The organism is Sphingomonas sp. Leaf9 (genome assembly GCF_001421355.1).
Lineage (GTDB): Bacteria > Pseudomonadota > Alphaproteobacteria > Sphingomonadales > Sphingomonadaceae > Sphingomonas.
The window spans coordinates 165849-277216 of the sequence record NZ_LMKC01000005.1 but is presented as its reverse complement, the minus strand read 5'-3'; the positions used below and the strand labels follow the sequence as shown (position 1 = coordinate 277216).

Annotated in this window: 108 protein-coding genes and 2 tRNA genes (2 of these 110 cut by a window edge); 57 read left to right on the top strand and 53 right to left on the bottom strand. The window is 67.5% G+C overall.

Annotated features, from left to right (window positions below):
• Positions 1 to 447 carry the 3' portion of a peptidylprolyl isomerase gene (locus ASE58_RS15045; RefSeq protein ID WP_055823034.1) on the top strand. 426 nt of this gene lie to the left of the window's left edge, so the window shows 447 of its 873 coding nt (coding positions 427-873); the start codon falls outside the window, past its left edge; the stop codon is at positions 445 to 447.
• A 3-nt stretch (positions 448 to 450) separates the two neighbouring features.
• Here ASE58_RS15045 and ASE58_RS15040 read toward each other — a convergent pair whose 3' ends face one another.
• The 5 genes from ASE58_RS15040 to ASE58_RS15020 are packed head-to-tail and all read right to left on the bottom strand — an operon-like array spanning position 451 to position 4604.
• The gene (locus ASE58_RS15040) at positions 451 to 1065 is read right to left on the bottom strand and encodes a LysE family translocator (RefSeq protein ID WP_055823031.1); all 615 of its coding nucleotides are present in this window, start codon (positions 1063 to 1065) and stop codon (positions 451 to 453) included.
• 11 nt (positions 1066 to 1076) lie between these two features.
• Complete coding sequence (locus tag ASE58_RS15035) at positions 1077 to 1655, bottom strand: ABC-type transport auxiliary lipoprotein family protein (RefSeq protein WP_235513641.1); 579 nt, start codon at positions 1653 to 1655, stop codon at positions 1077 to 1079.
• Between the two features lie 23 nt (positions 1656 to 1678).
• On the bottom strand, positions 1679 to 2647 hold the full coding sequence (locus ASE58_RS15030; protein ID WP_055823024.1) for an MlaD family protein: 969 nt from the start codon (positions 2645 to 2647) through the stop codon (positions 1679 to 1681).
• Complete coding sequence (locus tag ASE58_RS15025) at positions 2647 to 3498, bottom strand: ABC transporter ATP-binding protein (protein ID WP_200909380.1); 852 nt, start codon at positions 3496 to 3498, stop codon at positions 2647 to 2649. Before ASE58_RS15025 ends, ASE58_RS15030 begins: the two co-directional genes overlap by 1 nt.
• A complete protein-coding gene (locus tag ASE58_RS15020; RefSeq protein ID WP_055823018.1) occupies positions 3495 to 4604 on the bottom strand; it encodes an ABC transporter permease in 1110 nt (369 codons plus the stop codon). The genes ASE58_RS15025 and ASE58_RS15020 overlap by 4 nt, the downstream gene beginning before the upstream one ends.
• 56 nt (positions 4605 to 4660) lie before the next feature.
• On the opposite strand from ASE58_RS15020, the gene ASE58_RS15015 reads away from it, so the two are divergent.
• A complete protein-coding gene (locus tag ASE58_RS15015; RefSeq protein ID WP_055823016.1) occupies positions 4661 to 5341 on the top strand; it encodes an HAD family hydrolase in 681 nt (226 codons plus the stop codon).
• 105 nt (positions 5342 to 5446) lie between these two features.
• On the opposite strand, the gene ASE58_RS15010 is transcribed toward ASE58_RS15015, so the two are convergent.
• Entirely contained in the window at positions 5447 to 5890 is a 444-nt protein-coding gene (locus tag ASE58_RS15010) for a hypothetical protein (RefSeq protein WP_055823012.1), read from the bottom strand.
• A 130-nt stretch (positions 5891 to 6020) separates the two neighbouring features.
• On the opposite strand from ASE58_RS15010, the gene ppc reads away from it, so the two are divergent.
• Both ppc and ASE58_RS15000 read left to right on the top strand, forming a co-directional pair.
• On the top strand, positions 6021 to 8696 hold the full coding sequence (ppc, locus tag ASE58_RS15005; RefSeq protein ID WP_055823011.1) for a phosphoenolpyruvate carboxylase: 2676 nt from the start codon (positions 6021 to 6023) through the stop codon (positions 8694 to 8696).
• Between the two features lie 310 nt (positions 8697 to 9006).
• Positions 9007 to 9741 carry a MauE/DoxX family redox-associated membrane protein gene (locus ASE58_RS15000; protein ID WP_055823008.1) on the top strand — a complete coding sequence of 245 codons (735 nt, stop codon included), beginning with the start codon at positions 9007 to 9009 and terminating at the stop codon, positions 9739 to 9741.
• 46 nt (positions 9742 to 9787) lie between these two features.
• Here ASE58_RS15000 and panC read toward each other — a convergent pair whose 3' ends face one another.
• A complete protein-coding gene (panC, locus tag ASE58_RS14995; RefSeq protein WP_055823005.1) occupies positions 9788 to 10627 on the bottom strand; it encodes a pantoate--beta-alanine ligase in 840 nt (279 codons plus the stop codon).
• An 84-nt stretch (positions 10628 to 10711) separates the two neighbouring features.
• Between panC and ASE58_RS14990 the strand changes: the two genes are divergently transcribed.
• From ASE58_RS14990 to ASE58_RS14965, 6 genes are all read left to right on the top strand, one after another.
• The gene (locus tag ASE58_RS14990) at positions 10712 to 11509 is read left to right on the top strand and encodes a division plane positioning ATPase MipZ (protein ID WP_055762386.1); all 798 of its coding nucleotides are present in this window, start codon (positions 10712 to 10714) and stop codon (positions 11507 to 11509) included.
• 7 nt (positions 11510 to 11516) lie between these two features.
• Entirely contained in the window at positions 11517 to 11771 is a 255-nt protein-coding gene (locus tag ASE58_RS14985; RefSeq protein WP_055762381.1) for a J domain-containing protein, read from the top strand.
• Between the two features lie 81 nt (positions 11772 to 11852).
• The gene (gene pgmG, locus ASE58_RS14980; protein ID WP_055823001.1) at positions 11853 to 13220 is read left to right on the top strand and encodes a phosphoglucomutase/phosphomannomutase PgmG; all 1368 of its coding nucleotides are present in this window, start codon (positions 11853 to 11855) and stop codon (positions 13218 to 13220) included.
• Between the two features lie 153 nt (positions 13221 to 13373).
• Positions 13374 to 14129, top strand: a complete 756-nt coding sequence (locus ASE58_RS14975; protein ID WP_055822998.1) for an exonuclease domain-containing protein — start codon at positions 13374 to 13376, stop codon at positions 14127 to 14129.
• Between the two features lie 5 nt (positions 14130 to 14134).
• Entirely contained in the window at positions 14135 to 14512 is a 378-nt protein-coding gene (locus tag ASE58_RS14970) for a hypothetical protein (protein ID WP_443024676.1), read from the top strand.
• A 239-nt stretch (positions 14513 to 14751) separates the two neighbouring features.
• Positions 14752 to 15666, top strand: a complete 915-nt coding sequence (locus tag ASE58_RS14965; protein WP_055823571.1) for a LysR substrate-binding domain-containing protein — start codon at positions 14752 to 14754, stop codon at positions 15664 to 15666.
• A 91-nt stretch (positions 15667 to 15757) separates the two neighbouring features.
• Here the strand turns inward: ASE58_RS14965 and ASE58_RS14960 are convergent, their stop codons facing one another.
• Entirely contained in the window at positions 15758 to 18493 is a 2736-nt protein-coding gene (locus tag ASE58_RS14960; RefSeq protein ID WP_200909379.1) for a TonB-dependent receptor plug domain-containing protein, read from the bottom strand.
• 236 nt (positions 18494 to 18729) lie between these two features.
• Here ASE58_RS14960 and ASE58_RS17600 point away from each other — a divergent pair, with 236 nt between their 5' ends.
• Together ASE58_RS17600 and ASE58_RS14950 are read left to right on the top strand one after the other, a co-directional pair.
• Positions 18730 to 20619 (top strand): isoaspartyl peptidase/L-asparaginase, encoded by a 1890-nt coding sequence (locus ASE58_RS17600; protein WP_235513640.1) that lies wholly within the window; start codon positions 18730 to 18732, stop codon positions 20617 to 20619.
• On the top strand, positions 20606 to 21058 hold the full coding sequence (locus ASE58_RS14950) for an Lrp/AsnC family transcriptional regulator (RefSeq protein ID WP_055822988.1): 453 nt from the start codon (positions 20606 to 20608) through the stop codon (positions 21056 to 21058). The genes ASE58_RS17600 and ASE58_RS14950 overlap by 14 nt, the downstream gene beginning before the upstream one ends.
• A 6-nt stretch (positions 21059 to 21064) precedes the next feature.
• Here ASE58_RS14950 and ASE58_RS14945 read toward each other — a convergent pair whose 3' ends face one another.
• From ASE58_RS14945 to ASE58_RS14920, 6 genes are all read right to left on the bottom strand, one after another.
• A complete protein-coding gene (locus ASE58_RS14945; RefSeq protein ID WP_055822985.1) occupies positions 21065 to 23947 on the bottom strand; it encodes an FAD-binding and (Fe-S)-binding domain-containing protein in 2883 nt (960 codons plus the stop codon).
• Positions 23947 to 25323: a 2-oxoadipate dioxygenase/decarboxylase HglS gene (hglS, locus tag ASE58_RS14940; protein ID WP_055822981.1), complete on the bottom strand. Its 1377-nt coding sequence runs from the start codon at positions 25321 to 25323 to the stop codon at positions 23947 to 23949. Before hglS ends, ASE58_RS14945 begins: the two co-directional genes overlap by 1 nt.
• 22 nt (positions 25324 to 25345) lie before the next feature.
• Entirely contained in the window at positions 25346 to 26362 is a 1017-nt protein-coding gene (locus tag ASE58_RS14935; protein WP_055822979.1) for an arginine N-succinyltransferase, read from the bottom strand.
• On the bottom strand, positions 26359 to 27780 hold the full coding sequence (astD, locus tag ASE58_RS14930) for a succinylglutamate-semialdehyde dehydrogenase (RefSeq protein ID WP_055822977.1): 1422 nt from the start codon (positions 27778 to 27780) through the stop codon (positions 26359 to 26361). The genes ASE58_RS14935 and astD overlap by 4 nt, the downstream gene beginning before the upstream one ends.
• Positions 27777 to 28973: an aspartate aminotransferase family protein gene (locus tag ASE58_RS14925; RefSeq protein WP_055822975.1), complete on the bottom strand. Its 1197-nt coding sequence runs from the start codon at positions 28971 to 28973 to the stop codon at positions 27777 to 27779. The genes astD and ASE58_RS14925 overlap by 4 nt, the downstream gene beginning before the upstream one ends.
• Positions 28974 to 29132: 159 nt before the next feature.
• Positions 29133 to 30269 carry a succinylglutamate desuccinylase/aspartoacylase family protein gene (locus ASE58_RS14920; protein ID WP_055822973.1) on the bottom strand — a complete coding sequence of 379 codons (1137 nt, stop codon included), beginning with the start codon at positions 30267 to 30269 and terminating at the stop codon, positions 29133 to 29135.
• A gap of 169 nt (positions 30270 to 30438) precedes the next feature.
• Between ASE58_RS14920 and ASE58_RS14915 the strand changes: the two genes are divergently transcribed.
• Positions 30439 to 31326 carry an aldo/keto reductase gene (locus ASE58_RS14915; protein WP_055822969.1) on the top strand — a complete coding sequence of 296 codons (888 nt, stop codon included), beginning with the start codon at positions 30439 to 30441 and terminating at the stop codon, positions 31324 to 31326.
• Between the two features lie 59 nt (positions 31327 to 31385).
• Here ASE58_RS14915 and ASE58_RS14910 read toward each other — a convergent pair whose 3' ends face one another.
• Entirely contained in the window at positions 31386 to 31688 is a 303-nt protein-coding gene (locus ASE58_RS14910; RefSeq protein ID WP_055762345.1) for a hypothetical protein, read from the bottom strand.
• Between the two features lie 404 nt (positions 31689 to 32092).
• Here ASE58_RS14910 and ASE58_RS14905 point away from each other — a divergent pair, with 404 nt between their 5' ends.
• The 3 genes from ASE58_RS14905 (at position 32093) to ASE58_RS14895 (ending at position 38521) form a co-directional block, all read left to right on the top strand.
• Entirely contained in the window at positions 32093 to 34522 is a 2430-nt protein-coding gene (locus tag ASE58_RS14905; RefSeq protein WP_055822966.1) for a S9 family peptidase, read from the top strand.
• Between the two features lie 224 nt (positions 34523 to 34746).
• Positions 34747 to 37077 carry a bifunctional diguanylate cyclase/phosphodiesterase gene (locus ASE58_RS14900; RefSeq protein WP_055822964.1) on the top strand — a complete coding sequence of 777 codons (2331 nt, stop codon included), beginning with the start codon at positions 34747 to 34749 and terminating at the stop codon, positions 37075 to 37077.
• Between the two features lie 37 nt (positions 37078 to 37114).
• Complete coding sequence (locus tag ASE58_RS14895) at positions 37115 to 38521, top strand: methyl-accepting chemotaxis protein (protein ID WP_055822960.1); 1407 nt, start codon at positions 37115 to 37117, stop codon at positions 38519 to 38521.
• 388 nt (positions 38522 to 38909) lie between these two features.
• Here ASE58_RS14895 and ASE58_RS14890 read toward each other — a convergent pair.
• Positions 38910 to 38984 (bottom strand) — tRNA-Gly (locus tag ASE58_RS14890).
• Between the two features lie 146 nt (positions 38985 to 39130).
• Here ASE58_RS14890 and ASE58_RS14885 point away from each other — a divergent pair.
• The 5 genes from ASE58_RS14885 to ASE58_RS14870 are packed head-to-tail and all read left to right on the top strand — an operon-like array spanning position 39131 to position 41683.
• On the top strand, positions 39131 to 40039 hold the full coding sequence (locus tag ASE58_RS14885) for a tetratricopeptide repeat protein (RefSeq protein WP_443024670.1): 909 nt from the start codon (positions 39131 to 39133) through the stop codon (positions 40037 to 40039).
• The gene (locus ASE58_RS14880) at positions 40036 to 40653 is read left to right on the top strand and encodes an LON peptidase substrate-binding domain-containing protein (RefSeq protein WP_055822957.1); all 618 of its coding nucleotides are present in this window, start codon (positions 40036 to 40038) and stop codon (positions 40651 to 40653) included. Before ASE58_RS14885 ends, ASE58_RS14880 begins: the two co-directional genes overlap by 4 nt.
• On the top strand, positions 40650 to 40817 hold the full coding sequence (locus ASE58_RS17595; protein ID WP_082457136.1) for a Trm112 family protein: 168 nt from the start codon (positions 40650 to 40652) through the stop codon (positions 40815 to 40817). Before ASE58_RS14880 ends, ASE58_RS17595 begins: the two co-directional genes overlap by 4 nt.
• The gene (locus tag ASE58_RS14875; protein ID WP_055822955.1) at positions 40814 to 41215 is read left to right on the top strand and encodes a hypothetical protein; all 402 of its coding nucleotides are present in this window, start codon (positions 40814 to 40816) and stop codon (positions 41213 to 41215) included. Before ASE58_RS17595 ends, ASE58_RS14875 begins: the two co-directional genes overlap by 4 nt.
• A gap of 3 nt (positions 41216 to 41218) precedes the next feature.
• Complete coding sequence (locus ASE58_RS14870; RefSeq protein ID WP_055822953.1) at positions 41219 to 41683, top strand: NUDIX domain-containing protein; 465 nt, start codon at positions 41219 to 41221, stop codon at positions 41681 to 41683.
• Here the strand turns inward: ASE58_RS14870 and ASE58_RS14865 are convergent, their stop codons facing one another.
• Together ASE58_RS14865 and ASE58_RS14860 are read right to left on the bottom strand one after the other, a co-directional pair.
• Positions 41684 to 42187: an MAPEG family protein gene (locus ASE58_RS14865; protein ID WP_235513639.1), complete on the bottom strand. Its 504-nt coding sequence runs from the start codon at positions 42185 to 42187 to the stop codon at positions 41684 to 41686. It lies immediately after the preceding gene.
• Positions 42184 to 43401 carry a UbiH/UbiF/VisC/COQ6 family ubiquinone biosynthesis hydroxylase gene (locus ASE58_RS14860; RefSeq protein ID WP_055762324.1) on the bottom strand — a complete coding sequence of 406 codons (1218 nt, stop codon included), beginning with the start codon at positions 43399 to 43401 and terminating at the stop codon, positions 42184 to 42186. The genes ASE58_RS14865 and ASE58_RS14860 overlap by 4 nt, the downstream gene beginning before the upstream one ends.
• A gap of 132 nt (positions 43402 to 43533) precedes the next feature.
• Here ASE58_RS14860 and ASE58_RS14855 point away from each other — a divergent pair, with 132 nt between their 5' ends.
• The 3 genes from ASE58_RS14855 (at position 43534) to hrpB (ending at position 49620) form a co-directional block, all read left to right on the top strand.
• Positions 43534 to 45897 (top strand): DNA translocase FtsK, encoded by a 2364-nt coding sequence (locus tag ASE58_RS14855; protein WP_055822950.1) that lies wholly within the window; start codon positions 43534 to 43536, stop codon positions 45895 to 45897.
• A gap of 354 nt (positions 45898 to 46251) precedes the next feature.
• On the top strand, positions 46252 to 47046 hold the full coding sequence (locus tag ASE58_RS14850; RefSeq protein WP_055822947.1) for an aldo/keto reductase: 795 nt from the start codon (positions 46252 to 46254) through the stop codon (positions 47044 to 47046).
• Positions 47047 to 47196: 150 nt separating this feature from the next.
• Positions 47197 to 49620: an ATP-dependent helicase HrpB gene (gene hrpB / locus ASE58_RS14845; RefSeq protein ID WP_055822944.1), complete on the top strand. Its 2424-nt coding sequence runs from the start codon at positions 47197 to 47199 to the stop codon at positions 49618 to 49620.
• Between the two features lie 157 nt (positions 49621 to 49777).
• Here hrpB and zapE read toward each other — a convergent pair whose 3' ends face one another.
• From zapE to ASE58_RS14820, 5 genes are all read right to left on the bottom strand, one after another.
• Positions 49778 to 50884, bottom strand: coding sequence for a cell division protein ZapE (gene zapE, locus ASE58_RS14840; RefSeq protein ID WP_055822942.1), 1107 nt, complete (start codon positions 50882 to 50884; stop codon positions 49778 to 49780).
• Positions 50885 to 51058: 174 nt separating this feature from the next.
• On the bottom strand, positions 51059 to 51838 hold the full coding sequence (locus ASE58_RS14835) for a succinate dehydrogenase iron-sulfur subunit (protein ID WP_055762308.1): 780 nt from the start codon (positions 51836 to 51838) through the stop codon (positions 51059 to 51061).
• 152 nt (positions 51839 to 51990) lie between these two features.
• Positions 51991 to 54210, bottom strand: coding sequence for a xanthine dehydrogenase family protein molybdopterin-binding subunit (locus ASE58_RS14830; RefSeq protein WP_055822939.1), 2220 nt, complete (start codon positions 54208 to 54210; stop codon positions 51991 to 51993).
• Complete coding sequence (locus ASE58_RS14825; RefSeq protein ID WP_055762315.1) at positions 54207 to 55181, bottom strand: FAD binding domain-containing protein; 975 nt, start codon at positions 55179 to 55181, stop codon at positions 54207 to 54209. The genes ASE58_RS14830 and ASE58_RS14825 overlap by 4 nt, the downstream gene beginning before the upstream one ends.
• Complete coding sequence (locus tag ASE58_RS14820) at positions 55178 to 55687, bottom strand: 2Fe-2S iron-sulfur cluster-binding protein (RefSeq protein WP_082468093.1); 510 nt, start codon at positions 55685 to 55687, stop codon at positions 55178 to 55180. Before ASE58_RS14820 ends, ASE58_RS14825 begins: the two co-directional genes overlap by 4 nt.
• Before the next feature lie 72 nt (positions 55688 to 55759).
• Between ASE58_RS14820 and ASE58_RS14815 the strand changes: the two genes are divergently transcribed.
• Positions 55760 to 56785, top strand: coding sequence for a glycerophosphodiester phosphodiesterase (locus tag ASE58_RS14815; protein ID WP_156347759.1), 1026 nt, complete (start codon positions 55760 to 55762; stop codon positions 56783 to 56785).
• A 10-nt stretch (positions 56786 to 56795) separates the two neighbouring features.
• On the top strand, positions 56796 to 57038 hold the full coding sequence (locus ASE58_RS14810; protein ID WP_055822934.1) for a hypothetical protein: 243 nt from the start codon (positions 56796 to 56798) through the stop codon (positions 57036 to 57038).
• 122 nt (positions 57039 to 57160) lie between these two features.
• On the opposite strand, the gene ASE58_RS14805 is transcribed toward ASE58_RS14810, so the two are convergent.
• Both ASE58_RS14805 and ASE58_RS14800 read right to left on the bottom strand, forming a co-directional pair.
• Positions 57161 to 57901, bottom strand: a complete 741-nt coding sequence (locus ASE58_RS14805; protein ID WP_235513638.1) for an esterase/lipase family protein — start codon at positions 57899 to 57901, stop codon at positions 57161 to 57163.
• Complete coding sequence (locus ASE58_RS14800; RefSeq protein WP_235513637.1) at positions 57892 to 58548, bottom strand: TIGR02117 family protein; 657 nt, start codon at positions 58546 to 58548, stop codon at positions 57892 to 57894. The genes ASE58_RS14805 and ASE58_RS14800 overlap by 10 nt, the downstream gene beginning before the upstream one ends.
• Before the next feature lie 24 nt (positions 58549 to 58572).
• Here ASE58_RS14800 and phhA point away from each other — a divergent pair, with 24 nt between their 5' ends.
• Positions 58573 to 59439: a phenylalanine 4-monooxygenase gene (phhA, locus tag ASE58_RS14795; protein ID WP_055822929.1), complete on the top strand. Its 867-nt coding sequence runs from the start codon at positions 58573 to 58575 to the stop codon at positions 59437 to 59439.
• Positions 59440 to 59575: 136 nt separating this feature from the next.
• Here phhA and ASE58_RS14790 read toward each other — a convergent pair whose 3' ends face one another.
• A complete protein-coding gene (locus ASE58_RS14790; RefSeq protein WP_055822926.1) occupies positions 59576 to 60511 on the bottom strand; it encodes a 50S ribosomal protein L11 methyltransferase in 936 nt (311 codons plus the stop codon).
• A 196-nt stretch (positions 60512 to 60707) separates the two neighbouring features.
• On the bottom strand, positions 60708 to 62057 hold the full coding sequence (locus ASE58_RS14785; protein ID WP_235511907.1) for a methyl-accepting chemotaxis protein: 1350 nt from the start codon (positions 62055 to 62057) through the stop codon (positions 60708 to 60710).
• 251 nt (positions 62058 to 62308) lie between these two features.
• On the opposite strand from ASE58_RS14785, the gene sdhC reads away from it, so the two are divergent.
• The 6 genes from sdhC to ASE58_RS14755 all read left to right on the top strand — a co-directional run bounded on the left by sdhC (position 62309) and on the right by ASE58_RS14755 (position 67395).
• A complete protein-coding gene (gene sdhC / locus ASE58_RS14780) occupies positions 62309 to 62713 on the top strand; it encodes a succinate dehydrogenase, cytochrome b556 subunit (RefSeq protein WP_327196342.1) in 405 nt (134 codons plus the stop codon).
• The gene (gene sdhD, locus ASE58_RS14775) at positions 62713 to 63099 is read left to right on the top strand and encodes a succinate dehydrogenase, hydrophobic membrane anchor protein (protein ID WP_055822923.1); all 387 of its coding nucleotides are present in this window, start codon (positions 62713 to 62715) and stop codon (positions 63097 to 63099) included. The genes sdhC and sdhD overlap by 1 nt, the downstream gene beginning before the upstream one ends.
• Positions 63099 to 64919 carry a succinate dehydrogenase flavoprotein subunit gene (gene sdhA, locus ASE58_RS14770; protein ID WP_055762287.1) on the top strand — a complete coding sequence of 607 codons (1821 nt, stop codon included), beginning with the start codon at positions 63099 to 63101 and terminating at the stop codon, positions 64917 to 64919. Before sdhD ends, sdhA begins: the two co-directional genes overlap by 1 nt.
• Positions 64920 to 65096: 177 nt before the next feature.
• A complete protein-coding gene (locus tag ASE58_RS14765) occupies positions 65097 to 65666 on the top strand; it encodes an ATP-dependent Clp protease proteolytic subunit (protein ID WP_055762284.1) in 570 nt (189 codons plus the stop codon).
• Between the two features lie 186 nt (positions 65667 to 65852).
• Positions 65853 to 66761: an XdhC family protein gene (locus tag ASE58_RS14760; RefSeq protein WP_055822920.1), complete on the top strand. Its 909-nt coding sequence runs from the start codon at positions 65853 to 65855 to the stop codon at positions 66759 to 66761.
• Positions 66751 to 67395: a nucleotidyltransferase family protein gene (locus ASE58_RS14755; RefSeq protein WP_055822917.1), complete on the top strand. Its 645-nt coding sequence runs from the start codon at positions 66751 to 66753 to the stop codon at positions 67393 to 67395. The genes ASE58_RS14760 and ASE58_RS14755 overlap by 11 nt, the downstream gene beginning before the upstream one ends.
• 215 nt (positions 67396 to 67610) lie before the next feature.
• On the opposite strand, the gene ASE58_RS14750 is transcribed toward ASE58_RS14755, so the two are convergent.
• The 4 genes from ASE58_RS14750 to ASE58_RS14735 all read right to left on the bottom strand — a co-directional run bounded on the left by ASE58_RS14750 (position 67611) and on the right by ASE58_RS14735 (position 71280).
• The gene (locus tag ASE58_RS14750) at positions 67611 to 68990 is read right to left on the bottom strand and encodes a UdgX family uracil-DNA binding protein (protein ID WP_055822914.1); all 1380 of its coding nucleotides are present in this window, start codon (positions 68988 to 68990) and stop codon (positions 67611 to 67613) included.
• A 6-nt stretch (positions 68991 to 68996) separates the two neighbouring features.
• Positions 68997 to 69473: a hemerythrin domain-containing protein gene (locus ASE58_RS14745; RefSeq protein WP_055762270.1), complete on the bottom strand. Its 477-nt coding sequence runs from the start codon at positions 69471 to 69473 to the stop codon at positions 68997 to 68999.
• 76 nt (positions 69474 to 69549) lie between these two features.
• On the bottom strand, positions 69550 to 70797 hold the full coding sequence (locus ASE58_RS14740; RefSeq protein ID WP_055822912.1) for a putative DNA modification/repair radical SAM protein: 1248 nt from the start codon (positions 70795 to 70797) through the stop codon (positions 69550 to 69552).
• 42 nt (positions 70798 to 70839) lie between these two features.
• Complete coding sequence (locus ASE58_RS14735; protein ID WP_055762264.1) at positions 70840 to 71280, bottom strand: MarR family winged helix-turn-helix transcriptional regulator; 441 nt, start codon at positions 71278 to 71280, stop codon at positions 70840 to 70842.
• Between the two features lie 101 nt (positions 71281 to 71381).
• Between ASE58_RS14735 and ASE58_RS14730 the strand changes: the two genes are divergently transcribed.
• The gene (locus ASE58_RS14730; RefSeq protein WP_055762261.1) at positions 71382 to 71807 is read left to right on the top strand and encodes an organic hydroperoxide resistance protein; all 426 of its coding nucleotides are present in this window, start codon (positions 71382 to 71384) and stop codon (positions 71805 to 71807) included.
• Positions 71808 to 72009: 202 nt separating this feature from the next.
• Positions 72010 to 73014 carry a LacI family DNA-binding transcriptional regulator gene (locus ASE58_RS14725; protein WP_055822910.1) on the top strand — a complete coding sequence of 335 codons (1005 nt, stop codon included), beginning with the start codon at positions 72010 to 72012 and terminating at the stop codon, positions 73012 to 73014.
• On the opposite strand, the gene ASE58_RS14720 is transcribed toward ASE58_RS14725, so the two are convergent.
• The 7 genes from ASE58_RS14720 to ASE58_RS14690 are packed head-to-tail and all read right to left on the bottom strand — an operon-like array spanning position 73001 to position 77403.
• A complete protein-coding gene (locus ASE58_RS14720) occupies positions 73001 to 73684 on the bottom strand; it encodes an ATP12 family chaperone protein (protein ID WP_055822907.1) in 684 nt (227 codons plus the stop codon). The two genes, ASE58_RS14725 and ASE58_RS14720, sit on opposite strands and share 14 nt — an antisense overlap.
• Entirely contained in the window at positions 73681 to 73890 is a 210-nt protein-coding gene (locus ASE58_RS14715) for a hypothetical protein (protein WP_055762250.1), read from the bottom strand. Before ASE58_RS14715 ends, ASE58_RS14720 begins: the two co-directional genes overlap by 4 nt.
• Positions 73887 to 74546, bottom strand: coding sequence for an HAD-IA family hydrolase (locus tag ASE58_RS14710; RefSeq protein WP_055762909.1), 660 nt, complete (start codon positions 74544 to 74546; stop codon positions 73887 to 73889). Before ASE58_RS14710 ends, ASE58_RS14715 begins: the two co-directional genes overlap by 4 nt.
• The gene (locus ASE58_RS14705; protein WP_055822906.1) at positions 74543 to 75118 is read right to left on the bottom strand and encodes an FMN-binding negative transcriptional regulator; all 576 of its coding nucleotides are present in this window, start codon (positions 75116 to 75118) and stop codon (positions 74543 to 74545) included. The genes ASE58_RS14710 and ASE58_RS14705 overlap by 4 nt, the downstream gene beginning before the upstream one ends.
• On the bottom strand, positions 75118 to 76212 hold the full coding sequence (locus tag ASE58_RS14700; protein ID WP_055822903.1) for an RluA family pseudouridine synthase: 1095 nt from the start codon (positions 76210 to 76212) through the stop codon (positions 75118 to 75120). Before ASE58_RS14700 ends, ASE58_RS14705 begins: the two co-directional genes overlap by 1 nt.
• Positions 76209 to 76583: a CrcB family protein gene (locus ASE58_RS14695; RefSeq protein WP_200909376.1), complete on the bottom strand. Its 375-nt coding sequence runs from the start codon at positions 76581 to 76583 to the stop codon at positions 76209 to 76211. Before ASE58_RS14695 ends, ASE58_RS14700 begins: the two co-directional genes overlap by 4 nt.
• 13 nt (positions 76584 to 76596) lie before the next feature.
• Positions 76597 to 77403 (bottom strand): LytTR family DNA-binding domain-containing protein, encoded by an 807-nt coding sequence (locus ASE58_RS14690; RefSeq protein ID WP_055822897.1) that lies wholly within the window; start codon positions 77401 to 77403, stop codon positions 76597 to 76599.
• Between the two features lie 209 nt (positions 77404 to 77612).
• Between ASE58_RS14690 and ASE58_RS14685 the strand changes: the two genes are divergently transcribed.
• The 5 genes from ASE58_RS14685 to ASE58_RS14665 all read left to right on the top strand — a co-directional run bounded on the left by ASE58_RS14685 (position 77613) and on the right by ASE58_RS14665 (position 80173).
• On the top strand, positions 77613 to 78134 hold the full coding sequence (locus ASE58_RS14685) for a DUF2306 domain-containing protein (RefSeq protein WP_055822894.1): 522 nt from the start codon (positions 77613 to 77615) through the stop codon (positions 78132 to 78134).
• 47 nt (positions 78135 to 78181) lie between these two features.
• On the top strand, positions 78182 to 78541 hold the full coding sequence (locus ASE58_RS14680) for a hypothetical protein (RefSeq protein WP_235513636.1): 360 nt from the start codon (positions 78182 to 78184) through the stop codon (positions 78539 to 78541).
• 115 nt (positions 78542 to 78656) lie between these two features.
• Positions 78657 to 79385: a 4-hydroxy-tetrahydrodipicolinate reductase gene (gene dapB / locus ASE58_RS14675; RefSeq protein WP_055822891.1), complete on the top strand. Its 729-nt coding sequence runs from the start codon at positions 78657 to 78659 to the stop codon at positions 79383 to 79385.
• Positions 79382 to 80044: an endonuclease III gene (nth, locus tag ASE58_RS14670; protein ID WP_055762230.1), complete on the top strand. Its 663-nt coding sequence runs from the start codon at positions 79382 to 79384 to the stop codon at positions 80042 to 80044. Before dapB ends, nth begins: the two co-directional genes overlap by 4 nt.
• A 52-nt stretch (positions 80045 to 80096) precedes the next feature.
• Positions 80097 to 80173, top strand: a tRNA-Arg gene (locus tag ASE58_RS14665).
• A 98-nt stretch (positions 80174 to 80271) separates the two neighbouring features.
• Here the strand turns inward: ASE58_RS14665 and ASE58_RS14660 are convergent.
• Together ASE58_RS14660 and ASE58_RS14655 are read right to left on the bottom strand one after the other, a co-directional pair.
• Complete coding sequence (locus tag ASE58_RS14660) at positions 80272 to 82362, bottom strand: RelA/SpoT family protein (protein ID WP_055762227.1); 2091 nt, start codon at positions 82360 to 82362, stop codon at positions 80272 to 80274.
• Positions 82363 to 82414: 52 nt separating this feature from the next.
• Positions 82415 to 82720, bottom strand: coding sequence for a CC_3452 family protein (locus ASE58_RS14655; RefSeq protein ID WP_156347758.1), 306 nt, complete (start codon positions 82718 to 82720; stop codon positions 82415 to 82417).
• A 132-nt stretch (positions 82721 to 82852) separates the two neighbouring features.
• Between ASE58_RS14655 and ASE58_RS14650 the strand changes: the two genes are divergently transcribed.
• Positions 82853 to 83323: a winged helix-turn-helix transcriptional regulator gene (locus tag ASE58_RS14650; protein WP_055762221.1), complete on the top strand. Its 471-nt coding sequence runs from the start codon at positions 82853 to 82855 to the stop codon at positions 83321 to 83323.
• 8 nt (positions 83324 to 83331) lie between these two features.
• On the opposite strand, the gene ASE58_RS14645 is transcribed toward ASE58_RS14650, so the two are convergent.
• The 3 genes from ASE58_RS14645 to ASE58_RS14635 form a co-directional block, all read right to left on the bottom strand.
• Complete coding sequence (locus tag ASE58_RS14645) at positions 83332 to 83619, bottom strand: DUF2061 domain-containing protein (RefSeq protein WP_055822885.1); 288 nt, start codon at positions 83617 to 83619, stop codon at positions 83332 to 83334.
• A gap of 105 nt (positions 83620 to 83724) precedes the next feature.
• Positions 83725 to 84123: an MAPEG family protein gene (locus tag ASE58_RS14640; RefSeq protein ID WP_055822882.1), complete on the bottom strand. Its 399-nt coding sequence runs from the start codon at positions 84121 to 84123 to the stop codon at positions 83725 to 83727.
• A gap of 106 nt (positions 84124 to 84229) precedes the next feature.
• Positions 84230 to 85441, bottom strand: a complete 1212-nt coding sequence (locus tag ASE58_RS14635) for an LL-diaminopimelate aminotransferase (RefSeq protein WP_055762212.1) — start codon at positions 85439 to 85441, stop codon at positions 84230 to 84232.
• 75 nt (positions 85442 to 85516) lie between these two features.
• Between ASE58_RS14635 and ASE58_RS14630 the strand changes: the two genes are divergently transcribed.
• The 6 genes from ASE58_RS14630 (at position 85517) to ASE58_RS14605 (ending at position 91941) form a co-directional block, all read left to right on the top strand.
• On the top strand, positions 85517 to 87256 hold the full coding sequence (locus tag ASE58_RS14630) for a PHA/PHB synthase family protein (protein WP_055822879.1): 1740 nt from the start codon (positions 85517 to 85519) through the stop codon (positions 87254 to 87256).
• Positions 87257 to 87372: 116 nt separating this feature from the next.
• Positions 87373 to 88194 (top strand): phasin family protein, encoded by an 822-nt coding sequence (gene phaP / locus ASE58_RS14625; RefSeq protein ID WP_055822876.1) that lies wholly within the window; start codon positions 87373 to 87375, stop codon positions 88192 to 88194.
• 130 nt (positions 88195 to 88324) lie between these two features.
• The gene (gene clpS / locus ASE58_RS14620) at positions 88325 to 88675 is read left to right on the top strand and encodes an ATP-dependent Clp protease adapter ClpS (protein ID WP_055822873.1); all 351 of its coding nucleotides are present in this window, start codon (positions 88325 to 88327) and stop codon (positions 88673 to 88675) included.
• 84 nt (positions 88676 to 88759) lie between these two features.
• Positions 88760 to 89377 carry a DJ-1/PfpI family protein gene (locus tag ASE58_RS14615; protein ID WP_055822870.1) on the top strand — a complete coding sequence of 206 codons (618 nt, stop codon included), beginning with the start codon at positions 88760 to 88762 and terminating at the stop codon, positions 89375 to 89377.
• Positions 89378 to 89425: 48 nt separating this feature from the next.
• On the top strand, positions 89426 to 90709 hold the full coding sequence (murA, locus tag ASE58_RS14610) for a UDP-N-acetylglucosamine 1-carboxyvinyltransferase (protein ID WP_055822867.1): 1284 nt from the start codon (positions 89426 to 89428) through the stop codon (positions 90707 to 90709).
• Positions 90710 to 90801: 92 nt separating this feature from the next.
• Positions 90802 to 91941, top strand: a complete 1140-nt coding sequence (locus ASE58_RS14605; protein ID WP_055822864.1) for an aldose epimerase family protein — start codon at positions 90802 to 90804, stop codon at positions 91939 to 91941.
• Between the two features lie 124 nt (positions 91942 to 92065).
• Here ASE58_RS14605 and ASE58_RS14600 read toward each other — a convergent pair whose 3' ends face one another.
• Complete coding sequence (locus tag ASE58_RS14600) at positions 92066 to 93019, bottom strand: cation diffusion facilitator family transporter (protein ID WP_055822861.1); 954 nt, start codon at positions 93017 to 93019, stop codon at positions 92066 to 92068.
• 175 nt (positions 93020 to 93194) lie between these two features.
• On the opposite strand from ASE58_RS14600, the gene ASE58_RS14595 reads away from it, so the two are divergent.
• Positions 93195 to 95048 (top strand): putative bifunctional diguanylate cyclase/phosphodiesterase, encoded by a 1854-nt coding sequence (locus ASE58_RS14595; protein WP_055822858.1) that lies wholly within the window; start codon positions 93195 to 93197, stop codon positions 95046 to 95048.
• Positions 95045 to 96193: a sensor histidine kinase gene (locus ASE58_RS14590; protein WP_055822855.1), complete on the top strand. Its 1149-nt coding sequence runs from the start codon at positions 95045 to 95047 to the stop codon at positions 96191 to 96193. Before ASE58_RS14595 ends, ASE58_RS14590 begins: the two co-directional genes overlap by 4 nt.
• Here the strand turns inward: ASE58_RS14590 and ASE58_RS14585 are convergent.
• The 3 genes from ASE58_RS14585 to cysD form a co-directional block, all read right to left on the bottom strand.
• Positions 96190 to 96915, bottom strand: coding sequence for a 3'(2'),5'-bisphosphate nucleotidase CysQ (locus ASE58_RS14585; protein WP_055823548.1), 726 nt, complete (start codon positions 96913 to 96915; stop codon positions 96190 to 96192). The two genes, ASE58_RS14590 and ASE58_RS14585, sit on opposite strands and share 4 nt — an antisense overlap.
• Positions 96912 to 98846, bottom strand: coding sequence for a sulfate adenylyltransferase subunit CysN (gene cysN, locus ASE58_RS14580; RefSeq protein ID WP_055822852.1), 1935 nt, complete (start codon positions 98844 to 98846; stop codon positions 96912 to 96914). The genes ASE58_RS14585 and cysN overlap by 4 nt, the downstream gene beginning before the upstream one ends.
• A gap of 118 nt (positions 98847 to 98964) precedes the next feature.
• Positions 98965 to 99882 carry a sulfate adenylyltransferase subunit CysD gene (gene cysD, locus ASE58_RS14575; RefSeq protein WP_055822850.1) on the bottom strand — a complete coding sequence of 306 codons (918 nt, stop codon included), beginning with the start codon at positions 99880 to 99882 and terminating at the stop codon, positions 98965 to 98967.
• A 399-nt stretch (positions 99883 to 100281) separates the two neighbouring features.
• Between cysD and ASE58_RS17590 the strand changes: the two genes are divergently transcribed.
• The 7 genes from ASE58_RS17590 (at position 100282) to ASE58_RS14540 (ending at position 107318) form a co-directional block, all read left to right on the top strand.
• A complete protein-coding gene (locus tag ASE58_RS17590) occupies positions 100282 to 101637 on the top strand; it encodes an EAL domain-containing protein (RefSeq protein WP_082468088.1) in 1356 nt (451 codons plus the stop codon).
• 41 nt (positions 101638 to 101678) lie between these two features.
• Complete coding sequence (locus ASE58_RS14565) at positions 101679 to 104120, top strand: ATP-binding protein (RefSeq protein WP_162233532.1); 2442 nt, start codon at positions 101679 to 101681, stop codon at positions 104118 to 104120.
• Positions 104121 to 104183: 63 nt separating this feature from the next.
• Complete coding sequence (locus ASE58_RS14560) at positions 104184 to 104573, top strand: response regulator (protein WP_055823542.1); 390 nt, start codon at positions 104184 to 104186, stop codon at positions 104571 to 104573.
• Between the two features lie 118 nt (positions 104574 to 104691).
• Positions 104692 to 104898, top strand: a complete 207-nt coding sequence (gene rpsU / locus ASE58_RS14555) for a 30S ribosomal protein S21 (protein WP_010545388.1) — start codon at positions 104692 to 104694, stop codon at positions 104896 to 104898.
• A gap of 86 nt (positions 104899 to 104984) precedes the next feature.
• Positions 104985 to 105602 (top strand): FKBP-type peptidyl-prolyl cis-trans isomerase, encoded by a 618-nt coding sequence (locus ASE58_RS14550; protein WP_055822844.1) that lies wholly within the window; start codon positions 104985 to 104987, stop codon positions 105600 to 105602.
• 241 nt (positions 105603 to 105843) lie between these two features.
• On the top strand, positions 105844 to 106866 hold the full coding sequence (locus ASE58_RS14545) for a M48 family metallopeptidase (protein ID WP_055822841.1): 1023 nt from the start codon (positions 105844 to 105846) through the stop codon (positions 106864 to 106866).
• Between the two features lie 215 nt (positions 106867 to 107081).
• On the top strand, positions 107082 to 107318 hold the full coding sequence (locus tag ASE58_RS14540; protein WP_200909374.1) for a hypothetical protein: 237 nt from the start codon (positions 107082 to 107084) through the stop codon (positions 107316 to 107318).
• Between the two features lie 147 nt (positions 107319 to 107465).
• Here the strand turns inward: ASE58_RS14540 and ASE58_RS14535 are convergent, their stop codons facing one another.
• A complete protein-coding gene (locus ASE58_RS14535) occupies positions 107466 to 108248 on the bottom strand; it encodes a metallophosphoesterase family protein (RefSeq protein ID WP_055822838.1) in 783 nt (260 codons plus the stop codon).
• Between the two features lie 128 nt (positions 108249 to 108376).
• Between ASE58_RS14535 and galU the strand changes: the two genes are divergently transcribed.
• A complete protein-coding gene (gene galU / locus ASE58_RS14530) occupies positions 108377 to 109240 on the top strand; it encodes a UTP--glucose-1-phosphate uridylyltransferase GalU (RefSeq protein ID WP_055762887.1) in 864 nt (287 codons plus the stop codon).
• 31 nt (positions 109241 to 109271) lie between these two features.
• Here galU and ASE58_RS14525 read toward each other — a convergent pair whose 3' ends face one another.
• The 5 genes in view from ASE58_RS14525 to ASE58_RS14505 are tightly spaced (each overlapping or abutting the next) and all read right to left on the bottom strand, a layout consistent with a single transcriptional unit that may run on beyond the window.
• Positions 109272 to 109607 carry a DsrE family protein gene (locus ASE58_RS14525; RefSeq protein WP_055822834.1) on the bottom strand — a complete coding sequence of 112 codons (336 nt, stop codon included), beginning with the start codon at positions 109605 to 109607 and terminating at the stop codon, positions 109272 to 109274.
• Positions 109595 to 110344 (bottom strand): HesA/MoeB/ThiF family protein, encoded by a 750-nt coding sequence (locus tag ASE58_RS14520; protein WP_055822829.1) that lies wholly within the window; start codon positions 110342 to 110344, stop codon positions 109595 to 109597. Before ASE58_RS14520 ends, ASE58_RS14525 begins: the two co-directional genes overlap by 13 nt.
• Positions 110341 to 110787: a hypothetical protein gene (locus tag ASE58_RS14515; protein WP_235513635.1), complete on the bottom strand. Its 447-nt coding sequence runs from the start codon at positions 110785 to 110787 to the stop codon at positions 110341 to 110343. Before ASE58_RS14515 ends, ASE58_RS14520 begins: the two co-directional genes overlap by 4 nt.
• The gene (dut, locus tag ASE58_RS14510; protein ID WP_055822827.1) at positions 110784 to 111221 is read right to left on the bottom strand and encodes a dUTP diphosphatase; all 438 of its coding nucleotides are present in this window, start codon (positions 111219 to 111221) and stop codon (positions 110784 to 110786) included. The genes ASE58_RS14515 and dut overlap by 4 nt, the downstream gene beginning before the upstream one ends.
• Positions 111218 to 111368: the 3' portion of an alpha/beta fold hydrolase gene (locus tag ASE58_RS14505; RefSeq protein WP_235513634.1), read on the bottom strand. Its footprint extends 665 nt past the window's final position; 151 of the gene's 816 nt are visible here — the last part of the coding sequence; the start codon falls outside the window, past its right edge — the gene reads right to left on this strand; its stop codon occupies positions 111218 to 111220. Before ASE58_RS14505 ends, dut begins: the two co-directional genes overlap by 4 nt.

Here is a 111368-nt window from a genome sequence, read left to right as displayed (position 1 = left end):
CCGGTGGCGGGGGACGGCAAGGGCGCGTGGCTGACGCACTGCTATGCGATGGTCGGCGTCGGGCGCGACATGGCGCCCAGCACCGGCAGCGGGGCGGAACTCTATACGGTGATCGGCCATGCGCCCCGGCACCTCGACCGCAATATCGCGCTGGTCGGGCGGGTGATCGAGGGGATGGAATATCTGTCCTCGCTGCCGCGCGGCACGGGCAATATGGGCTTTTACGCGCCGGACCAGGTGCCGACGCCGATCCTGTCGGTGCGGCTGGCCAACGATCTGCCCGCCGCCGCGCGGCCGCACTATCAATATCGCGCGGCCGACAATGCGCGGTTCGCGGCGTGGCTGCGCGGGCGGGAAAATCGCGAGCCGCCGTTCTTCACGGTGCCGGCAGGCGGGGCGGACGTGTGCAACGCGATGCCGCCGGTGCGTAAGGCTCCGGCCGCCTGACGATCAGGCGCGCGAGGCGAGCAGCGCGGCGCTGAACCCCAGGAAGATTCCGCCGGTCGCGCGGTCGAACCAGCGGCGGACGCGCGGGCGGGTCAGGTGGCGGGCGATCGAACTGCCGCCCAGCGCATAGGCGGCGTACCACAGGCATTCGACCACCGCGAAGGTCGCGACGAGGATCGCGAACTGCGGCGCCTGCGGCCGGGCGGGATCGACGAACTGCGGGAGGAACGCGGTCGCAAACAGCAGCAGCTTGGGGTTGCTGATCCCGACCAGGAAGCCGCCGCGGAACAGGTGCGCGCGGGGCAGGTCGGTCGGCATCGCATCCGCCGGCGACGCCTTGGCCGTCCAGGCGCGCAAGCCTAGCCACGCCAGATACGCCGCGCCGGCATAGCGCAGCACGTCGAACAGACCCGGCACGGCGGTCAACAGCGCGGTCAGGCCGGCCGCCGATGCCGCCAGCACCCCCACCAGCGCGGTGAGGCACCCGGCCATCGCCGGCAGGCTGCCGCGCCAGCCCAGCGCCACGCTACGCGTCAGGACGTGCAGCATGTTGGGGCCGGGCGTGCCGCACAGCACGACCACGGCCGCCAGGAACAACAGCCAGCTATGCAGCGCCATCTAGGGTAGCCTTAGCCCCGCACCCAGTCGGCGACGGCGGCGGAGACGGTGTTCGCGGCCTGGTTGATGGCCGGGCCGACGCTGTTCGCGTCGATCGCGGTCACCGGTACGCGCGATTCGAAGCGACGCTTTTCGAAGGTCGTGGCGTTCACCCGCTGCAACGTCGCGTCATACACGACCACCGCTTCGTTGCGGCTGGCATCGATGCCGAACTCGCGCAGCTCGCCCGACAGCTGCGCGCCCGGATCGGTGAAGCCCTGACGCGGGCTCAGCACCACCATGTTCGCGCGCGACGTCAGCGTGTCCGACAGCAGTCGGGCGAAGAGACGCGCAGGCGGTTCGACCCACTGCGCTTCCTTCACATAGGCGATGGTCGTCGGGCTGGACTGCACCGGCACGCGGGTCACGGCCAGTTCCTGCGGCACGACCGGCACCTGTACCGTGATCGAACGCGCGGCGGCCGAATTCTGCGTCTGCCCGGCGGCGATCGGCGCGGCGGGCGTCAGCGTCAGCAGCGCAGGCGGCGGTTCCGCCCCGAAGCGGATACAGGCCGCCAGCGGCAGGAGTAGCAGAACCGACAGCTTCTTCATGGGGGCCCTCATCCTTGTCCGCATCACTTCTTCTTGGGGTCGTAGTCGGGCAGCTTCGAGCGACCGACCAGCGCGGTCGCGCCGCCCTGATCGACCTTTTCCGCGACCGAGGCGAGTGCGCCGGTCATCGCGCGCAGGTCGCCGACCAGCTGGTTCACCTGCGGGATCGTCTGCTTGCTGAACGCCTGCAGCCCCGGTTTCGCATCGCCGATCGCGTCGTTCAGCGTGTCGGCGCTCTTCTGCGCGCTGGCGATGGTGCGGTTGAGCTGCTGGATCGTCGGCTTGATGTCCTGCGACAGCACGCCGTTGGTCGTCGCGGCCAGATCGCCGATCTGCTGCGAAGCGACGCCCGCGCGCTGGATCGCGATGCGGGTTTCGGCCAGCGTCGCGGCGATTTCCGGCCCACGATCGGCCAGCGCGTCGGTCAGCCGGTTGGTGCTGTCGAGGATCGCGGCGATCGAGTTCTGGTTCCGATCGGACAGCACGTCGGCCAGCCGTTCGGTCAGCGTGGTGACGCGTTCGAGCAGCTGCGGCGCAGAGCTGAGCAGCGCGGCGACGCCGCCGGCCTTGGGCGGGATCACCGGCACGCCCATCGGGCAGACCTGTTCCGGGTTCGCTTCGGGGCAGGCGATCGGCGGAGCGCCCTTAACCGCGCCGTCCAGCGTGATCGTCGAGACACCGGTGAAGCTGCCGACCATCGTCGCGGTCGTGCCGAGCAGGACCGGAGTTTCTTCCTTCACCTTCAGCCGGACGCGGACGAACTGCGGGTCCTTCGGCCACAACGCGATATCCTCGACCTGGCCCACCGGCACGCCGGAGAAGGACACGGGCGACCCCTTGGCAAGGCCATCGACGCCTTGTTTAAAGAAGACGTCATATTCCTTTTCATGACCGCCGCCGACGCGGGCGAGCCACACGGTGAACAGCGCCAGCATGGTCAGCAGGATCAGCACCACCGCGCCGACAAGGACATGGTTCGACCGGGTTTCCATCAGCGCCTCTGGGCTTGCGGCGACACCGGATCGGTGCCGGTATCGCGGTTGTGGTCGCGCGCCTGGGCGATGCGATCCTGCGCATCGGTCGCGGTGCGGCCACGGGGTCCATTGAAATATTCCTGGATCCACGGGTGATCCAGCGCGAGCAGTTCGTCGATCGTGCCGACGGCGATAACCTTCTTGTCCGCCAGCACCGCCACCCGGTCACAGATGGCGTGCAGCGTGTCGAGGTCATGGGTGATGAGGAAGACGGTCAGCCCCAGCGTCTTTTGCAGTGAGGCGGTCAGGTCGTCGAACGCCGCCGCGCCGATCGGATCGAGGCCGGCGGTCGGTTCGTCGAGGAACAGCAGCTGCGGGTCGAGCGCGAGGGCGCGCGCCAAGCCGGCGCGCTTCTTCATGCCGCCCGACAATTCGCTCGGATATTTCGGGCCGGCATTGGCGGGCAGGCCGGTCATCACGACCTTGTACCCGGCGATTTCCTCGAGCAGCGCAGGCTTCAGCTTCGGGTAGAATTCCTTCAGCGGGACCTGCACGTTTTCGGCGACGGTCAGCGTGGAGAACAGCGCCCCGCCCTGGAACAGCACGCCCCATTTCTTGCGGATTTCGGTCGCTTCGGTTTCCTCGCGGCCGATCGTGTTCTCGCCGAAGACCTCGATCGTGCCGGCCGCCGGGGTCTGCAACCCGATGATCGAACGCATCAGCACCGACTTGCCGGTGCCCGACCCACCGACCACGCCGAGGATTTCGCCACGCCGCACGTCGAGGTCGAGATTGTCGTGGATGACCTGATCGCCGAACACGTTCTTCAGGCCGCGCACGCGGATGATGGCGTCGTTGTCGTCGCTCATATCCAGCCGATCCATGCGAAGAAGATGGCGAAGAACGCGTCGAGCACGATCACGAGGAAGATCGCCTGCACCACCGCCGCCGTCGTGCGATTGCCGACCTGTTCGGCGTCGCTTTCGACCTGCATGCCGTGGAAACAGCCGGCGATGCCGATGATCGCACCGAACACCGGCGCCTTGATGATGCCGATATAGAGGTCGGTGATCGGCACGACTTCGCGGATACGGGTGACGAAGGTGATCGGCGGAATGCCGAGCTGCGCCCAGCTGAGCAGTCCGCCGCCGATGATCGCGATGATCGAGGCGTAGAAGCCGAGCAGCAGCATCATCACGATCGCGGCGATGACGCGCGGCAACACCAGCGCCTCCATCGGCGACACGCCGATGGTGCGCATCGCGTCGATTTCCTCGGTCAGCTTCATCGTGCCGAGCTGTGCCGCGAACGCCGATCCGGAACGCCCGGCGACCATGATCGCGGTCATCAGCACGCCCAGCTCGCGGAAGGTCAGCCGCCCGATCAGGTTGATCGTGAACACCTCCGCACCGAACTGGCGCAGCTGCACCGCGCCCTGCTGCGCGATGACCATCCCGATCAGGAAGCTCATCAGCCCGATGATGCCGAGCGCGGAGACGCCGACGACCTCGAACCGCTGCACCGTCGCGTTGAAGCGGAAGCGGCGCGGATGGCGCAGGACGTTGCCGAACGCGATCACGGTCGCGCCCATGAAGCCGAGCAGGCCGAGCAACTGTCGCCCGCTGCCCGATACCGCGTCGCCGATTTCCTCCAGTACGCGCAAGGGCGGGCTGAGCGCCTTGTCCTTGCGGACGACGGGATCGTCGGCGGCGGCGACCTGATCGAACAGGTGGCGGCTGTCGTCGCTCAGCCCGTCGATCGTGACGTCGCGGTCGCGGGCGAAACGGTGGATCAGCCACGCGCCGACCGTATCGATCCGGTCGACCCGCGACAGGTCTATGCGGTTGACCGGCCCGTCGACGGCGTTCAGCCGTTCGGGCAGGTCGCCGACATGGGCCAGCGACAGGTCGCCGGTGAAGCGCAGGACGCCCCCGTCATCGGCCCGGTCGTGCGAAAAATCGGCGGAAGCGCTCATCGGCACCCCTCATCGGCGATTTGCGGCGTCGCGGCAAGGTGGTACGCGCAAGGCATATGGGCCATCCCGACCTCGCCATCTATGACATGGACAAGACCATCACCCGCGTCGCGACGTGGACGCCGTTCCTGCGCCATGCGTTGAAGGAACGCGGCCGGGGTGCGTTGTGGCTGCTGCCGATCGCGGGGATCGCGGTCGCCGGCTATGCCCTGAAATTCTATGGCCGCGACCGGTTGAAGGAACTGACCCACCGCCTGGTGCTGGGGCGCGCAGTGCCCGATGCGCGGCTGATCGAAACGGCGCGCGCCTTTGCCCGGGCGACGGTCGCGACCGGCCTGCTCGACGGCGCGCGGGCGCGGATCGAGGCGGATCGGGCGGAGGGGCGGATGCTGGTCCTCGCCACCGCGTCCTACCGATTCTATGCGCAGGAGATCGCGAACCTGCTGGGGTTCGACGCGGTGATCGCGACCGAAACGGCGCGGGGCGAGGGCGGCAACGTGCTGGCGCGGATCGATGGCGAGAATTGCTACGGCGTGGCCAAGCTGCGCGCGATCGAGGCATGGGCGGCCGGGCGCGGCATCGCGCGCGGCGACGTGGGCGTGCGCTTCTACAGCGACCATGTGTCCGACGCGCCGGTGTTCGAATGGGCCGACGAGCCGTTCCCGGTCAACGCCCACGCCCCGCTGAAGGCGCTGGCGCGCAAGCGGGGCTGGCCGGTCCTCGACTGGCGAAAGTAACGCACGGGGCAGAGGTTTCGGGATGGCGTGGCTCGTCGATGGACCCTGGATCGATCGGCTAAACGTTACGCAGGGCGAACGGTTCAATTCTTTGTGAGCGCCCGCTCACTTTTTTCGGGTGCCGAGTCGCTTGGCATTCGCCGTCGCCCTGGCATGGATCGGGGTCAGCGCGCGGCCGCCGGCGCCGATCATCCCCGCCGCCAGCCGCATCGCGCGGTCGCTGCCCGCCGCCATCTTGCCCGCCGTCGGCATCCGCCCGGCGGTACCGATCGACCAGGCGTCCTGCATCACCTGCAACCACAGCGTCTGCATCGCGGCCATGTCGTGGGCCAGCGAATCGCCCGCCTTGGCAAAGGCCGTCGCCTTTTCGGTGACCATGCCGGTCAGTTCGACATGATCGGCGGTCCACGGATTGCGCATCCCAGCATCGATCATCGGCATCCGCCGGTCGATCACCACGGCGGAGGCGGCCATGGTTTCCCAGAATTGCAGCCCGGTGCGCGCGGCATCGGTCCAGATCTGCCACCAGGCAGTCATCGGCGTCGGCATCGGTCAATTCCCTCGAACGGTTCGCCGCGAACACTCGCAGCGCCATGCGATCTACGCGATGGCCGGGGTTTAGGCCACCCGCGACATCGTGCCTTGACCGAAATCCTGCCGCATTGCAGCAAGTGTCCCCATGACGACTCTGCCCCCCATCACGAACAATCCCGACATCCGCTTCCTCGGCCGGCTGCTGGGCGATGTCATCCGCACCTATGGCGGCGACGCGCTGTTCAAGCGGATCGAGCATATCCGCTCCACCTCGGTCGACCGGCATCGCGGAGTCGCGGGGGCGGACGGGATCGACCTGGGGCTCGACAGCCTCAGCCTCGACGACACGATCGCGTTCGTGCGCGGGTTCATGCTGTTCTCGATGCTCGCCAACCTGGCCGAGGACCGGCAGGGCATCGCCGCCGAGCCCGGCGCGGACGTCGCCACCGCGATCGAAAAGCTGAAGGCCGAGGGGATCGGCGCGGATGCGGTGCGGGCGCTCCTCGACCACGCGCTGATCGCGCCGGTGCTGACCGCGCACCCGACCGAGGTGCGGCGCAAGTCGATGATCGACCACAAGAACCGCATCGCCGACCTGCTGGCGTTGAAGGATCAGGGTCGCGACGAGACGCCGGAAGGCGACCGGGTGGACGAGGCGATCCTGCGCCAGATCGCGCTGCTGTGGCAGACCCGCGTGCTGCGGCGTGAGCGGCTGTATGTCGCGGACGAGGTGGAGACGGCGCTCAGCTATCTGCGCGACATCTTCCTCCCTACGCTGCCCGCGCTCTACGCCCGGTGGGAGCGCGTGCTGGGCGAGCGGCCGCCATCGTTCCTGAAGCCCGGCAGCTGGATCGGCGGCGACCGCGACGGCAATCCGTTCGTCGATGCGCCGGCAATGCGCCTGGCGCTGGCCAAGGCGGCGGAGGCGGTGCTCGGCTATTATCTCGATCAGCTGCACAGCCTGGGCGCGGAACTGTCGATTTCGACCGAGCATGTCGCGGTGGACGACGCGATCGCGGCGCTGGCCGACAAGAGCGGCGACAATGCGCTCAGCCGCGCCGACGAACCATTCCGTCGCGCGATCAGCGGTGTCTATGCGCGCCTCGCCGCGACGCATCAGAAACTGACTGGCAAGGTCGCGCCGCGTCCGGGTAACTTGACCGGCGAGCCCTATGCCGATCCGGCGGCGTTCCGCGCCGATCTGGCGACGCTGGCGCGCGGGCTGGTGCAGGAGGGCAATGGCCCGTTGTCGACCGGCGGGGCGCTGGGGCGCCTGATCCGCGCGGTCGAGACGTTCGGCTTCCACCTCGCCACGCTCGACATGCGGCAGAACAGCGTGATCCATGAGAGCGTCGTCGCCGAGCTGCTGCAGGTCGCCGGGGTCGAGGCGGATTACCAGGCGCTGGACGAAGACGCGCGGGTCGCGCTGCTGCGGCGCGAGCTGGAAAGCCCCCGCCCGCTGGTCAGCCCCTATGCCGAATATTCGGAACAGACCGCCTCCGAACTGGCGATCCTGCGCGAAGCCGCCGCCGCCCATGCCCGCTACGGCCGCGAGTGCATCCGCCATTACATCGTGTCGATGGCGCAGTCGGTGTCGGACCTGCTCGAAGTCCATCTGCTGCTGAAGGAATCGGGGCTGTACGTGCCGGGCGCGGAGCCGCAGGCGCATATCATGGCGATCCCGCTGTTCGAGACGGTCGCCGATCTGGAGGCCGCGCCGGAGATCATGACGAAGTGGCTGGCGCTGCCCGAGGTCGCCGCGATCGCGCGGAGGCGGGGGCACCAGGAAGTGATGATCGGCTATTCCGATTCGAACAAGGATGGCGGGTATCTTACCTCCACCTGGCAGCTGTCGAAGGGTTCGACCGCGCTGGCGCCGGTGTTCGAGGAGGCCGGCATCGGGATGCAGCTGTTCCACGGGCGCGGCGGTGCGGTCGGGCGTGGCGGCGGGTCGTCGTTCGCCGCGATCCGGGCGCAGCCGCACGACACGGTGCAGGGCCGCATCCGCATCACCGAACAGGGCGAGGTGATCGCCGCGAAATACGGCACCCGCGACAGTGCGGTCACGAACCTAGAGGCGATGACGTCGGCGACCTTGCTCGCCAGCCTAGAGCCGGAAACGCTGTCGCCGGCCGATGCGGCGCGCTTTGCCGCGGCGATGGACGCGCTGTCGGATACGGCGTTCAAGACCTATCGCGGCCTCGTCTACGGCACCGAAGGCTTCACGACCTTCTTCCGCCAGGCGACGCCGATCGCCGAGATCGCCGGCCTGAAGATCGGGTCGCGTCCGGCCAGCCGGAAGAAGTCCGACGCGATCGAGGATCTGCGCGCGATCCCGTGGGTGTTCAGCTGGGCACAGGCGCGGATCATGCTGCCGGGCTGGTACGGCGTCGGCGCGGCGCTGACCGGGTTCGAGGACAAGGGGCTGCTGCGCGAGATGGCGAGCGCATGGCCGCTGTTCGCCGCGACGCTGGCCAATATGGAGATGGTGTTGGCCAAGTCCGACATGGACGTCGCGGCGCGCTATGCCGGGTTGGTCGAGGACAGGGCGCTGGGGCAGGCGATCTTCGGACGTATCCGCGACGGCTGGCAGGCGACGCATGACGGGCTGCTGTCGGTCACGCGCCAGACCCGGCTGCTGGAGAAAAGCCCGGCGCTGGAGGCGTCGATCCGGCTGCGCACGCCCTATATCGAGCCGCTGAACCTGTTGCAGATCGAACTGCTCAAGCGTCACCGTGCGGGCGAGGCCGATGCACGGATCGGCGAGGGGATATTGCTGTCGATCAATGCGATCGCGACGGCGCTGCGTAACAGCGGGTAGGGCAAGTCGGTCGGGGCGCGAGCGTCGCGCGTGACGGGTCGTTGAAAAATAACGGTTTTTCGGCCAAAGTTCACAAAGTTCACACTCGTGGCGTTTTATGTCCGTCATGCCGGGCCTGACCCGGGGGCCTGCTTTTTTCTGCCGTCGACGAGAAGCGGGACCCCGGATCAAGTCCGGGGTGACGCGGATGTGGTGTCGGCCCTGTCAAAGAACCGCCGGAGCCTGACAGGTGGGCGCGCTGTAGGAAAGGCGCTCCTGCGGGGTTCCGGCCCGGCGTGCGTATCCCATATGCCGAGGGCAAGGAGGACGCATGGCGAAGACCGCTACCCTGTACCGCATGGTGATGCCCGATCATGTCTGTCCGTTCGGACGGCGGGCGCTCGACCTGTTGCAGCGGCATGGCTACACGGTTGACGACCGGCACCTGACGACGCGCGAAGCGGTCGATGCCTTCAAGGCCGAACACGGCGTGAAGACCACGCCGCAGACGTTTGTCGATGGCGAGCGGATCGGCGGGCATGACGATCTGCGCCGGTTCCTGGGACTGAAGGTCCGCGATCCCAAGGCGACGACCTATGCCCCGGTCGCGGCGATTTTCGGCATGGCGGCGGCGATTGCCGGGGCGGCGAGCTTTTCGGCGTTCGGCGACGTGTTCACGATGCGGGCGGGCGAGTGGTTTGTCGGCATAGCCATGTGCCTGTTATCGCTGCAGAAACTGCGCGACATTGACGGCTTCGCCAATGGGTTCCTGAACTATGACCTGCTGGCGCAGCGGGTGGTGCGCTATGCGTGGGTCTATCCGTGGGCCGAGGGGCTGGCGGGGGTGTTGATGATCGCCGGGGCACTGCTGTGGATCGCGATCCCCGTGGCACTGGTGATCGGGTCGATCGGCGCGGTGTCGGTGGTGAAGGCGGTCTATATCGAGCGGCGTTCGCTGAAATGCGCGTGCGTCGGCGGGAATAGCAATGTCCCGCTGGGGTTCGTGTCGCTGCTGGAGAATGTGCTGATGGTGGCGATGGCGGTGTGGATGCTGGCGCGGATGTGATCCTGCCCGAACCGTCACCCCGGCCTGCGCCGGGGCGACGGCACGGTCATGCGAAATCCACCGCGATATTGTCGATCAGCCGCGTGGTGCCGATCCGGGCGGCGGCAAGCAGGCGGGCGGGCTGGCCGCGGACGGGATCGCGCAGCGTGTCGGCGTCGACCAGCGTCACATAGTCGGGGTCGAAGCCCGCGCGGGCCAGCGTCGCGATGGCGGCGGACAGCGCGGTCGCCACATCGTCGCCGCGCTCGATCGCGCGTTTGGCGACGCCCATCGCGCGCGGCAGGGTGACGGCGCGGGCGCGTTCGTCATCGTCGAGATAGATGTTGCGCGAGGAGAGGGCGAGGCCGTCATCCTCGCGCTGGGTCGGCACGCCGACGATCTCCACGCCCAGGTCGAGGTCGGCGGTCATCCGGCGGACGACGGCCAGCTGCTGGAAATCCTTTTCACCGAACAGCGCGACGGCCGGACGGACCTGCCCGAACAGCTTCGCGACGACGGTCGCCACACCATCGAAATGGCCGGGGCGGTGGGCACCGTCCAGCACCTCGCTGACGCCGGCCACGCTAACGTTCGTGGCGAAGCCCGTGGGGTACATCTCCTCCAGCTCGGGCGCCCACAGGATGTCGACGCCGGCCTCGGTCAGCATCTGCGCATCGGTCGCCTCCCGCCGGGGATAGCGGGCGAGGTCCTCGTTCGGGCCGAACTGCTTCGGGTTCACGAAGATCGAGACGACGACGCGCGGGGCAAGGCGGCGGGCGGCATCGACCAGCGCCATGTGCCCGGCGTGGAGTGCGCCCATGGTCGGCACCAGCGCCACGGCCTCGTCCGCTGCGGCATAGGCGGCGAGGGCCTCGCGAAGCGCCTCCAGTCGACGGATAATTTGCACGGCCGATGGCCCTTCGATATGGACGGGGGAGGCGGCTTCTATGGGGCAAGCCGCCGCGGATCAACAAGCTTGGGTTAGTGCGCTTTGGACGAAGCTTCGGATCGATTGCACGTCATCGTGTTCGCCAATGAAAAGGGCGGCACCGGCAAGTCGACGACGGCGGTACACGTCGCCATCGCGCTGGCCGCAAAGGGCGCGCGTGTCGCCTGTTTCGACCTTGACCATCGTCAGCGGACGCTGGGGCGCTATCTCGACAATCGTGCCGAGACGATCAAGCGCACCGGTCGCAACCTGCCCATGCCGGTCTATGAAACCCATGACGGCGAAAGCATGGCGTGGTTCAACGACTGTCTGGGGCGGTTGGGCGAGCAGGCCGAATATATGGTCATCGACACGCCGGGCCGCGACGATCGCTTCGCGCGGATCGCGGTGACGAACGCCGACACGCTGGTCACGCCGATGAACGACAGCTTCGTCGATTTCGACCTGATCGGGCAGGTCGACCCGGATACGTTCAAGGTGACGCGGCCCAGCTTCTATTCCGAACTGATCTGGGAAACGCGCAAGCACCGCGCGAAGATCGACGGGTCGACGATCGACTGGGTCGTGCTGCGCAACCGGTTGCAGCATATCGAGGCGCGCAACATGCGCCGCGTGTCGGAGGCGATCAATTCGCTGTCGAAGCGGGTCGGGTTTCGCGTCACGCCGGGCCTGTCCGAACGTGTGATCTATCGCGAGCTGTTTCCCTCGGGCCTGACCATGCTCGACCGCAACGAATTCGGCGAAATGGGGCTGGCGCATGTCGCCGCGCGGCAGGAGCTGCGCGAGATGATGGGCGGATTGCAGCTGCCCGAACCGGCCGGTTCGTCGCTCGTCGTCTGACGAACCCATGGTCAAGCTGGTCCTGATCCTGTCGCTGCTGATCGCGTTCTGGCTGTGGCAGCGCGCCAAGCCGAAAAAGGTCGGCAGCGAGGCGGAGGCGCGGGCGATCCTGGGCGTCGGGGCAGGGGCGAAGGCGCCGGAGATTCGCGCGGCGCACCGGCGGTTGATGCAGGCGGTGCATCCCGATCGCGGCGGCTCGGCCGATCTGGCGCGGCGGATCAATGCCGCGCGCGACGTGCTGCTGGGGCGGCTTCGGCACTGATCTTTTCCAAAAAGACGACCCTACTCAGCCCGGCCGCTTGGGCATAAGGTCGCCGGCCCCGCAATCGACAGGATGTCGCCTATGTCCCACAATTTCCACGCAAGTTCGCTGCGCGAGTACGATATTCGCGGCATCGTCGGGCGGACGTTGGGCGTGGACGATGCGCGGGCGATCGGGCGGTGTTTCGCCACGCTGCTGCGCCGCGCGGGCGGTACGCGGGTGGTGGTCAGCCGCGACGGACGGCTGTCGTCGCCCGAACTGGAAGTGGCGCTGGTCGAGGGGCTGACGCAGAGCGGCGTCGATGTGGTTCGCATCGGGCTGGCGCCGACGCCGATGCTATATCATGCAGAAGCGGTGCTGGAGGTCGATGGCGGCATACAGATAACCGGCAGCCATAATCCCGCCGAGTATAACGGCTTCAAGATGGTGATGCAGCGGCGTCCGTTCTTCGGGGCCGATATCCAGCGGATCGGCGCCATGGCGGCGGCGGGCGAATGGGACGACGGGGACGGCTCCGTTTCGGACCATGATTTCACCGACACCTATGTCGGCCGGCTGATCGCGGGCTATGCCGGGGGCAGCTATCGCATCGGCTGGGATGCCGGCAACGGCGCGGCCGGGCCGGTGATCGAGCGGCTGGTCCAGCTGTTGCCGGGCGAGCATCACCTGCTGTTTACGAACGTCGACGGGCATTTTCCGAACCACCATCCCGATCCTACCGAAGTCGAAAATCTGGTCGATCTGCAACGGCTTGTCGCCGAGAAGCAGCTCGATTTCGGACTGGCTTTCGATGGCGATGGCGACCGGATCGGCGCGGTCGACGGGCAGGGACGGGTGCTGTGGGGCGACCAGCTGCTCGCGATCCTTGCCGAACCGGCACTGAAGGAAACGCCGGGCGCGACGATCATCGCCGATGTGAAGGCCAGCCAGGCGCTGTTCGATCGCATCGCCGAATTGGGCGGCACGCCACTGATGTGGAAGACCGGGCACAGCCCGATGAAGACCAAGATGCACGAAACCGGCGCGCCGCTGGCCGCCGAAATGTCGGGCCATATCTTTTTCGGGGGCGACGAATACGGCTTCGACGATGCGCCCTACGGCGCGGTGCGGCTGATCCGGGCGATCCATTTGAGCGGGCGGTCGCTGAGCGAGCTGCACGATGCCATGCCGGAGATGGTGAATACGCCGGAGTTGCGGTTCCGGGTCAGCGAAGAGCGCAAGTTCGCGGTGATCGACGAAGTGCTGGCGCGATTGGCGGCGGCGGGGGCCGACGTCAACACGACCGACGGCGCACGGGTGACGACGGCGGATGGCTGGTGGCTGTTGCGCGCGTCGAATACGCAGGACGTGCTGACCGCGCGGGCCGAAGCGCGTGACGAGGCGGGGTTGGCGCGGTTGCTGGCGGCGGTGGATGCGCAGTTGGCGGCTTCGGGCGTGGCGCGGGGGTAGGGCGCTCGCCCTCACCCTTCCCACCCGGCTGCGCCGGGCGGGCCGCTTCCCTCTCCCGTGGGGAGAGGGAGGGAGCGGCGTAGCCGCGGAAGGGTGAGGGTGCTTCGTCCCACCGGGGTGGCTTTTCCGGCCCGGACGCGCCATCTGGAGCCTATGGCCCAAGCGCAGATCATCCGTGTCGTCGACCTCGAAACCACGGGGCAGGCCCCGCCGGTGCATGGCGTGTGCGAGGTCGGCTGGCAGGACGTGGCGCTGGGCGAGGACGGGCGCTGGGAATTGTCGGGCGAGGGCGGGCAGCATTTCGTCAATCCCGGCCGCCCGATTCCGCCGGTGACGCAGGCGGTGCACCACATCCTCGACGAACAGGTCGCCGATGCGCCGTTCTGGCAGGATATCGCCCGGCGCGTGCTGGACCCCTATCCGCGGCGCATTGCGCTCGCGGCGCATCGCGCGGATTTCGAACAGAAATTCTGTACCGCGCAGCTGACGCATGGCGCCGACTGGATTTGCACGTGGAAGTGCGCGATGCGGTTGTGGCCGGATTCGCCGGGCTTTTCCAACCAGATGCTGCGCTACTGGCGCAAGCCCTACGGGATGGAGCATGAGCGCGGCCTGCCGGCGCACCGCGCGTTTCCCGATGCCTATGTGACCGCATTCCACCTGCGCGACATGCTGAACGAGGCGTCGATCGCGCAGCTGCTCGACTGGTCGCGCCAGCCCGGATTGCTGCCGCGCGTGCGCTATGGCCCCGATCGCGGGCGGGCATGGACCGAGATCGACGACGATTCGCTCGACGGGTTCCTGACCGATCGCGACGAGGATGTGCGCTTCACCGCCGAAACCGAACTGGCGCGGCGGCAGGGTGGTGGCGAGGTCAAGCGGACCCGCAACGACTGGCTGCTGCTGTGACGCCGATGCAGGTCGTGCGGGTGCACTGCCCGGTGTCGGCGAACGTGCTGGCGCGGTTGCAGGCGGGCGAGGCGGCGGCGCTGGCCGACGATGCGCTGCTGTCCGCCGTGGTCGGCGTGATCCGGGGCAGCGATGTGCTGGGCGCGATCGGGCCGTATCGCGGGGTGTTCGAACTTGGCTTCGGGCTGGAGAGCTTCGTGCCGCAGGCCGACGCGGTGCCGACGACCGGGCGTGCGGGTGAGCCGGCGGTGGTGCCGACCGTGGTGGTCAAGAGCTATGCCGCCGAGGGCGCGGATATCGCGGCGGAACTGGCGGCGATCGTCGCAGCGCATCCGTGGGAAGTGCCGGTGATCGAGGTGGGGTCGGTGGTGCTGGCGGGGTAGGCCCGCGCATTCCCTGCCTACCCCCTCCCGTTTGCTTCGAGCCTGTCGAGAAGACGGTGCCCCAAACTGCCGGGTTCTCGACGGACGCTTCTCGACAGGCTCGAAGTTGCTCGAACCGAACGGATTTGGTGATGGCCAGGATATCGCGTTGATGCGCGGTTGGCATGATCCGCTTGCCGTCACCGGCGGGCGGTGCCAGCGTTGACGCCGAACGCACCACTGCAATCGGCCCATCCTTCATGCCCAACGATCATCACGACGTTCACCGCCGCGAACTCCCGCCCCTCCCCGCGCTCGCCAGTTTCCTGGCAGCGGTGGAGACCAGCAGCTTTTCGCGCGCGGCCAAGCGGATGGCGCTGACGCAGAGCGCGATCAGCCGGCAGATCGCGCTGCTGGAGGACTGGTTGGGCGTGCCGTTGTTCGAACGGCGCGGGCGGCGGGTGACGCCGACCCCGGCGGCGCTGGCCTATGCCGAGGCGGTGGGGCCGGCGGTCGAGAAGCTGCGCAGCGCGACGCGGCGGTTGCTGACCCCGGTGGCCGATCGCGCGCTCACCATCGCGACCTTGCCCAGTTTCGGGATGCGGTGGCTGGCGCCGCGCCTGCCGGGGCTGACCGCGCGGCATCCGGAGCTGCTCGTCAATTTCGCCGCAAGGTCCTATCCGTTCGATTTCGCCGAGGAGCGGTTCGACGCGGCGATCCATTTCGGGCTGCCCGACTGGGCGGGGGCGGACCATGCGCTGCTGTTCCATGAGGATGTGGTGGCGGTGTGTTCGCCCGACTGGCTGGCGCGCAACCCGGTGGCGACGCCCGCCGACCTGCTGGCGCATCCGTTATTGTCGCTGGAGGCGCGGCCCGATGCGTGGGGACGCTGGTTTGCCGCCGCCGGTTTGGCCGATGCGGCGATCGGCGAGGGGCCGGTGTACGAACATTTCCTGATGCTGGCCCATGCCGCGGCGGCGGGGATGGGGGTGGCGCTGATTCCGTCGTTCCTGATCCGGCCGGAGCTGGAATCGGGCGCGCTGGTGACGCCGCTCGACGTAACGCTGAGCGCGTCGGAAGCCTATTACCTGGTATGGCCGCGCAGCAGCAGCCACAGTCCGTTGTTCGACCGGTTCCGGCAGTGGTTGCTGGAGGAGGCGGGGGCGGAGGCGTGAGCTTTGCATCCGGGGTCCCGCTCTTTCCTCCAGAAAGAAGCAGCGGGACCCCGGATCAAGTCCGGGGTGACGATGAAGGGGGACGTGTCCCTTACAGCGGCTTGCCGCCCATCTTCCACGTCAGCTGCACCGCATAGCTGCGGCCGATCGCGTCGAACCACGAGATGTCGTAATAGGGATAGGACGCATAGGTCGGGTCGCGCACCGGGCCCTGGTCGAACAGGTTGGTGACGGTCCCGGTCAGGCGCAGGCGTTCGTTGATGTCGTAGCGTGCCGACAGGTTGAACAGGTAGCTGGCCCGGATGAAGGCGTCCTGATCGTAATTGGGCAGCTTGCCCAGCCGCAGGCCGGTGAGCGTGGTCGAGAAATCGGCGAGGCTCCACGTCAGGCTGGCGGTGCCCTTTTCGCGCGGGATGTCGAAATTGCTGTCGAGTGCGAACTTGTTGATGATCGGGTCGCCCGGATACTGCCGCACGGTGTGGTTGAACACATAGGTATAGCCGCCCGACAGCGCGAATTCGCCGATCGCGGCGGTCGGCAGGCGGAAATTGGCGGCGATGTCGATGCCGTCGGTGGTCTCCTCCGCGACGTTGATCGGATTGACCGCCACCGCCTGTAGCTGTCCGGCAAGCGCCCCGCTGGTATAGCGGATCACGCGGGCGAGCGCGTCGCGGCAGGTCGGCGACGACGCATCGGCCCCGCCGCCGGTGCGGCAGCGTGATTCGTCGCGCAGCACCGAATCGATGCTGATGTCGCGCACCTGATCCTTCATCTTCACCCGGAAATAATCGACCGACAGGTCGATGCGGTTCGACGGCTGCCACACGATCCCGGCGTTGAGCGAGGTCGAGGTTTCGGGCTGCAGCTGGCGATTGCCGGTCTTGCGGGCGATGATCGTCTGGTCGGAATAGCTGCAATCGCCGATCGTCTCGTTCGGCTCCTCGACACGGCAGAGATAATAGTCGGTGGCGGAGGGATGGGTGTTGCCCGGCCCCCGGAACACATAGTTGAGGTCGGGCGCGCGGAAGCCGGTGCCATAGGCGGCGCGCAGCAACAACCGCCGGGTCGGGCGGATTTCGCTGCCGATATTATAGGTGAAGCGGCCGAAATTATTGCCGGCGATGTGGAAGCTGTCATAGCGGCCCGCAGTGCTCAGTTGCAGGAACGACAGCACCGGCACGCGGAATTCATAGCCGAGGCCCCAGCGGCTGCGCGACCCGCTGCCGTCCGAATCGACCAGCCCGACATAATAGTTGGTCAGCGTCAGCGGATCGGGGTTGAGGTCGTAGCCCTGCTTGCCGGCCTCCGCGACGAACGCGAAGCCGACCGGGCCGGCGGGCAGCTGGAACAGGTCGGTGGTGTTGAGCGATCCGGCCAGCGTGTCGGTCCACGAGCGCGGCTTGTAGAGCGAATCGACCGAAATCGAGCGATATTCCTCCGGCGTCAGCGGTTTGTAGAGGCGGCGGACATCGGCGTTGAAGATCGCATAGCCGGTGGCCGGATCGACCCCCTGCTGTGCCCCAAGGAACAGCGCGTTCGATTTGGAAATGACGATTTCGGGGAAGGTGACGCGCGAGGTGTATTGCGCGTGGTTGAACGACACCTCGTATTTCCACTTGTCGTTCCGGCCGAACTGGCCGCGAATGCCGGGCGTGATGTTGAAGGTGATCGACCGATTACGGGTCATGCCGTTTTGGAATCCGCCGATTTCCTCCGGCGTGAACTGGCGCGTCCAGTTGTCGAGTTGCAACCCGCTGTCGGTCGCGTCGGGGGACAGGTTGGGGTTGAAGAAGGTGCCCTCTTCATTGCCGTCGGGCGAGACATAGTACCAGCTCTTGAAGCGGCGGAAGAGCTTCAGCTTCGAATAGCTGAATTGCAGGTCGGCGAACAGTTCGGTGCCGCCGCCCAGGTCATAGCCCATCGAGCTATAGGCGGTGACTGCCTTCCGCTCGGAAATCATCGTGCCGTACGCGACCGATTCATTGCTGCCGCAGAACTGGCCGTAGCGGCGACGATTGGCGTAGTAGATCGTGCCCTGGTTGAGCGACGACAGGGCGCTGCACGTCGCCTGGCCCGGATCGAGATAGTTCGCGTCTTCGTCCGCGCGCAGGAAGGTGCGCTGCGCCAGCGGGGTCGCGGTGGTGGGGTTGTCGGCCGTCGAATCCTGCCGCTTGCGCTGATACTGCCACAGCGGGCGCTGGTTCAGCAATTCGATGCCGGCGACGCCGTGGAAGCCGCCGGTTTCCCAGCCGGTCGTCGCCATCAGCCGGTACGCTTCGCCACCGCCATGTTCGGTGTCGCTGTAGCGCAGGTCGATGCGGGTGCCGTCGGGCTTGGTCTTCAGCTGGAAATTGACGACGCCGGCGATCGCGTCGGAGCCGTAGATGGCCGACGCGCTGCCGCTCAGCACCTCGACCCGTTCGATCAGGCCGACGGGGATGTTCGAGATATCGGTGAAGTTGCTGTTGCCCTGAAACGGCAGCGGGAAATCGGCGATGCGGCGCCCGTTGACCAGCACCAGCGTGTGATTGGGACCAAGGCCGCGCAGGTCGACCTGTTGCGCGCCGGGGCTGAAGCTGGCGCCCGAGGCGCTCTGCTGGCCCTGCGTCTCACCGCTATTCTGGGTCAGGCTGCGCAGCACGTCGGGGACGCTGAGGAAACCGCCCTTCAATATGTCTTCGGACGTGACGACGGTGACCGGTGCCGGGCCTTCCTTCTGCACGCGGGGGATGCGCGATCCCAGCACGACGATTTCGTCCGATGCGTCCGCGCCCGGCGGGGTCGTCGGCAGGTCCTGCGCCAGCGCGCTGCCCACCATCGCCATCATGCCCGTGCCTGCCAGCCCCGTACCCGCCAGCCAACGTGCGATCCCATTCCCCCGCATTATAATACTCCCCGATCATGCCCCGATACGCAATCATAATGCCATGGACTTCTGACATATTGAAATATAAAAACGTCATGTTGATCCGGCGTGGCGGTAATTTGATGGGGAGTGTGGCCTTGCGACACTATGGTTTGGGCATCGCGTTGATATGCGGGGGAATTGTATCGGCCGCTCCGATGGCGTGGGCGCAGCAGGTGGCGGAGTCGGTCGCGGGCGCGCGCTTTTTCGTGACCGGCGACCCTGCCAAACTCCGCCGTGCCGTACCGTCGCAGGGGCTGATGCTGATGGGCGGCGGTGACTGGGACAGCCAAGCGTTCGCATGGTTCGCCAAGAAGGCGGGATATGGCCATATCCTGATCCTGCGCACGTCGGGCGATGGCGAGGGCGGGCGCGAGATGTTTGCCGAGATGGCGGGCGTCCAGTCGGTGTCGACCATCTTGTTCACCGACCGCGCGGCATCGACCGACCCCCGCGTGCTGGCGGCGATCGCGAAGGCCGACGGCATCTTTCTGGCCGGTGGTGACCAGGCGAAATATGTCCGCTTCTGGCAGGGGACGCCGGTTGCAAAGGCGCTCGACGCGCATGTCGCGGCGGGCAAGCCGATCGCGGGGACCAGTGCCGGCCTCGCCGTGCTGGGCGGCACCGCCTATGGCGCGACGGACGGGGGCAGCATCGATTCGTTCAAGGCGCTGTCCGACCCGCTGGGCGATGCGGTGACGCTGGTGCGCGATTTCCTGCACATGCCGCGCATGGCCCATGTCGTGACCGATACGCATTTCAACCAGCGCGACCGGTTGGGGCGGCTGATCGCGTTCGTGGCGAAGGCGCGGGCAACCGGCGATCCGACTGCGATCGGGCTGGGCGTGGATGAAAAGGGCGCGCTGTGCGTCGATGGCGATGGCCGGGCGACCTATCGCGGGCCGGCGAACACCCATGCGTGGCTGGTCCAGCCCAAGGGGGTGCCGGCGCTGGTGAAGGGCAAGCCGCTCGACTGGAGCGACATCCGCGTCACCGGGATCGCGCCGGGTGGGACGATCGACCTGAACCGGATGACGGTGCCCAAGCCCGCATTTGCCGGCACGGCGAAGGTGGTGGCGGGGAAGCTGATCGACGCGCCGCTGCCGCCCGGTGGCCACTGGTCGCTGGCGATCCATGGCGGGGCGGGGGTGATCCCCAAGGGGTCGCTGACCCCCGAGCAGGAGCGCGCCTATCGCGCCGGGCTGAACGCCGCGCTTAACGCCGGGTCGGCGGTGCTGGCGAAGGGCGGTTCCAGCCTCGATGCGGTGCAGGCGGCGGTCAAGGTGCTGGAGGACGATCCCAACTTCAATGCCGGACGCGGCGCGGTGTTCGATGCGGAGGGGAAGAACCAGCTTGATGCCGCGATCATGGACGGGGCGACGTTGCGTGGCGGCGCCGTCGCCGGGGTGAGCGCGACCAGGAACCCCGTCGTGCTGGCGCGCGCGGTGATGGAGCATAGCCGCCATGTCCTGTTGACCGGCACCGGCGCGGACCAGTTCGCGCGCGAACAGGGGGTGGAGCAGGTCGATCCATCCTATTTCCGCACCGACAAGCGCTGGCGCGAATATCTGGAATGGAAGCGTGACGAGGATCACGCCGCGCTCGACCCGACCCACCGCTTCGGCACGGTGGGGGCAGTGGCGCGCGACCAGCGCGGGCATCTGGCCGCCGCGACCTCGACCGGCGGGCTGACCGGCAAGCGCTGGGGCCGGATCGGCGATTCGCCGATCATCGGGGCGGGCACCTATGCGATGGACAAGACCTGCGCGGTGTCGGCGACCGGCGCCGGCGAATTCTTCATCCGGCAGGTCGCCGCGCGCCAGATTTGCGACCGGGTGCAGTGGAAGGGGCAGGATATCGGCGCGGCGGCCAGCGACACGATCGGCGAGGTGGGCGAGATCGGCGGCGATGGCGGCCTGATCGCGATGGACGGTAGCGGACGCATCGCCTTCGCGATGAACAGCGACGGCATGTATCGTGGTAGCGTGGCGGATGACCAAGCCCCACGTACCGCCATCTATGCGGGAGAAATGGATGTCGGCCGATAGTTCGAACCCGTCGAAGCGCGAACTCGACACGCGGTTGCTGGCGCTGCTGCGGCAGGATTCGCGCGTGCCCGTGTCCGAACTGGCCCATGCGCTGAACGTGTCGCGCGCGCATGTCTATGCCAGCATCGCGCGGATGGAGCAGGACGGCACGATCGACGGCTATACCGTGCGGCTGGGCGAGGCGCATGACCGGCGCATGGTGCGCGCGCATGTGATGATGACGACGCTGCCCAAATTGCTGGTCGAGACGAACGAGGCGCTGGCCGCCATCCCCGAGCTGACCGGGCTGTATGCGATTGCCGGCGAATATGACCTGATCGCGATGGTCGAGGCGCCGAGCCTCGAACGGCTGAACGACGTGATCGACGCGATCGGGCGGCTGGAGGGGATCGGGCGGACGACGTCGGCGGTGGTGCTGGCGACGCGGTTGCGGCGGTAGCGGGGCCTATCCCGCCAATACCCGGTCGATCAGCTCCACTGGATGCAGCGGGCGGCGGCCGGTCAGGCGTTTCGTCTGGCAGCGGCAGGAAAAGCCGGTGGCGAGCATCGCGTCGTCCTGCGTCACCTGCGACCAGCTGAGCGCAAAGATGTCGCGCGACAGTTTCTGGTGCGCCGCTTCATGCCCGAACAGCCCGGCCATGCCGCAACAGCCGGTCTTCGTCGGAGCCGCGGCGATACCGAAGCCCGCCAGCGTTTCCGCCCACAGCGACAGCGCCTGTGGCCGCAGCGCCTGTTCGGTGCAGTGGCCGAGCAGGCGTTGCGGAGGCAGGGCGGCGGCGATCGCGGGCACCCGTCCGGCCCGAACCGCGTCGGCCAGCACGGTTTCCAGCCCGGCGACGTCCACGCTGTCGCCGGTCATCTCGGCAAATTCCTGGGTGAACATCAGCGCGGTGGCGGCATCCAGCCCGACCAGCCGTACGCCCAGATCGGCGAGCGCACGCACCTCCGCCATCCGCTTGTGTGCGATGCCGGCGAAGCGGTCGCGCATCCCCAGCAGGTGCAGCACCTTGCCGTTGCTGCGCGGGGGCAGGCGCAGCACGTCGTAACCGCACGCCGTCAGCACCCGCGCGGCGGCGGCGGCAAGCGGCCCGTCGAAGCTGGCGGTGAAGCTGTCCTCGACCAGCACGACCGTGTTCGCCCGTGTCTCCGGCGACAGCGCCTTGATCGCGACCGGCGACACGATCGGGGGCAGGGTGCGGGGATCGGCGACGGCGAAGGCGGGCAGGTCGACATAGCCCAGCCGCCGCTCCAGCATGGCCCGCGCCCGGTCGCTGCCGGCGAGGCGGTTGGCGATGCCCGGCAACGCACGCGCGGCGGCGAGCATCGATTCCATCTGCGCGATCAGGCGGTGGCGGAGCGGGCGGGAGCGTTTTGCCCAATAGCGTTCGGCAAAGCGCGACTTCATCGTCGGCACGTCGACCTTGACTGGGCACAGCGTCGTGCACGCCTTGCACGACAGGCAGGTCGCTAGCGAGGCTTGCGTGTCGGCTGCAAGCGCGTCGCGCTCGGCGGCTTCCGCTGGCGTAGGTTGCGCGATCGAATCCAGCCGGGCCCAGGCGCGCAGCAGCGAGGCGCGGCCCTTGGGTGACTGCGCGCGGTCGCGGGTCGCCTTGTACGACGGGCACATCACGTCGAGCGAATCCCATGCGAAGCACGCGCCGTTGCCGTTGCACGCGACCGCACGGTCGAACTCCTTGGAGCGCACTGCGTCGATGTGGCGGTCGGCTTCACCGCGCAACGGCACGCCGTCGATCCGGTCGATAGGCTGGCCGGCGGGGGCGGCGAGCTTGCCGGGGTTGAGGCGGTTGTGCGGGTCGAACGCCGCCTTCAGCGCCTGCAATTCGGGGTAGAGATTGCCGAAGAACAACGGCGAGAACTCACCGCGATAGCCGCGACCATGTTCGCCCCACAGCAACCCGCCATAGGATTTGGTCAGTTGCGCCACGGCGTCGGAGATCGGGCGGATCAGCGCCGCCTGTGCGGGATCGCGCAGGTCGAGGAACGGGCGGACGTGCAGGCAGCCGACATCGGCATGGCCGAACATGCCATAGTTGAGACCATGGCCGTCGAGCAGTGCGCGGAACTCGGCAACGAAATCGGCGAGCTTTTCCGGCGGGACGGCGGTGTCCTCGACGAAGGGAATCCCCTGCCGTGCACCGCCCAGTCGGGCGAGCAGCCCGACCGATTTTTCGCGTAAGCTCCATAGCTGGCCGATCGCGGCATCGTCGCGGACGATGCGCATGTCACCCTGCGGCCCGATCGCGGCGAGTGCGGCAAGGCCGGTGTCGATCGTCGCATCGTCGTCGGCGGTGAATTCCACGAAGTTCATCGCGGCAACGGGCGCGTCGCTTGCCCCGCCCAGCAGCCCCTCGACACTCGCCCAGATGATATCGCTGCGCGCGACGCCCAGCACCTTGTCGTCGAGGATTTCGACCGCGACCGGATCGGCGGCGATCAGCCGCTGCACGTCGCGCATCGCGGTGTCGAACGCGGCATAGCGGATGACCGCCAGCGCGCGCTTCTTCGGTTTATGCGCCACCCGCAGCGTGATCGAACGGGTGATCGCCAGCGTGCCTTCCGACCCGGCCAGCAGAAACCCGAGGAAGAAGCGGTCGGCGGCGGCGTCCCACGTCTTTTGCAGGTTGTAGCCGGTCAGGCCCCGGTTCATTTCCGGAAAGGTCGCGGCGATATCGTCGGCGCGATCCGTGACGATGCGCAGCGCCTCGCGGTGGATATCGGCGACGATGCCGCTGCCCGCCGCGATCGCTTCGGCGTCGGCGCGGGTCATCGGCTCGGCGCGCCATGGCGTGCTGTCGGACAGGGTGACGTCCAGTGCCACGATATAGTCCGACGTCTTGCCCCAGCGGCGCGATCCCTTGCCCGACGCATCGGTCGCAACCATCCCGCCGATCGTCGCGCGGCTGGCGGTCGACACCATCGGTGGAAAGAAGCGGCCATGCGGTTTCAGGAAGGCGTTGAGCTGGTCCAGCACCACGCCCGGTTCGACCGTCACGGTGTTCGTATCCGGGTCGAACGCGCCGATGCCACGCATATGCCGCGCGAAATCGACGATGATCCCGTCGTTCAGCGACTGGCCGTTGGTCCCGGTATTGCCGCCGCGCGGGGTGAGCGACAGGCCGGTATCGGCCAGCGTGCGGACCAGCAGCGTCACATCGTCGCCGGTGCGCGGATAGACGATCGCCGCCGGGCGGACCTGATAGATCGAATTGTCGGTCGATGCGACCTGCCGCGCGCCGATGCCGTCCTCGGCATCGCCGGCGAACCCCGCCTGGTCCAGACGGCGCAGCAGGTTCGCGACCACGACCATCAGGCCGCCGCCACCCCGCGCAACGCGTCCTGCACCTGCATCATCGACCGTGCCTCCGCTTCGGCATAGAGCGCCAGTTCGTCCTGCACCTTGTCGCCCAGCGCGTCCTCGAACGCGGTCTGCGCCGCCGACGCGGCATAGCTGCGCTGTTCGGTGCCGCCCAGGTTGGATTGGAAGATGCCCGCCGCGCTGACCGGCAGGAAATCCTCATACACGATCGGCAGCGCGCGGACATAGCCCGCCGCCAGCCACCCGTCGATATCGCCCGCCGGCCGCACCCCGGTTGCGATCAGCCGCCGGCCGCAATCGGTCAGGTCGTAGCGGAAATAGGCCAGCCCCTGTTCGCGCAAGGCGTCCAGCGTGTCGGGAAAGGCGGCAAAGGCGGTGGCCAGCCGCTCGGCATAGCTGGGTCCCTGCGATCCCTGGTCCCCGCGCGCCGTCGCCAGCAGCCGGTCGTAGAGCGCGCGGCCCTTGGGCGTCAGCGCCGCGCCGCGCTGTTCGATCTCGCCGAAGCGGGCGGTGTGCTGGCCGGGCTGGTCGCCGGGAAAGGTCACGTCCTCCTCGATCGCCTTGAAGCTGGTCTGGCGCAGCAGGATCGGCACGGCGCGCGGCGGCGGTCCTTCGATCACCGCCTTCGCATCAATGCCGCGTGCCTGCATCGCGATTTGCGCTGCATCGATGTCGAGCGTGCGCGGGGTCAGGTGGTTGATGTGCGGTCCCCGGAACGACACGACGTCGGCGATCAGCCGGTGCGCGTCGTGCAGCCGGTCATAGGTCGCGGCATCGACCCGCGCATCGCCGTGCCAGCGAAACGTCTCCAGCAGCGCCATCACGAAGCGGTCGGCATCGCCGTCGTCCAGCCCGCCCTGCGCCGTGTCCAGTTCGATCAGGCGGATCGCTTCGTCGGTGAAGATCCGGCGGCTCGACAGGATCGCCGCCGCCTCGGCACGCAAGGCGGCGTCCTCGATCAGTTCGAGGCGCAGCAGCGAGGTGAAGACGCGGAACGGATTGGCGGCAAGCGCTGCATCGTCGATCGGGCGGAACGCGGTCGAATGGACCGGCACGCCCGCCACCGACAGGTCGTAATAGCCGACCGGGAACATCCCCATGACCGCGAAGGCGCGGCGCATCATGGTGAGTTCGGCGGCGGTGCCCAGCCGGATCGCGCCGTGGCGTTCGACGTCCAGCCGGTCGAGCTCATCGGCCGATTCCATTTCCGCCGCCAGGTCGGGACGGTCGGCCAGCACCTGCGCATTCACCTCTGCCACGATCGACAGCAGGTCGCCGTACAGCGGCACTTCGGCACGGTACATCGCCGACATGGCTTCGGAAAAGCGGGTGCGGATCGCGTCGGGGGCGGTGAAGGACTGGGTCATGGATACCTTACGACAGATAGGGTCAGCGCGGGGCATGGGTAATGGGGTCGCCGATGTCGACGTTCAGCGCGCGGGCGGCGTGCGGATCGATCACCACGCCATCGTCCCGCGCGGCGACCTGCGCGAAACAGGCGCGAAAATCGCCCAGGCGGCCGGCGGCGGCGATGACGGGCGTGGCGGTGTCGTTCCGCTCCACCGCGCGGACGATCGCGGTGCGCGCGGCGCGGATGGTGGCGATGTCGTCGGTCGCGGCGGTCACGGTCGGGCCGCCGTCGAACAGGTCGACATAATCGTCATGGCGAAACCCCTCCTTCTCCAGCAGCCGCAGCGCCGGGCGACCGGTGGGATGCGGCACGCCCAGCACGGCGCGGGCGCGTTCGGGCAGCATCGCCAGCAGGACCGGCGTGGTCGGCAGCAGCCCGGCCAGCACATGCGTGCCATGCTCGGCATTGAACGCATCGGCGGCGGCAAAGCCCATGCCGAAAAAGCGCGCGGCGATCCCGTCCCAGAACGGCGCTTCGCCTGCGTCATCCACCACGCCGCGCAGTTCGGCGATGGTGCGGTCGGCAAAGCGGGCGCGGTGCATGGCGATGAACAAATAACGGCTGCGCGCGAGGAGCGTGCCGGCGCCGCCCGCGCGGGCATCGGCGCGCAGGAACAGCCCGCCGACCTCGCTACACCCGGCATGGTCGGTGCAGATGGTCAGGGTGGTGTGATCGACCGACCGGCCCAGCACCGCATGGTCGGCGCCATGCCGGTCGATGCGATAGCTGTAGAAGGGCGCATCGGTGCCGATATGCGAGAATATCTGGCAGGTGCCGTGGATCGCCTCCGTCGCCAGGTCTTCCAGTACGAACAGGAACCGGTCGACGCCGAAGCTATCGGTGTCGCGGGCAAAGGCGGCATCGGCGGCGGCCAGCCGCTCGCCGAGCTTGGCCCTGTCCGGCGGCAGGTTCACGAACCCGCCGCCGGTGGTTTGCGCCATATCGTAGAGCGCCGACAGGTCGTGCCCGCCGGCGGCCCGCAGGACGATCGTCACGCCGCGCCGGCTCCCAATGCCGGCTTCAGCAGGTCCCAATTGCCCGCCGCGCTGCCCGCCTCGAAGCTGGCCATCGGATAGGCACAGTAATCGGCGGCATAATAGGCGCTGGGGCGGTGATTGCCCGAATCGCCGATCCCGCCGAACGGTTGCGCGCCCGCCGCACCGGTGGTTGGGCGGTTGCGATTGACCACCCCGGCGCGCGCGTCGAGCACGAAGCGGTCCCACAACGCGTCGTCACCGGTCAGCAGCCCGGCGGACAGGCCGAAGCGGGTGTCGTTCGCGGCGGCGATGGCGGCATCGAAGTCCGCGACGCGAGTGACTTGCAGGACCGGCGCAAAAATCTCCTCGTCGGGCACCGTCACGCCGGTCACGTCGAGCAGCGCAGGCGTGACGAAGGCGGCGCTGCGCCCGGCGATCCCGCCGAAGGGCACGATGGCGCGCGCACCGGCATCCTCCAATGCGGCGACCTGGCCGCGCGCCGTTGCGGCGGCGGCGTCGGAGATCAGCGGGCCGATATAGGGGTTCTCGTCCCAGCGGCCGATGGGAATGCGCGGGATCAGCGCGGCGACCGCCTCGACCACCGCATCGCCGAACGCGCCGGTCGGCAGGATCAGCCGGCGGGCGCACGAACAGCGTTGTCCGGTGGTGATATAGGCCGATTGGACGATCAGCGCAGCGACTTCGGTGACGTCGCCGTCCCATGCGATCAGCGGGTTGTTGCCGCCCAGTTCGAGCGCGAGGATCACGTCGGGCCGCTCGGCAAAGGCACGGCGGAAATGCGCGCCGGTCGTCGCCGATCCGGTGAACAACAGCCCGTCGATATCCGCCGCGACCAGCGCCGCGCCGGTTTCGCGCGCGCCCTGCACCACCTGTAGCACGCCCTCCGGCAATCCTGCCTCGACCCAGGCGTCCGCCATCGCCGCGCCGACCGCCGGGGTCAGTTCGGACGGCTTGAACGCCACCGTATTCCCGGCGAGCAGCGCGGGCACGATATGGCCGTTGGGCAGGTGGCCGGGGAAGTTGTACGGCCCCAGCACCGCCATCACGCCATGCGGGCGGTGGCGCAGCACCGATTCCCCGAACGGCATCGTGCTGCGCTTTTCCCCGGCGCGCTCGGCTTGGGCCGCGATCGACAGCTCGACCTTGCCGACCATCGTGCCGACTTCCTGCGTGGTTTCCCACAGCGGCTTGCCGGTTTCACGCGCGATCAATTCGGCGAGGGTCGCGGTGCGCGCCTTCAGCACGGCGGCATAGGCGCGGGCGATGGCCACCCGTTCCGCGACCGATGTCCGCCGCCAGTCGCGGAACGACGCGCGGGCGCGCGCAACGGTGGCGTCGACATCGGCCGCGGTGGCGGCGGGGCCGGACCACACCGTCTCCCCGGTCGCCGGGCAGGTCGAGGTCAGCACGCTCATGCCGCCTCAGCCATCAGCCCACGCGCCGCGACGCACGCCGCCTCCAGCCGGGTGACCGCCTCGGCAACCTCCTCGGCCGAGATCAGCAGCGACGGGAGCAGGCGCACGCAATTCTCACCGCCACCCGCGACCAGGATGCCGTGGTCGCGTGCAATTCCCATGAACTCGCGATTGTTCGGGATCATCTTCAGCCCGATCAGCAGCCCCTTGCCACGCACCTCCGCGATCACGTCGGGGAAGCGGCTGCGCAAGCCTTCAAGCCGGTCGAAGAAGTCGGCGCTGGCGGCGCGGGCATGGGCGAGCGTGTCCTCGTTCGCGATCGTATCGAACGCGGCGATGCCGACCGCCATCGCCAGCGGATTGCCGCCGAAGGTCGTGCCGTGGACGCCGGGCGTCATGCCCTTTGCCGCTTCGGTCGTGGCGAGGCAGGCACCGACCGGAAAGCCCGAACCCAGCGCCTTGGCCAGCGCCATGATGTCGGGCGCGGCGCCGTCGAACCACTGGTGCGCGAACAGCCTGCCGGTCCGGCCCATGCCGCTCTGCACCTCGTCATGGATCAGCAGCACGCCGTGCCGGCGCGTCAGTTCGCGCAGGCGGAGCAGCCATTCGCCCGACAGGGCGCGCGCGCCGCCTTCGCCCTGTACCGGCTCGACGATCACCGCCGCGGTGGTCGGGCTGGCGATGGCGGCCTCGATCGCCGCGGCGTCATCGATCGACAGCTGGACGAAGCCCGGCAGGCGCGGGCCGCAACCCTCCATATAGCCGGCGTTGCCCGACGCGTTGATCGCGGCATAGGTGCGGCCGTGGAACGACCCGGCAAAGCCGACGATATCGATGCGTTCCGGCTGGCCGTTCACATGATGATAGCGGCGCGCGGTCTTGATCGCGCATTCGACCGCTTCGGTGCCGGTGTTGGCGAAGAACACGCAATCGGCGAACGAGGCGTCGACCAGCCGCTGGGCCAGCGCCTCCTGCCCCGGAATGCGGAAGATGTTGGAGACGTGCCACAGCTTGCCCGCCTGCTGCGTCAGCGCCGCGACCAGCGCGGGATGGGCATGGCCCAGCGCGTCGGTGGCGATGCCGGCCACGCAGTCGATATAGCGCCGCCCCTCGGTATCGATCAGCCACACGCCCTCACCACGATCCACCGCGATCGGCGCACGGTTGTACAGGTTCATCAGGGGATCGGTCATGACGGCTCCTACGCTTCGATTCGGGAAGGCACCGGCGGGCGGGCGACGGATCGCGCCGCGCCTGCCGGCGGTTCGCACGGCCGTCCTATTGGACCCGGCGGCGTGGGCCGACAAACGCAATGGCATCATCTGTTGATGAGCGTTGGGAATGAAGGGCCCCTAGCGTGCCTTGACCGGCGTGACCGTCGAGGGGCAGCCGTCGCGCTTGCACGGCAGGCTGTCGTCCCATGACAGCAGGCGCACCACCATATCGCCCGGCTGGGTGCGCGGATCGGTGCCCATGCCCGCCACCCGCGCGTCGAGCGGCGCGGTCAGCGTCGCGATGGTCCGCCCGAACGGGTCGGTGACGATCGCCAGCACATCGCCCTTCTTCACATACTGGTTCATGCTCACCCGCACCTGCGCCCAGCCGCCGCGCGGGCTGTCGACATTGGCGACGACATTGCCGAGAAACGGTTCGGGATCGCGCAGATCGGGCTTGCCCGGCAGCATCCCCCGGTCGATCATCACGTTGCGCACGCCGCGCAGGCCACGCGCGATCATCGCCCGGTCGAACACCTCCGCGCCGCCCAGTTCATAGGTGACGGCGGGAATGGCATTGGCGTTCAGCATATCCTCGACCGCGCCATCGATGCCGGCATTCACATATACGCTGTCGGGACGCAGCATCATCGCGATGCGTTTCGCCTGCGGCGTCGCGACGAAGACATACGCCGGATAGGTGCCGCCGCGCGACTGGGTATGCAGGTCGATCGCGAAATCGGTGTTGCCGATAAAGATGCGCGACCACAACCGCCCGGCATAGCGCTGCGCCGCATTGCCCTCGTCGCCATGCGCGTTGGGATCGCGCGGGATCAGCCGGTTGAGATTGTCGCCCGCGCCATTGTGGCTGCCAGTGAACGCCCGCGTCGAATTGCGCAGGCCCGCTGCGTTGAGGCCCGGTACCGCAATCAACGTCCCCTTGAGCACCGCCGGATCGATCCCCGCCACCAGCTGGTGGATCACGCCGATGCCGTTCAGTTCGTCGCCATGGATGCCGGCGGTCAGCAAAAATCGGGGGCCGGGCTGCGCGCCCTTCACCACCACGATCGGCACATAATAGCCCTGTCCGACATCATTGTCGTCGACCCGCAGCCACAGCCGGCTGATACCCGCAGGCAGAGTGGCGAGGTCCAGCCGCTCGATCACCGCCGACCCGTCGATCCGGTCGCCCGGCTCCCCCGGCAGCGCGGCGGCGGGCAGGGCGGACAACAACGCGGCGGTGAACAGGAGCAGGGCGGGCAGACGGCGGGACATGACGGTTCTCCAGGGCGGCGACCGCACCGCGTTGCCTGTCGTTACGGACGCGGCCAAGCGATATTCTGTCATGTCCTTATGCGCTCCGGTCATGGCACGCGGGTGGACGGGGTGCGGCTGCGGGGATTTGCGCATTGCCGCCAACGCCTTGACGACTAGGTAGGGCATCATGCTGACCATCGATCCCACGCCCCGCCCGCTCGGCAAGAGCGATATCCTTGTTTCCCCCCTCGCCTGGGGCATGTGGCGCTTCACCGGCGACGTCGCCCCGGCGCGGGCGCTGGTCGACGCGGCGCTGGCGGTGGGGATCACCCTGTTCGACACCGCCGACATCTATGGCGCGGACACGCCTGCCGGCTTCGGATCGGCGGAGGCGCTGTTCGGGCAGGTGCTGGCCGAGGCGCCGGCGCTGCGCGAGGCGATGGTGATCGCGACCAAGGGCGGCATCCGCCCCGGCAATCCCTATCGATCGGACCCGGACTATCTGGCCGACGCGGTCGATGCGTCGCTCAGGCGGATGGGGATCAAACAGATCGACCTGTACCAGATTCACCGCCGCGATTTCCTGACCCATCCGCAGGAGGTCGCCGCCAGCCTGACGACGATGGTCGAGCAGGGCAAGGTGCGCGGGATCGGCGTGTCGAACCACAGCCCGGCGGAGGTCGATGCGCTGCAGGCGTTCCTGGGCCTGCCGATCCTGAGCACCCAGCCCGAATTTTCACCGCTGCACAGCCAGCCGCTGTTCGACGGGGTGCTGGATCAGGCGATGGCGCGCGGCATGGCGGTGCTGGCATGGTCGCCGCTGGGCGGCGGGCGGTTGAGCGGGGGCGACCATCCCGCCGCGCTGCTGCTGCGCGAACATGGCCAGCGCTTCGACGTCGATGCCGCGACCGCCGCCTTGTCGTGGAGCATGGTGCATCCCGCCGGCATCATCCCGATCGTCGGGTCGCAGAACGCCGATCGTATCCGCGCCGCCGCCGGGGCGTATCGCGTCACCTGGACCCCGGCCGAATGGTATGCGGTGCTGCAGGCCGGCATGGGCACGACACTCCCCTGACATGCCAAGGGCCGCATCCCGTGCGGGATGCAGCCCTCGTCAGATTGCCCGAGGCGGGATCAGCGGCCGGCGAGGGCGCGGTCCAGATCAACGCCGCGTGCTTCCCATTCGCCGCGCGTCTTGCACTGCTTGGTCAGGATGCGGCTGCCGGTGGTTTCGGTCTTGAAGCAGTAGCGCGCGTTCGGTGCGGCCTTGTAGGCGAGGGCGGCGGGGCCGGCGGCCAGCGTGACTGCCGTGACCGCGCTCGCACCGGCGACGCTGGTCGCGACAGAGGCCGGGGCGGCGTTCGGCTCGGCAGCGAACGCCGAGGTGGTGGCAACCAGGCCGAGGACGATCGAAGCGGCGAAACGGATGGCGGTCATGGTGTTGGCTCCCTGAATTTCCGGTTGGTTCCGGTGATGCCAACTACATTGCAGGCGCCGTGCCAGTTTTGTGATGTCATTAATATCAATGGCTTAGCGTTTGACTACGTTTGTAGCTGTGGGATGCGCCGCTATAAGGTGGCGGATTTCGCTATATGTTTGTGACGACGTTTCGATTGGGTCTGTCAAATCGATCCACAATCAATCGTATCCCCGCGCAGGCGGGGATTCAGAGTGAAGGCAGGATAGCATTCGTGGCCCTGGACCCCCGCCTGCGCGGGGGTACGGCTCGCTGGTAGGTCGGGCCTTGCAACGACGGCCCGCCCCTGCCACCGCCGCAACCTCCTAGCGCCCCGCGCGCGCCCATGTCAGGATCACCGGCAAACAATCATAAGGGGTTACGAATGCGCGCTGGTGCCTGTCTGATCGCTCTGCTGCTTGCCACGACTGCCCATGCGCAGGAGCCGGCGACCGGCTATCACCGTGCGCCCGCTGCCATCGCAAAGATCCTCGAAACGCCGCCGACCCCCTCGGTCGCGGTCAGCCCCGACCATCGCACGCTGGCCATATTGGGCCGCGAGAACCTGCCGAGCATCGCCAACCTGTCGAAACCGTTCCTGCGGCTGGCGGGCTATCGCATCGATCCGGCGACCAATGGCCAGGCGGAAATGCGGGTCCAGTGGCTGAACGCGCTGAGCTTCAAGGATATTGCGAGCGGCCGCACCGTGGCGGTGAAGCTGCCCGCCGGCACGCGCTTCGCCGCGCCCGACTGGTCGCCCGATGGCGCGCGGCTGGCCTTCTATGTGCAGGAGGCGACTGCGCTGTCGCTGTGGATCGCCGAGCGCGACGGCAGCGCGCGGATGGTCGCGCGGGGCCTGAACGGGACGTTCGGCACGCCGTTCGTCTGGACGCCCGACGGCAAGGCGCTAATCGCGTATCTGGTGCCGGCCGGGCGTGGGGCGGCGCCGGTCGCCGATGCGACCCCGACCGGGCCGGTGGTGCAGGAAAGCATGGGCCGCACTTCGGCGGCGCGCACCTATGAGGATTTGTTGCGCAACGCGACCGACGAGGCGCTATTCGACCATTATTTCACCGGTCAGTTGACGCGGATCGAGCTGACCGGGGCGACGCGGCCGATCGGGCAGCCGGGGCTGGTTACCGATTTCAGCGTGTCGCCCGATGGCCGCTACCTGCTGACCGAACGACTGAAGCGGCCCTATTCCTATCTGCTGCCCGCCAGCTTCTTCCCGACCGAGATCGCGGTCGCAACAATCGACGGACAGCCGGTCAGGACACTGGTCGACCGCCCGCTGGCCGACGACCTGCCGGTCGATTTCGATGCGGTGGTGAAGGGCCCGCGCGAGGCGATGTGGCGGTCGGATGCACCGGCGACCCTGGTGTGGGCCGAGGCGCTGGACGGCGGCGATCCCAAGGCGAAGGTGGCGTTCCACGACCGCGTGCTGATGCAGGGCGCACCGTTCACCGCCGCACCGGTCGAACTGGTGCAGACCCCGGCGCGCTTTGCGACCGTGTTCTGGGGCAATGACGATTTCGCGATGGTGCTCGACCGCGAATGGCGCACGCGGACCGAACATCGCCTTGCCGTCGCGCCCGCGCGGCCGGGGCAGGCGCGCACGCTGCTGACGCGCAATTATCAGGATCAGTACGGCGATCCGGGCTTTCCGATGACCGACGAGAATGCGGCGGGCAAGCCGGTGATGCGCTTCACGCCCGCGCGCGACGCGGTGTATGTGACCGGCGATGGCGCGACCAAGGCGGGGGCGTTCCCCTTCCTCGGCCTGATGCCGGTCGCGGGCGGCGAGCAGAAGCGGCTGTGGACCGCCAGGGCGCCCTATTACGAAACCGTCGTCGCGCTGCTGGATGACAAGGGGCAGCGCATGCTGACCCGCCGCGAGAGTGCGAAGCTCGCGCCCAACTACATGCTCCGCCCGGTCAAAGGCGGCAGTGCGAAGGCGGTGACCGACTTCGCCGATCCGGCGCCCGCGCTGGCCGGCGTGACCCAGCGGACGATCACCTATGCCCGCGCCGACGGCCTGCCGCTGTCGGGATCGCTCTATCTGCCCGCCGGCTACGACGCGAAGCGCGACGGGCCGCTGCCGACGTTGCTCTGGGCCTATCCGGCCGAATATACCGATGCGAAGGTCGCCGGGCAGACGGTGGACCAGGGCAATCGCTTCGTCCGGCCGCGCGGGATCAGCCACCTGTTCCTGCTGACGCAGGGCTATGCGATCCTCGACAACCCCGCCATGCCGATCATCGGCGAGAATGGCGCGGAAGCCAACGACACCTATGTCCAGCAGCTGCGCGACGATGCGCAGGCGGCGGTCGATGCGGTGGTGAAGCTGGGCGTGTCCGACCGCAATCGCATGGCGGTGGGCGGGCACAGCTATGGCGCGTTCATGACCGCGAACCTCCTGGCGCATACCGACCTGTTCCGCGCCGGCATCGCGCGGTCGGGTGCCTATAACCGCACGCTGACCCCGTTCGGGTTCCAGGCGGAACAGCGCACCTATTGGCAGGCGACACAGACCTATACCGAGATGAGCCCGTTCACCTTTGCCAACAAGATCAAGGAGCCGATCCTGCTGATCCACGGGGCGGCGGACGACAATAGCGGCACCTTCCCGATCCAGTCCGAACGGATGTACGCGGCGCTCAAAGGCAATGGCGCAACGGTGCGCTATGTCGTGCTGCCGAACGAAGCCCATGGCTATCGCGCGCTGGAATCGACCGAAGAGACGCTGTGGCAGATGACTGACTGGCTCGATCGCTACGTCAAGCCAAAGGCTACGCCATCACAGGCGAAGGAATAAAACCGAACAGACCACGATGCATATCGAATACGGTTTACATTTGCCCGATATGCTACGTGGTGCGGTCTTTGCCTTTTGCGTAAAATCCGCAAGTCGTCACCGGGCTATGCTGGCAAAGTGACGGTTTTTTGGAAATTAAGCGGATTTGCCGATACACTGATCTTTAAGCGCCCGACCCCCATCCTGCCTTCTGGAAAGCAGTGCCGGATGGGGGATCGGGCCGAATGTCGTATCTGTTTCATTCGATCGTGTCGCATCATGACCTGCCGGTCGTGCTGCTCGCGGTACTGCTGTGCATCGTCAGTGCGCTGTCGACCTTTGCCCAGGTGCAGCGTTCGTTCGAATGCGTCGTCGAACGCCGTCCGGTCTGGCTGACCTCGGCAGCGATCACTGCCGGGGGCGGGGTGTGGTCGACGCACTTCATTTCGATGATCGCCTATCGCAGCCCGGTCGCCTTGCAGTTCGACCAGTTGCTGACCGCGCTGTCCGCGACGATCGCGATGGGGGCGTTCGGCATCGCCTTCTGGCTGTTGCGGCGGGCACGGCGGATGGTGTCGGTCCTGCTATGCGGGGCGATCGCGACGCTCGGCATCGTGGGCATGCACTTTACCGGCATGGCCGCGCTGGCCAATTCGATGGTTCACGATGTCGACCATGGCCCGATCGTCGCGGCGGTGCTGGTCGGCGGGCTGCTGCTGTCGGCGGCGTTCGCATCGTTCCTGCACCGGGACGGCCGCTGGCGAATCTTGGTGCCGGCGCTGTGCATGGTGCTGGCGACCGGGATCATCCATTTCGTCGCCATGGCATCGGTCATGATCGGCCATGACACCGCGCCGGTCGCCGCGACGGGGGGCGAGGCGCAGTGGCTGTTGCTGTGGATCGTCGGCGCCGCGCTGCTGCTGATCGCGCTGACGGCGGTGGCATCGGTCGTCGACCGGTTCATGACCGACCTGCGCGGATTGGCCGATGCGACGTCCGAAGGGCTGCTCATCACCAGCGACGACCGCATCCTCGATGCCAATGAACAGGCGTGCGCGCTGCTGGGCGTCGACCGGGCCGCGCTGGTCGGCACCGCGACCGCCGCATGGTTCGAAACACCCGCACGCGACGCGCTCCAGACGCATCGGGGCGGTGCCACGCGGGCCAGGATTCGCGACAGTCTGGTCGAGGACCAATTGGTCGAGATGACCGCGCGCGCGATCGAATATCGCGGCCGCGCCGCCACCGTCATCGCGCTGCGCGACCTGACCGAAACCGCCCGTGCGCAGCGCGCGATTGAACATCTGGCGTCGCACGACCCGCTGACCGGGCTGGTCAACCGCGCGGCATTCGATATCGCCCTGCACGAAGCGGTACGCTCCGCCACGCCCTTCGCGTTGATCGCGGTCGACCTCGACCGGTTCAAGGCGGTCAACGACCTGTTCGGGCATGGCGCGGGCGATGCGATCCTGGTCCGGGTCGCCCGCATCCTCGACGATTGCGTCCGCGCGCAGGATCTGGTCGCACGGGTCGGCGGCGACGAATTCGTCGTCCTGCAGCGCGACATCGCCTCGCCCGACGATGTGCGGCGTCTTGCCGGGCATATCCTGGCGCGCTTTGCCGAGGAGATGGATTCGGCGCGCGATCCGATGGCGGTCGGGTGCAGCCTGGGCGTCGTCACCTGTCCGCGCGACGGCGACGATCCGGAAACGCTGCGTCATAATGCCGATGTCGCGCTGTACCGCGCCAAGCAGGACGGGCGCGGCACCGCGTCCTTCTTCGATGAAATGATGGACCGGCAGGCGCGCGACCGTCGCAGCCTGGAGCATGACCTGCGCCATGCCGTGTGCCGTGGCGAATTGCGGCTGGTCTATCAGCCGCTGGTGTCGACCGACGACGATCATGTCGTCGGGTATGAAGCGCTGCTGCGCTGGGACCATCCCGAACGCGGGCAGGTGCCGCCGACGCTGTTCATTCCCGTGGCCGAGGAAGCGGGCACGATCATGGCGATCGGCGAATGGGCGCTGCGCCAGGCGTGCCGCGACGCCAGCAGCTGGCCCGAACCGCTGACGCTGGCGGTCAACGTGTCGCCGGTGCAGCTGCGCGTGGCGACGCTGCCGATGCTGGTGCGCGATGCGCTGGCGGACAGCGGCTTGGTACCTGAGCGACTGGAGCTGGAGATCACCGAGACCGCGCTGCTGCGCGACCGGGAGGTATCGCTGGCGATCCTGCGCGAGATCCGGACGCTGGGCGTGCGCATCGCGATGGACGATTTCGGCACCGGCTATTCTTCGCTCAGCAACCTGCGCCATTTTCCGTTCGACAAGATCAAGATCGACAAGAGCTTCGTATCGGCGATGCATGAGGACGAGGCGGCGCGATCGATCGTCCGCGCGATCGCCGGGCTGGGCAAGGGGCTGAACCTGCCGGTCGTCGCCGAAGGGGTCGAGAACGAGGTGCAACGATCGATGGTGCAGGCCGAGGGGTGCGCGCTGGCGCAGGGCTATCTGTTCGGGCGGCCGGCGGCGGGGCCGGCGCAGTGTCCGCTGCCGCCGGTACAGGCCCGGCGGGCATGACCGGCCGGGACGATATTCTTCACGGGGGAGGGATCAGATGATCGCATGGTTTTCGCGTAACGCGCCGATCCGGGTCAAATTCCGGGTGCTGGCGCTGGTCTATCTGCTGCTGTCCGGGGGGATTGCGGCATTGGCGACAGCTTCGGCGCTGGGTGTTCCGGTGGGGGCTGGCATCGTCATCGGCGGGGCTGTTGCCGGCGTCGCGGCGATCACCGCCGTCACGCTGGGCGCGTCGCGGCTGATCTGCACCCCCTATGTCACCACGGTGGTGCGGATGGAGGCGCTGGCAGCGGGCGACCTAGAAAGTCCGGTCGCCTATACCGACAATCGCGATTGTGTGGGCCGCATTACCAAGGCGATGGCGGCGTTCCGCGAAAGCGCGCTGGCGGCGATGGAGCGCGATACCCAGCGCCAGATGGTGGCGATCATGGGTGAGGGGCTGGGCAAACTCGCCGCCGGCGACCTGACCGCACGGATCGATGCCGAATTGCAGGAGCCGTTCCTGTCGCTGCGCGATGATTTCAACGCCGCCGTCGCCTCGCTGCGCGCGACGATGTTGTCGGTGTCGACCGTCGCCGGCGGCATCCGGAAAGGTGCCGGGGAGATCAGCGCGGCCTCCGACGACCTGTCGCAGCGCACCGAGCAACAGGCCGCCAGCCTGGAGCAGACCGCCGCCGCGATGGAGCAGATCACCGCGACGATGCGCGAAAGCGCCGCCAGCGCGTCACGCGCCGACCAGATCGTCGGCACCGCCCGCAGCGAGGCGATCGAATCGGGCGAGGTCGTGCGCCGCGCGGTTGATGCGATGGCGCGGATCGAACGCACCTCGGCCGAAATCTCCGACATCATCGCGGTCATCGACGGCATCGCGTTCCAGACCAATCTGCTCGCGCTCAATGCCGGGGTCGAAGCGGCACGGGCAGGCGATGCGGGCAAGGGCTTTGCCGTGGTCGCCTCCGAAGTCCGCGCGCTGGCGCAGCGTTCGGCCGAGGCGGCAAAGGATGTGAAGCAGCGCATCACCGCCTCGGTCCAGACGGTCGACACCGGCGTCGCGCTGGTCAGTGAAACCGGCCGCTCGCTCGACCGGATCATCGGCCGCTTCGGCGAAATCAGCGCGCTGGTCGCCGATATCTCGGGATCGGCGGAGCAGCAGTCGCAGGGGCTGGCGCAGGTCAACACCGCGGTCGGCGAGATGGACGGCGTGACACAGCGCAACGCGGCGATGGTCGAGGAAAGCAGCGCCGCCGCGCGCAGCCTGTCGTCCGAAGCCGACGCCCTGTCGGGCGAAATCGCCCGGTTCCAGCTGGGTGCGATGGCCGTGCGCGACCAGCGCGACACGGTGCAGCGCCTGCCAGTACGCAGCCCGGCACGCGCCGTGGTGCAGCGCCTGTCGCATGGCAACGCGGCGGTGGCGATCAGCGAGGACGACTGGTCGGAATTTTGAGGCGGACGGAGGCGGGTGTGATTCGCGCGCCCTTTTTAGGCCGCGCCGAATCCAACCCAATCGTCACCCCGGACTTGATCCGGGGTCCCGCTTCTTCTTCTCTCTTCGAAGCGGGAAAGCGAGGAACCCGGATCAAGTCCGACGGGACGAAGAAAGGTGTGCGCGGGCACGCTGATCCGCGCCGGACGCGTTGATCGCCGGCCATCGCTGGCGCGTCGTGCTCCGGATGTGTCGAAGGATGCGAATCATCCGCGTCGGCAGAACATTCGGAGGTGTGCGACGGACGGGGGCGCGGCATGGCGAAGCCATGCCGTCGGTCGCCGTAAACGGCGCCGGCCGAAGTCGCTGACATTTCGCTGATTAGCTGCCGCTAATCAGCGGCAGCGACTGGAGCGGGCGAAGGGATTCGAACCCTCGACCCCAACCTTGGCAAGGTTGTGCTCTACCCCTGAGCTACGCCCGCTCTGGCGTTCCGAACCGGCGAACCGGCTGGGGTGAGGCGGGCTATTAGATGGGGGTTTCAGATCGCGCAAGCCCTAAATGAACTCTTTTCTGTTTTGCCTGTGATGCCCACATAGGGGCGGCTGTCACAGGATAAGGAATCGACGCTTGGCCACGCTAGGACTGACCGCCCCGGAAAAGGATGCCGTGGAGGCGTTCCGCCGCGATGTCGTCGAACCATCGATGACCAGCCTCGTCATCATCGATTTCTGGGCGGAATGGTGCGGGCCGTGCAAGGCGCTGACCCCGATCCTCGAGAAGGTCGCGGAGGCCTATGCCGACAAGGGCGTGGTGCTGGCCAAGGTCGACACCGACAAGAACCAGTTCATCGCCTCGCAATTCCAGATCCGGTCGATCCCGACCGTCTATGCGATGTTCCAGGGGCAGCTGGTCGCCGACCTGACCAGCGCGCGCACCGAAAGCCAGCTCAAGCAGATGCTCGACCAGCTGCTGCGCCAGTTGCCGGTACAGCCGGGCGAGGCGGCCGGGCCGGACATCGAACCGCTGATCGCGATGGGCGAGGAAGCGCTGGTCGAGGGTGATGCGGCCCGCGCACTGTCGATCTTCGGCCAGATCGCCGAGATGGTGCCGGAGAACGCCGCCGTCGCCGTTGGCCGCGTTCGCGCGCTGATGGCGCTGGGCGATCACGATGCGGCACAGGCGGCGCTCGACGCGCTGCCTGAGGATGCCGCGAAGCAGCCGGGCATCGAACAGGTCCGCGCCGCGCTGGCGCTGGCGCGCGATGCGCAGCCGGTCGACGATCTGGCGGGGCTGAAGGCCGAGGTGGAAGCGAACCCCGACGATCACGACGCACGCTTCCGCCTGGCCGGTGGGCAGATGGCGGCGGGCGACCGCGATGGCGCCGCCGAATCGTTGCTGAAGATCGTCGCGGCCGACCGCGCGTGGAACGACGATGCCGCGCGGCAGCAACTGCTAAAGGTCTTCGAGGCGGTTGGCCTGGAGGACCCATGGGTGTCGCAGCAGCGGCGCAAGCTCTCGGCGATCCTGTTCGGATGACGGCACGCGTCTCCGTCTTCCCGCTGGCGGGGGCGCTGCTGTTTCCGAACATGCACTTGCCGCTGCACATCTTTGAGCCGCGGTATCGCGCGATGGTGTCCGACGCCCTGGCGCGGGACCGCCGCATCGGCATGATCCAGCCGCGCCCGGTCGGCAGCGAAACCGACAGGCCGCCGCTGTTCGACATCGGCTGCATCGGCCAGATCGTCGATGTCGAGGCGCATGCCGATGGCCGCTACGACGTTGTGCTACGCGGGCTGTCGCGGTTTCGCATCGTGCGCGAACTCGACGTGACGACCGCGTTCCGGCAGGTGGAGGCGGAGATGCTGCCGATGGTCGGCGACACCACGCTGGCGCTGGCCGAACGCGCGTCGCTGGAGATGGAATCGAAACGCTTCGCCGACCGGCTGGGCTATGCCGTCGACTGGGAATCGGTCGGGCGGCTGGACGATGAAAGCCTGGTCAACGGCATCGCGCAGATCGCGCCGTTCGACGTGGCGGCGAAGCAGGCGCTGCTCGAAGTCGACGCGCTGGCGGAACGTGCGGAACTGATCGTGCAGCTCATGCAATTCTTCGGCAGGCATGGCGATGACGAAGAGGCGACGCTGCAATGACGATCGATCCGTGGCTGCTGTCGATCTTGGTCTGCCCGGTGACGCGCACGCCGCTGCGCCATGATGCGGCGGCGGGCGAACTGGTGTCGGAGGCCGCCGGCCTCGCCTTTCCGATTCGCGACGGCGTGCCGGTGCTGCTGGTCGAAGCGGCGCGAGCGTTGTGAGCCGCGACCTGTCGGGCAAGTGGAGCGGAATCTTCAACTATCCGCACACCAACCCGCCGACCGCGTTCGAGGCGGATATCGCCGATCTGGGCGGGTCGATCGTCGGCACGATCCACGAACCCGACCTCTATTCGGTGCCGCCGGGCGCGCTGATCGCCGCCGCGATCGACGGGCATCGCGACGGGGCGCAGGTACGCTTCAGCAAATTCTACGACGATAGCGACGGCTATGCCGACATGGTCGTCTATGCCGGCGTACTGAGCGACGACGGGTGCGAGATCAGCGGGCGGTGGGACATTCCCGGCGTCTGGTCGGGCAGCTTCCTGATGATCCGGCCAATGGCCGAACCGGTGGCGGCGGAGGAAGCGGCCGAAGCCACGCGCAACGGATCGGCATAGGGCGTGGCGCTGCTGCATCGCCTGTTGGGCAGGGCGGCGCGGATTGTGTGGCGCATCACCCGCCCGCGCACGATCGGCGTGCGCGGCCTGCTGCTCAGTCCCGACGGACGCGTGGCGCTGGTGCGGCACACCTATGTCGATGGCTGGTACATGCCCGGCGGCGGGGTGAAGAAGGGGGAGTGCGTGACCGACGCGCTCCACCGCGAACTGGCCGAGGAGGTCGCGGTTCGCGGTGCGACGGTCGAGCGGGTGCTGGGCGTCTATCACAACCGGCACGAGGGCAAGGACGACCATGTGATCGTCTATGTCGCACATGCCCCCGATGATTCGCTGCACGGCGCGGACACGCTGGAGGTGGCGGAGGTCGGCTGGTTCGCGCTCGATGCGCTGCCCGATGGCACGACACCGGCGACGTTGCGGCGTATCGCCGAGTTTCGTGCCGGCACAACCGGCGGCGGCAACTGGTAGCTACCCCCGGATCGCGAGGACCAGCGCCGCTAGCAGCGCCAGCGCCGTCGGGTAGAAGGTCAGCGCGAAGCCGAACGCGCGGGCTGCGGCACCCCGCCGATAGCCTGCCCAGAAGCCGACCCGTCCGACCGTGAAACAGGTCGCCAGCACGGCAAGCGCGAAGGTCGATCGATTGGTGGCGATCGTCAGCGCGGCATAGGCGATCACCGCCAGCACCGCCTGCTCCAGTGTATTCTGGGCAATCGCGCGACCCTGCGCCACCGCCGGATCGGCATCGCCGCCATCGATCGACCGCGCCGAAAAGAACCGCGACCGCGCGACATTGCCGATCGCCGCCGCGCTCCATAGTCCGGGCACGACCAGTGCCATCGCCAGGGCCCGCAGCCGCTCGGGCAAGTCGTGGCCGGGATCGAACCAGCCCGCCGTCACTAGCGCAACGATGCCGATCGCCGCTGCACCCGCCATCCCGCGCGCGACACCGCGCTGGACGGCGGAAAGCGTCAAGCGGTGATGCCCTGCAGCAATTTCGGCAGCTTTCCGGTTTCGCCGCGTGCTTCGGCCATGAATGCGGCTTTCAGCGGCGGGATCGAATCGACCGCCGACAGGCCGAAGCGCCGCACCGCGCTCGCCGCCTTGCCGGGAATACCGAACAGGCGCGTCAGGCCATCGGTCGCCAGCGCCACCGCAAAGGTGTCCAGCCCCCGCCACCGCTGATAGCGTTCCAGCAGATAGGGATCGCCGAGGTCGAGGCCGGTGCGCTTGCCCTCGACCAGCACCTCGGTCAGCGCCGCGACGTCGCGCAGGCCGAGATTGAGACCCTGTCCGGCGATCGGATGGATGCCGTGCGCGGCATCGCCGACCAGCACCAGCCGATCGGCGGTGATCCGCGCGGCATGGTGGAAGCCCAGCGGATAGCTCGAGCGCGCCGACAGGTTGGACAGCTGCCCCAGGAACCCGCCCATCTTCTTCGACGCTTCGGCCAGGAACGCGCGGTCGGACAGCTTCAGCATCGCCGGCCGATCCTTCGCATCGACCGTCCACACGATCGCCGAGCGATGGCCATGCGCGTCGTCGTTCAGCGGCAGGATCGCGAAGGGGCCTGCCGGATAGAAGATTTCGTACGCGATATTCTCGTGCGGCTCTGCATGGCCCAGCGTCGTGATGATCGCGGCATGGTCGTAGCTCCAGCGCGCGACACGGATGCCCGCCGCCTCGCGCGTCGGCGAATTGCGACCCTCGGCGGCGATCAGCAGCGGCGCGGTCAGCGTGTCGCCACCCGCCGTCGTCACCGTGACGCCATGCGCCTCGCGGCGCACGTCGATCGCGCGATCCTTGTAGCGCAGGTCGACATGTGGCGATGCGACGGCGGCGTCGTAGATCGCCTGTCGCAGCCGCTTGTTCTCATACATCACGCCCACCGGATCGTCGGCGGCATCGGGGACGAAGTCGAGCTTGCCCGCCTCCAGCCCGTCGGTCGCGCGAATCGCGGCGATCGGGCAGCCCTCGTCACCCAGGCCCGGCGCGATGCCGATCGCCTCGAACATGCGGTGCGTCGCGCTGGCGATTGCCGAGGCGCGACCGTCGAAGCCCGGCGCCAGCGTCACCGCCGGATCGGCCGGATCGAGGATGATCGAGCTGAGCCCATGCACGCCCAGCGACACGCCCAGCGTGCTGCCGACCAGCCCGCCGCCCAGGATGATGACGTCCGCCTGTGCCATGAAACCCGTCCCATCCGTAAAGTCGCTTCGTCCGAACGGACTTAGGGTCTGGCGCGGCCCACCGCAACGCCGCCTTGACGGCGTACCCCACGGCGGCGCACATCGGGGGCGTATCGAACAAGGGTGGAACGAATGGCGACCAACGCGCAGCCGATGTTGTGGCGCGACGCGATGAAGGCGGGTGCGAAGCGCAGCGGCGCGATGATCGGTGCGACGATCCTGTTCGTCGCCATGATCGTGATCGCCATCGCGCTCGTCAGCTATTCGCCCGCCGACCCGTCGTTCAGCACGGCGGCGGGCGGGCCGGTCGCCAACAAGCTCGGCGCGCCCGGCGCGCTGCTCGCCGACCTGCTGCTCACCATCTTTGGCGTGCCCGTCGCGATGCTGTTGCCACTGGGGCTGATCGTCAGCGTCCGGTTGTGGCGCGACGTGCCCGTGGGGCCGTGGCCGCGCATGATTCGCGACTGCGGGATCGGCGTGCTGGCAATGGGCACCACGCTGGCGTTCGTGTCGGGGGAGGCGATCCTGTCGCTGCCCGCCGGCTATGGCGGGGTGATCGGCTGGAGCATCGCGCGGGCGGTGCAGGGACTGGTCCACCTGATCGGCGTGCCGGTCGCCGAGCTGTGGACGATCCGCGTCGTCGCGCTCGCCACCGCGCTGTTCGGCGTGTGGCGCTGGGCCAAGGGGCTGACGATCGAGATCCCCGACGGCACCTTCCGCATGCCGAAATTCGAACGTCGCGCCCGTTCCGTCGCCGACGTTGGCGCGGTACTGGTCGAGGACGACGACCTGCCGTTCGATCCCGCGCCGCGCACCGCGCTGGCGACGGAGGACGACGATCCGGACGAAGCGCCCGCCCGCCCGCAGCCGCGGCGCGCGGCGCCCGCCGACGACCGCGCCCCGCCGGTCATCGCCGACCGCGCCGACTCCCCCGCGCTCGCCAGCGCGCCCCGGCCCGCCAGCAGCGAAGGCCGCGACAATTTCGCGCTGCCCGCGATCGACCTGCTCGCCCCCGCGCCCGAATCGACCGGCCCGACCGTCGACAAGGCCGCGCTGGAACGCAACTCGCGTCTGCTCGAAAGCGTCCTCGACGATTTCAACGTGAAGGGGCAGGTGGTGAAGGTCGCCCCCGGCCCGGTTGTCACCATGTACGAACTGGAGCCCGAACCCGGCATCCGCGCCAGCCGCGTGATCCAGCTGGCCGACGATATCGCGCGCAACATGTCGGCGATCTCGGCCCGCGTCGCGACCATTCCGGGCCGCACCGTGATCGGCATCGAACTGCCCAACCAGAAACGCGAGATGGTCTCCCTGCGCGAACTGATCGCCAGCCAGGCGTTCGCCGACCAGAATGCGCAGCTGCCGATCGTGCTGGGCAAGAATATCGCGGGCGACCCGGTCGTCGCCGACCTTGCCCCCATGCCGCATCTGCTCGTCGCCGGTACCACCGGGTCGGGTAAGTCGGTCGGCCTCAACTGCATGATCCTATCGCTGCTCTACCGGCTGACCCCAGACCAGTGCCGCATGATCATGATCGACCCGAAGATGCTGGAACTCAGCATGTATCGCGGCATCCCGCACCTGCTGGCCGATGTCGTGACCGACCCGCCCAAGGCGGTGCGCGCGCTGAAATGGGCGGTCGAGCAGATGGAGGACCGCTATCGCATGATGGCGTCGATCAACGTCCGCAGCCTTGCCAGCTTCAACGACAAGGTGCGCGCCGCCGCTGCCAAGGGGCAGAAGCTCGGCCGCAAGGTGCAGACCGGCTACGACGCCGACACCGGCACGCCGATCTATGAGGAGGAGACGCTCGACCTCTCCCCGCTGCCGCAGATCGTCGTGATCGTCGACGAGCTTGCCGACCTGATGATGACCGCGGGCAAGGAAGTCGAATTCCTGATCCAGCGATTGGCGCAAAAGGCGCGCGCGGCGGGCATCCACCTCATCATGGCGACGCAGCGTCCGTCCGTCGACGTCATCACCGGCGTCATCAAGGCCAACCTGCCGACCCGCATCAGCTTCCACGTCACGTCGAAGATCGATTCGCGCACCATCCTAGGCGAACAGGGCGCCGAACAGCTGCTGGGCCGCGGCGACATGCTCTACATGCCCGGCGGCAAGGCATTGGCGCGCGTCCACGGGCCCTTCGTCAGCGACGACGAGGTGCAGGCGGTGTCCGACTTCTGGCGCTCGCAGGGCGCGCCCGACTATATCGACGCGGTGGTCAACGAGCCGGAGGGCGATGCCGGCTTCAGCCTCGACGGGGCACCAACCGGCGACGATTCGCCGGAGGAACAGACCTTCCGCCAGGCGTGCCAGCTGGTCGCGGAAAGCCAGAAGGCCTCGACCAGCTGGCTCCAGCGCCAGCTGCGCGTGGGGTATAATTCGGCGGCGCGGCTGATCGAACGGATGGAAAAGGAAGGGCTGGTGTCGCGGCCCGACCATGTGGGGCGCCGCGAGGTGTTGATGGACGCGGACGGGCGGCCGACGGGGTAGGGGCTATTGCCCTGACCCTTTGCACCCCCCGTTTGCTTCGGGCGCAGATTCGAGCCTGTCGAGAACCGAAGTCGAGAAGGGGGCGCCCCAAGCGCCGAGTTCTCGACGGACGCTTCTCGACAAGCTCAAAGCTGCTCGAACCAAACGGTGGTGGGCGGTTGGGCGAACACCTACCCCCGTTCGTCCTGAGTAGCCATTGAGCCTGTCGAAATGGCGTATCGAAGGACCGCCGCGGATGCTTCGATACGGGCCTTCGATAAGCTCAGTCCCTACTCAGCACGAACGGGAGGGGGCAGGGAACGGATCGCGTCGTCATTGTTTGGCAACCGACCCCACCAATCAAACGGACGCCCCATGACCGACCTCCGCTTCAACGACGGCCACACCATCCCCGCCATCGGCTTCGGCACCTATAAAATCCCCGCCGAAGATTCCGCCCGCCTGTCGCGCGAAGCAATCGACGCCGGCTATCACCTGATCGACACCGCCGCCTTCTATGCGAACGAAGCCGGCGTCGGCGAGGCGACCGGCGATACCGACATCTTCGTCACCACCAAATTGTGGCGCGATGCGATGGGCTACGATAACGCGCTCAAGGCGTTTGACGCCAGCGCCGCGCTGCTGCCGCGCATCGACCTGTTCCTGATCCACTGGCCCATGCCGTCCGAGGATCGCTATGTCGAAACGTGGAAGGCGCTGGTGCGATTACGCGAAGAGGGGCGGGTCGGATCGATCGGCGTGTCGAACTTCTCGCCCGACCATCTCGACCGGATCGTCGATGCCACCGGCGTCGTGCCAGCGCTCAACCAGATCGAGCTGCATCCGACCTTTCAGCAGCGCAAGGCGCGCGCAGCCCACGAACGGCTCGGCATCGTCACGCAGAGCTGGTCGCCGCTGGGGCAGGGCACGCTGCTGACCGATCCGACCATCCCCGCGATTGCCGAAGAGGCTGGCGCGACCCCGGCGCAGGTGATTCTGGCGTGGCATCTGCAAGCCGGGCTGGGCGTGATCCCCAAGGCATCGTCGCGCGCGCGGATCGAGGAGAACCTCGCGGCGCAGCAGGTGACGCTGACGGACGAACAGGTGGCAAAGCTCGACGCGATGGACCGCGAAGACGGGCGCTTGGGCCCCAACCCCGACACCCTCTAAACTCCTCCCCGGCACGGGGAGGGGGACCATGCGAAGCATGGTGGAGGGGGGTGTCCGCAGACGGAACGGCAGCATTGCGCGGCGAGCCTCCTCCACCAGCTGCGCTGGTCCCCCTCCCCGCAGGCGGGGAGGATTGCTAAGGGGACGCCCATGCTCCCCATCCATGCGGTCCTCCCCCACCTCCTCCAGACGTTGCGCGACCGTACTTCCGCCGTCCTCGTCGCGCCGCCGGGCGCGGGCAAGACCACCGCGGTCGCGCCGGCGTTGCTTACCGAACCGTGGGTGACCGGCGAAATCCTGCTCCTCTCCCCCCGCCGCATCGCCGCCCGCGCCGCCGCCGAGCGCATGGCCGCGACCGCAGGCCAACCGGTTGGCCAGACCTTCGGCTATGCTACCCGCATGGACAGCAAGCGGTCAGCGGCCACCCGCGTGACGGTGATGACCGAGGGCATCTTCGTCGCTCGTATCCAGGCCGATCCCGAACTGGCGGGCGTATCGGCGGTGCTGTTCGACGAAGTGCATGAACGCAGCCTCGACAGCGATTTCGGTCTTGCCCTCGCGCTGGATGCACAGGCGGCGCTGCGCCCCGACCTGCGCATCCTCGCCATGTCGGCGACGCTGGATGGCGAACGCTTCGCCGCGCTGATGGACGATGCCCCGGTGATCGAGAGCGAGGGGCGCTCCTACCCGCTCGACCTGCGTCATATCGGCCGCAATGCCGAGGCGCGGATCGAGGATTCGGTTGCCGCCGCGATCCGCCGCGCGCTGGTGGAAGCGGAGGGTGGCATCCTCGCCTTCCTGCCCGGCGTCGCGGAGATCGAGCGGACGGCCGAACGCATTACGGTGCCCGATGGCGCGGTCTTGCATCGGCTGCACGGCACGCTGCTGCCCGCCGAGCAGCGCGCTGCGATCGCCCCGGATCCGGAGAGGCGGCGCAAGATCGTGCTGGCGACCAGCATCGCCGAAACCTCGCTGACGCTCGACGGCATCCGCATCGTCGTCGATTCCGGCCTTGCCCGTCGTCCGCGCTATGATCGCGCGGCGGGGATGACGCGGCTGACCACCGAACGCGCAAGCCAGGCGGCGGTGACCCAGCGTGCCGGTCGTGCCGCGCGACAGGGGCCGGGCGTCGCCTATCGCCTGTGGGAAGCGGCCGCGACCGCCGGGTTGCCCCGTTTCGACCCCGCCGAAATCCTCGAAGCCGATCTGTCGGCACTGGTGCTCGAATGTGGCAAATGGGGCGTCACCGATCCGACCAGCCTGCGCTGGCTCGACCCGCCACCCGCCGCCGCCATCGACGAAGCACGCGCGCGCCTCGCGACGCTCGATGCGATCGATGCCGATGGCCGTCCGACCCCGCACGGCCTCGCCATCGCCGCACTGCCGCTGTCGCCGCGCCTTGCCCATATGCTGATCCGCGCGGGCGAGGGCGGCTTTGCCGGCGCGGCGGCGGAGGTGGCGGTGCTGCTGGGCGAACGGGGGCTGGGCGGCAACGACACCGACCTCGACCAGCGCCGTCGCCGCTGGCGTACCGAACGCGGGCAGCGGGCCGAGGCATCGCGTCGCCTTGCCGACCGCTGGCGCAAATTGGCGAAGGGCCGGGACGATCCGCCCGCCGACGCGCTGGCGCGCAGCGTCGCGCTGGCCTTTCCCGACCGGATCGCCAAGCGCCGCGATGCCGGCGGCGAACGCTGGGCCTCGGTCGGCGGCCGCGGCTTTACCCTCGACGCCGCCGCACTCGGTTCCGCGGAATGGCTGGCAGTGGCCGAGACGCAGGGGCAGGCGGCGGGCGCGCGCATCTTGTCCGCCGTCGCGATCGACCAGGCGACGGTCGAGCAGCTGTTCGGCGACCGGATCGAAACGCGGCGCAGCGTCCGCTTCGATCCCGCCACGCGCGGCATCGTGGCGCTGCGCGAACGCCGGCTGGGCGCGATCCGGCTGTCGTCCGGCCCCGATGCCGCCGCCTCGCCCAACGAGATCGCCGCCGCGCTGACGCAGGCGGTGCGCGGCGACCTGTCGCTGTTGCCGTGGGAGGGCGCGGAGACGCTGCGGCGGCGATCTGCCTATGTCGCGGCGATGCTGGGGCAGGACGATCTGCTGGGCGACGCGGCGCTGACCGCTGCGATCGACGACTGGCTGCCCCCGCTCCTGACCGGCAAGCGGCGGCTCGACGCGGTGACCGGGCTGCACGACGCGCTGGAGCAACAGGCGGGCTGGGACTGGATGCAGCAGGTCCGCCGCCTCGCGCCCGCGCGGTTCGAAAGCCCCGCCGGGTCGAGCCACGCGATCGACTATGCTGCCGAAGGGGGACCACGGGTGGAGCTGCGGGTGCAGGCGCTGTTCGGCCTCGCCACCCATCCGATGGTGGCGGGCCAGCCGCTGACGCTCAGCCTCACCTCGCCCGCCGGCCGCCCGATCCAGACGACGCGCGACCTGCCGGGCTTCTGGGCCGGGTCGTGGCGCGACGTGTCGAAGGAAATGCGCGGCCGCTATCCGCGCCATCCGTGGCCGGACGATCCGACAGCGGCATCGGCGACGCTCAGGACCAAGAAGGCGGATGCACGGCGGGGGTGATCCTGCGCATTCTCGTCTGGTTCGAGCAGCTTCGAGCTTGTCGAGAAGCGTCCGTCGAGAACGGGTCGCTTGGGGCACCCCCTTCTCGACTTCGGTTCTCGACAGGCTCGAACCTGCGCTCGAAGCGATCGGGGGCGTAGAGGGGGAGGAAGCGAAGCTACCCCTCGCCATGCCCCTTGGTGAGATATTCCTCCGACCGCATCTCTTCCAGTCGGCTGATCGTCCGGTCGAATTCGAACCGCCCATCGCCGGTCGGGTACAGCTCGCCCGGCTGCGCATCCGCCGCCGCCAGCAACTTCACGCGATATTCGTACAGCGCGTCGATCAGCGTCACGAACCGGGCCGCCTCGTTGCGGTTGTCCGGACCCAGCACCGGAATGCCGACCAGGATCACCGTGTGAAACGCCCGCGCGATGGCGAGGTAATCGGGCGCGCCGCGCGCCTCGCCACATAGTCGCTTGAAGCTGAACACTCCGACGCCTTTCAGTGCCTTGGGCACATGCAGCGTCCGGCCCCCGCCGACATCGAGGTCGCACGACGGCACATGCGCCGCATCCTCGACGGCGAAGTCGGTCAGGCGAAAGAATGCTGCCGACAGCGCTTCGGTCGCCGCCGGGCCATTGGGCACCAGCCACGTATCGACCGCGCCCAGCCGGTCGCGACGATAATCGGTCGGGCCGTTGAGCGGCAGCACGTCGAGGTTCGTTTCGAGCAGCTGGATGAACGGCAGGAAGCTGTCGCGCTGCAACCCGTCCTTGTACAGGTCGACCGGCGGGCGGTTCGACGTTGCGACCATCGTCACGCCATGCGTCATCATCTCGGTAAACAGCCGCGACAGCACCATCGCGTCGGCGGTGTTGTTGATGACCATTTCGTCGAACGCGAGCAGCTTCAGGTCCTTCGCCAGCGCCTCGGCCACCGGGGGCACGGGGTTGCCGACCTCCTTGGCGCGCTCGGTTGCCAGGCGGGCATGGACCTCGATCATGAAGGCATGGAAATGGACGCGGCGCTTGGCGGGGTCTGCGACACAGTCGTAGAACAGGTCCATCAGCATCGACTTGCCCCGCCCGACCCCGCCCCACAGGTACACGCCGCGCGGCGGTGGCGCGTCGCCGCCGGTCAGGCGCGCGAACAGGCCGCGTTTGGGCGGATGGTCGATGGCATCGGCAAGGCGCGACAGCCGCTCGGCGGCGGCGCGCTGTTCGGGGTCGGGGCGGAGTTCGCCGGCGGTGACGAGTTGGTCGTAACGGGTGAGGACGGTCATGCGCGTCCCGCCCCTACCCAAACCACCCCGTTTGCTTCGAGCGCAGGTTCGAGCCTGTCGAGAACCGAAGTCGAGAAGGCGGTGGCAACATCAACCGAGTTCTCGACATACGCTTCTCGACAAGCTCGAAGCTGCTCGAACCGAACGGGGAGGAAATAGTAGGGCACGAAGCGATCAGATGATCCGCTCGACTTCCATCTTCTTGATCTCGGCGATCGCCTTGGCCGGGTTCAACCCCTTCGGACACACGTTCGCGCAGTTCATGATCGTGTGGCAACGATACAGGCGGAACGGATCTTCCAGCTCGTCCAGACGCTCGCCGGTCATCTCGTCGCGGCTGTCCGCCAGCCAGCGATAGGCCTGCAGCAGGATCGCCGGACCCAGGAACTTGTCGCTGTTCCACCAATAGCTCGGGCACGAGGTCGAGCAGCAGGCGCACAGGATGCATTCGTACAGCCCGTCGAGCTTGGCGCGCTCGTCCGGCGACTGGAGCCGTTCCTTGCCAGCGGGTTCCGGGGTCACGGTCTGCAGCCACGGCTTGATCGACGCGTACTGCGCATAGAAATGCGTGAAGTCCGGCACCAGGTCCTTGATGACGTCCATGTGCGGCAGCGGGGTGATGCGGATATCGCCCTTGATATCCTCGATCGCCGTCGTGCAGGCGAGGCCGTTGCGACCGTCGATGTTCATCGAACACGACCCGCAAATCCCTTCGCGGCAGGACCGGCGGAAGGTGAGCGAGGGGTCCTGCTCCGACTTCATCTTGATCAGCGCGTCGAGCACCATTGGCCCGCATTCGTCCAGATCGATCTCGAAATCGTCGTAGCGCGGATTCTGGCCCGAATCGGGGTCGTAGCGATAGACCTTGAATTTCTTGATCCGGCCCGACGTCGGCGACTTGTGGGTCGTACCCTTCTTGACGACGCTGTTCTTGGGCAAACGGAATTCGGCCATGATACTCGCTCGGTTCGGCTAGTGGGTGGGTAATCCACCCGGTCTGCGGGTCAGATACATGACAGGTAGGGTTGCCGCAAACGCGAACAAGGGAAAACTGTCCTAAGGGGAGGGAGCAGCGTCCGCGACGGACGTCCGCTCCCCACCACCCCTCACACTGCCGGCAACCCTTCCAGCAGCTTGTCCAGCGTCGCGGGGTAATCGCGCACCCGGACGCCGGTCGCATTGTAGATCGCGTTGACCACCGCCGCGCCTGCGCCGCCGATGCCCAGTTCGCCGATCCCCTTGGCATGGAGCGGGTTGGCATGGACGTCGCGTTCGTCGAGGAACACGATGTCGATCGGCGGAATGTCGGCATGGGCCGGCACATGATATTCCGCCAGGTCGTGGTTCACGATCCGCCCGTCGCGGTCGTCATGCACCAGTTCCTCGGTCAGCGCGGCGCCGATGCCGAACACGATGCCGCCGATGCACTGCGACCGCGCGGTCTGCTGGTTCAGGATGCGCCCGGCCTCGAACGTCGCGTGCCAGCGGGTGACGCGGACCTCGCCGGTGACGGCATGGACCTTCACCTCGCAGAAATGCGCGCCGTAGCCGGCCTGCGTCGTTTCCTTTTCCTGTTTGCCCGGCTCGATCGATCCGGTGGCGGTGATCCCGTCGCCGACCAGCTCGCCGATCGGCACGCGGCGATTGCCGGCGACCGCATGGCCGTCCTTCAGCGTCAGCTCGTCGGGGGCGACGTCCATCGCCTTCGCCAGCTTCTCCCGCAGCGCCTGCGCCGCCAGATAGACCGACGACCCGCTGCTGCCCGCACCCCACGAGCCACCTGAACCCGCGCCCGGCGGCGACTTGGTATCGCCCAGATGCACGTCGATCCGCTCGATGGGCAGACCCAGCAACTCGCCCGCGATCTGCGCCAGGATGGTGTAGGTGCCGGTGCCGATGTCGGTCATGTCGGTTTCGATCAGCGCGCGGCCGTCGGGCCCGATCGTCACCGCTGCCTCGCTCGGCTGCAGCATGTTGGTGCGGGTGGTTGCCGCCATGCCCTGTCCGATCAGCCAGTCGCCCTCGCGCTGGCCACCCGGCGTCTGGTTGCGCGCATCCCAACCGAATGCCTTCGCGCCCGAATCAAGGCAACGCGTCAGCGAGCGGGTGGAGAAGGGCACATCCTTCTGCGGATCGCGCGCGGCATCGTTGCGCCGGCGCAGCTCGACCGGATCGATGCCGATCTTTTCGGCCAGTTCGTCCATCGCATTCTCATGCGCCAGCAGCCCGACTGCCTCGCCCGGCGCGCGCATCGATCCCGACAGCATGCGGTTCAGCTCGACCACGTCATGGGTGATGACGCGGTTTTCGCCGGCATACAGGAATTGGGTGGCGATGCCCGCCGGTTCGAAATAGCCCTCGCCCGGCAGATTGCTGGTGATCGTCTCATGCCCGATCCCGGTCAGCTTGCCCTCGGCATCGGCGGCCAGCCGCATCCGCTGATGCGTGTTCGACCGGCGCACGGTGGTGTCGAACACTTGCTGGCGGGTCATCACCGTCTTGACCGGCCGTCCGACCGCCTTCGCGGCGATCGCGGTTGCGACCGATTCGGGCGCGATGCCGAGCTTCGATCCAAAGCCGCCACCGACATAGCGCGCGACGATCCGCACCCGCGACGCACGCTCACCCAGCGCCTTGGCCAGCTGTTGCTTGTCTGACGACGGCATCTGGTACGCGCCGTAGAGCGTCAGGCCGTCGTCGTCCCACACCGCGGTCGAGGCGTGCGGCTCCATCGCCGCCGAGTTTTGCGACGGCGTGGTCCAGATGTCATCGACGGTGAATGCCGCATCGGCCATCGCCGCGTCGAGGTCACCCTGCTTGTGATAGGGCGGCATCGATCCCGCCGGCGGCTTCTTCGCGCTGTCCAGCCGGTCGTCGAAGGTAAACACGCCCTCGGCGGGATCGAAGCGGATCGACACCAGCTGTGCCGCGTCGCGGGCAATCTCGAAGCTCTCCGCCACGACGATCGCCACCGGCTCACCGAAATAGGCGACGTCCTTGACGCCCTGCGTCGGCGCGCCGGTCTCGCCGCCCTGCTGCGCGTTGCGGATGAAAGTCTTCAGGTCGACCACGACGTCCAGCACACCGGGCAGTGCCTTCGCTCCCTCGGCATCGATCGCGGTGATCGTGCCCGCCGCGAATGGTGCACGCACCAGAAAGCCATAGGCGAGGTTGTCGGGGGCATATTCGGCGGCATAGGTCGCCTGTCCCGCGACTTTCAGCGGACCGTCGATCCGCTCGATCCCCTTGCCGATGATCCCCTGCACGCCCGAATCGAGCAGGCTCTGTTCGACGGGCTTGTCCATGCGCAGTGCGTTGGTGGTCATGCCGTCAGCTCCCGCAGCGTCGCAACCAGCGTGCGGCGCGTCAGTGGAATCTTGAAATCATTGCTGCCGAAACCCCTGGCATCGCGCAGCAACAGGTCGGCGGCCTGTCCGAACAATTCGTCGGACGGGGCCTGCCCGACCAGCAGGCGCTCCACGCCCTCGTCCCGCCACGGCATCGGGCCGAGACCACCGAACGCCAGTCGCACGGAGGTGATCTTGCCGTCTTCGACTGCGACGATCCCGGCGACCGACACCAGCGCAAACGCATAGGACGCCCGGTCGCGCACCTTGCGATAGGTCTGCTTGCCTTCGGGAGCGGGCGGCAATTCGATATGGGTGATAAGCTCGCCGGGACGCAGCACATTCTCGACCTCCGGCGTGTCGCCGGGCAGGCGATAGAAATCGCCGATCGCGATCCGCCGCTTCTCACCATCGCTGCCGAGCGTCACGATCGTCGCGTCCAGCGCGCGCATCGCCACCGCCATGTCGCTCGGATGCGTCGCGATGCACGCCTCGCTGGTCCCCAGCACGGCGAGGATGCGGTTGAAGCCTTCCTTCGCATCGCAACCCGACCCCGGCACGCGTTTGTTGCAGCGCGCGGCGGTCTCGTAGAAATAATAGCAGCGGGTGCGTTGCAGCAGGTTGCCACCGGTCGACGCCTTGTTACGCAGCTGCCCCGATGCCCCGGCGAGCAGCGCGCGGCTGAGCACCTCGTAGCGCTCGCGGATGACGGGCGATGCGGCGAGGTCCGAATTGGGCACCAGCGCCCCGATCCGCACGCCGCCGTCGATGTCCTCGATATCGTTCAGCGGCAGGCGGCTGATATCGACCAGCCGCGCCGGCGTCTCGATCTGCAATTTCATCAGGTCGAGCAGGTTGGTCCCGCCCGCGATGAACTTCGTGCCGTCTTCGGCACCCTCGCGCACGGCGGCTTCGGCGCTGTCGGCCTTGGCATAGTCGAACAGCTTCATGCCGCCGTCTCCACTTTTGCATCGGCGACTTCACGGATCGCGTCGACGATGTTGGGATAGGCCGAGCAGCGACAGATATTGCCGCTCATCCGCTCGCGGATTTCATCGTCGGTAAAGTCGGCGTCGGCAAGGTCGGCGCTGACATGGCTTGGCCAGCCTTTCGCCACCTCGTCCAGCATGCCGACCGCCGAACAAATCTGCCCCGGCGTGCAATATCCGCACTGGAATCCGTCATGCTTGACGAACGCGGCCTGCAGCGGATGCAGCTTGTCCGGCGTGCCCAATCCCTCGATCGTCACGATGTCGTCATCCTGATGCATCACGGCGAGCGTGAGGCAGGCATTGATGCGGCGGCCGTTCACCAGCACGGTGCACGCCCCGCATTGGCCATGATCGCAGCCCTTCTTGCTGCCGGTGAGCGAAAGATGTTCGCGCAGCAGGTCGAGCAGCGACGTGCGGATGTCGACCTCCGCCTGATACGGCTGTCCGTTGATGGTGAATTGCATGGGGCGCGCTCCGTTGGTCGTGATGGCTAACGATCGCGATCCAAAGGGTTTCCTGTTGCGAGAGGGTCGCAGATGTTGGGGATGATAGTGGCGGCGATGATGGGAAGCGCACCGATGGCCGAGGAACGACCGCTGACCAGCCCGCCGATCGTGATCGCGCATCGCGGGGCCAGCGGATCGCGCCCCGAACACACGCTGGCGGCGTATGAACTCGCGATCGAACAGGGGGCGGACTTCATCGAGCCCGACCTCGTACTGACCAAGGATAATGTGTTCGTCGCCCGGCACGAGAACGAGATTTCGGGCACGACCGACGTCGCCGACCATCCCGAATTCGCCAGCCGCCACACGACCAAGACGATCGACGGGGCCGCGATCACCGGCTGGTTCACCGAAGACTTCACGCTCGCCGAACTGCGCACGCTGCGCGCGAAGGAACGCCTGCCGCAGTTCCGCCCCGGCAATACCGCCTATGACGGCCAGCAACCCGTCCCGACGCTGGCCGAGGTGATCGCCCTTGCCAAGCGCGCCACCGCCGCGACCGGCCGCACCATCGGCATCTATCCCGAAACCAAGCATCCGACCTATTTCGCGGCGATCGGCCATCCGATGGAAAAGCGCCTCGTGCGCGAACTGCGCGCCGCCGGCTGGGACAGCCCGCAGGCGCCGGTGTTCATCCAGTCGTTCGAGGTGAACAACCTGAAGGCGCTGAAGACACTGACCGGCATCCGCCTGATCCAGCTGATGAACGATACCGGCGGCCCGGCCGACCATGCGGTCGACAGCTATGCGACGATGGCGACCCCGGCGGGGCTGAAGGCGGTGGCGACCTATGCCTGGGGCATCGGCCCGAACAAGGTGCTGGTCGGCCGGGATAAACCACTGGTGCATGACGCCCATGTGGCCGGCCTGCGCGTCCACCCCTGGACCTATCGCGCGGAAAACGCCTTCCTTCCCGAATCGTATCGCGTACCGGGCGATCCGGCGACCCATGGCCGTATCGGGCAGGAGATCGCCGATGCGGTCGATGCCGGCGTCGATGGTTTCTTCACCGATTTCCCGCTAATCGGGGCACAAGTGCGAGACAAACCCTATTGAGGACAGACAGATGCGACTGGCGTGGATGGTATTGGCGGTGGCGCCGCTGACCGGGGGGTGCGTCAGCACGGTATGGAACGTCGCGACCGCGCCGGTGCGCGCGGGCGCGCAGGTGGTCGACTGGACCACCACCAGCCAGTCGGAAGCCGACCGCAACTACGGCCGGAAGATGCGCAAGAAGGAAGCCCGCGAAGGCCGCGAACTGCGCAAGGAAGAAGCGCGGCGGCGGCGTGAACGACGCGACGACGATTGAAGAGACTTATTTTTCACGAAATAACCGTTCGTGCTGAGTAGGGGCTGAGCGAAGTCGAAGACCCGTATCGAAGCACCTGCCCCAAATGGTCCTTCGATACGCCCCTTCGACAAGCTCAGTGGCTACTCAGGACGAACGGAGGTGGAGATACGATTCCCCGCCAGCGCCTCCGCCACCGCGCGCAGCACGATCAGCCGGGTCTGCACGCCGTAATGGCTGCTCACCACCTCGACCGCGCGACAGCCCGGTTCGCCCGGCACATGACAGCCCATCCCGTTGACCAGCCCGTCGCTGGCGCTCCAGATCGCGGTCGCGGGGACGGTCAGCGGCCGGCGTACTTCGTCGGCCAGCGCCAGCACGGCGGGATCGTCGACCGATTCGCCGCTGATCCATTCGTACAGCCGCCAGACCCGTGTCGACCGCGCCGGCCCGGCATAGGGGCTGGCGACCGTCACCACCTGTTCGATCAGATCGGGGCGGCGATGCGCCACGAAGCGCGCCATGATCCCGCCCATGCTGACCCCGACCAGCGCGACCGGCCGCCCGGCACCTTGCGCCACCGCATCGACCTGCTCGATCAGCGCCTGTCCGTCCGCGCCGATGCTGCGCTGCCCGAAATTGCGCCCCAGCCCCCAGCCATGCGGGACGTGCCCGAGGTCGCGCAGATACCGCGCCATGATCGTCATCGACCGGTCGCTGTTGAACAGCCCCGGCAACAACAGCACCGGCTCACCCTGCGCCCGCGGCACGCCGGAGAGCGCCTGCCGCCACCCGAACGGCACCCCCGCCAACGCAAGCGCGGCGCGCGGCGTCTCGATCAAAAACTGGCCGAGCGGGGGCGGGGGCAGGGTCTCTACAGCCACGACGTCACCGTGATCGGGAACGGCGTCCACCGCCCCATCGGCACGCCCGCCGCGCGCAGCATCCGCCCGGTCCACGCATTGCACGTCTCGACCGCACTGTACCGCCCGCGCGCGACGTAGAAGGCGTCGGACGGGCCATAGCCGTGGACCGGATCGGTGCGCGCGGCAAAGCTCGCCCGGATCGCGGTCACCAGTCGGCGATATTGGTCGGGGGTCAGCATCACCGGATAAACGCCCGGCTCGCCCACCGGCTCCGGCAGATGCCCGACATGCAGCACCACCGCGTCGCTGCCGATCGCGGCGGCGGCGATGGTGGCGGGCTTCACGTCGGCCCAGGTCGGCGTGCCGAGATAGAAATTCCGCTCGCCCCAGCCGATCGACAGCCAGCCATGCCCCGCATAGCGCGGATCGGCCAGATCGCGTGCCCGTACCAGATCGTCGAACGAAACCCCGGCGGCATGCTTGGGCAGGACGATGCCGGTATGGATGCCGTTATCCTCGACATAGATGCGGACGCCCTGCGTCGGCGCGGGCGCACCCCCGGCCGGAATCGCCCCGCCGACCAGCCCGACAAAGGCATAGAGCAGCACGACCAGCACGACCGCACCCACCATACCCGCAATTCGGCGCAGCCATTTCCGTCGCATCGTTTCCCATGCTACTATTTACGGATGGCAAGCGAAACCCATGTACTCGACCGCCCGCCCGCAGGGGCCAATGCCGACTGGACCATCCCGCAGGGTTGGGACGCCTATAGCGCCGAAGATCACGCGACGTGGGACACGCTGTACGCGCGACAGATGGCGCTGCTGCCCGGTCGCGCGTCCGATGCGTTCCTGCGCGGGCTGGACGCGCTGCAACTCTCCGAATCGGGCATCCCCGATTTCGAGGAACTGTCGGATCGGCTGGAAGCGCTTACCGGCTGGCGCGTCGTCGCGGTGCCGGGGCTGGTGCCCGACGACGTGTTCTTCACCCACATGGCCAACCGCCGCTTCGTCGCGGGCAATTTCATCCGCCGGCCCGACCAGCTCGATTATCTGCAGGAACCCGACGTCTTCCACGACGTGTTCGGCCATGTGCCGATGCTCGCTGACCCGGTATTCGCCGACTATCTCGCGGCTTATGGTCGCGGCGGCCTGCGAGCGCTGGAACTGGGATCGCTCAAGCAGCTGGCGCGGCTCTACTGGTACACCGTCGAATTCGGGCTGGTGCAGGAGGCCGACGGCTTGCGCATCTATGGCGCGGGCATCGTGTCGAGCGCGGCGGAAACCCGCTTCTCGCTCGACGACCCCAGCCCCAACCGGATCATGCTCGACCTCACCCGCGTGATGCGCACCGATTACCGCATCGACGATTTCCAGCAGACCTATTTCGTCATCCCCAGCTTCGACGAACTGCTGCGTCTGACCGTCGAGACCGACTTCGCGCCGGTGTACGATGCGATCCGCGACGAACGCGCGATCGCGGTCGACGAAGTGCTGCCGGACGACGCGGTGGTGACGCATGGCACGCAGGATTACGCGAGGTCCAAACTCTAAGATCCTCCCCGGTGCGCGGGGAGGGGGACCGCCGCGAAGCGGTGGTGGAGGGGGGTGTCGGCGCAACGCAACGGTGCCGTATGCCGACCGCCCCCTCCACCAGCTTCGCTGGTCCCCTTCCCCGTGCCGGGGAGGATTAGAGGTCCAAAGCCCAGCCGTCGCGCCCCTTCGGATCGATCGGCGCGGTCGGCACGAAGCGTTCGGCCCCCGCCGCCAGCCGCAGCACGCTCCAGTCGCCTCGCCGGTCGACCTCTTCGAGCGAACAGCCACACGCCGCATAGGCCGCGACCACATCGTCCCGCTGCGTCTCCAGCAGGCCCGCGAGCACGATCGTCGCTCCGGGCGCGGCGATCGCCGCCACCTCGGGCGCCATCGACATCAGCGGCCCGGCCAGGATGTTGGCGATCAACAGGTCATAGGGTGCAGCGGCGGTAATCGCATCGGACAGCGCGCCATCGGCGACCACCAACTCGACGCCCTCGACCGCGTTGATCCGCGCATTGTCGGCGGTCACATCGATCGCCACCGGATCGATATCGGTCGCGATCACCCGCGCCGCCGGCCACAGCTCGCGCGCGGCAAAGGCGAGCAGCCCGGTCCCGGTGCCCAGGTCGATGGCGTTGGTAAACGCCGTGCCCGCCAGCCGGTCGAGCATCGCCAGGCACCCGCTGGTCGTTTCGTGATGCCCTGTACCGAACGCGCGCCCGGCATCGATCAGGAACGCCCGCGCCCCCGCCGGTACCGCATCGGCATGGGCTGCGGTGTGGACGAAGAAGCGCCCGACATGCAGCGGCTCCAGCCCCGCCTGGCTCATCGTCACCCAGTCTTCATCGCCCAGCGCCTCGATCTCGGGGTGCGTGCCGGCAGCGCTCGGCACCAGCGCCGCGATCGTCGCGATGGCGGCGGCGTCTGGCTCCGCCTCGAAATAGGCGTCCAGCCGCCACGTCTCGGTATCGTCCTCGACCGTCTCGGTGGTCATCAGCACGGGCGCCGGATCGATGCCGAAATCCTCGGCCGCATCGATCGCCTCCGCTTCGGCGCGGGTGCAGGGGAGGGTGAGTTTCCAGCTCATCGCGCGAGAGCCGTCAGGGTCGGAAATACCATGGTCGCGCGGTGTAGGCGCGGGCGGGGGCACATTCAATGCATGTGCAGTGGCAGGGCATCGCGATCGATGCACCGTCCCCGGACCTGATCCGGGGTCCCGCGCCTTGGGTGCTGTCCGTAGGGCGCGGAACCCCGGACCAGGTCCGGGGAGGGCAGGGCTGGCCTTATGCCGCGACCTTGCCGACGAAATCGGTGGCGCTGGCCTTCAGCGCGCCCAGTTCGCTGTCGAGCGAGGTGAAGCCGTCGCCCACCCGGTCGATTTCCGACGCGACCGTTTCGGTGTCCTCGCGGATCGCGGCGATGGTCGACGACATCGAATCGGCGGCCAGCGCGGTTTCGTCCACGGCCGCCGTGATTGCGGTGACGGTCTGCGCCTGCACCTCCATCGCGCTGCGGATGCGGTTGGCGCTTTCCTGCACCTCGCTGACGGTCGCGCGGATCGATGCGTTGGTTTCGACAGTCGACCGCGTCGCGGCCTGGATCGCGGCGATCTTGGCGGCGATGTCGTCGGTGGCGCGCGCGGTCTGGCTGGCGAGGCTTTTCACCTCCTGCGCCACCACGGCAAAGCCGCGCCCGGCATCGCCCGCACGCGCTGCCTCGATCGTGGCGTTCAGCGCCAGCAGGTTGGTCTGTCCGGCAATATCGCGGATCAGGCCCAGGATCGATTCGATCGATTTCGCATGGTCGGACAGTGCTTCCGACATGCCGACGGCGGTGCCGGCCTGTTCCGATGCGCGGGTCGCGATTTCGGCGGCGGCTTCGACTTCCATGCGGGCATCCTCGATCGCGCGGATCAGCCCGGCGGAGGTGGCGGCGGCCTCCCGCATCGCGACCGCCGACTGTTCGGCGGCGGCGGCGACTTCTGATGCCTTGCCCAGCATGCCGCGGATATTGGCGGAGGTGCGGCCGGCATGGATGCGCAGCGTGTCGCTCTCGCGGCTCGCGCGTTCGACCGTCGCGCCGATATTGTCGCGGAACTCATGCGCCAGCCGCTCGCGCGAATCCTGCAGGTCGAACTGGAAATAGGCGTTGTAGAGCGACACGAACACTTCGCATTCCAGCGAGCGCAGCCGGAACAGCAATTCGGCGGCATAGCGGAACGCCGCTTCGTCGGTGATCCCCCGGCGCAGCACGTCGAGCAGCGAGCGCGCCCCGGCATCCCCCATCGACAGGATCGCGGTCAATGCGACATCGGCCTCGAACGCGCTGGCAACGGTGCGCTCGCACGATTCGACCCAGGCGAGGCCGGTCAGGTTGGTAAAGCGGTTGCGCAGATAGGCGACGCCCAGTTCGATCATCCGGTCGTAATTGCGGTGCATGCTGTTCGCCCCGCCGACCTTTTGCGACTGGGTAAAGTGCGCCGCGGCGACCTCGCGCGCATGCGGTTCGATGACGGTCCACAATTCGCGCGCGGCGGCCACGTCGTCGGCGGTGATGTTGAACAGGCGCAGGCGTTCTTGCAGATCGATCGTCCGGCTCACGCTTTCCGGCGCCGGCAGCTTCCTGGTCCCCACGATTCGCTTCCCCTGTTCGGCAGCATCCGCAACTGGTACGGCGGACACCTCTGCCATCCGGGGTAACGTGCAGGCGTTAACAGTCGGTTGACCACGGGCCGCATGGGCGGTGCCAAACCGTGCGGGGCCACCCTTTCGTGCAAGCGGACTTGCATCGGCGGGGCGGGTGCGTAGATAGGCCACAATCGCTGGAAATCCGCATCTGCCCGACGTGGCTGCGCGCGCTGTCTTGAGGAATGTCCGACTTGGCCATGGTCCGCCCCAAATCCCGTCCCGTATCGCCCCACCTGCAGGTCTGGCGCTGGGGTCCGAACATGCTGGTGTCGATCCTGCACCGTGCGACCGGCGTCGCCATGGGCACGGTCGGCCTTGTGCTGTTCGTGTGGTGGCTGGCCGCGCTGTCGGGTGGCGAAGACAGCTATGCGCGGTTCCTGTCGTGGTTCACCGGGCCGTTTGCGGCCGTAGGCTATTTGTTCGGCATCGGGCTCAGCTTCGCGCTGTTCCAGCATATCGGCAACGGCATCCGCCATTTCTTCATGGATATCGGCGCCAATTTCGAACTGAAGGGCAACCGCCAGAGCGCAGTCGCGACGATCGTCTTCGCCGCCTGCGCGACTGCCGCGCTGTGGGCCTGGCTGCTGGTGGGGAAGCACTGATGGGTAACGGAACCAGCATCGGCCGCGTACGCGGCCTGGGGTCGGCCAAGGCCGGCGCGCATCATTTCTGGCACCAGCGGCTGACCGCGTTTGCGAACCTTGTCCTGATGGTCTGGTTCGTGCTGTCGCTCGCGTTGCTGCCGTCCTACGATTACGACACCGTCTATGCCTGGGTGTCGTCGGCATGGGGCGCGGTGCCGCTGATCCTGCTCGCCACCTCGGTCTTCTACCATGCCAAGATGGGCCTGCAGACCGTGATCGAGGATTACCAGCATGACGAAACGCGCGTCGTCGCGCTGGTCGTGCTGAACCTCGTCTATGGCGCGGGCTGGCTGCTCGCCGCCTTCTCGATCCTCCGTATCGCTTTCACCGGGACGCCCGCATAATGGCCACCGACGCTTATAAGATCATCGACCACACCTATGACGTCGTCGTCATCGGCGCGGGCGGCTCCGGCCTTCGCGCGACGATGGGCAGCGCCGAGGCAGGGCTGAAGACCGCCTGCATCACCAAGGTGTTTCCGACCCGGTCGCACACCGTCGCGGCACAGGGCGGCATCGCCGCCTCGCTAGGCAACAACTCGCCCGACCATTGGTCGTGGCACATGTACGATACCGTCAAGGGCTCCGACTGGCTCGGTGACCAGGACGCGATCGAATATATGGTCCGCGAAGCCCCGGCGGCGGTGATCGAGCTGGAACATGCTGGCGTGCCGTTCAGCCGCAACGATGACGGGACGATCTACCAGCGTCCGTTCGGCGGCCATATGCAGAATATGGGCGAAGGCCCCCCGGTGCAGCGTACCTGCGCCGCTGCCGACCGTACCGGCCACGCCATGCTCCACGCGCTGTACCAGCAGTCGCTGAAGTATGACGCCGATTTCTTCATCGAATATTTCGCGCTCGACCTCATCATGGAAGATGGCGCGAATGGTGAAAAGGTCTGTCGGGGCGTAATCGCGCTGTGCATGGAAGACGGATCGATCCACCGCTTCCGCGCGCATTCGGTGGTGCTGGCGACCGGCGGCTACGGCCGCTGCTACTTCTCCGCCACCTCCGCGCACAGCTGCACCGGCGACGGCGGCGGCATGGTGCTGCGCGCCGGCTTGCCCTTGCAGGACATGGAATTCGTCCAGTTCCACCCGACCGGCATCTACGGCGCGGGCGTCCTCATCACCGAGGGTGCGCGCGGCGAGGGCGGGTACCTCACCAACAAGGACGGCGAGCGGTTCATGGAACGCTACGCCCCCTCGGCCAAGGACCTGGCGTCGCGCGACGTCGTGTCGCGCTCGATGGCGATGGAAATGCGCGAAGGGCGCGGCGTCGGCAAGGACGGCGACCATATCTTCCTGCACCTCGACCATATCGATCCGAAGGTGCTGGCCGAACGCCTGCCGGGCATCACCGAAACCGGCAAGATCTTTGCCGGCGTCGACCTGACGCGCCAGCCGCTGCCGGTGACCCCGACCGTCCACTACAATATGGGCGGCATCCCGTGTAACTATCATGGTGAGGTCGTCACCAACCGCGACGGCAACCCCGATGCGGTCGTGCCCGGCCTGTTCGCGGTCGGCGAAGCGGCCTGCGTGTCGGTCCACGGCGCCAACCGCCTCGGCTCCAACTCGCTGATCGATCTGGTCGTGTTCGGCCGTGCGACGGGCCTGCGCCTCAAGGAAACCTTGAAGCCCAACACCCCGCACAAGCCGCTGCCCGGCGACTCGGCCGACCTCGCACTCGCCCGTCTCGACCGGTTCCGCAATGCGAGCGGCGGCAAGCCGACTGCGCAGATCCGCCTCGACATGCAGAAGACGATGCAGAAGCACTGCGCCGTGTTCCGCGACGATGCGCTGCTGAACGAAGGCGTCACGATGATGGACGCCATCTACCAGTCGTTCGCCGACGTGAACGTCACCGACCGGTCGCTGATCTGGAACACCGATCTGGTCGAGACGCTCGAACTCGACAACCTGCTGGCGCAGGCGATGGTGACCATGAAGTCGGCGCAGAACCGCAAGGAAAGCCGCGGCGCGCACGTGAACGAGGATTTCCCCGATCGCGACGACGCCAACTGGATGAAGCACACCATCGCGACCTTCGACGGCTGGGGCGGCAAGGGCGGCGCGACGGCGATCGATTATCGCCCGGTGCATGACTATACGCTCACCGACGAGATAGAGTATATCAAGCCCAAGAAGCGGGTATACTGATCCTGCTTTCAACGGGTTAGGGAAGGGGCGATCGGTGAGAACCGGTCGCCCCTCTCCGTTTCGCGAGGGTGCGGAGGCTCCTCGAACGTCGCCCCGGATCAATTCCCACAGAAAACTGGAACCAACCCCCGTCCCCTCCGGTTACCGCCGCCGACTGCGCCAGAGGGAACGCCCGCCATGCCCGATACCGACATCAACGACTATCCGCTGCTCGCCCGCCCGCACGTCCATCTGGCCGGCCCGGTCGACCATGCGATGTACGAGAGCTTCCGCAACCAGGTCTTGGCCGCCCCCGCCGATGGCCCGCTGGTCGTGTCGATCTCGACGCTCGGCGGTGATCCGGAAGTCGCCCGCGCGATGGGCGACGATATTCGCCTGTTGCGCGACTATACCGGGCGCGAGGCGCTGTTTCTGGGCAAGGTCGCGGTCTATTCCGCCGGGTCGACCTTCATGTCGGCCTTCCCGGTCAACAAGCGCTTCCTGACCAAGGGCACACGGCTGATGCTGCACGAACGGCAGATGACCAGCACGATCGAACTGTCGGGCCCCCTCAAGATGCTGGTCGCGACGCTCAAGGCCAAGCTGCACGAGATCGAAACCTCGGTCGAGATCGAGGAAGAGGGCTTTCGCGCTATCGTTGCCGGGTCGCAGGTGCCGTTCGAGGAACTGGTCCAGAAGGCTCCGGCCAACTGGTATATCGGTGCCGAGGAAGCCAAGGCGCGCGGGCTGGTGCTCGACGTGATCTAGGCCGTTGCCCATACCCAATCGTCACCCCGGACTTGATCCGGGGTCCCGCTTCTTTTTCTGATCTTGGTGGAGAAGCGGGACCCCGGATCAAGTCCGGGGTGACGACTAGTTTGTTGCGGCCATATCGCCAGACGACCAACCACTCCTCTGGCCACCACGCCCAAAATCCCCCATCATCGGAGCATCATGGCCGATAACGACACCATCCTGACTGCCGCCCGCGACTGGGCCGGCGCGCCGCTCGCACTGGCGACGGTCACCTCGACCTGGGGGTCCGCCCCGCGCCCGCGCGGCAGCCATATGCTGGTCCATCAGGACGGCCGGTTCGAAGGATCGGTGTCGGGCGGCTGCGTCGAAAGCGACATCCTCGCCACCGCGGCGGAGGTGATCGCTGGCGCGCCGTTCGTCATCAAACGCTATGGCGTGGCCGACGCCGCCGCATGGGAAGTCGGCTTGCCGTGCGGTGGCGAGATCGAGGTGATGGTCCAGCGCGTAGACGCAGACGGTTTCGACCCCGCGCTGTTCGGCGCGATCGCCGGTGCCGGGGCGGAGGGCCAGCCGATCACCCTGTCGACCGACCGCACCACCGGCCGCACGACCATCGGCGCGGTCGAAGGTGCCTTTGCCAACCGCTACGACCCGCCGCGCCGGCTGCTGATTATCGGCGCGGTGCAGATTGCGCAGGCGCTGGCCGGCATGGCGCGCGCGCTGGGCATCGCCACCACCGTCATCGACCCGCGCGCGCGGTTTCTCACCGAGGAACGCTTTCCTGGAGTCACCCTTGACGATCGCTGGCCGGACGAGGCGGTGCAGGCGCTCAGACCCGATGCCGCCACCGCCGTTGTGACCTTGAGCCACGATATCAAGATCGACGACCCCGCGCTGATCGAGGCACTGAAAACCCCCGCCGCCTATATCGGCGCGCTGGGGTCGCGGCGCAGCCATGCCGCGCGGCTCGAACGCCTCGCCGCCGCCGGCGCCACCGGGCTGGAGCGGATCGACGGGCCGGTCGGGCTGGACATCGGGGCGATCGGTCCTTCGGAAATCGCGCTGTCGATCGCGGCGGCAATGGTAAGGAGCTTCCATGCGGGCTGAAGATACCGTCCTGATCCTGCTGGCGGCGGGGCGCTCGCAGCGTTTCGGCGATGCGGACAAGCTGGCGCAGGAATTCCTGCACAAGCCGGTCGCCTATCATGTCGTCACCGCGCTGGAGGCGATTCCGTTTCTCGGCCGGATCGCGGTGATCGACGGGACGAAGCTCGACTTCGCCTCGCGCGGCTACGACGTTATCGTCAACGACGATCCGGCGGCGGGCATGTCGCGCTCGGTGCAGCTCGGGGCACGCGCGGCGCGGGCGATGGGGGCAAGGGGCGTCGTCATCGCACTCGCCGACATGCCACGCATCACCGCCGCCCATGTCTATCGCCTGCTCGACACCGCGCGCGACGATGCCGACGCCGTGGTGGCATCGAGTGACGGGACCAAGCCCTGCCCCCCCGCCGTGTTCGGTGCAGGCCGCTTCGACTTTCTGGAAACGCTGGAGGGCGATGCCGGCGCCCGCGATCTGGTCCGCGCCGGTCGCCACGTCGTGACGACGCCCGCCGAACTGATCGACATCGACACGCCCGAGGACCTCGACCGCCTGCGCTCGATTGCGGAAGACCCCGCGCACCACGACGCGATCACCCTGCCGCAGGCCGAGCCGTGGTGGCACGCCAAGCCGGCATGATTTTCCTACAGCGGGTGGGTCGGGTAGCCTGCGTTCTCCATCGGAACGGTTCGAACTTGTGCGAACCGACCGCCCCCATCGTCACCCCGGACTTGATCCGGGGTCCCGCTTCTTGTCAACGTCAGCAAAAAGCGGGACCCCAGGTCAAGCCCGGGGTGACGCGGAGGATCGGTAACGCAAAACCGCGGCGAGTGTGAACTTCGTGAACTTTGGCCTCAAGCCATCGCCGCCCGCGCGCCCTTCAGATCCTCGACGAAGCGCGCAAACTCCTCCTCCGCCTGGGCTTTATCCGGCAGTCGCAACAGATAGCTCGGATGCACCGTGATCCACGCCGCCCCGCCATCGGCCAGCGTCAGCACCCGGCCGCGTTCGCGCGAAATCGTCACCGTCTTGCCGGTCAGCGACCGCGCCGCCGTCGCGCCCAGCGCGACTGTCATGCGCGGGCGCAGGATGCCGCGCTCCTGTTCGATCCACCAGCGGCAGGCATCGATTTCGCCCACGCCGGGCTTGGCATGGATGCGCCGCTTGCCCCGCGGCTCGAACTTGAAATGCTTGACCGCGTTGGTGACATAGACCCGCGACCGATCGATCCCGGCCTCGGCCATCGCCCGGTCGAACACCTGCCCCGCCGGGCCGACAAACGGCCGCCCGGCCAGGTCCTCCTGATCGCCCGGCTGTTCGCCGACGACCATCATCTCGGCATCGACCGGCCCTTCGCCAAACACCGTCTGCGTCGCCGGTTGCCATAGCGGGCAGCGCTGGCACCCCTTCGCTTCCTCGCGCAGCGCTGCCCAAGCGCCCTCGCTGTTGCCGCCGGGGGCCGCCCGTGCCGTCTCGATCATTGCCGCCTCGCGTGCCTGTGCGCCCGCGATCAGCGCCGGGACGAGCGCGGTTTCGGGCATGTTCTTCCAATATTTGCGCGGCATCTCCTTCAGCATCGCACCGGTCTTCAGCCGGGCGGGATTGAAGATCGACGCGTAATAGGTCTTCCACATTTCCTCGACCGGATCGCCGTCGGGCGCATCCGCCTTGGTCGCGCCGGGCCCCTCGGACAGGGTTTCGCCGTCCCAGTGCAGCGACACCTCGGGCGTCAGGATCGACCAGCGCATCGCCGCGAACCGGTCGACGAAGAACCTGCCATTATGGCGAACGATGTGATGATCGGGCTCGAACCACGCGACGAAGCGGGTGCCGCCCGCCTCCTCGACCTCGCGAAACCGCAGGAAGGCGCGCATCTTGTGGATGTCGCGGCGCACCGCCTTGGCCATTTCCTCCAGTCGCCGCATCGCCGGATCGGCCTTGTCGTCGATCAGCCTGGGTTCGGCGATCAGGCGGACGAGCATGGCATAGAGTAGCGCGAACCGCGCCGGGTCGGCATGCATCGCCACCGTGCGCGCCAGATCGATGAACGCGCGCGGTACGCGGGGGGCGGGGGCGTTGCTGGCAACAATCGCTTCGTCGGCGAACAGGTCGGTGGGCAGGTCGCCGACCTGCCACACCACCTCCGCCGGGGACACGCGCTGCGCGGCAAGGCTGCGGGCAGCATCGCGCCACCCGTCGAAATCATCCGCCGCCGTCAGCGTCGCGACCCGCATCAGGCGTCAGTCGCGATCATCGCCCGCTTCCGAGGACTCGGCGATCGCCAGTTCCTTGGGCTTGCGATCCTCGAACACCTTGGCGATGCGCGCTTCCTCGGCGTCGTCCAGTTCCTTGGCGGCGGCGGGGAACATCTCTTCCTCTTCCTCGTCGATATGATGTTCGTAGCGGTGGCGCATCTCGGCAAAGCGCTCGTTCCACTCGTTGCTGCCGGTGTCGAGCTTGGCGATCTCACCCAGATAGTCGTCGATTTCCTTATGCTCCGACACCGAATGCCGCGCCTCGTCGCGCAAATCGGGATTGGCGAGCATCGTGGCGTAGAGCGCCTCTTCCTCGGCAGCGGCATGGGCCGATACCTCGACGCGGAATTCCTCGAACAGCTCGGCGCGCTCGTCGCCCTTCGCTGCGTCGATCCGCTTCAGCAGGTCGCGGTGCCGGTCGTGATCGGCCTTCAGGTCGGCATAGATGCGGGCGTCGGCCATTGGGAATTCCTTTGCTGGTTCGATCCAACCAACGGCGACGGCAGGTGGAGGTTTCTCTTGCGAGGGATTTGCAGCCTCAACCGAACAGCTCGAACTGGTCCGCCTTCTTCGGCGCCACCACCGGGCGCAGGTCGGCGCGATCCGCCAGCACCACCGGCCGCCAGTCGTCGGCGATCAGGAACGGCCGCACCTTCGCCACCGACACCGTCAGCCGCGCGACATCGGCCAGCGCCAGCCGCCGCCAGCGCCGCGCCGACAGGATCGCGCTCACCGCCTTCACCCCCAGCCCCGGCACCCGCAGCAGCATCTCGCGCGGCGCGCGGTTCACATCGACCGGAAAGCGATCGCGGAACTTCAGCGCCCAAGCGAGCTTGGGATCGATGTCGAGCGGCAGCATCCCCGTCGCATCGTCCGTCGCCGCGCGCACCTCGTCCGCTCGATAGTCGTAGAAGCGCATCAGCCAGTCCGACTGGTACAGCCGATGCTCGCGCATCAGCGGCGGGCGTTGCAGCGGCAGGACGGCGGACGCCTCGGGGATCGGGCTGAACGCCGAATAATAGACGCGGCGCAGCGCATAGCGATCGTACAGCGTCGACGCCTTGCCCACGATATCGCGATCGGTCGCCGAATCGGCACCGACGATCATCTGCGTCGACTGCCCCGCCGGCGCGAATTTCGGCGCGGACTTGTAGCGTTTGCGGGCATCGCGACCGTCGGCAATGGCGTGGGCGACGTTGCCCATCGCCCCTTCGATCTGCGGCGCGGATTTTTCCGGGGCGAGGCGCTTGAGGCCCCCGGTCGTCGGCAGTTCGACATTGATCGACACCCGATCGGCATAGACCCCCGCCAGATGCACCAGCTCGGGATCGGCATCGGGAATGGTCTTCAGGTGGATATAGCCGCGAAAGTCGTGATCCTCCCGCAAAGACCGCGCGACCTCGACGATCTGCTCCATCGTATAGTTGGACGACCCGATGATCCCCGACGACAGGAACAGCCCCTCAATATAGTTTCGCCGATAGAAATTGAGCGTCAGCGCGACGACCTCCTGCGCGGTGAAGCGCGCGCGGCGGACGTTCGACGACTTGCGGTTGATACAGTAATGACAGTCGAAGATGCAGCTGTTGGTCAGCAGGATCTTCAACAGCGAGATGCAGCGACCATCGGGGGCATAGGCATGGCAGATGCCCATGCCCTCGGTCGATCCGATCCCTTTCCCGTCGCGCGAGTTGCGCTTGGCCGTGCCCGACGACGCACACGACGCGTCATACTTGGCCGCATCGGCCAGGATCGCCAGTTTCGCACGGGTGTCGAGCTGCGCCATGCGTTCGATATATGTTCCAATGACTTCCCCGCCAAGGGGTAATCAGCCGAGGGCTTCGTCCAGCGCGCGGCGCAGCGCGGTCACCTCGGCATTCAGCGCGATCAGCCGGTCGGGCGTCATGCCGCTGCGGGCGACGACGGTCGGGGCAAGGCACCCGGTCTCCGCCCAGCGCGTGCGGCCCGCCTCGGTCAGCCGGACGCGCACCTGCCGCTCGTCCTCCGGGTTGCGCGCACGCACGACCAGCCCGGCGGCCTCCATCCGCTTGGCGAGCGGGGTGATCGTGCTCGGCTCCAGCGACAGCCGCTCGGCGATCGCACCGATGGTCAGCCCTTCGTCCGACTCGCTGAGCGTCAGCAGGACGAGGAACTGGGGATAGGTGATCCCCATCCGGTCCAGCATCGGCTTGTAGGTCCGGTTGATCGCGATCGTCGCGGCATAGAGCGAGAAGCACAGCTGTTCGTCGAGGGGCAGGGGGGTGTCCATGTGGCGGGCATAGCATGAATGATTGTCGCGATAAATAATTCTGGACAATCGCGGTAGGGCGGCTTAGATCGTTATCGCGATAAATAAATGGAGCATCCGCCATGTCGGTCGACGTCAAGTACAGCACCACCGCCACCGCCACCGGCGGTCGTGACGGCCATGCCCGCAGCGAGGACGGCCAGTTCGACGTCAAGCTGTCGACTCCGCGCGAACTGGGCGGGGCCGGCGGCGATGGCAGCAACCCCGAACAGCTGTTCGCGGCGGGCTATGCCGCCTGCTTCATCGGCGCGATGAAGGTCGCCGGGCAGCAGCTGGGCATCAAGGTGCCGAACGACGTCGCCGTCACCGCGACCGTCGGCATCGGCCCGCGTGCCCTCGGTGGGTTCGGCATCACTGCCGACCTTAAGGTGTCGGTGCCCGGCGTCGATCCGCAGCAGGCACAGGCGCTGGTCGACACTGCGCACGGCATCTGCCCCTATTCCAACGCGACGCGCGGCAATGTCGATGTCGGCCTGACCCTTGCCTGATCGTCCGCTCGCCTGACCGTTCGACAGTGGCGACCGGCATCGCCTATGCCTTGCGTGAGCATGACAGGAGACGCCGGTTGCCGATGATCCAGACGACGCGGTGGTTCGCTCCCTCGGGCACCGCATCGCCGAACCGTGACGGGGTGGAGACGGCCGAGGCAGTCTCTGCCCCGCATGTCGTTTTCCTGCCCGGCCGCGGCGCATGACGACCATCGCCGATGTCGCGACGCGCGCGGGCGTGTCGATCCGCACCGTGTCGCGCGTGCTCAACCGGTCGCCGCTGGTCAATGCCGCCACGCGTGAGCAGGTCGAGGCGGTGGTAGCCGCGCTGCAATTCCGCCCCAGCGCGCGGGCGCGCGGGCTGGCGACCGGGCGGTCGTTCCTGCTCGGGCTGGTGCATGACGACCGCAATGCGCTGGTGCTCGATCCGCTGCAGCGTGGGATCGTCGGCGCGGCGGCGGGGCGCGGCTATGAACTGGTGGTCCATCCGGTCGCGCCGGGCGGTGGCGATCCGGTGGCGGACGTCCTCGATTTCGCGGGCCGGTCGCGGGTCGATGGCATGGTCGTCGTGCCGCCGGTGTCGGCGATCGACGGCGTGGCCGATGCCCTTGGCCGAATGGGGGTGCCGGCGGTCGCGCTCTCCTCGGTGGCACTCGCGGGCTATGGCGCGGTGCTGGTGTCCGATGAACGGGGCGCGGCGCAAGCGGTGGCCGATCATCTGGTGGCGCTCGGCCATCGCCGCATCGCGCTCCTGTCCGGTCCTGCCGGCGCCCCCTCCGCACAGGAACGGCGCGCCGGATTCGTCGCCGGGCTGGCCCGCCATGGCCTGTCGCTCGCCGATATGGCGGAGGGGGATTACGGCTTCGACAGCGGCGTGGCGGCGGCGACCCGGCTGCTGGCATCCGATCCGCACCCGACGGCGATCTTCGCCGCGAACGACGTAATGGCGGCGGCGGTGCTGAAGGTCGCCGCCGGTCTGGAGATGGCCGTGCCGGGCGACCTGTCGGTGGTCGGGTTCGACGGCAGCATGCTGGCACGGATGCTGACCCCGGCGCTGACCACGGTGCATCGCCCGATCGCCGATATGGCGGCGGCGGTCACGACGCGGCTGATCGACCGGATCGAGGGGGTGGCCGACGACGCGCCGCTATCGACCACGCTGTCGCTGTCGATCGGCGGGTCGTGCGGCCCGGTCAGGCGCGGATAAGGTCGAGGAAGCGGATCGCCGCGCGATATTCCGCCGCGTGCACGGCACGGGTTTGGGCGGCCAGCGTGTCTTCGCCCCATTGCTCGATCTGCCAGTCCTCGTCGACATGGGTCGCGGCCCACGCGGCATCGGCATCGATCGCGCGCTCGACCAACGCCAGCCCCAGCAGCAGCGATCCCGTCAGCGATACGATCGGCGACAGCGGCGCCAGCGTCCACGGCGACAGCGCGACCACCGCCTCGCGCAGCCGAGCCAGCGTTCGCGGCGGCTGTTCGACCGGCATCACGCCATCGGTGATGGTGAAATCGACGCCGTACCGCCCGCGCGCCCAGTCGAGCACCGGGTCCCACGCCGCCGCTTGGACGTCCGCCAGCGGCCCCGGTTCGGCGCGGTAGCACAGCAGGTCGCTGCCGCCATAGACGGCGATACCGCCGGCAAAGATCGGGGCGTCGGGTGCGATCCGTTCGATCGCGGCGTTGGCAAGGCCGGTCAGCGGCATCGCGCGCGGGTCGATCGTTTCGCCGACAGCGCGCCACTCGTCGGCGATCGCCTCGGCCAGTGCGGGGAACGGCACGACCAGCGGCAGCCGCCCCGGCGTACGCACCGGCCGTCCGTCGAGCGCGATGCCGCCCTCGCCCGTCACCGCAACGTCTTGCCAGAAGCGTTTCACTTGCTGCGCCACTTCGCGGTCAGCCCACGCGGGACCACCGCCATCGCATAGAGCGCCGACAACACGATCGCCGCCCCCAGCACCCGCATCGCAGTATCGGGAGCGCGGGCCAGCACGATCAGGCCGAACACCGCGCCCATCGCGGTGGCGATGCGGATCGCGACCAGCGCGAGCCAGCGGTTGCGAGCGGTTTGGTCAGGGGTCATGGCAGGTCCAGCAGGGCAGGGAGCAGGGCGGCATCGTCGCACATCCGGTGCGCGCCGGCGGCGATCAGCGTATCGCGGTCGTGATAGCCCCAGCTGACACCGACCGCTCGCGTCCCCGCCGCGACCGCCATCGCCATGTCGAACCCGGTATCGCCGATCATCACCGTCGCTTCGGGCTGGGCGTTCGCTTCCGTCATGGCGGCGTACAGCATCGCCGGATGCGGCTTGGATGGGTGGCGGTCGGCGGTCTGCAACGTCGTGAAATGGCGGGTGAGGCCATGATGGTCGAGCAGCAGCGCCAGCCCGCGATCCGACTTGCCGGTCGCCACCCCCAGCGTCCATCCGCCGTCGCGCAGCGCGGTCAGCGCATCGGCGATGCCGGGAAACAGCGGCTCCTCGGCCAGCCGCCCATCGGTACGCATCGCCCGGAAATGGCGCTTATACCCCTCCGCCACCGCATCGTGCAGGTCGGCATCGCTGTCGGGCACCAGCATCGCGACGGCCTGCGGCAGGCTCAATCCCACGATCCGTCGCACGTCGCGCGGATCGGGTTCGGCCAGCCCCGCATCGGCAAAGGCCAGCGCCATCGCGAGGCAGATATTCGCCTGCCCATCGGCCAGCGTCCCGTCGCAATCGAACACGGCGAGGCGGGTCATGCGTCGCGCGTCCATGCCGCCAGCGGATGGTCGCCCAGCGCGCGGGCGACGCGATCGCGCACCTCGGCCGGCTTGTTCTGGCCCAGCTTGGCGGTGCCGCGCCACGCGGTCGGGATCAGTTCGAAGCCGGTGATCGCGCCGAACAACCCTTCCGCCTTTCGCGGGTCCATGGCCGCAACCGACCATTTCGGCTCGGCTTCGTACTTGTCGGCCATCGCGTCGACCTGTTCGCGCAACCCTGCGCGGTCGATCGGCTGGACGATGCCCTCCACCTCGACCGACACATAGTTCCAGGTCGGCACCGCATCCGGCCCGGTGTCGTACCAGCGCGGCGAGATATAGGCGTGCGGCCCCTGCGCCACGAACAGCGCGGTCGCCCCCGCCAGATGCGGCGTCATCGCATTGCGCCGCCCCAGATGGAACCGCAGCGTGCCATCCGCCATCGACACCACCGGCACCTGCGCCACGCGCGGGCCGTCGGGCGTGGTCGCGAACAGCATGCCGAACCCTTCGTCCTGGACGAACGCCCGTGCCGCATCCTCGCCCATCCGAAAGGTCGCGTCGGGGTGCATCAGTCGCGCTGGCCCCGCGACCGCCGTTCGCCGCGCCGTTCCTTGCGATAATTCTTGGCGTGCGCCTTCGCCTTGGCCTTCAGGTCAGCCTTGGTCACCGGCGGCGGCGCATCGTCGATCATCGCATTGCCGAGCGTCATGTCGAAGCCGAGGAGCTCGATGCTCTCGGCAAAGTGCGGCGGCAGTTCGGCGGTCACGTCGACCTGTCCGCCATCGGGATGGTCGATGCGGATGCGGCGCGCGTGCAGGTGCATCTTGCGGCTGACCCCGCCGGTCAGGAACGCGGCCTGCCCGCCATATTTGCCGTCGCCGACGATCGGGTGGCCGATCGCCGACATGTGTACGCGCAGCTGGTGGGTGCGCCCGGTGAACGGCTGCAACTCGACCCAGGCGGCGCGATTGCCGACCCGTTCGATCACGCGGTAGCGCGACCGGGCGGGCTGGCCCTCCTCCTCGTCGACATGCATTTTCTCGCCCCCGGTGCCCGGCTGTTTGGCGATCGGCAGGTCGATGATGCCGTCCGAGATATCGGGAATGCCGACGACCAGCGCCCAATAGACCTTCTTGGCCGTCCGCCCCGAAAACGACTTGGCAAAGAACGCCGCCGCCCGCGCGGTGCGCGCGATCAGCAGTGCGCCCGACGTGTCCTTGTCCAGCCGGTGGACCAGCTTCGGCCGGCTCTCGCCATCGAATTGCAGCGCGTCGAGCAGCCCGTCGACATGGTCGTGGGTCTTGGTCCCACCCTGTGTCGCAAGGCCCGGCGGCTTGTTCAGCACGATCGCCTGTTTGTCGCGGTGGATGACCAGTTCTTGTGCGAACGCGGTCTGTTCGGCCGACAGCGGCGCGCGCTCGGCCTTGGGCTTGGGCTGCGCCACGATCGCCGATTCGGGCGGCGGCACGCGCAGCACCTGGCCGGCGCTCAGGCGCGCGCCGGGCTGGGCCCGGCCGCCATCGATGCGCAGCTGCCCGGTGCGGGCCCAGCGCGACACGATGTTGAAGCTGGTATCGGGCAGATGCCGTTTGAACCAGCGGTCCAGCCGGATGCCGTCGTCGTCGGCCCCGACCGTGAATTGCCGAACGTCGTTGTCGCTCATGCCGCACCCCGTGTCATGGAAAGGCCGGCGAACAGCGCGACGCCTGCACCGATCACCGACAGCAACGCATAGCCCAGCCCCTGAGCCAGTGCATCGCGTTCGATCATGTTCACCAGATCGAGCGAAAAGGCGGAAAAGGTCGTGAACCCGCCCAGCACCCCGACGCCCAGCGCGAGGCGCACCTGTTCGTTGCCGCCACTGCGGGCCAGGATGCCGACCAGCAGCCCCATCGCCAACCCGCCGATCAGGTTGACGCCCAGCGTCCCCCAGGGATAGCCGGGGCCAAAGGTCGTGAGCGTCCAGCGCCCGAAGAGATGTCGCAAGCCGGCGCCGATCGCGCCGCCGGCCATGACGATAAAGAGATTTCCCATGATCGGCTGTCGCCTAGCCGATTGCGGCGCGCGATGAAACCGTCGTGCTGCGCCCGATCCAGCCGGCGGCTTGCAATCCCTCCATCTGTCCCCGCGCCACCGGGGCTTCGATCCCGCCGGTCAGCAGCAGGCGAACGTTGCGCCCGTCGCGCGCGGTGCCGGTCACATGGCCGCGCGCGACCCACCAGCTGCGATGTACCTGCGCACCGTCGATACCGCCCAGTTCGGCCACCGCATCGCGCATCCGCATCAGGATCAGTGTCGATCCGGCGGGGGTATGCGCGCGGACATAATGATCCTCCATCTCCAGCGCGATCAGCTCGCGGCCGAGATGCGCGGGCAGCCGGTCGAGAAACGGCGGTGTCGGCGTGGAGGGTGCCGGATGCGGCTCGACCGCCTCGACCCCCTCGGCCATAGCCGGCCGCCGCCGGGCGCGACCGAACCAGAAGATCGAAGTGATCGCCGACCCCAGGATCAGCACATTGGCATAGCGTGCCAGCCACCCCTGCGCCGTGGGCAGATGCAGCGGCTGCCACAATCCGTCGACCGCCCAGGCGACGACCGTCATCGGCACCGTCGCGACGACACAGGCCGCGATCCACAGCGCCGCCTCCGGCAACGCCAGCTGCCCGGCCAGTCGCGTGGCGACCACCGTTGCGGGCAGATACAGCGCATAGCCGGCGAGCACGATGCCCAGCCAATAGCCCAGCCGCACCGCGAACGGCATGCCGAAGCTGCCGAACGGCCCCAGCACCGCCAGCAGCAATCCGACTACCGTCATGATGGTCAGGTCGATCAGCAATCGGCGGGTATCGGGCATGGGCGGCTCGGTATGAAGGGTGCCGCTCCCGATAGCGCGTGCGCCAGCGATTGGCACGCCCGGCCTGTCGGACCCTGCCATTTCACGTATCGCGAACGGGCAGGGCGGACGATCCACGATGCGGCGGGCACGATCCACGCAGATCGCCTTGCGGGAGAAGCGCGTGGCGGCAGGAGGGGAGCAACATCGAACCACAGGAACTGCCAATCATGTCCGCACCCGCCCCGACCGCCGCCCGCCCGACCGACGTCTCGCCCGCCCTGCGCGGGGTGATGGTGGCGAGCGGTGGTGCGCTCGGCTTGCTCAGCCTCCTCGCGCTGGTCCGCGCAGCGACCGGCGTCGCTCCGACCGCGCCGGCGGCGCATGACGTGGCGGTCGCCGTGCACCTGATGAGCGTGCTGCCCGCCATTCCGCTCGGCCTCTACATCCTGCTGACGCGCAAGGGCGGGGCGCGGCACCGGCTGCTGGGCAAGGTCTGGATGGCGCTGATGGCGTCGACCGCGATCAGCGCGTTCTTCATCCGGGTGCTGAACCATGGCAGCCTGTCGTGGATCCACATCTTTGTACCGGTGACGCTGGTCGCCGCATGGGCCGCGATCGCCGCGGCGCGCGCGGGCGACATTCCCCGGCATCGCCGCCGGCTGGTCGCCATGTTCCTGGGGGCGATGGTCATTCCGGGCCTGTTCGCCTTTACGCCGGGGCGGGTCATGGCGATTTGGGCGTTCGGATGATCGCCGCCCCTTGCTGGGAGCGGTAGCAATCGTTATTAATTGTTGCGATGCACAACGACGCCGCACCCGAGTCCGCGACCGATACCGCAACCGAAGAGTTGCGCGCGTCGCTCAGCGACATCATCCGCTTCGCCCTGATGCAGCGGATCTGCCTGTCGGTGCGCTATAACAACATGAACATGATCCTCGCGCCGCACATGCTGTGGACCAAGCATGGCGACCTGCATGTCGATGCGGTGACCGTCGAACGCGCGGGCAGCCCGCCGAAGATTTTCAAGATCGGCACGTTCAAGCTGCTCGGCCTCGGCAATGTCGCCCTGACCTCGCGGACCTTCGACCCGCAGCCTGAATTCGATCCCGCCGATCCCAAATATGCCGAGGCTCCGGTCGCGTCGGTCCAGCGCTAGGCGGTAACGCGCCCGGCCCGGCACAATCGCTTGCACATCCCCGCCGCCGGGGCCATGGACCGCGCGAGCCGGGGTCGCGTCGGGCGGCGCCAAGCAGCAGGCGGACGAAACACCAGTGACCAGCATCGGTATCTTCGGATGGCAGGGCCGGATGGGACGCGCGATCGGGCAGGAGATCGAACGGGTCGGCGAAACGCTCGCCGGCGGGGTCGATCAGGGCGGTGATCCGGCCGAGCTGGCGGCGCGTGCCGACGTGCTGGTTGATTTCTCCTCCCCCAACGCCCTTGCCGCCAATCTCGCCGCCGCGCGCAGCTGGGGCACGCCGATCGTCATCGGTACCACCGGCCTCAACGACCGCCATCACGCGATGATCGACGAAGCCGCGGCCGAGGTCGCGGTGCTGCAGACCGGGAACACCTCGCTCGGCATCGCGCTCCTGTCGCGGCTGGTGCGCGATGCCGCCCGCCGGCTGGGACCGGACTGGGATATCGAGATCGTCGAGAGCCATCACCGGCTGAAGGTCGATGCCCCGTCCGGCACCGCGCTGATGCTGGGCGATGCTGCGGCGGAGGGGATGGGCACCACCCTGGCCGATAGTGGCGTGATCGGCCGCGCCGGGCTGGTCGGTGCGCGTGCCGGCGGTACGATCGGCTTCGCCTCGCTGCGCGGCGGCACCATCGTCGGCGATCACCAGGTCGTGTTCGCGGGCGAGGGCGAGCGGATCGAACTCGGCCACCGCGCCGACGACCGCGCGCTGTTCGCCCGCGGCGCGGTGCGCGCCGCGCTGTGGCTGGCGAGCGCGCCGGCCGGCCGCTACACGATGGATGCGGTGCTGGGCGTTTGAAGAAGGCGGACGTCTTCGAATTTTTCCGGCGGCTGGCGGAGGACAATCCGCACCCGGAAACCGAACTCGAATCGGTCAATGACTATACGCTGCTGGTCGCGGTCGCATTGTCGGCGCAGGCGACCGATATCGGCGTGAACAAGGCGACCCGCGCATTGTTCGCCACCGTCGATACGCCCGAAAAGATGGTCGCGCTGGGCGTGGACGGCCTGAAACAGCACATCCGCACCATCGGCTTGTTCAATACCAAGGCGAAGAACGTCATCGCCTTGTCCGAAGCGCTGATCGCCGATCATGACGGGCAGGTCCCGCCCGACCGCGCCGCCCTCGAAAAACTGCCGGGCGTCGGGCGCAAGACCGCGAATGTCGTCATGAACGTCGCGTTCGGCGCGGAGACGTTCGCGGTCGACACCCATATCTTTCGTGTCGGCAACCGCACCGGCCTGGCGCGCGGCAAGACGCCGAACGCGGTCGAATCGGTGCTCGACCGGGTGGTACCGCAACCGTTCCGCCTGCACGCGCATCACTGGCTGATCCTGCACGGCCGCTATATCTGCAAGGCGCGGCGCCCCGAATGCTGGCGCTGCCCGGTCGCCGACCTGTGCGCGTTCAAACCGAAAACGCCTGCGCCGAAGCAAAAGACGTCCGCGACCGACTGAAACGGCTGGCAATGCCGCGCGAGCTTTGCTAGGCGCGTGCCTCCACGGCCAAGCACCCGTAGCTCAGCTGGATAGAGCGCTGCCCTCCGAAGGCAGAGGCCAGGGGTTCGAATCCCTTCGGGTGCGCCAGTGGCGTTTCGATTTTTCTGCATGACAAGACCGGTGTCCGGCTGCGGGTACGCCGCGATCGCCCGTGCGCAGCGGTGACGGCACCGATCGTCCGCCGGTTAGACCCGCTCCGCCTTGTTCACCGCATCCGCCGCGCGCAGCCCGGCGAGCAGCTTCATCAGATGCGCGGCGTCGCGGACCTCCACGTCGATGGTGTTGGTGTGGAAGGTCGTGTCGCGATTGTCGAGCCGCAGCCCGAGGATGTTGGCCTTGTGCCCGCCGATGACGGTCGCGACCGCGCCCAGCGCGCCGGGTTCGTTCTTCAGCGTGACGGCGATCCGCGCGGTCGCCCCCTCGGCATTGTCGCCCCAGGTCAGGTCGATCCAGTGATGCGGGTCGATCGATTCGATTTCGCCACAGCCGATCTCGTGCACCTCGAACCGACCCGCACCGCGCCGGATGCCGATGATGCGATCGCCGGGCACCGGGTGGCAGCAGGTGGCGAGGTCGTAACCGACGCCGGCAGTCAGCCCCTTGATCTCGATCGGCGCGCGTTGCGCCGGGATCGGTTCGGCCTTCGGGTCGGCGACGGCACCGGGCATGACCGCCTCCATCACCGCTTCCTCGGTCAGCTTGCCGCGTGCCAGCCCTTCGAACAGCTGTGCTTCCTCGGTCAGCTTCAGCCGCTTCAGTCCCTCGCCCAGCGCGTCGCTGGCCGGGGCGACGGGCAGGCGAGCGATCAGCTCCTGATAGAGCTTGGTGCCCAGCGCCACCGTCTCATCGCGTTCGCGCAGGCGGATATAGCGGCGGATCGCGGCGCGGGCCTTGCCGGTGATCGCGAAATTCAGCCAGTTCGCCTGCGGGCGCTGCGCCTTCGACCGCAAAATCTGCACCTGATCGCCATTCTTCAGCTCGGTGCGTAGCGGCACGACGCCGCCATTCACCTTCGCTCCGACCGCCTGGTCGCCCAGATCGGTGTGGACGGCATAGGCGAAGTCGATCGGCGTGGCGCCTTTGGGCAACTGGTGCAGTTCGCCCTTCGGCGTGAAGGCGAAGATGCGGTCGGCATACATCGCCATGCGGGTATGTTCGAGCAGCTCTTCCGGGCTTTCGGCATTGTCGAGGATTTCGACCAGATCGCGAATCCAGCGGACCTGCGTATCGGGGCGCACCGCGTCCTGCTTGTAGGCCCAGTGCGCCGCCAGCCCGAACTCGGCCTGCGCATGCATCTCACGCGTGCGGATCTGCACCTCGATCCGCATGTTCTCGGCATGGATGACGGCGGTGTGGAGCGACCGGTATCCGTTGCGCTTGGGCGTCGAGATGTAGTCCTTGAAGCGACCCGGCACCATCGGCCAGCGGCGATGGATGATGCCGAGCGCCCGGTAGCATTCCTCCTCGCTGTCGACGATCGCGCGGAACGCGATGATGTCGCTCAGCTGCTCCAGCGTGACATGCCGTTCCGACATCTTGCGCCAGATCGAATAGGGATGCTTGCGCCGGCCCGACACCTCGGCGGAGATGCCGTGGCGGTCGAGCATCGCCTTCAGGTCGCCGCCGATCTTGGTAACGCGGTCGCCGCCGCCGGCTTCGAGTTGTTCGAGGCGCAGCGTGATCGATTCATAGGCTTCGGGTTCGATCTCGCGAAATGCCAGCGTCTGCATTTCGTTCATGAACTCGTACATGCCGATCCGCTCGGCCAGCGGGGCATAGATGTCCATCGTCTCGCGCGCGATCCGCTTGCGCTTCTCGGGCTTCGAGATGTGATGGAGCGTGCGCATGTTGTGCAGCCGGTCGGCCAGCTTCACCAGCAGCACGCGAATGTCGTCCGACATCGCCAGCAGGAACTTGCGCAGGTTCTCCGCGGCGCGCTCGTTCTCGGTCTGCGCCTCGATCTTGGATAGCTTCGTCACCCCCTCGACCAGCCGCGCGACATTGTCGCCGAACTTGGCCTGGATTTCCTCATGGGTGGCGACGGTATCCTCGACCGTATCGTGCAGGATCGCGGTCGCGATCGTCTCGTCGTCGAGGTGCAGGTCGGTCAGGATGCCGGCCACCTCGATCGGGTGGCTGAAATACGGGTCGCCGGACGCCCGTTTCTGGCTGCCATGGGCGTGCATCGAAAACACATAGGCGCGGTTCAGCAGCGCCTCGTTCGCATCGGGGTCATACGCCTTGACCCGCTCCACCAATTCATACTGCCGCAGCATGGAATCTAGATGGAGCGGGGCGGTCGTGCATTGCAACCGTTTTTAGCACACATCACGCACTCTTGGCGCGGGCATTGCATTTGGCGAGCTGTTCGGCGGCAAATGCCTCGCCATTGGCGGTGAAGGCGGTGAGCGCGCCCAGTTCCTTTACGGCGAGCTGGCACATGGTCAGCGGGCTGCCCTCGGTCCGATTGGTGGTGCAGCGATCGCCCGCGCACTTCCACGGGGTGCTGCGCGTCATCATGCCCGCGATCGTCGGGGCGGTGGCCGGCACCGCGCTATACCCGCGCACCGGCTGGGCAGTGGCACCGAGGGGCAGGGCGAGGGCGGCGGCGGCCAGCAGGACGAAGGTCTTCATGATGCGCGTCTCCAGCGATTCGATGGATCGGCAGCTAATATACATCGATGTAAGTTGCAAATGACTATCTTTGCTGCATTTGCGAAAAACGTTGATTTCCCTTCGTGGCGCGGTTGGGCTAGACCGTATCCGATGACGACGACCCTCAGAGAACCGCTGCGCGAACTGGCCAACCGCTGCAGCCTGCCCGCCGCGCTGGAGGCGATGGGTGAACGCTGGTCGTTCCTGATCCTGCGCGGATCGTTTAACGGCCTGTGCCATTTCGAGGAGTTCCAGTCGGAACTGGGTATTGCGCGCAACATCCTTGCCAACCGACTGTCGCGGCTGGTCGGGCATGGCATTCTCGAACGGCGCGCGGTGGCGGCGGATCGGCGCAAGATCGAATATCGCCTGACCGAAAAGGGGCGGGCGCTGTTGCCGACGATGGTGGCGCTGCGCCAATGGGGCGAGCGGTGGGAAACCGGCGTCGCCGCGACCCCGATCCTGGTCGATGCACGCGACCGCCGCCCGATCGCGACGGTGGCGGTGCACAGCCATGACGGCCGGGTACTGGACAAGTGCGACCTGCTCTGGGCGGTCGAAGAGGATGTGGTGCGCGACTGACCCTCGGGTCAGCCGGTGGCGGGCAGGGCAGTGGGGGCCGGTTCGCCGCTGTCCGGCGCAGCGTCCGCCGCCGGGTCGGGGCGATGCCCCCAGCGGACCAGCGACCAGGCGCGTTCGTGGAAATAGAAGAGCAGGATCTTGGTGAGGACCTCGGTCCCGGCGATCGCGCCGGCGAGCTTGGCCGACCCGGAAAAGAACAGCCCCAGCACGAAGGTATCGATCGATCCGACAGTGCGCCACGACACCGCCTTCACTAAGCTGCGCGGATGGCTCTCAAGACCTTTGAACAGGAACATGGGCGACACGACTCCGCCCGCGCGGGATGCCGGGCGCCATGGCGTGCGACAGTTGCGCGCCGCTGCGTAGCGAGGAAAATATGGGGTCGCGCAAGCAACACTTTGTCACAATAGGCGGATGAGCATCAGCAGCAGCCCGAACATCGATGCCACCCAGACGAGGCTGCGGACATAGGGCACGCCGAACAGATAGAGCGGGTGGTAGACGATCCGCGCGACGAACCACAGCAGCGCACCCGTCGCGCCCAGCCCGCCGCTCCGCCCGCTGACGGCCAGCGCCAGCGCTAGCGCAATGAAGGCGGGGTAGGTTTCCTTGAAATTGTCGAGCGCGCGCTGCGCCCGGCCGGCCATCGCGCCCGTCGGATGCTGGTCGCCGTCGCGCGGCCCGGCGTTCCAGCCGACGCCCAGTTCGCGCGTCGCCAGCTGCCCCTGCAGCATGATCGCGATCACCAGCAGCACGACCGACCAGCCGAGCAGGGTGAGTTCGAGGGGCAGGGTGGTCATCGGCGCGCTCCGTCAGGGGATGGGCGGTAAAGTGCCCGGCAGACCGGACGGTTCCGGCGCTCCATCGTCGTCATTCCCACCTGCGCGGGAATGACGAAGGTCGGCGTTACCCCGCGTTCCGCCCCGCCGGCGTGTTGACCCCCATCGACTGGAGATATTTCTTCACGTTGCGCGCGGCCTGGCGCAGCCGCTGTTCGTTCTCGACCATGGCGATCCGGACATAGCCCTCGCCATTCTCGCCGTAACCGACGCCCGGCGCGACCGCGACCTTGGCCTCGGTCAGCAGCTGCTTCGAAAACTCCAGCGACCCCAGATGCGCCAGCGCCGGCGGCAGCGGGGCCCACGCGAACATCGATGCGCGCGGGGAGGGAATGTCCCATCCGGCGCGGCCGAAGCTCTCGACCAGCACGTCGCGGCGCTTGTGATAGAGCTGGCGGTTCTTCTCGACGATATCCTGCGGGCCGTTGAGCGCGGCGCACGCCGCCGCCTGGATCGGGGTGAACGCGCCGTAATCGAGATACGACTTCACCCGCGTCATTGCCGCGATCAGCTTCTTGTTGCCGACGCCGAAGCCCATTCGCCAGCCGGCCATCGAATAGGTCTTGCTGAGCGAGGTGAACTCGATCGCGACGTCCTTCGCCCCCGGCACCTGCAGGATCGAGGGCGTCGGACAGCCGTCATAATAGAGTTCGGAATAGGCGAGGTCGGAGATGACCCACAGCCCATGTTCCTTCGCGAACGCCACGACCCGTTCGTAAAAGGCGAGGTCGACGACCTCGGCGGTCGGGTTCGACGGATATCCCATCACCAGCACGCTGGGCTTGGGCACGGTGAACGCCATCGCGCGTTCGAGGCTCTCGAAATAATGCTCGTCGGGCGTCGTCGGCACCGCGCGGATCGTGGCACCGGCAATGATGAAACCGAACATGTGGATCGGGTAGCTGGGGTTCGGCGCCAGGATCACGTCGCCCGGCGCGGTGATCGCCGTGGCGAGGCTGGCTAGCCCCTCCTTCGACCCCATCGTCACCACGACTTCGCTGTCGGGATCGATGTCGACGCCGAAGCGGCGGCCGTAATAATTCGCCTGCGCCTTGCGTAAGCCCGGAATGCCGCGCGACTGCGAATAGCCGTGGGCCGACGGCTTGCGCGCGACCTCGACCAGCTTTTCGATGACATGCTCGGGCGGCGGCAGGTCGGGGTTGCCCATGCCGAGGTCGATAATGTCCTCGCCACCGGCACGCGCGGCCGCCCGCATCGCGTTCACTTCGGCGATGACATAGGGGGGCAGGCGCTTCATGCGGTAGAATTCGTCGGACATTCTCGTTCCTTTCACGGCGGTCCTTACGCTAGGAAGCAACTAACGGGTAGGCCTGCCTGCCTTCAGGAGAAGAAAATGACCGCCGAGTCGAACGTGCCGCCGGCCCCGTCGCCCGCCCCCGCCATGTCGCTGGAAGATCTGCAGCACTGGACGCAGATGCTGGGCCGCGCGCAGCAGATGATGCTCGAACAGGGCATCGACCTGTTGGAGCGGACCCCGGCGATCCCCGATCCGACCGGCATCCTGAAGGCGCAGAGCGATTTCTGGGCCGATACGATGAAGCTGTGGCAGCGCTTCCTCGACCCCGCCAATGCGACCCCGGTCGAGGAATCGCCCGAGCGTGCGCGCGACCGGCGGTTCAAGGCGAAGCAATGGCATGACGACCCGCTGTTCGCGTTCATCCGCCAGAGCTATTTCCTGGTCGCCGACCATATGCTGAAAAGCGTCGATGCGCTCGACGGCGTGGAGCCCAAGCAGAAGGAGCAGCTGCGCTTCGCCACGCGCGGGCTGATCGACGCGATGAGCCCGACCAACTTCCCCGCGACCAATCCGCTGGTCGTCGAAAAGATCATCGAGACGCGCGGCGAAAATCTGCTGAAGGGCCTGCAGAACATGCTGGCCGACATGGCCAAGGGCCAGATGACGCAGAGCGATACCAGCGCGTTCGAACTGGGCCGCAACGTCGCGACCACGCCGGGCAAGGTGGTGAAGCGCACGCCGCTCTACGAACTGATCCATTACGCGCCGACGACCGAGAAGGTCGGGGCGATCCCGCTGCTGATCTTTCCACCGTGGATCAACCGCTTCTACATCCTCGACCTGACGCCCGAGAAGAGCTTCATCCGCTGGGCGGTGGAGCAGGGCCTCAGCGTGTTCGTCGTGTCGTGGAAGTCGGCGGATGCGTCGATGAAGGACGTGACGTGGGACGATTATGTCGTGCGTGGGCAGGTCGACGCGATCGACACGGTGCGCGAGTTGCTGGGCGTCGAGTCGGTCCACACCATCGGCTATTGCGTGGCGGGCACGACGCTCGCTGCGACGCTGGCGCTGTTGACGGCGCGGGGGGAGGCGGCAAAGGTCGCCACCGCCACCTTCTTCACCGCGCAGGTCGACTTTGCCGATGCCGGCGAATTGTCGCTGTTCGTCGATGATGAACAGCTGAAGATGATCCGGCAGGTGGGCAAGGACGGCTATCTCGACGGGCGCTACATGGCGGCGACGTTCAACCTGCTGCGCGGGCGCGACCTGATCTGGAACTATGTCACCAACAATTATCTGCTCGGCAACGACTATGCGCCGTTCGACCTGCTCCACTGGAATGCCGACGTCACCAACCTGCCGTCCAATTGGCATCTGGGCTATCTGACCGACCTCTACCGCGACAACCGGCTGGCGCAGCCCGGATCGATGAGCGTCGACGGCGTGCCGATCGACCTGACCACGGTGAAGACCCCCGCCTATATCCAGGCCGGGCGCGAGGATCATATCGCCCCGCCCGAAAGCGTGTGGAAGGTGACCGAGCATTTCACCGGTCCCCTGCGCTTCGTCCTAGCCGGGTCGGGGCATATCGCGGGCGTGGTCAACCCGCCCTCGGCCGGGAAATATCAATATTGGACCAACGATGCGCCGGCGGACTCGCTGGCGGCGTTCGTTGCCGGCGCGTCGGAAACGAAGGGCAGCTGGTGGCCGGACTGGCGCAAATGGATCGCGGCGGCCGATGGCAAGACCGTTCCGGCCAAGGGCACGCGCGTGCCCGGCAACGGCACCGCACCGGCGCTGTGCGATGCACCCGGTGAGTATGTGCGAACGCGCTAAGTACCGGTAAAAACGTGCAGCATATTTATGTTGCGCTGCACAAAATCGCGTCTTGAAACGGTCATGGACTTCCGCTATTTGGTGCATCGCAGCAGCACTAGATGGAGGAAGTCCGAGTGGCCACGAGAGGTCCGAAGACCGGCGTGCGCAAGCCCGCCAGTTCCCGTTCCACCCGCCCGGTCGCGACCGCTCCGGTCGAGGCTGCCACGCCGGCCGTGCCCGTCGCCGAACCGGTGAAGGCAGACGTTCCGCCGGTGCCGTTCGTCGCCGAGCCGAAGCCCGCGCCGACCGAATTGCCTTTGAAGGTTGAACTACCTGCTATCGATCCCGCGCCCGTCGCGGAACCGGTGGCCAAGGCGGCGGAAGCCGTAGTCGAAACCGCGCAGAACGCGGTCGAGGAAACCACCGCGGCGGTCGAGACCGTGACCGCGCAAGTCGAGGAAAAGACCATGGACGTCACCAACGAAGCGACCGCCACCACCCAGAACGCCGCCAACAAGGCGCAGGCCTTCACGCAGGATGCCGCCGCCAAGGCGCAGGCGATGACCGCCGACTTCAACGAAAAGGCCAAGGCCGCCATGGAAAAGGGCGCCAAGGGCTTTGAGGAAATGAACGAGATGGCCAAGGGCAACATCGAAGCGATGGTCGAAGCCAGCCGCATCGCCGCCAAGGGCCTGGAATCGCTCGGCCAGGAAATGGCCGAATATGGCCGCAAGTCGTTCGAACACGCGACCTCGACCGCCAAGACGCTGGCGTCGGTCAAGTCGCCGACCGAGTTCATGAAGCTCCAGTCGGACTTCGTGCGCCAGTCGTTCGACTCGTTCGTCGCCGAAGCGTCGAAGACCACCGAAATGATGATCAAGCTCGCCGGCGACGCCGCGCAGCCGATCAGCAACCGCGTCGCGGTTGCCGCCGACAAGGTGAAGACCGTCGCATAAGCGACCGGTTAACCTGGACGGACAGGGAGGGCGATCGCGCGAGCGGTCGCCCTTTTTGCATCCACCGGGCGTGCGGGCAGGTTCGCACCCCCTTGCCCTGCCGCCCCGCAATGCCATATTTTGCGACGACATGTCTCGACAGCCCTGCATCCCGACGGCCGGTGACGACCGCGACCATGACGACGACCACGCGACCGGCCTCGGCGTCGCGACGCAGACCCGCGTCAAGAAACCGACGCCCTACCGCGTCCTGATGCTGAATGACGACTATACCCCGATGGAATTCGTCGTCCTCTGCCTCCAGCGCTTCTTCCGCATGAGCATGGAGGAAGCGACACGGGTGATGCTGCACGTTCACCAGCGCGGCGTGGGCGTTTGCGGTGTCTTCACCTATGAGGTGGCCGAGACGAAGGTCGCACAGGTGATGGACTTCGCCCGGCAGAACCAGCACCCGCTGCAATGCACGCTGGAGAAGGCTTGAGACAACGGCCTGACCCTCTCCGGCACGCGGAGGGGCTTGCGCCGACCGGTTGCACAACCGCCCGCACCGTCTAGGATTCGCCGAATGCAGATCGCGGTCCTGACCTTTGACGGGTTCAACGAACTCGATTCGTTCATCGCGGCGGGCATCCTCAACCGCATGCGGCCACAGGGCTGGAACGCGTACATCACCTCGCCGACCGAGGATGTGACGTCGATGAACGGCGTGACCATCCGCCGCCAGCGTCCGCTTGCCTTCGCCCGCGATGCGGACGCGGTGCTGATCGGCAGCGGCATCCGCACGCGCGAGATCGCCGCCGATACCGAGCTGCTGGCCCAGCTCGCGCTCGACCCCGCGCGCCAGCTGATCGGGGCGCAATGTTCGGGTACACTGCTGCTGGCGAAGCTCGGCCTGATCGGCGACCTGCCCGCCTGCACCGACCTCACGACCAAGCCATGGGTCGTGGAGGCTGGCGTCGAGGTCATCGATGCGCCGTTCGTCGCGCACGGCAATGTCGCCACCGCCGGCGGCTGCATGGCGTCGCAATATCTGGCGGCATGGATGATCGCGCGCGGCGGCTCGCTGGCCGATGCGGAGGCGGCGATCCATTATGTCGCGCCGGTCGGGGAAAAGGCGGCGTCGGTCGACCGCGCGCTTGACGTGATCGCACCCTTCGTCGCGGGGCAGGCGGCAGCGGCCTGATCCGCCACGCCCCTTGCGCGCCTTCGCGCACACAGTAGAAGCTGGCGCATGGATCGTATCGTCATTCGCGGCGGCAATCGCCTGTCCGGCCGCATCGTCATTTCCGGGGCCAAGAACGCGGCGTTGACGCTGCTCCCCTGTGCGCTGTTGACCGAGGAGCCGTTGACGCTGCGCAACCTGCCGCGGCTGGCGGACGTCGACAGCTTCGGCCACCTGCTCAACCAGTTCGGTGTGTCGACCACGATCGAGGGATCGCACCCGTCCGAGTTCGGCCGCGTGATGACGATGCGCGGCCAGCGCCTGACCAGCACGGTCGCCCCCTATGACATCGTGCGCAAGATGCGCGCCTCGATCCTGGTACTTGGCCCGCTGGTCACCCGCGCGGGCGAGGCGACGGTATCGCTGCCCGGCGGCTGCGCGATCGGCAACCGTCCGATCGACCTCCACCTCAAGGCGTTGGAAGCCCTTGGCGCCGAGATCGAGCTGGCGGCGGGCTATGTGAAGGCGACCGCGCCGGGCGGGCGTCTCCCCGGCGGGCGCTATCGCTTCCCGGTCGTGTCGGTCGGCGCGACCGAGAATGCGGTGATGGCCGCCGTGCTGGCAAAGGGTACCAGCGTCCTCGAAAACGCCGCGCGTGAGCCGGAGATCGTCGACCTGTGCCGCTGCCTCGTCGCGATGGGCGCGGTCATCGACGGCATCGGCAGCGACACGCTGACGATCGAGGGCCGCGACCGGCTGCACGGGGCGACCTATGCCGTCATGCCCGACCGGATCGAGGCGGGCAGCTATGCCTGTGCCGCTGCGATCACCGGCGGCGCGGTCGAGCTGGCGAACGTCGTCCCCGGCGACATGCGCGCGACGATCGACGCGCTGGTCGAAGCGGGCGTCGCGGTGCGCGAGGAAGCGACCTCGCTGTTCGTCGAGGCGAGCGGCCCGATCCGCCCGGTCAACCTGTCGACCGCGCCCTATCCGGGGTTCGCCACCGACATGCAGGCGCAGTTCATGGCGCTGCTGGCCCGTGCCGATGGCGCCAGCGTCCTGACCGAGACGATCTTCGAAAATCGCTACATGCACGTTCCCGAACTGGCGCGGATGGGGGCGGACATCACCGTCACCGGCCGGTCGGCGGTGGTGCGCGGCGTACCCGGCCTGGTCGGCGCGCCGGTGATGGCGACCGACCTGCGCGCATCGATGAGCCTTATCATCGCCGGCCTGGCGGCAGAGGGCGAGACGTCGGTCAGCCGCGTCTACCACCTTGATCGCGGCTATGAGCGGCTGGAGGAAAAGCTGCAGGCGGTCGGGGCGGATATCGAACGGCTGGGCGACGGCTGAGCTTGAACTGCCGCTTATTGTCGGACTATATCTCCTGCCAACAGACCGGACGCGGCGTGAACAGCCCGCCGGTCACCATGGGAGGGGTGACGATGAAGCGAGCGTTTCTTTGCCAGGCCGCACTGGCCGCCATCATGCTGGGCGGCGCACAGGCCGAAGCGGCGACGGCCAAGCGGGCGAGCTTCGGCGCGCTGCCCGACGGCACGGCGGTCGAGGCGGTGACCCTGACCGGCAGCAACGGCGTCAGCGCGCGGATCATGACGCTGGGCGCCACGCTGCAGGCGTTCAACGCGCCCGACCGCAGCGGCAAGGTCGCCGACGTCACGCTCGGCTATGACGATGCCGCCAGCTACATCAAGGCACCCAATTACTGGGGCCAGACGATCGGCCGTTATGCCAACCGCATCGCCGGCGGCAAGTTCGTGCTCGACGGCAAGACCTATCAGCTGACCCAGAACGACAAGGCCAATTCGCTGCACGGCGGCACGGTCGGCTTCGACAAGCGGGTATGGCGGATCGTGTCGATGAAGGACGGTCCGACCGCCTCGGTCACGATGACGCTCAACAGCCCCAGCGGCGACCAGGGCTATCCCGGCACGCTCGACGTCACCGTCACCTATGCGCTGGACGACAAGGGCGCGCTGACGATCGATTTCGATGCGAAGAGCGATGCGCCGACCATCGTCAACCTGACCAACCATGCGCTGTTCGACATGGGCGGCGAGGGGAGCGCGATCGGCACGATGAACCATCGGCTGACCATGCCCGCCAGCCGCTATACGCCGGTCAACGACGCGCTGATCCCGACCGGCGAGCGTCGCGCGGTCAAGGGCACGGTGTTCGACTTCACCCGCGGCCGCATCGTCGGACAGGATGTCCGCGACGGCCGCGATGCGCAGATCGTCGCCGGGCGCGGCTACGACCATAATTTCGTCCTCGATGCCGGGATCACGAAGGAGCCAAAGCTCGCCGCGCGGCTCGAAGACCCCGCCTCGGGGCGGGTGCTGGAGGTGCTGACGACCGAGCCGGGGGTGCAGTTCTACTCGGGCAATTTCCTCGACGGGACGCTGGTCGGCAAGAAGGGCCATGTCTACCGCATGGGCGACGGCATCGCGCTGGAGCCGCAGAAATTCCCCGACACGCCCAACCAGCCGGCGTTCGGGTCGGCACGGGTCGAGCCGGGCAAGCCGTACCACCACCGCATGGTCTACCGGGTGTCGGTGGCACGCTGACACTGCCTGTATCCTCTACGTCACCCCCGAGCTTGACCCGGGGTCCCGCTTCTTCTGCTACCGTGAAAAAGAAGCGGGGCCCCGGATCAGGTCCGGGGTGACGATCCGGAAACGAACCGCCCCCTCAATGCACATGCGCCAACGCGCAATCGTCGCCGGTTTCGATCTGCACCGTCGCATGACCGATGCCGAAATCCTGCTTCAGCCGATCGCCCAGCGCCGCCAGAAAACCATCACCCGGATGGCCGCCGGGCACCACCAGATGCGCGGTCAGCGCGGTTTCGGTCGTGCTCATCGGCCAGATATGCAGGTCGTGGACCCGGTTGACGCCCGGCTGGCTGGCCAGCAGCGCCTCGACCGCCCCCGCATCGATCCCGCGCGGCACCGCCTGTAGCGCCAGCAGCAGCGATTCGCTCAGCAGTCCCCAGGTCCCAATCAGGATGATCGCGACGACGATCAGGCTGACCAGCGGGTCGATCCACGTCGCACCGGTCGACAGGATCACCAGGCCCGCGACGACCACCCCCGCCGACACCGCCGCATCGGCGGCCATGTGGAGATAGGCGCCGCGAATATTGACGTCGCCATGCCGCCCCCGCGCGAACAACAACGCGGTGGCGAGGTTCACGACGATCCCGGCGAGCGCAACCCACACCACCGGCCAGCCGTCGATCGGACGCGGGCTGCCCAGCCGCTGGATCGTCTCCAGCAGGATCGCGCCGACCGCGACCAGCAGCACCAGCGCATTGGCCAGCGCAGCCAGAATGGTCGACGCCCCCAGCCCATAGGTGAAACGCCGGGTCGCCGGCCGCTTGGCCAGCTCCATGCCGCCCCATGCGATCAGCAGGCCGAGTACGTCGGACAGATTATGCCCGGCATCGGCCAGCAGCGCGACCGAATCGAACCAGAATCCGGCGCCGCCCTCGATGATGACGAAGCCGATGTTCAGCAGGGTCCCGATGGCAAAGGCGCGGCCGAAATCGGTCGGCATGTGGTGATGCCCGTGGCCGAGCCCATGGCCGTGCCCCTCGCCGTGATCGTGGTGGCCGTGCCCGTGGTCGTGATGATGTGCGCCCATGCGCCGCCTTCTGGCACTGTCGCGCTACGCTGACCAGACGCGACCTGCCGCCGAAACTTGGGCAGGACCGGCCGAAACGGGATCGAAACGGCCCGTCGCGCGCTGATCCGGCAATTCCAGCGACCTTGGTCGCCAGCCGGGCAAATAGACGTACGGTATGAAACCCGATGAACCCATGGCACGCATCCTGATCGTCGATGACGACCCGGCCGTGCACGATTCCTATCGCATGTCGTTCGCCCCGTCGGAGGATGCGGCGGCGCTGGCCGGTCTTGCCGCGCAGCTGTTCGACGATGCGACGCCGGACACGGCGGAACCGCTGCGCCTGCGCCTCGACCATGTGCATCAGGGCGAGGACGCGATCGTGGCGGTCGAACGCGCGGTGCGCGATGACCAGCGCTTTGCCGTCGCCTTCATCGACGTGCGGATGCCGCCGGGCATCGACGGCCGCGAAACCGCGCGGCGCATCCGGGCGATCGACCCGGAGGTGCAGATCGTCATCGTCACCGGCTATTCCGATTTCTCGCCGGCCCAGATCGCACGCGTCGCCGGCCCGCCCGACCGGCTATTCTATATCGCCAAGCCGTTCACCGCCGACGAGGTGGTGCAGACCGCCACCGCGCTGTCGCATCGCTGGCTGGCCGATCGCGCGCTTGCCAATACCCGTGCGACGCTGGCCGCCAAGATCGACGAGCTGGAGGAACAGGCGCGCGAGCTGGCTGCGAACGAGAGCAAGGCGATCCGCCTCGCCAATCGCGATCCGCTGACCGGTGCGCCCAACCGGCTGGCGTTCTTGCGCATCCTGTCCGAACAGGCGCGGCAACCGGGCAATTTTGCGATGGCGATGATCGATCTCGATCGGTTCAAGCTCATCAACGATACGCTCGGTCATCTGGTCGGCGACGAACTGATCCGCACCATCTGTGCGATCCTGATCGAACAGGTCGGCGAGGACGGGTTCGTCGCGCGGCTGGGCGGCGACGAATTCGGCGTGCTGCTGCGTGCCGATCACGCCGATGAAGCCGTGATGCGCTGCGAACGACTGGTGCGGGCCTGCTCGGGCGATCTTCAGGTGTTCGGCCATCCGATCCAGGGCGCGGCATCGATCGGGGTGGTGATGGTCGCGGGGGAAGGCGGGCGCGAATCGGTCGACGTGATGCGCCGCGCCGATCTGGCGCTCAACGAAGCCAAGCGGTCGGGCCGCGGCGTCGTGCGGCTGTTCGACGACAGCATGGACGAATCGATCCGCTTTCGTCGTCGCGTCGAACAGGGGCTGACCCACGCGATCGCCAACGCCGAACTGGCGCTGCTGTATCAACCGATCGTGGCGCAGGACACCGGCGCGCTCGTCGGCTTCGAAGGGCTGCTGCGCTGGAACAGCCCCGATCATGGCACGATCGGCCCGGCGACCTTCATTCCCATCGCCGAGGAATCGAACCTGATCCACGATCTGGGCGATTGGGTGCTCGACGCCGCGTTGGCGATGCTGGGCGAATGGCCGGGGCAATATGTCTCGGTCAATTTCTCCCCGCGCCAGTTCCGGCGGCAGAATTTCGTCGGGCATCTGGTGGAAAAGGTGCAGCGCGCCGGCGTCGCCCCCGACCGGTTGCAGATCGAGATTACCGAAACCGCGATCTTCGACGATGCCGAACGCGCGGCCGACACGCTGTACCGGCTGCGCCAGATGGGGTTCCGCATCGCGCTCGACGATTTCGGGACCGGCTATTCGTCGCTCTACAATATCCGCAAGTTCGCGCTCGACTGCCTGAAGATCGATCGCAGCTTCATCGACGGGATGGGGCGTGAACGCGAAAGCGCGGCGATCGTCCATTCGATCATCCACCTTGCCCGCGCGCTGCGATTGCAGGTGATCGCCGAAGGGGTGGAAACCGAACATCAGGTGCAGGCGCTGCGGCTGGCGGGCTGTTCGCATCTGCAGGGCTATTATTTCGCGCGACCGGTAGACGGCGCGACCGCGACCAGCATGGCACGCGACGGCGTGGGACGGGAGCGGGCGACGACGCCATGACGGCGCGCGACCCCCGTCCGGTCGATGCCATGCTGCTGCGCTGGCTGGTGCCGGTCGGTGGCGTCGGGGTCGTGGCGATCGTGGTCGTGCTGGCGGTGACGGTCGGGACGGAAGTGGCGCTGTGGAGCGTCCTTGCCGGCGGCGGGTTGCTCGTGCTGATGCTGGTGGCGCTGCGCATCGCCATCGCCCGCTGTGTCACTGATCCGCTGCGCCAGTTCGCGGGACAGGTGGCGGCGATGGCGACCTTGGGAGAGGCGGCACCGCATCCCTTGCCCGGCGCGCCCGCCGAAATCCGTGCCCTGTCGCGGCAGCTGACGCTGGTGCAGCGGCAGATGCTGGAACAGGCGGGACAGCGCGAGCTGCGGTCGTTCCGGCTGGGCCGCACCGAAAGCCGCGCGGCGCTGGTCCACAATGCCCGCAACGCCCTGTCGCCGATCAGCGCGATCCTGTCGCACGGGCTTGCCCAGCCGCCGGTCGCCGAACGCAGCATGATCGAACGCGTCGTCGCCGAACTGGCGCAGCCGGACCTGCCGCCTGCCCGGCGCGAACGGCTTGCCGCGTTCATGATGACCGCGATCGATACGGTGGCGCGGGCGCGGGTGGAGCGGCTGGCGCAGTTCGAAACGGGCCGCGCGGCGCTGGCCAACATCCTCGACATCATCGGCGGGGCGCAGGACATGGCGGACGAGGCGCTGGTGCTCGACCGCTGCGACGTGACCGACCTGATCGCGCGCAACGGTGCCATCGCCCGCTATGGCGACGGCCATTCGATCGCGGTGTCCTTTCCCGCATCGCCGTGCTGGGTGCGGGCCGACCGGGTGATCCTGAGCCAGGTGATCGGCAACCTGTTCCGCAACGCCGCCGAAGCGATCGCGGCGCAGGGCGACGGCGATGGGCAGGTGCTCGTCACCGTGGCCGACGGGGCGGAGGTGACGGTGACGATCGCCGACGATGGCGACGGGTTCGATCCGGCCGACGCGCCGATGCTGTTCCAGCACGGCTATTCCACCCGCAAGGCCAAGTCCGGGGGCCTCGGCCTGCACTGGTGCGCGAACGGGATGGCGGCGATGGGCGGCAGCCTGCGGCTGGAAAGCGACGGGCCAGGCCTCGGCGCCCGCGCGATCCTGACGCTGCCGGCGGCCTAGCTAATCAGCGGCAATATCCGCGCGGCATCGGCATGGCGGCAGATCAGCAGGTCCGGCAGCCACGTATCCCGGCAGTTGTAATATAGCGGCGTGCCATCGATCCGCGACGCGTGTAGCCCGGCGGCAAGGGCCACCGCCACGGGTGCGCAGCTGTCCCATTCATATTGCCCACCGGCATGCAGGTAGATGTCGGCCTGCCCACGCACCACCGCCATCGCCTTTGCCCCGGCCGACCCCATCGGGATCAGCTCGGCACCGATCGCCTCGGCCACCGCCAGCGCCTGCGGCGCGGGGCGGGTGCGGCTGACGACCATGCGCGGACGCGGCGGGGCGGGGGGGACGATCGGCGCGGGGCTGCTCGACAGCACGACGCCCAGCGCGGGCAGCGCGACCGCGCCCGCCGTTGCCCGCCCGCCGACCGCCAGCGCGACATGCACCGCCCAGTCGTCGCGCCCCTCGGCATATTCGCGCGTGCCGTCCAGCGGATCGACGATCCACGTCTGCGACGCGGCGCAGCGCAGCTTGTCGTCGACCGACTCCTCCGACAGCACGAACGCGTCGGGCCGCGCCGCGCGCAGCCGGTCGAGGATCAGCATGTTGGCCGCCGCATCGGCACGGTCGCCCAGCGCCTTGCCCGTCTCGCGCCCCTCCGATCGGATCGCCAGCAACAGCTTGCCCGCCTCGGCGGCAATGGCGGTGGCCAGCAGCGCGTCGTCGGTCACAGCATCGGTATCCACACGCCCAGGATATGCTCGACGATCCGCTCGGCGGCGGCCTCCGGCGTCTCGCGCAGGGTGTCGACATGGATTTCGGGACGCAGCGGCGCTTCGTACGGGCTGTCGATGCCGGTGAAGTTGGCAAGGCCGCCGGCACGCGCCTTGGCATACAGCCCCTTCACGTCGCGTGCCTCGGCCACGGCCAGCGGGGTGTCGATGAACACCTCGACGAACTCGCCCTCGGGCAGCATCGCGCGCGCCAGGTCGCGTTCCGCGCGGAACGGAGAGATGAACGCGGTCAGCACGATCAGCCCGGCATCGGCCATCAGCTTCGCAACCTCGCCCACGCGGCGGACATTCTCCACCCGGTCGGCATCGGTAAAGCCCAGGTCGCGGTTCAGCCCATGGCGGACATTGTCGCCGTCGAGCAGGAAACTGTGCTTGCCCAGCGTATGCAGCTTCTTTTCGACCAGGTTGGCGATGGTCGACTTGCCCGATCCCGACAGGCCGGTGAACCACAGCACGCGGGGGCTCTGGTTCTTCTGCGCGGCATGGGCCTCGCGCGTGATGTCGAGCGACTGCCAGTGCACGTTCTGGCTGCGGCGCAGGCAATAGTCGATCATGCCGGCGGCGACGGTGGCATTGGTGATCTTGTCGATCAGGATGAACCCGCCAAGGTCGCGATTATCGGCATAGGGTTCGAACGCAATGCCGCGATCGGTGAACACGTCCGCCACACCGATATCGTTCAGTTGCAGCGTCTTGACCGACAATTCGGCCAGCGTGTTGACGTCGATCGCGTGGCGCGGCGGCTGGACCGTCGCCGACACGGTGCCCGATCCGGTCTTCAGCCAATAGGCGCGCCCCGGCAGCAAAGCCTCGCCGTCCATCCAGACGATCGTCGTGCGGAACTGGTCGGCGACCTGTGGCGGCGCGTCGGCGGCGGCGATGACGTCGCCGCGCGAACAGTCGATCTCGTCGGTGAGCGTGATCGTCACCGACTGGCCCGCCACCGCCTGGGGCAGGTCGCCGTCCATGGTGACGATGCGCGCGACCTTGCTGGTCCGGCCCGATGGCAGCACCCGCACCGCATCGCCCGGCCGCACCGTGCCGCTGGCGATCAGCCCGGCAAACCCGCGAAAGTCGAGGGTCGGGCGGTTGACCCACTGTACCGGCAGGCGGAAGGCACGCGCCGCCGCCGCTTCGCTGTCCAGCGCGACCGATTCGAGATGCTCGATCAGCGCCGGGCCGGCATACCATGGCGTATTGGCCGACGGGGCAGCGGCGATATTGTCGCCCTTGAACCCCGACAGCGGGATCGCGGTGAAGCCGGCGATGCCGATCGATTCGGCGAACGCGGCATAGTCGGCGACGATGCGGTCGAACGTCGCCTGGTCATAACCGACCAGGTCCATCTTGTTCACCGCCAGCACGATGTGGCGGATACCGATCAGGTGCGCCAGATAGCTGTGCCGCCGCGTCTGGGTCAGCACGCCCTTGCGCGCATCGATCAGGATGACCGCCAGGTCGGCGGTCGATGCGCCGGTGACCATGTTGCGGGTATATTGTTCGTGGCCGGGCGTATCGGCGACGATGAACTTGCGCTTTTCGGTCGCGAAGAAGCGATAGGCGACGTCGATGGTGATGCCCTGCTCGCGCTCGGCGGCAAGGCCATCGACCAGCAGCGCGAAGTCGATCTCGCCGCCCTGTGTCCCGACCCGCTTCGAATCGCTCTCCAGCGCCGCCAGCTGATCCTCGAAGATCATCTTGGAGTCATACAGCAGCCGGCCGATCAACGTCGACTTGCCGTCGTCCACCGATCCGCAGGTGATGAACCGCAGCAGCGATTTCGACTGATGCTGCGCCAGATAGGCGTCGATATCGTCGGCGATCAGCGCATCGGGGGTATAGGCGGGGGCGGGCGTCTGGGCGTTCATATCTGCACGTCACCCCAGCGAAGGCTGGGGTCTCCCTGAAATGAGGGGATTCTATCGGCGGGAGGCCCCGGCCTTCGCCGGGGTTGACGCTTCGTCACGCTGCGCATGACGTGGCGCGTCAAAAATAACCCTCCTGCTTCTTCTTTTCCATGCTGGCCGATCCCGCATCGCGGTCGATCGCGCGGCCCTGCCGTTCGGAGGTGGTGGTCAGCAGCATTTCCTGAATGACCTCGGAAAGCGTCGCCGCCTCGCTCTCCACCGCGCCGGTCAGCGGATAGCAGCCGAGCGTGCGAAAGCGGATCGACCGCTCGACCGGGACCTCGCCGGGGTTGAGCGGAAACCGGTCGTCATCGACCATCAGCAGCATGCCGTCGCGCTCCACGGTCGGGCGGGGCGCGGCGAAATACAGCGGCACGATCTCGATCTGCTCGGCCAGGATATATTGCCAGATGTCGAGCTCGGTCCAGTTCGACAGCGGAAAGACGCGGATCGATTCGCCCTTCGCCTTGCGCGCATTATACAGGTGCCACAGCTCGGGCCGCTGCGCCTTCGGGTCCCAGCGGTGATTGGCTGAGCGGAACGAGAAGACGCGCTCCTTCGCCCGGCTCTTCTCCTCGTCGCGCCGCGCGCCGCCGAACGCCGCGTCGAAGCCGTATTTGTCCAGCGCCTGCTTCAGCCCCTCGGTCTTCCACAGGTCGGTGTGCAGGCTGCCATGGTCGAACGGATTGATCCCGCGCGCTTGTGCATCCGGATTCCGATGGACCAGCAATTCCATGCCGGCACCCTGCGCCGCCTTGTCGCGCAGGTCGTACATCGCGCGGAACTTCCACGTCGTGTCGACATGCAGCAGCGGGAAGGGCGGCGGGGCGGGATAGAACGCCTTCTTGGCGAGATGCAGCATCACCGCCGAATCCTTGCCGACCGAATAGAGCATGACCGGGCGTTCGGCCTCGGCCACGACTTCGCGCAGGATATGGATGCTCTCCGCTTCCAGGCGCTGGAGATGGGTGAGGCGATCGGTCGGAAGGTCGGTCATGTCGGGATCGCAGGTAGCGATCCGGGTCCGACCACCAAAACAACGATTCCTGCAGCGCGCGCCAGTTCAGCTATCGCGCAATGTTGGGGAGAGGGGGCTTGGCATGCCAACGCGCGACGGTCGGCCTAAACACGAATCAAAAGCGCCTGGACCCGCCCAGCGAACCGGATGGATCCAGGCGCCGGTTCCGTTCAGATCGGACGCAGATCGTCGCCGTAATGATCACGGAACAGCGCAAAAAATGCCTGCATTTTCTTTCTCCCAGTTACGCCGAAGCGTTCGTAACCATTAACGGAAAATTAACCGAACACCAAACCTGAATCACAGCCATTCGACGCAATCCGAAGACGTTCGTCGTTAACCGAAGTTTTGCAGTTGGGCCTGTAGCGAGGACAGGCCATGCGCCGCGCCAAATCGGATCATTTCCCGCTTGCCGGGACCAGACATCACCCGCGATCCCGTCGCGGGGCGCCGATCCGCGATGCGGCCGGGGTGGCGAACGTGCTGCGCGAGCTGCCGCCTTACCGCTTCCTGCTGCTGGCCGAACTGGAAGATTTCGCGGCGTTTCGCCGCAGCGTCGGGGTATCGCGCGCCCGTCTGGTGATCGAGGATGTGATGGCGCGCCTGTTGCGGGCGTTGCCGATGATGCGTGCCACGCCATCGGGGCAGAAGGCGCTGGAGCTGTCGTTCGAATGCGATTCGTCGGCAGCGGGCGTCACCATCGCCGAACAGGTGCGCGCAGCCATGGCCGACCCGTTCGACCTCGATGGCGAAACCTTTCGCCTGTCGTTGCGGATCGGTGGCGTCGGCGCGCCCGCGCCGGACGCCGACGACCTGCGGCTGGTCGAAGGTGCGGAGCAGGCGCTGGTCGATGCGCGGGAAATCCGCAGCGACGTGATTCGCGACCTGGCCAACCCGTCGGCGGGCGACGATCCGATCCAGCTGATGCGCGAATTGCCCGATGCGATCGCCAGCGGGCAGATCTTCCTGCAATATCAGCCGAAGGTGCGGGTGCGGCAGCAGCAGGTGGTCGGCGCTGAAGCGCTGGTCCGCTGGCGCCATCCGGTGCGCGGGCTGATCCTGCCGGGCATGTTCATCGAAGCGGCCGAGCGATCCGACACGATCGGCCCCCTGACGCTGTGGATCATCGAGCGTGCGATCGCCGATCAGCGGGTGCTGGCCGCGCGCGGGCACGACATCCCGGTCTTCATCAACATCTCCGGCATCCTGCTGTCGGATGCCGGCTTCGTCCGCGACGCCTGTGCGCTGGTCACTGCGGGCGGGGCGAAGATCGGATTCGAGATTACCGAAACGGCGGTGATCCGTGATCCGGAGAGCGCCATCGCCAATCTGCGCATCTTCGCCGATATCGGGGTGCCGCTGTCGATCGACGATTACGGCGCGGGGCTGTCGTCGCTCGCCTATCTCAAGCGTCTGCCCGCGTCGGAGCTGAAAATCGACAAATTGTTCGTGACGCAGCTGACCAGCAGCAATCGCGACCCGCTGATCGTCCGGTCGACGATCGACCTTGCCCATGCACTCGACATGGAGGTGACCGCCGAGGGTGTCGAAACCCCGGCGGCGCTGGCGCTGCTGGGGGTGATGGGCTGCGACATGGTGCAGGGGTTCCTCATCAGTCGTCCGATCGAATTCCCCGCGTTCCTGACCTTCCTGTCGGAAGACCGGCATGTCGCGGCGATGGCCGGGCCGCGTTTCTCGTTCCGGCGCAATGAAGGGCAGTGGAAGGCGGGTTGATGCACGCCGGCCGCTGGCCATCGATGGCGAAAGTGTACCGAATGCCTTCTCGATCGGGTCGTTGTCTCCTCGCCTTGCTGGCCCTGCCCCTGTCGGTCGCGACGGCCGGCGCGCAGGATGGGGACGGGCTGCTGGAGCGTCGCTACGACACGGTGCGCAGCCGTCTGGCGGCCGAACCCGAACGCGGCTTGCACGAAAGCGAAGCGCTGGAGCGCGAGGCGATCGCGCGCGACGGGCGACAGTCGCGCCTTGCCGCGGCCAGCATCTGGCTGCAGGCGGAAGCCTATTCGCGCATGGGCGACGCGACGAATGCCCGCCGCGAAATCACCCAGGCGCTGGCAATCGCCAGCAGGATCAAGCCACGCATCGCATTGGAGGGCGACATCCTCCGGACCCGGGGCGACGTCGCTTCCGACAGCGGCGGGGTCGCGCTTGCCCTGGCGGACTATCAGGCCGCCTACCGCATCTATCGCGAAACCGGCGACCGGCGGGGGCAGGCGATGGCATTGCTCAGCATCGGCGCGCTCTATCGCCAGGGCGCGGATTTCGATGCAGCCCTGCGCTATTACGGCCAGGCGATCGACACCTATGCCGCCGATCCGCCGCTGCTGGTCTCGCTCCTGAACAATCGCGGCAACGTCCTAACCGAGATGGGGCAATATCAGCGCGCGCTCGCCGATTTCCGGCGTGGCCTCGTCCTGGTGCGGGAGGTCAGGAACCCGATCTTCGAAGCGCGGATCTTCGGGAACATCGCCAGGGCCTATCATGGCGCCAAGCAGCTGGACGCGGCATGGCAGGCGGCGGTGCGGGGCATCGCGATCGCGCGCGCCGCAGGATCGTCGGCTACCGTCGGGCAATTACAGGCGCTTGCCGGCAGGATCGCGATCGATCGCGGTCATGCCGCGCTGGCCGTGAAGCTGGTGGACGACGCCTTTGCCGACGTCGACCTGAAGAAGACGCCGCTGACCGCACGAGACAATCACCGCAACGCCTATGGCGTCTATGCAGCCGCCGGCGAAACGGCGAAGGCGCTCCTGCATCTGGAGGCCCTCGACCGGCTGAATGCGCAGGCTACGCAACTGACCACCTCGACCAAGACTGCGCTGATGGCGGCACGGTTCGATTTCCAGAACCAGGAACTGCGCATCGCGCGGCTGAAGCAGGAGGAATTGCGCCGCAACGTCGCGTTCGAACGCGAAAGCGCGCGGTTCCAGCGGACGCTGTTCGGCAGCATCGCGGCGGCGGTGGCGGTGCTCGTCGCGCTGCTGGTCTTCGGCGTCGTCACGCTTCGCCGCAGCCGCGACGCGATCCGGCGGGCCAATATCGACCTTGCGGCGACCAATGCCGCGCTCGAACAGGCGCTGAAGGCGAAGGGCGATTTCCTCGCGACGACCAGCCACGAGATTCGCACCCCGCTGAACGGCATTCTCGGCATGGCGCAGGTCATGCTGCGCGACGACCGGCTGGCGCCCGAAATGCGTGATCGGCTGGATATCATCCACGACGCCGGGGTCACCATGCGGTCGCTGGTCGACGACATTCTCGACGTGGCGAAGATGCAGTCGGGCAAGCTGACCGTCGAACGCGTGCCGACCGATCTGGTCGCCACCACCCAGGACCTCGCCCGGCTGTGGCGGCGCCAGGCCGAGGATCGCGGGCTGCGCTTCGTCCTCGACTTAGGCGACGTGCCCCGGTGGGTGGAGGGGGACCCGGTGCGGTTGCGGCAGATCATGTTCAACCTGTTGTCGAACGCGTTGAAGTTCACCCAATCCGGCGAAATCGCGATGCGGGTCGCCGTCCGGGGGGGGCGGCTGTCGATCGCGGTGGCCGATACCGGCATCGGGATCGCGCCCGAGCGGCTGGAGGACGTGTTCGAATCGTTCCAGCAGGCCGACAACAGCACGACCCGCCGGTTCGGCGGCACCGGCCTTGGCCTGACCATCTGTCGCAATCTGGCGCGGGCGATGGGCGGCGACATCACCGTCGACAGCGTGCCCGGCAGGGGCACGACCTTCACGCTCGAACTGCCGCTGGTACCGGTCGCGCCCGAATCGGACGAGGCGTCTTCGGCCGATGCCGCCCCGGTCGAAACGCTGGTGATCCTCGAGCGCAATCCGATCGCGCGCGGCATGATGCGCACGCTGTTCGCCCGCCATATCGGCGAAACGGCGTTCGTCGACGATGCCGGCGCGCTTCGCGAACGGCTGTCGCAGGCGGAAACGCGGAGAGTGCTGGTCGACATGGCGTCGTTGTCCGCCGGGTCGGCGGACCCGGTGCGCGACCTGTCCGACTTGGCAGCGCTTGCCAAGGCGCGCAATTTGCGAATCGTCGCCATGACCCGCGCGCATGATGAAATCCACCTTGAAGGAAAAAATGTCAGATTGCTGCAAAAACCTGTTTCGGCTACGCAACTAATCGACGCGCTGTTTGTAGAACAGCTAGAAGGCGCGCCCGCGGTGTCCCTTGTACCGAACGCCGCATAGCGCGATAGCGGGTTGCCATATGAACAGCGTCCTATCCTTCTGCGTCCGATCGGCGAACACACGATGAAAATCCTGTTCGTCGAGGATGATGCGATGAATCGTCGGGTCGTCCGCGACATGCTCGACGTGGCCGGGGCGGCCATGGTCGAGGCCGATTGCGCCGAAGCAGGGCTGCGGCGAATCGACGAGGATGATTACGATCTGGTCCTGCTCGACCTGCGCATGCCCGGCATGGACGGGTTCGAGGTGATCCGGCGGGTCCGCGCCCGCGACGATGCGAAGCGGACGCTGCCAATCATCATCGTGACCGCCGACACCGCGATCGACCTGACCGAGCGCTGCATTGCCGCCGGTGCCGACGAAGTGCTGTTCAAGCCGGTGGCGATGGACGCGCTGTTCGATGCGATCGGACGAATCCTTGCCGGACGTGCCGGAGGCGACCTGATCTTCTGAAACATGGCGGTTTGACTTGCCCGGCGGGGACAGTCCTGTTAGGGGGATTCGTCACGCCGCAGCCATGCTTCGGCGAACCCTATTCTATTGCGATAAAGACCCGGAGTTTTACGGCCCCATGCAGATCATCGTCCGTGACAACAATGTCGATCAGGCCCTTCGTGCGCTGAAGAAGAAGCTGCAGCGCGAAGGCGTGTATCGCGAGATGAAGCTGCGCCGTCACTACGAAAAGCCGTCGGAAAAGCGCGCCCGCGAGCGCGCCGCCGCCGTCCGTCGCGCCCGCAAGCTGGAGCGCAAGCGGATGGAACGCGACAGCGCCCGGTAAATACCGAATCGGGTCGCGGGCCAGCGGGCCGGCGACCCTGCTGGTACTGCGATGCGGCGCCGTGTGCCGCACGATAAGGGGTTTCGATGTCGGTCACTGCCGTTCCGCTGCGTCCCGTCAAGCAGCGTCATATCACCTGGATATGGGTTGGGATCGTGCTGGCCGTGCTGCTCGCAGCCGGGTTCGCATGGGCCGGCACGCGTAGCGATGTCGATTCGTTCCTGTCGGGCAACGCATCGCGCCCCGGCATCGTGACGACCGCCAGCGGCCTGCAATATGAAGTGCTGACCAAGGGTACCGGCCCGACCCCGACCGACGCCGATGTCGCGCTGGTCAACTATGTCGGCAAGTTCACCGACGGCACGGTCTTCGATCAGAGCCGGCAGCCGACCCCGATGTCGCCGAAGGGCGTCGTTCCGGGCTTTGGCGAAGCGATCAAGCTGATGCCGAAGGGATCGAAGTATCGGTTCTGGGTGAAGCCGGAACTGGGCTATGCCGCGCCGCGTCCCGAAGGCGCGCCGCCGATGTCGCCGGAAGTCGAAAAGCTGGCGAAGCAGGTGCTGGTGTTCGATGTCGAGATGATCGACTTCATTCCCGAAACCGTTCTGCAGCAGTTGCAGATGCAGCAGATGATGCAGCAGCAACAGCAGCAGGGGGGCGCGGTCCCGCCGCCGGGTGCGGGAGCGCCGCCGGTCGGGCGCTGAGGCCGACAGGATCGATCGTAGATGGCGCCGGGTTTCCGGCGCCGTTTTCGTTTGTGCAGCGGGTCGGTGCGATCGGGGGCAGTGTGGAAAGGGATGCGTCCTTTCCAGCGCGGCGTGCAGGCGGCGGAAGTCGCCATCTCCGATGCGTAGCGTTCGCGGTGTCGCGCACGGCGATCGCGAACGGGCGAATCGAGTAGCGACCGCATCGCCTGACTCGCCGGTTTCGTGATAGGTGCTCAGTATGGCTTCCCCCATCTCCCCCCGCGTCCGGCGCGGGTCCCGTTTCCGGCTTGTGGCATGGGCGCTGCTGGCGCTGCCGACCCTGGGCGCGGCGCCCATGCCGGCGCCGGCGGACGGGGCAACGCTGGAGGCGCTGCGGGCGGCCGATCTGCGGCTGGGGGCGATCGGCTATCGATTGGCGACGGCCAATGCGCCGCTATGTGCCGATGTCGCGCCGGTGCCGGGCATGGTGGTGCATGCGATCGACCAATATGCCGAGGCAGAGCAACCGGCGGCCCGCGCCGTGTTCGGCTTTGCAACCGGAGTCGCGGTCGAGGGCGTGGTACCGGGCAGCCCCGCGGCCCGCGCCGGGGTGCGCGCCGATGACTCGATCGTCAGCGTCAATGGACAGCCGGTTCCGACGGCGAGCGGTGGTGGGCATGTCCGCACCCGCGACGCGGTAGCCGCGCTGATCGATTCGCAACCGGTCGACCGGCCGCTCACACTGGTTCTGCGGCGGAGCGGGATCGATCGCACGATCGGCGTCGCGCCATCGCCGGGATGCCGGACGCTGTTCGAACTGCGGGTGGGAACCGCGTTGGATGCAGTCGCCGACGGACGGCTCGTGCAGATTTCGAGCGCATTCCTCGACCGATTCGCCGATCCGCAACTGGCGGTGGTCGTCGCGCACGAACTGTCGCACAATATTCTGCGCCATCATGCCCGGCTGGGCGCGGCGAAGGTCAGTCGCGGCCTGCTGCGCGAACTGGGCCGCAACGGCCGCATCCATCGCCAGACCGAGGACGATGCCGACCGGCTGGGCGTCCATCTTTTGCGCAATGCGGGATGGGACCCACAGGAGGCGGTGCGATTCTGGCAGGGGCCGGGCGCGCGAATCGATGGCGGGATATTCCACAGTAGAACGCATTCATCGGCAGCGACACGCGCCGAATTGATTGCGGGTGAACTGGCAACCCTGCCGAATGGGGCGCCCATTCCGTACCAACCGCCAATACTGGCAACCCGCAACGCGCCTCTATCCTGAGGGGAAATGCGCCGGATCGAGCCTGTTACGCCGGCGGAACTGTTTTTCGTGTTGGAACTAAGTAGAATTTAACCTGTTCCGGCGCAGTGACCCGCGCGACCACTATTGGTCCGCACGGCCAAACGGCTGGTCGCGAACGGGGCGATAGTACTTGCAGGTGGCGTGCTGCTATGCAAAAGGCGATCCGACGTAGAGTTTTGCAAGGGAGTGTAGAAATGGGTTTTGCCAAGAAGATGCTGATCGCGGCCTCGGCCGTGTCGATGACCGTCGCTCCGACGATCGCCAACGCTGCCAACGCTTCGAAGCTGTCGGTTGCTCGCGCGTCGGCGCCGGCTGCCAAGGGTGAGAAGCTGGCCGGCGGCGGCATCATCGTCGCTCTGCTGGCGGCTGCTGCCGTCGTTGCAGGCATCGTTGTCGTCGCCGACTCGGACAGCGATTCGGACAGCAACTGATTGTTCGCGCGGGCAACCGCGCTACGATCTGCGGAAAGGGCGTCCCTCACGGGGCGCCCTTTTTCGTTGGGCGCCCTGCCGGCGATGCGTAGCGCGCTGGGGACGATGTTTAGCCTGCGGTGATGGCGGACGGCACGTCCCGCCAGATCAGTCGACGCTGGCGCCGCTGCCCTCCGGGCAGGCGGTGGTCAGGAACCGGTGCGAATCGCCCGCCAGCACCAATGCGGTAAGCCGTCCCGTGCGGTAGGCGCCGGTATCGATCCCGATCCGGTTGCTGCGGACATCGGGTTCCTCGGTCACGGTATGGCCATGGACGACGAACCGTTCGTGGCGACCATGATGGTCGAGGAACGGCGCCCGAATCCAGCGCAGGTCAGAGGATTTCTGATCGTCCAGCGCGACGCCGGGGCGGATGCCGGCATGGACCAGGACATAATCGTCGATGACGATCCGATCCGGCAGAGTCCGCAGGAAATCGAGATGCGCGGCCGGCACATGGTCGAGGATAAGGCGCTGGACGCCCTTCAAATCCTCGCGTTCATAGGTCGCGTCGTCGACGCCGTAGCTGAGCACGGTTTCGCGGCCGCCGGCCCGGTTGAAGATACCGAGTGCCTGGCGCGACCCGGCGGCGGCCTCCAGCAACAATTCCTCGTGGTTGCCGCACAGGCAATGGACGTCCTCGCTTGCGGCGCACAGCGCCATCACTCGTTCGACGACGCCGCGCGAATCAGGGCCGCGATCGATCAGGTCGCCGAGGAAGACGAGGGTCACCCGCCGGTCGCCACGCTCCGGATCGGCGCCGATCCGGGCCAGCAAATCCTCCAGGCAATCGAGCCGGCCATGGATGTCGCCGATCGCATATACGATGCGGCCATCGGCAATGCGGGGCGCAGGTGCGGCGGCCCGGCGAAATAACTTGGAGAAGACCATGATATTCTAACGCCTCTATGCCAAAGGGGCTGCACGATCAATGAACCGGGTGGCGGCGCGGGGCGAAACGCGTTTGCCAGCCGGTCGATGACGTTCTATTGCAGTGCAGCAATTTTGGGATGGAAGCGATGACGATCAAGAAGGTACGCAAGGCAGTCTTTCCGGTCGCCGGTCTCGGCACGCGGTTTCTTCCCGCCACGAAGTCGATGCCGAAGGAAATGCTGACCGTCGTCGACAAGCCGCTGATCCAATATGCGGTTGAAGAGGCGCTCGAAGCCGGCATCGAACAGATCATCTTCGTCACCGGCCGTGGCAAGGGTGCACTGGAGGATCATTTCGACGTTTCCTACGAGCTGGAAGCGACGATGAAGGCGCGCGGCAAGTCGATGGCGCTGATCGAGGGCATCCGCCAGAAGCCGGGTTCGCCAGTCTATGTCCGCCAGCAGGAGCCGCTGGGCCTCGGCCATGCAGTGTGGTGCGCGCGCGAGATCGTCGGTGACGAACCGTTCGCGGTGCTACTGCCTGACGAGTTGATGGTCGGTGGCTTCCTGAAGCAGATGGTCGACGCCTATAACCAGGTCGGCGGCAACGTGATCGGTGCACTGGAAGTGCCCGACAGCGAAACCGACAAGTACGGCATCATTTCGCCGGGCAAGACCGACGGTCGCCTGACCGAAGTCACCGCGCTGGTCGAAAAGCCCAAGGGCAAGGCGCCATCGAACCTGATGATCCCAGGCCGCTACATCCTGCAGCCCGAAGTGATGCAGATCCTCGATTCGCAGGAACCGGGCGCGGGTGGCGAAATCCAGCTGACCGACGCGATGGCCAAGCTGATCGGGAACCAGCCGTTCCACGGCTTCACCTTCGACGGCAAGCGCTACGACTGTGGCGACAAGGCCGGTTGGGTGCAGGCGAACATCGCGCTGGCGCTGGCGCGCGCGGACATCGGTCCGGCGGTGCGGGCGTTCGCCGAGGAAGCACTGGCCAACTGAGCCACGGGGCGGGGGCTTGTTTCCTCCGCCGCTACAGGGTGACCAGCCGGTCGTCCTGAAGGGTCGCGAGCAGGTCGATCAGACCGCCTGCCGCGACCCTTTGCGTGTCCGCCGACAGCCCGGCAAGCGCCAGGCCGGTCTGGCACGCGATCAGCTCGACGCCGCTCTCCACAGCAATGGTGCGCAGCTCGGTCAGGTCCGGCAGGCCGCCCGGCGCGGGCGCGTTGCCCGCCAGCAACCCGACCGACGCTTCGTGCAGATAGACGCGCGCCCGACCGCCCAGCGCGGCGGCGGCGCAGGCCATGGTCAGCGCGGCGCGCAGCCGGTCGGGATCGGCACCGGCGACGACGATGGTCAGCCCGCGCATCGGCAGCCGGGGTCCTTGGGCAGCGTCAGCGTGCGGAAGCGGAAGCCGAGCAGGTCGGCGATCAGCAGCTTGCCCGCCGTGTCGTCGCCGAAACCGACGATCGCGCGCATCACTTCCAATGCGGCCATGCTGCCCATGATCCCGGTCAGCGCGCCGAGCACCCCCTGATCGGCGCAGCTGGCATCGGCGCGGGCGGGATCGTCACCCACGAAGCAGCGATAACAGGGCAGCTGCGGTTCCCAGCCGCGGAACACGCCCAGCTGCCCTTCGAACTGTCCGACCGCCGCCGATACCAACGGGATACGCGCGGCGAGTGCTGCATCGGCGACGGTCAGGCGGGTGGCGAAATTGTCACAGCCGTCCAGCACGACCTGCGCCCCCGCTAGCAGGTCGGCGGCATTGGCGGCATCGATCCGGACGCGGTGCGGCACGACCGTCACGAACGGGTTGATCCGCGCGATTGCCGTCGCCGCCGCCGCGACCTTGGCCGTGCCGATATCGGCGTCGCCGAACAGCGTCTGGCGTTGCAGGTTGCTGGTATCGACCTGATCGTCGTCGATCACGACCAGCGTACCGATCCCTGCCGCCGCCAGATATTGCAGCGCGGGCGACCCGATGCCGCCGGCACCGATGACCACGACCCGTGCGGCCTTCAGCGCGGCCTGTCCCGCGCCGCCGACCTCACGCAGCACGAGGTGGCGGGCATAACGGTCGAGTTCGGCGTCGGAAAAATTCATTCGACCCAATCGAACAACAGCACCGCGCGATACCAGTTGCCGGGGCTGACGAAGCGCGGGACCAGGTTGCCGCGCGCATAGCTGATCACCAGACCGGCGGCATATTGTTCGACGGTCGGGCAATCGATCGCGCGCGGGATGGTCGCGCGCACGACGTGATCCTCGCCGATCAGCACCGCGACATCGACCTGCAGTTGCGCGCGGCCGCTAACCGGCAGGGGACGGGGACAACTGGCGCGGCGCAGTTCGGACTGGATGAACGCCGTCATCTGCGCGGTCGGGCGCGGCGTCCGGCGATAGGGCAAGGGCGGCAGCGCCTGCCAGTCGATCGGCGAGCGTGCCTGCGGCACCGGCACCATTGGCGGCGCGACCGGCACGGGCGGGACCAGCGGCGTACCCTGCGCCAGCTGCGCGGTCAGACCGAGCAGGGCGAACGGGATCATCGTCCGGTCGACCCGAACCCGCCGGCGCCGCGCGCGGTATCGTCGAGCGTTTCGACCGCATGCCAGGTCGCGCGGGTGACCGCCGCCGGCACCAATTGCGCAATGCGTTCGCCGCGCACCACGCGAAACGGTTCGTGGCCCAGATTGGCGAGGATCACCTTCACCTCACCACGATAATCGCTGTCGATCGTGCCGGGGGTGTTGAGGCAGGTGATACCGTGCTTCAGCGCAAGGCCGGAGCGCGGGCGGACCTGCACCTCATACCCCTCTGGAATCGCGATGGCGAAGCCGGTGGCGACGGCATGGCGCGCGCCGGGGGCAAGGTCGACATCCTCGGCCGCGACGACATCCATCCCCGCCGCACCGGCGGTGGCATAGGCCGGCAGCGGCAGGTCGACACCATGGGGCAGGCGGAGGATCTGGAGCGCAATCATGGGGTCACCACAGCGTTTCGGGGCGGTACCGGCGCCGGATCGGCCGACATGCGGCGCACCGCGTCGATCAGGTCGGTATCGTCCAGCAGGTCATGGCCGCGTCCGGGCAGCACGCGATAATCGGTGGCGATGCCGCGCAGCGCCAGC

What these genes read in the sequence shown, in the direction of transcription:
- ASE58_RS14695 (WP_200909376.1), bottom strand. Translation starts at nt 76,583, where the DNA reads ATGGGAAATCTCTTTATCGTCATGGCCGGCGGCGCGATCGGCGCCGGC.
- dut (WP_055822827.1), bottom strand. Translation starts at nt 111,221, where the DNA reads ATGATTGCGCTCCAGATCCTCCGCCTGCCCCATGGTGTCGACCTGCCG.
- ASE58_RS14925 (WP_055822975.1), bottom strand. Translation starts at nt 28,973, where the DNA reads ATGACCGATCCCCTGATGAACCTGTACAACCGTGCGCCGATCGCGGTG.
- rpsU (WP_010545388.1), top strand. Translation starts at nt 104,692, where the DNA reads ATGCAGATCATCGTCCGTGACAACAATGTCGATCAGGCCCTTCGTGCG.
- ASE58_RS14910 (WP_055762345.1), bottom strand. Translation starts at nt 31,688, where the DNA reads ATGACCGCCATCCGTTTCGCCGCTTCGATCGTCCTCGGCCTGGTTGCC.
- clpS (WP_055822873.1), top strand. Translation starts at nt 88,325, where the DNA reads ATGTCTCGACAGCCCTGCATCCCGACGGCCGGTGACGACCGCGACCAT.
- ASE58_RS14905 (WP_055822966.1), top strand. Translation starts at nt 32,093, where the DNA reads ATGCGCGCTGGTGCCTGTCTGATCGCTCTGCTGCTTGCCACGACTGCC.
- ASE58_RS14545 (WP_055822841.1), top strand. Translation starts at nt 105,844, where the DNA reads ATGGCTTCCCCCATCTCCCCCCGCGTCCGGCGCGGGTCCCGTTTCCGG.
- ASE58_RS14595 (WP_055822858.1), top strand. Translation starts at nt 93,195, where the DNA reads ATGGCACGCATCCTGATCGTCGATGACGACCCGGCCGTGCACGATTCC.
- ASE58_RS14645 (WP_055822885.1), bottom strand. Translation starts at nt 83,619, where the DNA reads ATGTTCCTGTTCAAAGGTCTTGAGAGCCATCCGCGCAGCTTAGTGAAG.
- ppc (WP_055823011.1), top strand. Translation starts at nt 6,021, where the DNA reads ATGACGACTCTGCCCCCCATCACGAACAATCCCGACATCCGCTTCCTC.
- ASE58_RS14635 (WP_055762212.1), bottom strand. Translation starts at nt 85,441, where the DNA reads ATGTCCGACGAATTCTACCGCATGAAGCGCCTGCCCCCCTATGTCATC.
- hglS (WP_055822981.1), bottom strand. Translation starts at nt 25,323, where the DNA reads ATGACCCAGTCCTTCACCGCCCCCGACGCGATCCGCACCCGCTTTTCC.
- astD (WP_055822977.1), bottom strand. Translation starts at nt 27,780, where the DNA reads ATGAGCGTGCTGACCTCGACCTGCCCGGCGACCGGGGAGACGGTGTGG.
- ASE58_RS17600 (WP_235513640.1), top strand. Translation starts at nt 18,730, where the DNA reads ATGGCGTGGGCGCAGCAGGTGGCGGAGTCGGTCGCGGGCGCGCGCTTT.
- ASE58_RS14680 (WP_235513636.1), top strand. Translation starts at nt 78,182, where the DNA reads ATGCACAACGACGCCGCACCCGAGTCCGCGACCGATACCGCAACCGAA.
- ASE58_RS15040 (WP_055823031.1), bottom strand. Translation starts at nt 1,065, where the DNA reads ATGGCGCTGCATAGCTGGCTGTTGTTCCTGGCGGCCGTGGTCGTGCTG.
- ASE58_RS14705 (WP_055822906.1), bottom strand. Translation starts at nt 75,118, where the DNA reads ATGCACCCCGACGCGACCTTTCGGATGGGCGAGGATGCGGCACGGGCG.
- ASE58_RS14790 (WP_055822926.1), bottom strand. Translation starts at nt 60,511, where the DNA reads ATGAGCTGGAAACTCACCCTCCCCTGCACCCGCGCCGAAGCGGAGGCG.
- ASE58_RS14685 (WP_055822894.1), top strand. Translation starts at nt 77,613, where the DNA reads ATGTCCGCACCCGCCCCGACCGCCGCCCGCCCGACCGACGTCTCGCCC.
- sdhD (WP_055822923.1), top strand. Translation starts at nt 62,713, where the DNA reads ATGGGTAACGGAACCAGCATCGGCCGCGTACGCGGCCTGGGGTCGGCC.
- ASE58_RS14590 (WP_055822855.1), top strand. Translation starts at nt 95,045, where the DNA reads ATGACGGCGCGCGACCCCCGTCCGGTCGATGCCATGCTGCTGCGCTGG.
- ASE58_RS14735 (WP_055762264.1), bottom strand. Translation starts at nt 71,280, where the DNA reads ATGGACACCCCCCTGCCCCTCGACGAACAGCTGTGCTTCTCGCTCTAT.
- ASE58_RS14765 (WP_055762284.1), top strand. Translation starts at nt 65,097, where the DNA reads ATGCCCGATACCGACATCAACGACTATCCGCTGCTCGCCCGCCCGCAC.
- phhA (WP_055822929.1), top strand. Translation starts at nt 58,573, where the DNA reads ATGGCAAGCGAAACCCATGTACTCGACCGCCCGCCCGCAGGGGCCAAT.
- sdhC (WP_327196342.1), top strand. Translation starts at nt 62,309, where the DNA reads ATGGTCCGCCCCAAATCCCGTCCCGTATCGCCCCACCTGCAGGTCTGG.
- ASE58_RS14810 (WP_055822934.1), top strand. Translation starts at nt 56,796, where the DNA reads ATGCGACTGGCGTGGATGGTATTGGCGGTGGCGCCGCTGACCGGGGGG.
- cysD (WP_055822850.1), bottom strand. Translation starts at nt 99,882, where the DNA reads ATGACCGACCTTCCGACCGATCGCCTCACCCATCTCCAGCGCCTGGAA.
- ASE58_RS14630 (WP_055822879.1), top strand. Translation starts at nt 85,517, where the DNA reads ATGACCGCCGAGTCGAACGTGCCGCCGGCCCCGTCGCCCGCCCCCGCC.
- ASE58_RS14525 (WP_055822834.1), bottom strand. Translation starts at nt 109,607, where the DNA reads ATGCGCGGGCTGACCATCGTCGTCGCCGGTGCCGATCCCGACCGGCTG.
- ASE58_RS14730 (WP_055762261.1), top strand. Translation starts at nt 71,382, where the DNA reads ATGTCGGTCGACGTCAAGTACAGCACCACCGCCACCGCCACCGGCGGT.
- ASE58_RS14745 (WP_055762270.1), bottom strand. Translation starts at nt 69,473, where the DNA reads ATGGCCGACGCCCGCATCTATGCCGACCTGAAGGCCGATCACGACCGG.
- ASE58_RS14560 (WP_055823542.1), top strand. Translation starts at nt 104,184, where the DNA reads ATGAAAATCCTGTTCGTCGAGGATGATGCGATGAATCGTCGGGTCGTC.
- ASE58_RS15035 (WP_235513641.1), bottom strand. Translation starts at nt 1,655, where the DNA reads ATGAAGAAGCTGTCGGTTCTGCTACTCCTGCCGCTGGCGGCCTGTATC.
- ASE58_RS14945 (WP_055822985.1), bottom strand. Translation starts at nt 23,947, where the DNA reads ATGGTCGTGGTCGCGAACCTGCTGCGCCGTCTGGACCAGGCGGGGTTC.
- ASE58_RS14970 (WP_443024676.1), top strand. Translation starts at nt 14,135, where the DNA reads ATGCAGGTCGTGCGGGTGCACTGCCCGGTGTCGGCGAACGTGCTGGCG.
- ASE58_RS14965 (WP_055823571.1), top strand. Translation starts at nt 14,752, where the DNA reads ATGCCCAACGATCATCACGACGTTCACCGCCGCGAACTCCCGCCCCTC.
- ASE58_RS14690 (WP_055822897.1), bottom strand. Translation starts at nt 77,403, where the DNA reads ATGCCCGATACCCGCCGATTGCTGATCGACCTGACCATCATGACGGTA.
- ASE58_RS14660 (WP_055762227.1), bottom strand. Translation starts at nt 82,362, where the DNA reads ATGCTGCGGCAGTATGAATTGGTGGAGCGGGTCAAGGCGTATGACCCC.
- ASE58_RS14640 (WP_055822882.1), bottom strand. Translation starts at nt 84,123, where the DNA reads ATGACCACCCTGCCCCTCGAACTCACCCTGCTCGGCTGGTCGGTCGTG.
- ASE58_RS14850 (WP_055822947.1), top strand. Translation starts at nt 46,252, where the DNA reads ATGACCGACCTCCGCTTCAACGACGGCCACACCATCCCCGCCATCGGC.
- ASE58_RS14650 (WP_055762221.1), top strand. Translation starts at nt 82,853, where the DNA reads ATGACGACGACCCTCAGAGAACCGCTGCGCGAACTGGCCAACCGCTGC.
- ASE58_RS14600 (WP_055822861.1), bottom strand. Translation starts at nt 93,019, where the DNA reads ATGGGCGCACATCATCACGACCACGGGCACGGCCACCACGATCACGGC.
- ASE58_RS14835 (WP_055762308.1), bottom strand. Translation starts at nt 51,838, where the DNA reads ATGGCCGAATTCCGTTTGCCCAAGAACAGCGTCGTCAAGAAGGGTACG.
- ASE58_RS14740 (WP_055822912.1), bottom strand. Translation starts at nt 70,797, where the DNA reads ATGGCGCAGCTCGACACCCGTGCGAAACTGGCGATCCTGGCCGATGCG.
- ASE58_RS14920 (WP_055822973.1), bottom strand. Translation starts at nt 30,269, where the DNA reads ATGTCCCGCCGTCTGCCCGCCCTGCTCCTGTTCACCGCCGCGTTGTTG.
- ASE58_RS15010 (WP_055823012.1), bottom strand. Translation starts at nt 5,890, where the DNA reads ATGCCGACGCCGATGACTGCCTGGTGGCAGATCTGGACCGATGCCGCG.
- ASE58_RS15020 (WP_055823018.1), bottom strand. Translation starts at nt 4,604, where the DNA reads ATGAGCGCTTCCGCCGATTTTTCGCACGACCGGGCCGATGACGGGGGC.
- ASE58_RS14895 (WP_055822960.1), top strand. Translation starts at nt 37,115, where the DNA reads ATGATCGCATGGTTTTCGCGTAACGCGCCGATCCGGGTCAAATTCCGG.
- ASE58_RS17590 (WP_082468088.1), top strand. Translation starts at nt 100,282, where the DNA reads ATGCGCCGCGCCAAATCGGATCATTTCCCGCTTGCCGGGACCAGACAT.
- ASE58_RS14855 (WP_055822950.1), top strand. Translation starts at nt 43,534, where the DNA reads ATGGCGACCAACGCGCAGCCGATGTTGTGGCGCGACGCGATGAAGGCG.
- ASE58_RS15030 (WP_055823024.1), bottom strand. Translation starts at nt 2,647, where the DNA reads ATGGAAACCCGGTCGAACCATGTCCTTGTCGGCGCGGTGGTGCTGATC.
- ASE58_RS14950 (WP_055822988.1), top strand. Translation starts at nt 20,606, where the DNA reads ATGTCGGCCGATAGTTCGAACCCGTCGAAGCGCGAACTCGACACGCGG.
- ASE58_RS14815 (WP_156347759.1), top strand. Translation starts at nt 55,760, where the DNA reads ATGTTGGGGATGATAGTGGCGGCGATGATGGGAAGCGCACCGATGGCC.
- ASE58_RS14975 (WP_055822998.1), top strand. Translation starts at nt 13,374, where the DNA reads ATGGCCCAAGCGCAGATCATCCGTGTCGTCGACCTCGAAACCACGGGG.
- ASE58_RS14830 (WP_055822939.1), bottom strand. Translation starts at nt 54,210, where the DNA reads ATGACCACCAACGCACTGCGCATGGACAAGCCCGTCGAACAGAGCCTG.
- ASE58_RS14880 (WP_055822957.1), top strand. Translation starts at nt 40,036, where the DNA reads ATGACGGCACGCGTCTCCGTCTTCCCGCTGGCGGGGGCGCTGCTGTTT.
- ASE58_RS14565 (WP_162233532.1), top strand. Translation starts at nt 101,679, where the DNA reads ATGCCTTCTCGATCGGGTCGTTGTCTCCTCGCCTTGCTGGCCCTGCCC.
- hrpB (WP_055822944.1), top strand. Translation starts at nt 47,197, where the DNA reads ATGCTCCCCATCCATGCGGTCCTCCCCCACCTCCTCCAGACGTTGCGC.
- ASE58_RS14820 (WP_082468093.1), bottom strand. Translation starts at nt 55,687, where the DNA reads ATGCAATTCACCATCAACGGACAGCCGTATCAGGCGGAGGTCGACATC.
- ASE58_RS14985 (WP_055762381.1), top strand. Translation starts at nt 11,517, where the DNA reads ATGGTCAAGCTGGTCCTGATCCTGTCGCTGCTGATCGCGTTCTGGCTG.
- ASE58_RS14605 (WP_055822864.1), top strand. Translation starts at nt 90,802, where the DNA reads ATGAAGCGAGCGTTTCTTTGCCAGGCCGCACTGGCCGCCATCATGCTG.
- galU (WP_055762887.1), top strand. Translation starts at nt 108,377, where the DNA reads ATGACGATCAAGAAGGTACGCAAGGCAGTCTTTCCGGTCGCCGGTCTC.
- ASE58_RS14725 (WP_055822910.1), top strand. Translation starts at nt 72,010, where the DNA reads ATGACGACCATCGCCGATGTCGCGACGCGCGCGGGCGTGTCGATCCGC.
- ASE58_RS14715 (WP_055762250.1), bottom strand. Translation starts at nt 73,890, where the DNA reads ATGACCCCTGACCAAACCGCTCGCAACCGCTGGCTCGCGCTGGTCGCG.
- ASE58_RS14700 (WP_055822903.1), bottom strand. Translation starts at nt 76,212, where the DNA reads ATGAGCGACAACGACGTTCGGCAATTCACGGTCGGGGCCGACGACGAC.
- pgmG (WP_055823001.1), top strand. Translation starts at nt 11,853, where the DNA reads ATGTCCCACAATTTCCACGCAAGTTCGCTGCGCGAGTACGATATTCGC.
- ASE58_RS14760 (WP_055822920.1), top strand. Translation starts at nt 65,853, where the DNA reads ATGGCCGATAACGACACCATCCTGACTGCCGCCCGCGACTGGGCCGGC.
- zapE (WP_055822942.1), bottom strand. Translation starts at nt 50,884, where the DNA reads ATGACCGTCCTCACCCGTTACGACCAACTCGTCACCGCCGGCGAACTC.
- ASE58_RS14540 (WP_200909374.1), top strand. Translation starts at nt 107,082, where the DNA reads ATGGGTTTTGCCAAGAAGATGCTGATCGCGGCCTCGGCCGTGTCGATG.
- ASE58_RS14520 (WP_055822829.1), bottom strand. Translation starts at nt 110,344, where the DNA reads ATGAATTTTTCCGACGCCGAACTCGACCGTTATGCCCGCCACCTCGTG.
- ASE58_RS14860 (WP_055762324.1), bottom strand. Translation starts at nt 43,401, where the DNA reads ATGGCACAGGCGGACGTCATCATCCTGGGCGGCGGGCTGGTCGGCAGC.
- ASE58_RS14515 (WP_235513635.1), bottom strand. Translation starts at nt 110,787, where the DNA reads ATGATCCCGTTCGCCCTGCTCGGTCTGACCGCGCAGCTGGCGCAGGGT.
- ASE58_RS17595 (WP_082457136.1), top strand. Translation starts at nt 40,650, where the DNA reads ATGACGATCGATCCGTGGCTGCTGTCGATCTTGGTCTGCCCGGTGACG.
- ASE58_RS14900 (WP_055822964.1), top strand. Translation starts at nt 34,747, where the DNA reads ATGTCGTATCTGTTTCATTCGATCGTGTCGCATCATGACCTGCCGGTC.
- ASE58_RS15025 (WP_200909380.1), bottom strand. Translation starts at nt 3,498, where the DNA reads ATGAGCGACGACAACGACGCCATCATCCGCGTGCGCGGCCTGAAGAAC.
- ASE58_RS14750 (WP_055822914.1), bottom strand. Translation starts at nt 68,990, where the DNA reads ATGCGGGTCGCGACGCTGACGGCGGCGGATGATTTCGACGGGTGGCGC.
- ASE58_RS14615 (WP_055822870.1), top strand. Translation starts at nt 88,760, where the DNA reads ATGCAGATCGCGGTCCTGACCTTTGACGGGTTCAACGAACTCGATTCG.
- ASE58_RS15015 (WP_055823016.1), top strand. Translation starts at nt 4,661, where the DNA reads ATGGGCCATCCCGACCTCGCCATCTATGACATGGACAAGACCATCACC.
- ASE58_RS14960 (WP_200909379.1), bottom strand. Translation starts at nt 18,493, where the DNA reads ATGATGGCGATGGTGGGCAGCGCGCTGGCGCAGGACCTGCCGACGACC.
- ASE58_RS15000 (WP_055823008.1), top strand. Translation starts at nt 9,007, where the DNA reads ATGGCGAAGACCGCTACCCTGTACCGCATGGTGATGCCCGATCATGTC.
- ASE58_RS14535 (WP_055822838.1), bottom strand. Translation starts at nt 108,248, where the DNA reads ATGGTCTTCTCCAAGTTATTTCGCCGGGCCGCCGCACCTGCGCCCCGC.
- ASE58_RS14550 (WP_055822844.1), top strand. Translation starts at nt 104,985, where the DNA reads ATGTCGGTCACTGCCGTTCCGCTGCGTCCCGTCAAGCAGCGTCATATC.
- ASE58_RS14710 (WP_055762909.1), bottom strand. Translation starts at nt 74,546, where the DNA reads ATGACCCGCCTCGCCGTGTTCGATTGCGACGGGACGCTGGCCGATGGG.
- sdhA (WP_055762287.1), top strand. Translation starts at nt 63,099, where the DNA reads ATGGCCACCGACGCTTATAAGATCATCGACCACACCTATGACGTCGTC.
- cysN (WP_055822852.1), bottom strand. Translation starts at nt 98,846, where the DNA reads ATGAACGCCCAGACGCCCGCCCCCGCCTATACCCCCGATGCGCTGATC.
- ASE58_RS14755 (WP_055822917.1), top strand. Translation starts at nt 66,751, where the DNA reads ATGCGGGCTGAAGATACCGTCCTGATCCTGCTGGCGGCGGGGCGCTCG.
- ASE58_RS14655 (WP_156347758.1), bottom strand. Translation starts at nt 82,720, where the DNA reads ATGAAGACCTTCGTCCTGCTGGCCGCCGCCGCCCTCGCCCTGCCCCTC.
- murA (WP_055822867.1), top strand. Translation starts at nt 89,426, where the DNA reads ATGGATCGTATCGTCATTCGCGGCGGCAATCGCCTGTCCGGCCGCATC.
- ASE58_RS14800 (WP_235513637.1), bottom strand. Translation starts at nt 58,548, where the DNA reads ATGCGACGGAAATGGCTGCGCCGAATTGCGGGTATGGTGGGTGCGGTC.
- ASE58_RS14825 (WP_055762315.1), bottom strand. Translation starts at nt 55,181, where the DNA reads ATGAAGCTGTTCGACTATGCCAAGGCCGACAGCGCCGAAGCCGCCGTG.
- ASE58_RS14915 (WP_055822969.1), top strand. Translation starts at nt 30,439, where the DNA reads ATGCTGACCATCGATCCCACGCCCCGCCCGCTCGGCAAGAGCGATATC.